Source organism: Mycolicibacterium sp. XJ2546 (assembly GCF_053483195.1).
In genome coordinates this window covers 1-108211 of record NZ_JBEFRW010000017.1, presented here as the reverse complement: position 1 = coordinate 108211, position 108211 = coordinate 1, and the positions used below count along the sequence as shown (strand labels likewise).

Sequence of the window (108211 nt, the reverse complement as noted above, 5' to 3'; positions counted from 1 at the left end):
GTGGTAGTCGTACACGCGAGCCTTGGTGCGAGCTGTAGCAGTGGAGCAACACCAATCACGGTATTGGCAACAAGGGCGCCGCGTAAAATCGTTGCGGCCCGGCCGATCGAGAATGCGAGGGCCTCGCGTGGAGGGAGTACGTCATGCTCGACGCGATCGGTTCTCCCGGCGAGGTGCTCGTCAACGTCCCCATCAATACCGGTGAGGCACTTTCGATGTTTGACAGCGGAGAGCCCGTCGAACCCGACTACTTGATCGGCATGTGGCGAGGCGCCGAGGTGCCGACGGGGCATCCGCTCGATGGCATCCTCGCAGCCAGCGGCTGGTGGGGCAAGGAGTTTATCGACTCGGAGACGGTGCATCCGTTGCTGTTTCGGAGTCGTGATGGCATGCATGCCTGGGCGATGAACCCCATCCTCGTACCAGTTCAGTTGGCGTTGAAGCTTCGCGTGCCTTCATTTGCGTATCCACTTCTGGGGCCCACGATCTCCGCGTTGCGGCCGGTTCTGCAGACCCGCCGGCCCAGGGCCCGGTTGCGTTCAATGACGTATCGCGGCCAGTCGACTGCCGCGATGGTTTACGACCAACAACCCGTCGTCGATGTGTTCCGAAGGGTCGCCGAAGACGTAGTCCTTGGGGTAATGGATCTGCGGGGCTCGGCAGAGCCGTATTTCTTTGTGCTGCAGCGGCATCGTTAGGCAAGCGCCGTCGGCGCTTCGAAGACGGTCCGCAGCGCCTCCTCGTTGCCCTCACAGGAAACGACTTCGGCGACATCGTCGAGCCCAAGAAGGCCGGCCGCCAACCCGAGAACTATCGATGCTTCCGCGCGCAGGACCGCGTCGAAGCCGCGGCCGTCGGGGACACCTACGTCGATACCGGCAGGGGTGGCTCGTACCTGCACCGCCGCGCCCTCGTCACCGTCAACGGCGATCCCGACTTTCACCGATTCGGCAGTGGGTGCGCGGTCGGCGAACAGCGCAGGCAGGGCCAACAGGAGCCACTCGGCGCGAAACTCGTCGCCTTCAGGCCCGCGGATCATCAGCGGAGTCGACCAGCGGATGAGCCCTTCGATTGGTTCGCGGAGTTCGGCGCCCCACGGAGTGAGCGCGTAGGTGATGGCGCCACCATCGTCGGCCAGCCTCCGTTCGACCACCCCCGCCGACTCGAGATCACGGAGTCGATCTGCCAACAGGTTGGTAGCTATACCGGCGACGCCAGCGCGCAACTCACGGTAGCGGGCCGGCCCGACCAAGAGTTGGCGCACGATTAGCAGATTCCACCGGTCGCCCACCACATCAAGCGCCCGGGCAAGCCCGCAGTACTGACCGTAGTCTCGACTCATAACCTCTCACTTGTTAATCTAAAGTGCACTTGAGTATATCAAGCAACCGAGAAGGGGTGCGGAATGACGGTCACGCACCGACCCGCCTGGGTCGACGACACACTGTTCCCGTTCGACAGCCGATACCTCGACATCGCCGGACACCGCGTCCACTACGTCGATGAAGGATCCGGTCCGACGTTTTTGTTCCTGCACGGCAACCCGACCTGGTCGTTCCTGTATCGCGACGTGATCGCATCCCTGCGCGATGAATTCCGTTGTATCGCAATGGACTACCCAGGATTCGGGCTGTCGACAGCGGCGCCCGGATATCGGTTCCTGCCCGCCGAACATGCGCAAGTGACCGCCGAATTCGTCGAAACCCTCGGGCTCGCCGACGTCACGCTGGTTGCCCATGACTGGGGCGGTCCCATCGGGCTGGCCACGGTGCACCGACTTCGGCGCAGATTCCACCGACTGGTGCTGGCCAACACCGCCGGGTGGCCGGTCGACGCGCTGCGCGTACAGGTCATGTCCCACCTCGTGGGTGGCCCGGTAGGACGCCTGCTGATCCGCCGGTTCAACCTGTTCGTCAAAATGATGATCCCCGTCGGCCACCGTCTGACCAAGCCCACCAGCGCGGAAATGGCGCACTATCAGAAGGCCCTCGATAGCCCGGCGCGCCGACAAGCTTCAGCGGTATTTCCCCGCGAGATCACCGGCAGCCGTGCATTTCTCGCCGACGTCGAAGCCGGACTGGCCGATCTCGCGGCCCTGCCGACCCTGATCATCTGGGCCGACGTCGACATCGCGTTCGGCGACAACGAACTGCGACGCTGGGAGTCGACGTTCACCGATCACCACACCGTCATCGTTGAAGGAGCGGGCCACTTCGTCCCGTCCGACGCGCCCGAGCAGTTCGCGGCCGCGATCCGCGATTGGTACGGGACGTAATGGCCTACGACATCGCGCTGGCTGCCCGAGTGCGGGCGACGCTCGCCGGCAATCCCAGCGTGCGCGAACAACCGATGTTCGGCGGGCTGGCCTTCCTGTTCGCCGGGCGGATGGTAGTCGCGGCCAGCGGCCAGGGTGGGCTCCTGGTTCGCGTCGGCGCCGAGAACGCCGAACGGCTACTGGCGACCACCGCCGCGATACCCATGGAGATGAAGGGCCGCAGGATGCGCGGCTGGCTGCACGTCGAGCCGCAACATCTGCAATCGCAAAGTCAACTCGCAGAATGGATTGCGATCGGAACGGCCGCGGCTAGCTTGACGGAGTCCACGGGGTGAGCCGCGGTGTCCACGCAGGCACGTTGCGGCGATACTCCTCGTACTGTTCGCCATAGGTGCGCACCAACGTCGGTTCTTCGTACCAGCGCACGAACGACGCCGTCGCGATCCATCCAAGCGCGGCGTACAACACCAACCACAGGTTGTCGAACATCACCGCCTGGCCCAGAATCGCGACGAGTAACCCGACGTACATCGGGTTGCGCACGAATCGGTTGAAACCGGTCACTACGAGCCGTTCGGTCGGCGCGGCAGGCATCGGCGTGCCACCGGCTTTCACGAACTCGACGAAGGCGTGGATCGGCGGGATCAACCCGAGCACGACCATCGTCGCACCGATGGCCACCCGCAGTGTCGCGCTGGATCCGGTGATCTCCCAGCGGGTGATCAACCACGGACCCAACCCGACGACCGTGCCGGGGGCGACGACGAAGAACGCCGCCGAACCCAGCGCAGCGGTGCTGATGCGCATCTAGCCAGTATTGGCCGGAACCTCGGTCCGTTGGGTCAAACGCACACTGTTGCCCGACGGATCGCGAAAGCCGCAGTCGATTCCGTACGGCATCTGGTGCGGCTCCTCGGTGAACTCCACACCGCGGGCCTTCATCTGCTCATAGCTGGCCTGGCAGTCCTCGGTGGTCAGAAACACCGTTCCGGCAAAGCCTTTGGCGGTCAAGTCCAAAACCTGTGCATGGGTGGCGTCGTCCATCAGTGGCTCACCAGGCACTGCCATCAGCACGATCGACACATCGTCCTGCCCGGGCGGGCCGACAGTCAGCCACCGGAAGTTGGCCTCGGGTAGCGAAACATCCTCGCGCACTTCCATTCCGACCTTTTCGGTCCAGTACTTCAGCGCGACTTCCTGGTCGTGCACCCACAGGTGGGCACATGAAATCTTCATCATGGGGACGACGCTACGGTCAGCGGCCGCCGATCGTCTTCTCCCCGTGTGCTGTCTTGACGCGGCTGTCGGCGGGCGGGCGGGTGTCGCGCGCCAGGATGCAACTGGGCACCCGGGCATGCACCGACGCTGGCGGCAGGCTGGCCCGGTACGCGGCGGGCGGCAGGCCGTACACGCGCGCGAAACTCGTCGTGAACGATCCGACGCTGCCCAGGCCCACCAAGGCGCAGATGTCGGCGACGGAGCGGTCGGTGTAGCGCAGCAGCGCGGCCGCGCGCTCCAGTCGCCGGGTCTGCAGATAGGACCTCGGGGATTCACCGAACGTGCGGGTGAACATCCGCGTGAAGTGTGCCCGCGACAATCCCGCGGCGGCGGCCAGATCAGCCACCGTGATCGGCTCGGCGTAGCGCGCGTCGACCATATCCTTGGCCCGCATCAAATACCGGGACGGAGGCGGCTGCGCCATGCGTTAAGTTTAGTGGGCGGATGAGTTGGCTGGGCGGCCGCGGGATTCAGGGAGAACCTGGGTTTCGAGGAAAGTCCGGACTTCACAGAGCAGGGTGATTGCTAACGGCAATCCGAGGTGACTCGCGGGAAAGTGCCACAGAAAACAGACCGCCACCATTGCGGTGGTAAGGGTGAAACGGTGCGGTAAGAGCGCACCAGCACTCCGGGTGACCGGAGTGGCTAGGCAAACCCCACCCGAAGCAAGGCCAAGAAGGTCGCAACCTGGTTGCGGCCGCGCAGGCGCCCGAGGGCTGCTCGCCCGAGCCTGCGGGTAGGCCGCTCGAGGCACCCGGCAACGGTGTGTCCAGATGGATGGTCGCCGCCTTGCCGCCGTGGTCACACGCGGCGGTGAGGGACAGAATCCGGCTTACAGGCCAACTCATCCGCCCTGCGGGGTCAGCGCGTCCGGCGCACCGCCTTGTCCAGTTTCTTCAGCGCATCGTCGAGTTGATCGCGTGAGCGACGCGCCAGTTCACCCTCCTGCTGGAACAGCAGACCGTAGGTGAAGGTGTCCTCGCCTGCGGCGTGCGCGGCGTCGGCCTGGCGGCTCAGATGGTTGCGGCTGACGACGCTGTCCTGGTGATCGCCCAACAGGGACTGGATGGCCTTCGCGCGGTCGGACACCTTGTCGGCACCCGTGGCGGCCGCCGAGTAGCGAAGACGCTTGGCGCCCTTGCGGATTCGGTGCAGTGCCTCATCCTTGTCGTCCTCGGTCGCCTTGCGGGCTGCCTTGGCCGCCTTGCGGACACGTTTGTACGCGGCGTCTATGGTGGTCGCGGGCTTCTGCTCAGCACCGTCTTGTGCGGGTTCGGCGGCCACCAACTCCTCCAGCCCCGCGAGCAGCCTGAAGTAACGCGGTGAGCGCATCGCCAGCAGCGAGCGCCGCAGACCCGCCTGGTACTGGCGCCTGGCGCCTTCGACCAACCGTTCGCGCACCGGTCCGCGCGCCAACTCCTCGGGCAGGTCGTCGAGTGCGCGCTCGTAGCGTTCGGCCAGCACCTCGGCGTCGCGGGCCACGCCGAGCACCCCGGCCAGCGCCCTGAGCTCATCGAGAAGCCAGGCGTTCGGTGCGCCGTCGGCGACACCGAACGCATCCTTGGCCGACTGCAACAGGCTGCGGATCTTGCGCGTCGCCACCCGCATCTGGTGCACCGAGTCGTACGAGTCGTCGCGCACCGCGCGGTCCCACACCAGCAGCCGCTCGATCTGCTCGGCGACCGCCTGGTGCAGCGGATCGCGTGCACCCCGGTCGTCGGTGTGCTCGTCGTCGTGGGGCTGGGCGCTGGCGAGTGCCCGTGCCAACTTCGAGCCGTGTCCCGCCGGCTCCGCGCCGGCGTCGAGCAGCCGGTTGGCAAGCCGGTCGAGCAGGTCGGAGCCGTCGTCCCCAGCGCCTTCGGCCAGTTCGATCTCCCATTCGCGCCAGCGCTGTTCATCGTCACTCCCGGCCGCCCACGCAGTGACGTCGTCGTCGCAGAACTCGGCGATCACCGCATCGTCTGCGCTGACGAGGTAATCGACCGCTCGGTTCGTCGTGATCCGCGCGACGGGCGCCAGCGGGCGGTCGCGCACGATCGCCGCCACCGTGTCGCGCAGTTCATCGGGCACCTCGTCGGTGGACGCGCCCAGCGGTGCGCGCACCTCGGTGCGCGCCCCCTTCTCTGCAGGCAGCTTGAGGTGCCAGCCCTCGTCGGAACCGCCCGTGCGCCGACGCAGGGTGATCCGGCGCGCCGCGAGAGCGCGCTCCGGCGTGTCGTAGTACACGGCGTCCAGCGTGTGCGCCGGCCTGCGCTCGACACGCGCGACCATCGCCAGGCCGTCAAAAGACGGCGAAACCGTCGATTCGCGGACGTCGAACTTGCGCTCGACCTCGGTGTAGCGGTCGGATTTGGCTGCCACACCGATCAGCGTGCCATATCGGCGTGACCTGCGCGTCTACGTCCCGCAGCGGGGTATCCGTGACAGCCTTCACAGACAAATGGACCTTAGAGCATGTTTACAGTCTTAGACTGTGCTTATGAAACTTGGAGGATCGATCGAGGAATACCTGGACTCCGAGGGCCATATTGTCGTTCCCGACGGCGCCACGCTGACGTCATATCTCGAGAGCAACATCGCCGATCTGGGCGATTCGGTCGCCTTCCGGTATCTCGACTACCGCGGGAATCCCGACGGCAGGCCAATCGAGTTGAGCTGGAACCGCCTGGGCGTCCGGCTGCGCGCCGTCGGAGCACGCCTTCAGCAGGTCACCGAACGAGGGGACCGCGTGGCGATCCTGGCGCCTCAGGGTGTCGACTACGTGGTCGGCCTGTTCGCGGCGATCGCCGCAGGCAATATCGCGGTGCCGCTGTTCGCCCCCGAACTGCCCGGACACGCCGAACGGCTGCGTGCGGTGATCAGCGACTCCGAACCGACGGTGGTGCTGACCACCACCGAGGGCGCAGAAGCCGTGCACCAGTCCCTGGAGACGGTCTCGCGTCACCGGCGGCCCCGTGTCATCGCCGTCGACGCGCTGCCCGACTCCGTGGGCAAGCTGTTCGCGCCCGTCGCCGCGGGCACCGACGACATCGCGTACCTGCAGTACACCTCCGGCTCCACCCGCACACCGGCCGGTGTGGAGATCACCCACCGGGCCGTGTGCACCAACGTCGTGCAGATGATCCTGTCGGTTGGGCTGGACCGCGACATCCGCAGCGTCAGCTGGCTACCGCTGTTTCATGACATGGGCCTGCTGATGGTGATGTTCCCGGCGCTGTGCGGCGGGCAGCTCACGTTGATGTCACCGATGGCGTTCGTGCGTCGGCCCTACCGCTGGATCCGCGAGCTCGCCGCCGAGTCCAAGTACGGTCGCACGTTCGCCGCCGCGCCGAACTTCGCCTTCGAGCTCGCCGCGCAGCGCGGCCGTCCGCCCAAAGGTGAAGATCTCGACCTGAGCAACGTCGGCGGGTTGATCAACGGCTCCGAACCGGTCAGCATCGGCTCGATCGAGAAGTTCAACGAAACCTTCGGCCCCTACGGTCTGGCGCCCACCACCATCAAGCCGTCCTTCGGCATGGCCGAGGCCACCCTGTTCGTCTCCACGATCGACCCCGAGGCCGAGGCCAAGGTGGTCTACCTCGACCGTGAGCACCTGGGCGACGGGCGTGCCGTCGAAGTGGCAGCAGACGCCGAAAACGCGGTGCCCCAAGTATCGTGCGGCCGGGTGGCGCGCAGCCAGTGGGCCGTCATCGTCGACCCGAACACGGGCGCCGAGTTGGCCGACGGTCACGTGGGTGAGATCTGGCTGCAGGGCGCCAACATGGGTCGCGGCTACTGGGGCCGTCCCGACCAGACCCAATCGGTATTCCAGAACAAGCTGGAGTCGCGGCTGGATGCCAGCCACGCCGAAGGCGCTCCGGCGGGCGCGTACTGGATGCGTACTGGGGATCTGGGCATGTACCTCGACGGTGAGCTCTTCATCGTCGGGCGCATCAAGGACATGATCATCGTCGACGGCCGCAACCATTATCCGCAGGATCTGGAGGCCACCGCGGCGGCGGTATCGCCTGCGGTGCGTGCCGGTTTTGTGGTCGCGTTCGGGGTGCCCGACGGGACCGGTGAACGGTTGGTGATCGTGGCGGAGCGCGCCCCCGGCGCCGGCAAGGCCGATCCGGAACCGATCGTCGAGGCGATCCGCGCAGCCGTGTCACGCCATCACGCGCTGCGGGTGGCAGATGTGAAACTGGTTGCGGCAGGCACAATTCCGCGGACCACCAGCGGCAAGCTGGCGCGCCGCGCGTGCCGGACCGAGTACCTGGACGGCAAGCTGGGACCCGTTGCCGGTTAAAGTCCAGGGGTGAGCGAATACGAGACCATCAAGTTCGAGCAGTCCGGGGCCATCACCCAGATCACGCTGAACCGGCCCGACGCGGCAAATGGCATGAGCGGGACCATGACTCGCGAGTTGGCTGACGTCGCCAAACGCTGTGACACCGACGCCACCAAGGTGGTGGTCCTCACCGGGTCGGGACGTTTCTTCTGCGCCGGAGGCGATCTGAAGGACTTCGCCACCGCGCCCGACCGCGCTCAGCACGTCAAGGGTGTCGCCGACGACCTGCACCGCGCCATCTCGAGCTTCGCGCGGATGAACGCCGTGCTGATCACGTCGGTCAACGGCACTGCCGCGGGAGCCGGGTTCTCCGTCGCCGTTACCGGTGATCTGGTCCTGGCCGCCGAGTCCGCGTCGTTCACGATGGCCTATACCCGCGTCGGGCTCAGCCCCGACGGCAGCGCCTCCTATTTCCTGCCGCGGCTGATCGGCATCACCAAGACCAAGGAGTTGATGCTGACCAACCGCACGCTTTCCGCGCAGGAGGCGTCGCAGTGGGGTCTGGTCACGGAGGTCGTCGCCGACGCCGAACTGGCCGACCGGACAGCGCAGCTCGCCGAGCAGATGGCCGCCACCTGCGCCGGATCAAACGGGGGAGTCAAACAACTGCTGCTCAGCACCTTCAAGAACGGCCTCGAGGAGCAGATGGAGCACGAGAGCCGGCTGATCGCCGAACGGGCCGGGTCCGCCGACGGCCGCGAAGGTGTCGACGCGTTCCTTGCTAAACGGAAAGCGGAGTTCGCCTAGAACGAGTGCTCGTCGGCGGGGAACTCTCCGCTGGCCACCTCGTCGGTGTACTGCGTTGCGGCGCGGCGCAATTCGGCACCCACCTCGCCGAACCGCTTGACGAACTTGGCCGTCTTGCCGCTGGTGAGCCCGGCCATGTCCTGCCAGACCAGCACCTGGGCGTCGCAGTTGGGTCCGGCGCCGATACCGACGGTGGGGATGGTCAGCTTGCCGGTGATCTGGGTGGCCAACTCGGCGGGCACCATCTCCATGACGACGCTGAACGCACCGGCCTCCTGCACCGCGATCGCATCGTGGATGGTCTGCTCGGCGGCGTCGCCGCGGCCTTGAACGCGGAAGCCGCCCAACCCGTTGACGCTCTGCGGGGTGAAACCGATGTGCGCCATCACCGGGATGCCCGCCGCGCTGATCGTCGCGATCTGCTCGGCCACGCGTTCACCGCCCTCGAGCTTGACCGCGTGCGCGCCGGTCTCTTTCAGGAACCGGGTGGCGCTCTGGAGGGCCAGGGAAGCGCTTTCCTCATAACTGCCGAACGGCATGTCGGCGACCACCAGCGCGTGCGGGGCGCCGCGCACCACGCCGCGCACCAGCGGGATGAGCTCGTCAATGGTCACCGGCACGGTGGTGTCATAGCCGTAGACGACGTTGGCCGCCGAATCGCCGACCAACAGCACCGGGATGCCGGCGTCGTCGAATATGGCTGCGGTGGAGTAGTCGTAGGCCGTCAACATGCCCCACTTGTGGCCTTCGGCCTTCCACTTCTGAAGGTGGTGAATGCGCGTTTTGGTCCGCGGTGCGGAGGCAGCGCCGTACACGGTCTGCTCAGACATCGTTGTCCCCTAGTGGGTGGGTCGGGTCGAATCCTCGAGGCCGAAACGGTCCCCGGGTTTCGTCTGACCCTGTCAGTCTGCCACTGCGGGCGCGGAAAGTTAAAAGACGGGTTGAGTGGATTTCCTCACACCCGTCCCTGACCGGCCTACGATCGGCGGCATGCAGCGGCTCAGCGGCCTCGACGCCAGCTTCCTTTATCTCGAAACCGCCACACAGCCACTGCATGTGTGCTCGATCCTGGAACTCGATACGTCGACCATGCCGGGCGGCTACACGTTCGAGCGGTTCCGCGAGGAGTTGAGCGAGCGGATCAAGGCGATGCCGCAGTTCCGCGAGAAGCTGGCCGACAGCCGGTTCAACCTCGACCACCCGGTGTGGGTGGAGGACCGCGACTTCGTCGTCGACCACCACCTGCACCGCATCGGCCTACCCGGACCGGGTGGACGCCGCGAACTCGCCGAAATCTGCGGCCACATCGCGTCTTTGCCGCTCGACCGCAGCCGTCCGCTGTGGGAGAAGTGGGTGATCGAGAACATCGACGGCACTGACCCGTACGAGGGCGGGCGCCTGGTGGTGATGACCAAGGTGCACCACGCCGGCGTCGACGGGGTGACGGGCGCCAGCATGATGTCGCAGCTGTGCAGCACCGAACCCGACGCACCCGCGCCGGAGCCCGTCGAGGGATCCGGTGACGCCAGCGGACTCGAGATCGCCGTCAGCGGCGCGCTCCGCTTCGCCACCCGGCCGCTCAAGCTCGTCAACGCGGTGCCCGAAACGGTGACGTCGGTGGTGGACACCGTGCGGCGCGCCCGCTCCGGGCTGACCATGGCGACCCCGTTCTCGGCCCCGCGGACGGTCTTCAACGCCAACGTCACCGCGCATCGCAACGTCGCGTTCGCCGAACTCGACCTCGAGGACATCAAGACGGTGAAGAACCACTTCGAGGTCAAGGTCAACGACGTGGTGCTGGCGCTGGTCTCCGGTGTGCTGCGCAAGTTCTTGGACGACCGCGGCGCGCTGCCAGAGCATTCGTTGGTGGCGATGGTGCCGGTTTCGGTGCACGAGAAATCCGACCGGCCGGGCCGCAACCAGGTGTCGGGCCTGTTCTCCCGGTTGGAAACCCACATCAAGGACCCAGCCGAACGGCTCAAGTCCATTGCCGAGGCCAATTCGGTTGCCAAACAACACAGTTCGGCGATCGGGGCAACGCTGCTGCAGGACTGGACACAGTTCGCCGCCCCTGCGGTGTTCGGCGCGGCGATGCGGGTGTACGCCGCGAGCCGACTCAGCGGGGCCCGGCCGGTGCACAACCTCGTCGTCTCCAACGTGCCCGGCCCTCAGGTGCCGCTGTACTACCTGGGCTGTGAGGCCAAAGCGATGTATCCGTTGGGGCCGATCTTCCACGGCTCCGGGTTGAACATCACCGTGATGTCGCTGACCGGAAAGCTCGACGTCGGCATCGTGTCGTGCCCCGACTTGCTGCCCGAGCTGTGGGATATGGCTGATGATTTCAAGGCCGCGCTCGACGAGTTGCTCGCCGCCACCCGATAGCCGTCCAGCCAGGACATATTCGGGGTCATGGCAGCATGTTGTGCCATGAGACTCAGGATCGGGGTCCTCGCGACCGCAACGCTGCTCCTCGTCGCCGGATGCAGCACGACGGTCGACGGACGCGCCGTCATCGCGGTGCCCAGGCCCGGCACGCCGGTGCAGTGGGAGCCGTGCCAGTTGGAGGGCGGCGCGGAGTCACGGGTGCCCCAGGGCGCCGAATGCGGGATGTTGTCGGTGCCGGTCGACTACGACAAACCCGACGGGGACGTCGCCCGGATCGCGCTGATCCGGTTTCCGGCCACCGGCGACAAGATCGGTTCGCTGGTCATCAACCCGGGCGGCCCTGGGGAGTCCGGGGTTGAGGCCGCCGCCAGCGTCGCGTCGTCGCTGCCGGAGTCGGTCCGGGAACGCTTTGACATCGTGGGCTTCGACCCGCGCGGGGTGGCGAACTCCACGCCGGCGTTGTGGTGCAACTCCGACGCCGACAACGACCGGTTGCGCGCCGACCCGCAGGTCGACTACTCGGAGGAGGGCGTCGCCGAGATCGAGGCGGAGACCAAGGCGTTCGTACAGCGCTGCGTGGACAAGATGGGCGAGGAGTTCCTCGCCAACGTCGGCACCGACAACGTGGCCAGGGACCTCGACGCCATCCGCGAAGCCGTCGGCGACGAGAAGTTGACCTACCTGGGCTACTCCTACGGCACCCGGATCGGCGCGACGTACGCCGAGAACTATCCGGACAAGGTGCGGGCGATGATCCTCGACGGAGCCGTCGACCCCAACGCCGACCCTGTCGAGGCCAACGTCCGCCAGGCAAAGGCCTTCCAGACCGCGTTCGACGACTACGCCGCCGACTGCGCGGCCACCGGACCGGACTGCCCGCTGGGCGACGATCCCGCCAAGGCCAACGAGGTGTACCACAGCCTGGTTGACCCGCTGGTGCAGGAGCCGGCCGAGACCCGCGACCCGCGGGGGCTGAGCTACTCCGATGCGATCGTGGGCACGATCCTGCCGCTGTACTCGCCGAACCTGTGGCGTCACCTGACCCAGGCGCTCAGCGAGCTGGAGGACGGCACCGGCGACACCATGCTGGCGTTGGCCGACCTCTACATGGGCCGCGACCAAAACGGCCACTACAACAACTCGACCGACGCGCGGGTGGCGGTCAACTGTGTCGACAAACCCGCGGTGACCGACCGGGCCAAAGTCGTCGAGGAGGACCGGCGGGTCCGCGAGGCAGCACCGTTCTTGAGCTACGGCGAGTTCACCGGGCACGCCCCGCTGAGCACCTGCGCGTTCTGGCCCGTGCCGCCGACCAGCGAACCCCACGAGATCGAGGTCGACGGGCTGCCCCCGGTGCTGGTGGTGTCGACCACCAACGACCCGGCCACACCGTACGAGGCGGGTGAGGAGCTGGCCAAACAGCTCGGCGGCACCATGCTCACCTACGAGGGCACCCAGCACACGGTGGTGTTTCAGGGTGACAAGTGCGTGGACGACATCGCCGCCCGCTACCTGATCGACCTGGAGCTGCCACCAGAAGGTGCCCGCTGTCCCTGATCCGGGGGGCCCCACCAGATCACATCACGGTCACCGTTGGATCGCGGCTGCGATCGTCGCCCCGCCGCCATGCCACGATGGCTGCCATGTGGCGGGTGGGCCGGTTGCTGGGCGTTGCTGTGCTGACGGCGATGTTGGCGTGCCCGAACGCCTCGGCGGCGCCGCCGGGTCAGACCGCCGCGCACTACGGGCAGTCGCCCGTCTGGGGTGGCTGCCAGCAGTGGGTGACCGACACCAGCGCGATCCCGACCGCGCAGTGCGCCACGGTCGCGGTGCCCGTCGACTGGGATGAGGCGGCCAATCCGCAAGCGGCCCAAGCGCAGTTGGCGGTGATCCGAATACCGGCCAGCGGCGACCGGATCGGCGTGCTGATGGTGAACCCCGGCGGTCCTGGCGCGTCGGCAGTGAACACCGTCGCGGGGATGGGAGCCGCCCTGGCCGGCAGTGAAATCGGGCGGCACTTCGATCTGGTCGGCTTCGACCCCCGCGGCGTCGGGCATTCCACCCCGCAGTTGCGCTGCCGCACCGACGCCGAGTTCGACGCCTTCCGCCGCGAACCGATGGTCGACTACAGCCCGGCGGGCGTCGCACGCATCGAGCAGCTGTACGCACAGCTCACGCAGATGTGCGTCGACAAGATGGGCACCGACTTTTTGGCCAACGTCGGCACCGCGTCGGCGGCACGCGATATGGACGTCGTGCGCGCCGCCCTCGGCGAAGACGCGATCAACTATCTGGGCTTCTCCTACGGCACCCAGCTCGGCACGGCCTACGCCGAACACTTCGGCGACCGGGTGCGCACGATGGTGCTCGACGGCGCGGTCAACCCCGGGCTGGACCCGATCGCCGCCCGGATCCGCCAGATGGCCGGTTTCCAAGAGGCTTTCGAGAAGTATGCGGCGGACTGCGCGCAGTCGGCGGGCTGTCCGCTGGGCACCGACCCGACGCAGTTCGTCGCCCGCTACCGCCAGTTGGTGAACCCGTTGGCGCAGCGACCGGCCTACACTTCGGATCCACGCGGCCTGAGCTACGCCGACGCGATCACCGGAACGGTCAACGCGCTCTACTCCCAGCGGTATTGGACGTATCTGACCAGCGGGCTGCTGGGATTGGCGCGTGGCACCGACGCCGGTGATCTGCTGCTGTTGGCCGACGACTACCACCGCCGCGACAAGTCAGGGCACTACAGCAACCAGCAGGACGCGTTTCTGGCCATCCGCTGCGTCGATGCGCCGTACCCGACCGACACCGCGTCCTGGGTGGCGGCCGACGCCCAGATCCGGCAGGTGGCGCCGTTCATGGCCTACGGCGCCTTCACCGGGTTCGCGCCGCGTGATCTGTGCGCGATGTGGCCGGTGCCGCCGACGTCGTCGCCGCGGCCCGCGTCCACACCCGGCCCCGGCAAGGCCGTGGTGGTGTCGACCACCGGCGATCCGGCCACGCCGTACCAGGCCGGCGTCGACCTGGCGCGTCAGCTGCAGGCGCCGTTGATCACGTTCGAGGGCACCCAGCACACAGTGGTGTTCAACGGCGACGCGTGTGTGGACACTGCGGTGGTGAACTACCTGGTCGACCTGACGGTCCCGCCCGACGGCCTGCGGTGCTGACCGCGCACATCCGCAGCGCCCGTGTAACACAGAGTTAACAGCTCGGACCTACGCTGCGGACATGGATCGGCAGAAGGAATTCGTGCTGCGCACGCTGGAAGAACGCGATATCCGCTTCGTCCGGTTGTGGTTCACCGACGTGCTCGGATACCTCAAATCGGTCGCCATCGCGCCCGCCGAACTCGAGGGGGCCTTCGAAGAGGGCATCGGCTTCGATGGTTCGGCGATCGAGGGCTTCGCCCGGGTGTCGGAGGCCGACATGGTCGCCCGCCCGGACCCGTCGACGTTTCAGGTGCTGCCGTGGACGTCCAGTTCGGGCGATCACCATTCGGCGCGGATGTTCTGCGACATCACCATGCCCGACGGCTCACCGTCGTGGGCGGACTCGCGCCACGTGCTGCGCAGGCAGTTGTCGAAGGCCAGTGACCTGGGCTTCTCCTGCTACGTGCATCCGGAGATCGAGTTTTTCCTGCTCAAACCCGGTGAGAACGACGGAAGCCCGCCGGTGCCCGCCGACAACGGCGGCTACTTCGACCAGGCCGTGCACGACGCCGCCCCCAACTTCCGCCGCCACGCCATCGACGCGCTCGAGCAGATGGGCATCTCGGTGGAGTTCAGCCACCACGAAGGCGCACCCGGCCAGCAGGAGATCGACCTGCGCTACGCCGACGCGCTGTCGATGGCCGACAACGTCATGACGTTCCGCTACGTCGTCAAGGAGATCGCCCTGGGCGAGGGCGTGCGCGCCACCTTCATGCCCAAACCGTTCGGGGAACACCCCGGTTCGGCCATGCACACCCACATGAGCCTGTTCGAGGGCGAGGTCAACGCGTTCCACAGCCCCGAAGATCCGCTGCAGCTGTCCAACGTGGCCAAATCGTTCATCGCGGGCATCCTCGAGCACGCCAACGAGATCAGCGCGGTCACCAACCAGTGGGTGAACTCCTACAAGCGGCTGGTGCACGGCGGCGAAGCGCCGACGGCGGCGTCGTGGGGTGCGGCCAACCGTTCGGCGCTGGTCCGGGTGCCGATGTACACCCCGCACAAGGTGTCCTCGCGACGCGTCGAGGTGCGCAGCCCCGACTCCGCGTGCAACCCGTACCTGACCTTCGCGGTGCTGCTGGCCGCCGGGCTGCGTGGTATCGAAAAGGACTACGTGCTGGGCCCGGAGGCCGAGGACAACGTCTGGACACTGACCTCTGAGGAACGCAGCGCCATGGGCTACCAGGAACTGCCATCGAGCCTCGGCATGGCGCTGACCGAGATGGAGAACTCCGAGCTGGTCGCAGAAGCGTTGGGCGAGCACGTTTTCGACTACTTCCTGCGCAACAAGCACGCCGAGTGGGAAAACTACCGCAGCCACGTCACGCCGTATGAGCTGAAGTCGTATCTGTCCCTGTAGCTGCTCAACGCGCTTGCGCTAACGTCAAGCCGTGGCCAAACCAGCGACGCAGCGTCCGAAGCTGCCCAGCGTCGGCCGGCTAGGACTGGTCGAACCGTCCGCGCCGGCCGATCTGGATCGGCTGGGCTGGAACACCGACGGGCACACCGATCTGCTGTGGTCGCTGTCGCGCGCACCCGACGCCGACACGGCGCTGAAGGCGGTGGTGCGGCTGGCCGACGCGGTGCGGGTCGGCTGGGCCGAACTCAACGAGCAGCTGCTGACCGACCGTGCCCTGCGCGGCCGGCTGTTCAGCATCCTGGGGTCGTCGCTTGCGCTCGGCGATCACCTCGTCGCCCACCCGGACTCCTGGCGGCTGCTGGCCGGCGACGTGACGTTGCCGACGGCCGAGCAACTGCGCCACCAATTCGGGTCGCTGGCCGAAAAGCTCACGGACACAACGGCTGCGCTGCAACCGTTGCGCACGCTGTACCGGGACCGGCTGCTCGTGCTGGCTGGCCTAGACCTCGCATCCACCGTGGAGAACGAACCCGTACTGCCGTTCACGACGGTCGCGGCGCACCTGTCGGATCTGGCCGACGCCGCGCTGGGCGCCGCGTTGACGGTAGGGATCGCCGCGGTGGGCCTGGACCCGAACGAGGCGCCGCGGCTAGCCGTGATCGCGATGGGCAAATGCGGTGCGCGCGAACTGAACTACGTCAGCGACGTCGACGTCATCTTCGTGTCCGCCAACGACGAAACGGACCTCGCCGCTGCCACCCGGGTCGCCGGAGAGATGATGCGGTTTGCCGCGGACGCCTTTTTCGAAGTCGACGCCGCGCTGCGGCCGGAGGGTAAACACGGCCAGCTGGTGCGCACGCTGGACTCCCACATCGCCTATTACCAGCGCTGGGCCAAGACCTGGGAGTTTCAGGCGCTGATGAAGGCCAGACCCGCCGCGGGCGACGCCGAACTCGGCCAGGCCTACGTCGACGCGCTGATGCCGATGGTGTGGACCGCCTGCGAGCGCGAGGATTTCGTGTCCGAGGTGCAGGCCATGCGACGACGCGTCGAGGAGCTGGTGCCCGCCGGGGTGCGCACCCGCGAGATCAAGCTCGGCACTGGGGGCCTGCGCGACGTCGAGTTCGCCGTGCAGCTGCTACAGCTGGTGCACGGCCGCAACGACGAATCCCTGCGGGTGGCCTCGACCGTGGACGCGTTGGCGGCGCTGGGCGCCGCCGGGTACGTCGGCCGCGACGACGCCGCCAACCTGACCGCCTCATACGAGTTCCTCCGGTTGCTCGAGCACCGGCTGCAGCTGCAGCGTCTCAAGCGCACCCACATGCTTCCCGACGAGGACGACGACGAGTCGCTGCGCTGGCTGGCCCGGGCCGCGCACGTCCGTCCCGACGGCAGACATGACGCGCTGGGGGTGCTGCGCGAAGAGCTCAAGCGACAGAGCATGCGGGTGTCGCGGTTGCACGCCAAGCTGTTCTACCAACCGCTGCTGGAGTCGGTCAGCGGAGCGGCACCCGGTCTCGAGGAAGGCATGACGCCCGCGGCCGCCGAACGTCAGCTTGCCGCACTGGGTTACGAAGGCCCGCAGAGCGCGCTGGCTCACCTCGGGGCGCTGACCGCAGGCGGCGGGCGGCGCAGTCAGGTGCAGCGGGTGCTGCTGCCGACGCTGCTGGACTGGCTGTCCGACACACCGGACCCCGACGGTGGGCTGCTGGCCTACCGGCGGATTTCCGAGGCGCTCGTCGAGCACCGCTGGTATCTGGCGACGCTGCGCGACGAAGGTGCCGTCGCCAAGCGGCTGATGAAGGTCTTGGGCACCTCGGCCTACATCCCCGAACTGTTGATGCGCGCACCCGAGGTCATCCAGCAATACGCCGACGGCCCGAACGGAGCCAAGCTGTGCGACGTCGACCCCGAGGGGGTGGCGCGCGCGCTGATCGCCTCTGCCGGAAGGCATCCCGACCCGAAGCGGGCGATCGCCGCCGCACGCACCCTGCGTCGTCGCGAGCTGGCCAGGATCGCCTCGGCGGATCTGCTCGGCATGCTCGAGGTGACCGATGTGTGCGCGGCGCTGACCTCGGTGTGGGTGGCGGTGCTGCAGTCCGCGCTGGTGTCGGTGATGCGCGCGAATACGCGCGACGGTGTGGCGCCTGCACGCATCGCGGTGATCGGCATGGGTCGCCTGGGCGGTGCGGAGTTGGGCTACGGCTCCGATGCCGACGTGCTGTTCGTATGCGAAGCCGAAGAAGGAGTTGAGGATTCGGTCGCCGTGCGCTGGGCGACGACGGTAGCCGAACAGTTGCGGGCCCTGCTGGGCTCACCGAGCGCCGACCCGCCGCTGGAGGTGGACGCCGCACTGCGCCCGGAGGGCCGCAACGGTGCGCTGGTGCGCACGCTCGCGTCGTATGAGGCGTACTACTCGCAGTGGGTGCAGCCGTGGGAGGTGCAGGCGCTGCTGCGCGCCCATCGGGTCGCCGGCGACCTCGATCTGGGCGAGCGGTTCCTGTTGATGGTCGACAAGATCAGGTATCGGGCGGGCGGGATGTCCGCCGAGGACGTCCGCGAGATCCGGCGGATCAAGGCCCGCGTGGACGCCGAGCGGTTGCCGCGCGGTGCGGACCCCAACACCCACACGAAGCTGGGTCGCGGCGGGCTGGCCGACATCGAGTGGACGGTGCAGCTTGTGCAGCTGCGGCACGCGCACGAGGTTGCCAGCCTGCACACCACCTCGACGCTGGAGGCGCTCAACGCCATCGGCGCGGCCGAGCTGATCGCCGAAGGCGACGTGGACCTGTTGCGGCAGGCGTGGCTGACGGCCACCGGCGCGCGCAACGCGCTGGTCCTGGTGCGCGGTAAGCCGACCGACCAACTACCCGGTCCCGGCAGGCAGCTGAACGCCGTCGCGGTGGCCGCAGGCTGGGACAGCGACGACGGCGGTGAGTTCCTGGACAACTACCTGCGGGTGACCCGCCGGGCAAAAGCAGTGGTACGAAAGGTCTTTGATGGATAGGCAGCGCCGATGAGCATGGAATTCCGATACGACGTCGTGACCGCGCAGGAGTATGATCGGCTGCGCTCGCTGTACGGACCGCTGGCCGAGTCGCTGCGCCGACTCATCTCCGCGGGCGTGCACACCGACGTCGACGAGAACACCGTGCGCGACGCGCAGTCGGCGATCGAAGCCGCCACCGAGATGCTCGAACGCAAGCAGCGCTCCGCCACCACGTTGATGGACGAGAGCACCGGTCGACCGCTGCCGCTGGCCAATCCCGCCGTCGGACTTCACAATGCGATCGCTCCGCCGATGGAGATCCACCACGAGGACGACGGGCGGTGCTGGAGCGAGTTCAATCTGGGGATCGCCTATGAGGGGCCGCCGGGCTGGGTGCACGGCGGCATCTGCGCGCTGGTGCTCGACCACATCCTCGGCGAAGCGGCCACCGACGCGCTCGTCAAACCGAAGTTCACCGGCAGCATCACGCTGCGGTACCTGCGCGGGACCCCGCTGGGGCCGGTGCGCGCCGAAGCGTACGTCGACAGGGTCGAGGGCGCCAAGACCTATGCTCGCGGCTCGCTCAGCGCCGCCGAGGGCACCACTGTGGAGGCCGAAGGCATCTTCATCGTGCCGGCGTGGGCCAGGGACGCCGGATGAACTTTTATGTCAGCCTGGCCTTTCTCGACACCCGTGAGGCCGTCGAAATCGCCAAGGCTGCAGACGATCTCGGATACGAGGGTTTGGGTGTGCCGGACCATGTCGTCAACCTCGAGACACTGAAGACGCCGTATCCGTACACCAAGGACGGACGCCGAAGGTGGGAACCGTTCACCGACTGGCCGGACGCGTGGGTGCTGATCGGCGCGCTGGCCCTGGTCACCTCGCGGGTGCGGTTCGTCACCACGGTGTATCTGCCCGCTATGCGCGACCCGTACTCGGCGGCGAAGTCGATCGGCACGGCAGCAGTGCTGGCCGAGGGCCGCGTGGAGTTGGGCGTCGGCGTCGGCTGGTGTGAAGAGGAATTCACGTTGATGGGCCAGCAGTTCGCGCGGCGCGGTAAGCGCACCGACGAGGTGCTGACGCTGATGAAGGAACTCTGGAAGCCCGGTTATACGGAGTTCGACGGGGAGTTCTATCAGACGCCCCGGCTGGAGATGGAGCCGTCGCCGCCGCCGATCCCGATCTACGTCGGCGGGCTGTCCGACATCGCGTTACGCCGCGCGGCGCGCCACGACGGCTGGATCGGCGACCTGATCACCACCGAGCGCGCCATCGAACGCGTCCAGCGGTTGAGGCAGCATCGGGCCGAAAACGGGCTGTCGATGGACGATTTCACGGTGATCACCCCGCTGACCGACGCGTTCACCCCCGAGCACTACGAGCACGCGGCGGCCAACGGCATCACCGGCATCATCACGATGCCGTGGATGTTCTACAGCGGACCGCAGGCGTCGTTGGCCGAGAAGATCGACGGCATGCGCAAGTTCCGCAAGGACCTCGCGCTCGACTGAGCGCTACCGCCGGAAGCGGCTGAGCAGACCGCGGCGGGGTGCAGCGGTTGTGGTTCTGGTCGTGGTGGCGGCTACCGGGCGGCGTCTGCCGTCGATGGAGTAGGCGCCGGCGCCGATGGTGGCCAGCAGCAGGAAACCGAAGCAGAACAGCAGCGCCGCTTCGCCGCCGTTGGCCATCGGCCAGAAGCTCTGCGGCTCGCCTTCAAGCGGCGGCCAGTGCTGCCAGAAGTACGCGACGGCCATCTCGCCGGCGGCGATGAAAGCGGCGATGCGGGTGAACAATCCCACGGTGATCAGAAGGCCGGCGACCAGTTCGATCACCCCGGCCCACCACATGGGCCAGCTGCCGAAGGGGACCGAGGTACCCAGCGGCCAGCCGAACAGTTTCGATGAGCCATGGATGGCGAACAGCAGACCGAAGATAACGCGGAAGGCGGTCAGCGCCGCCGGCGAGTACGTGTTCAGGCGGTTGTTCAGGGTCGTCATTGAAAGACCCTAACGCCGATTCGGGCCGGGCGCGCCAAAGTCGCCCGGCCCGAACTGGTCAGCGCTGAATTACACGTCGTAGTACTTACACGTCGTAGTACAACGCGATCTCGTAGGGGTGCGGCCGGATCTGCACCGGCATGATCTCGTTCTCACGCTTGTAGGAGATCCATGTCTCGATCAGGTCCTCAGTGAAAACGCCGCCCTCCGTGAGGTATTCGTGGTCGGCTTCGAGCTTGTCGATGACCGCCGACAGCGACGTCGGCGCCTGCGGGATGCTGGCGGCCTCGTCCGGCGGCAACTCGTAGAGATCCTTGTCGACCGGCGCCAGGGGCTCCATCTTCTTCTTGATGCCGTCCAGGCCGGCCATCAGCATCGCCGCGAACGCCAGGTACGGGTTGCCCGAGCTGTCCGGACAACGGAACTCCAGACGCTTGGCCTTCGGGTTGTTGCCGGTGATCGGGATGCGCACGCAGGCGCTGCGGTTGCGCTGGCTGTACACCAGGTTGATCGGCGCCTCGTAGCCGGGCACCAGCCGCTTGTAGGAGTTCACCGTCGGGTTGGTGAACGCCAGCAGCGACGGCGCGTGGTGCAGGATGCCGCCGATGTAGTGGCGCGCAGTGTCGGAGAGCCCGGCGTAGCCCGACTCGTCGTGGAACAGCGGCTGACCGTCCTTCCACAGCGACTGGTGCGCGTGCATCCCGGAGCCGTTGTCACCGAACAGCGGCTTGGGCATGAACGTCACGGTCTTGCCGGCCTGCCAGGCGGTGTTCTTGATGATGTACTTGAACAGCAGCAGATCATCGGCTGCGTGCAGCATCGTGTTGAACTTGTAGTTGATCTCGGCCTGGCCGGCGGTGCCGACCTCGTGGTGGCCGCGCTCCAGGATGAAGCCGGCGTTCTGCAGGTTCGTGCACATCTCGTCGCGCAGGTCGACGAAGTGGTCGTATGGCGCGACCGGGAAGTAGCCGCCCTTCGGGCGCACCTTGTAGCCGCGGTTGGCGCTGCCGTCGGACTCCACCGACTCGCCGGTGTTCCACCACCCGGCCACCGAGTCGATCTCGTAGAACGTGCTGTTCATCTGCGAGTCGAACGACACCGAGTCGAAGATGTAGAACTCAGCTTCGGCACCGAAGTACGCGGTGTCGGCGATACCGGTGCTGGCCAGGTAGTTTTCCGCCTTGCGGGCCACGTTGCGCGGGTCACGCGAATAGGCCTCGCGGGTGAACGGATCGTGCACGAAGAAGTTCAGGTTCAGCGTCTTGGCGGCGCGGAACGGATCGATGCGTGCGGTCTCGGGATCCGGCAGCAGCATCATGTCGGATTCGTGGATGGACTGGAATCCGCGCACCGACGAGCCGTCGAAGGCCAAGCCGTCTTCGAAGACGTCCTGCGTGAAGGCCGAAGCCGGGATCGAGAAGTGCTGAACGACGCCGGGCAGATCGCAGAACCGAATGTCGACGTACTGTACGTCTTGGTCCTTGATCAGCTTGAGAATGTCGTCGGCGGTCTTTTCTGCCACTGAGTTCTCTCCTTATATTTCGTAACCCGCGCGTTGACGCTAAGGACACGATGTTGCACGGTCGTCAACCGGATGTTGCGCCGAAGTTACGCAATGTCCCTCGGTGACTTGCTGCTGGCGGCCGGTGGCCCCGGCGGGGTCACACATATCCTGTCACTATGGCCCGCGCAGATGGTTTTCGGCTGGGGTCCTGGTTATCGGGACCGAGCAGTGATCTGGGACCCAACGACTACCCGGGACAGCGACTCGGTCTGCCCGAGACCGGGCCAGGCTCGATCGCCCGGTTCGGCAGGCGCATCGGTGCGCTGCTGATCGACTGGTTCATCGCCTACGGGCTGGTGGGGCTGGCCGTGGGCGTCGGGCTGGTCAGCCGCGACGACTTTTTGTACACCCCGCTGGGGTCGACGTCGATCGCGCTGGTCTGGGTGGTGCTCGGCATCATCTCGGTGCGGCTGTACGGTTTCACCCCCGGCCAGTACGCGCTCGGGTTGCGGGTGGCGTCGATCGACCACCGGATGCACGTCGGCCTCGGGCGCGCCACCGTGCGCAGCCTGCTGGTGTTCTTCGTCATCCCCGCGCTGTTCACCGACGGTGATTTCCGTGGTTACCAGGACCGCTTCACCAACACCGCCGTCGTACGCCGCTGACGTCACACCTCGTGGCGGATCTGCCCGTTCATCATCGTCAGCGCCACGGTCGCCTTCGCAATGTCGTTCGGGTCGACGTCGAGGATGTTCTCGTCGAGCACGATCATGTCGGCGAGCTTGCCGACCTCCAGCGAGCCCACCCGGTCGTCCATCCGCAGCTGGTAGGCCGCACCCATCGTGTTGGCGTACACCGCCTCGGCGACCGACAACCGTTGGTCCGCGGGCGCGAGTACCGCGTCGCCCTGCTGGCCGATCAGCTGGCGGGTGACCCCGATCTGGATCGCGTCCAGCGGCTTGTAGGTGGAGAAGTATCCCGCCGCGGGCCAGTCGGTGCCCATGGAGATGCGCCCGCCGGACCTCAGCACGTCCTGAGGCCGATACAGCAGATCGGCTCGCGGCGGGCCGTAGCGCGCCACCATGTTTTGCATGGTGTCGGGATCCGGCGACATCCAGTTCGCCGAAAACTGCGCGACGACGCCGAGGTCACCGAAGCGACCGTTGTCGGGGTCCTCGACGTAGACCAGATGGGCGATCGCGTGCCTGCGGTCGCGCGGGGGGTTGGCGGCCACGGCGCGCTCGATCGCGTCGAGGGCGACGCGCGTCGTGCGTTCACCGCAGGCGTGCACATGCACGTCGAAGCCGGCGGCGTCGACCTCACCGATCAGGCGGTGCCACTGTTCCTCGGTGAACGGTGATCCGCCGGTGGAGTCCGGTTTGTCCGCATAAGGTTCGATCAGCCAGGCCGTGTAGCCGCCCTGGGTGCCGTCGCCGACGATCTTGACGACGTCGGCGCGCACCAGATCCGTCGAGAACCGGTTGCGGATGTCGGTGATCTGCGCGACGACGTCATCGGCAGGCGCGGACTTCACGCTGTAGGAGGCCACCACCCGAAACGGCAACTGTCCGCGTTGTTCGACGTCGGTATACAGGCCGATGAGCGCGCCCTGATCGGCGCCGATGGGTGGCACGCCGGCGTCGAACACCGACGTGATGCCCGCCGCGGACGCCTTTGGCGTCCATTCCTCCAGCAGCCGCCCCATGGTTTCGGCGGAGATCGGCTCGATGGCATCGACGAGACTCAGCGCCGCGTTCACCTCCAGCACGTATCCGGTCGGATCGCCGTTCTGGTCGCGGGCGTAATAGCTGAACCCGGGAACCGGATCCTCGGTGTCGCGGTCGACACCGGCCAGCTCGAGGGCCTCGCTATTGGCCCACAGGCTGTGCCCGTCGATCGCGAAGAAGAACCCGGGCCGGTCCGGTAGGACGCGGTCCAAGTCGGCGCGGGTCGGGCCCTCGGGCCCGAACATGTCCACGCGCCAACCGAATCCGCGTACCGGTCCGGTCGGATACTCCTGCGCGTAGGCCTCGATCGCGGCCAGCGCGTCGGCGCCCGTCGGCACCTGCAGGTCGACGCCGGAGGTGAGGAACGCGCCGAGAAACGGGTGGATGTGGCCCTCGACGAAACCCGGCATCAGCAGCCGGCCGGCCAGGTCGATCACTCGGGTGCCCGGACCGGCCAGCGCCATCGCGCCGTCCTCGTCGCCGACATGGATGATCGTGTTGCCGCGCACGGCCACGGCCTGCGCCCACGGGTCCGCGCCCGCGACGGTGTAGATCGGGCCGTTGCGGAACACGTAGTCTGCGCGATCATCAGCGCCTGGCGACGCCGTCGGTTGGGGGTCTTGTGAGCGTGGCGCGCAGGCGGTCAGCGCCGTCGCCGCGAGCACGAGCCCCGCGGTGCGCAACACCGTGCGGCGGGTGGTGATTGCCGTGAAAGCCGGCGCCCATTCACATGCTGTACACATCTGGCCGGCGACTCGACGTCAGCGTCGCCGGACGGTGCGCTGCACGCCGCGCATTTTGGCTTGGGCAGGCAGCGGACCCTTGGGCATGGCGGCGGGGCCGACCTTGGTGCCCAGCGCGGCCAACCGGGACTCCAGCGAGTCCAGCTGCTTGACGGTGATGTTGGCAGGCAGCTTGTTGAGATGGCGTTCGAGCTTGGCCAACGGGACCTCACCCTCGCCCTTGCCGATGATGATGTCGTAGATGGGGATGTCGCCGACCAACCGGGCGGTGCGCTTTTTCTCCTGGGCAAGCAGCGGTTTGACCCGGGTCGCGGAGCCCTCGCCGACGAAGATCACGCCCGGTCGTCCGATCACCCGGTGCACTGCGTCGAAGTGGCCGGTGGCCGCGACGCCGGGGGTCACCCGCCACTTACCGCGCATGTTCTCCAGCGCCCACGCGGCCGCGCCGGCCTGCCCCTCGGCCTTGCGGTAGACCGACTTCTGCGCGCGCCGGCCGAAGATGATGAAGGCGACGAGCGCTCCCAGCACTATGCCGAGCGGAATCATCATGTAGGTGCTGAACCCGCCGGCCATCAAGCCCAGCACCACCGACGCGCCCACGATCACCACGAACGCGGTGATCATGTAGGGCAGCAGGCGCTTGTCCTCTTTGCGTTGGACCTGAAACGCCTGCCACAGCTGCGTGCGGCGCTGCTTGGACGCCGCCTTACGGGCCGCCTTGGCTTCGGCTTTCGCGGCCTTCACGGCCGCGGGATTGCGGGTTTTCGCCATGCGTTCAGGATACGGAGTCCGATGTCGCCTTCGCCTGGGCATACAGCCGGCCGGCCCGATACGACGACCGCACCAGCGGCCCGGCGAGCACCCCGGCGAATCCGAGCTCTGCTGCGAACTGTTCGTGCTCGACGAACTCCTCGGGCTTGACCCACCGCTGCACCGGGTGGTGCCGCACCGAAGGGCGCAGATACTGGGTGATCGTGACGATGTCGCAGCCGGCGTCGTACAGCTCGCGCAGGGCCTCGCGCACCTCCTCGGGCGTCTCGCCCATCCCGAGGATGAGGTTGGACTTGGTCACCAGCCCGTACGCGCGCGCCGCGGTCAGCACCTGCAGGCTGCGGTCGTAGCGGAACCCGGGCCGGATCCGCTTGAAGATGCGCGGCACCGTTTCCAGGTTGTGCGCCAACACTTCTGGGCGTGCCTCGAAGACCTGCTCCAGCAGCGCGGGTTCACCGTTGAAATCGGGGATCAGCAGTTCGACGCCGGTGTCGGGGTTGAGCGCCTTGATGGCCCGCACGGTCTCGGCGTACAACCAGGCGCCACCGTCGGGCAGATCGTCGCGGGCCACCCCGGTGACCGTCGAGTAGCGCAGCCCCATGGTGTGCACGCTCTCGGCGACGCGGCGCGGCTCGTCGCGGTCCAGTTCGGCGGGCTTGCCGGTGTCGATCTGGCAGAAGTCGCAGCGCCGGGTGCACTGTTCGCCGCCGATGAGGAAGGTGGCCTCGCGGTCCTCCCAGCACTCGTAGATGTTGGGGCAACCGGCTTCCTCGCAGACGGTGTGCAGGCCTTCGCGCCGGACCAGGGCCTTGAGCTCCTGGTATTCCGGGCCCATCTTGGCGCGCGTCTTGATCCACGGCGGCTTGCGCTCGATCGGAGTCTCGGCGTTGCGCACCTCCAGACGCAGGAGCTTACGGCCTTCCGGTGTGACGGTCACGTCGTCAATGCTACTGACAGCCGGCCGTCGAGCGCGTCGCAAACAGCTTCGATCACCGGGCCCAGCACCTCGTCGATGCCGACCCGGCGGCCCAACTCGGCGCTCAGCGAGGTGACCCCGGCGTCGGCGATACCGCACGGCACGATCGCGTCGTAGGCGCTCAGGTCGCAGTCGCAGTTCAGCGCGAACCCGTGCTGCGTCGTGGCCCGCGACACCCGGATGCCGATGGCGGCGACCTTGCGCGTCGGGCGCGCCCCGTCACCAGGCATCCACACCCCGGAGCGACCCGCCACCCGGCCGGTGGCCAGCCCGAGGTCGGCGCACACCTTGATCAACGATTCCTCAATGCGCCGAACGAAGTTCACCACGTCGACCGGTTCGGCGAGCCCGACGATCGGATAGCCCACCAGCTGTCCCGGCCCGTGCCAGGTGATCTTGCCGCCGCGGTCGGTGTCGACGACCGGGGTGTCCGAGACGTCGGGGAGTGGACGCTCCTCCGGCAGGGTGCGCCGGCCCGCGGTGTACACCGGCGGATGCTCGAGCAGCAGCAACGTGTCCGGCCCGCCGGCGACGCGGGCATCGGCCAGCTCACGCTGCAGCTGCCAGGCCGTTTCGTAGTCGACGGTGCCCAGTCGGCGCACGTCAACCGGTGACTGCACCGACCGGATCGACATTGCCGCCATGGATAGAAATCTACGTGTGGTTGCCGCCGGTGGCGAATGCCAGCGCCTCGCCGATGGTGTTGTGGTGAAACCGGAAACCCGCCGCCTCTAGCACCGCCGGAATAACGCGCTGGCCGCCGAGCAGGCCCTCGTCGGCGAACTCGCCGAGCAGCGCGCGCACCGCGAAGCCCGGCACCGCCAGCGGGGTGGGACGGTTGACCGCCCGGCCGAGCGCCGCGGTGAACTCGGCGTTGGTGACGGGCGCGGGCCCGGTCACGTTGACCGGACCGGACAGGTCGCGGTGGGCGATCGCGAACATCAGCGCGCGTACCTCGTCCTCCAGGCTGATCCACGGCATGTACTGGCGGCCGTTGCCCAACCGCGCGCCCAGCCCGAGCGAGAACAACGGCTTCAGCCGGCCCAGGATGCCGCCGGACGGGGCCAGCACCAGCCCGGAGCGGGCCAGCACCACCCGCGCCCCCGCCTGCTGGGCGGCCATGGTGGCCTCCTCCCAGTCCTGGCACAGCTGGGCCAGAAACCCGTCGCCGGACGGGGCGGACTCGTCGGTGATGCGGCTGTCGGTGTCGCCGTAGTAGCCGACCGCGCTGGCGTTGATCAGCGTCGGGACCTCCGCCGCCGCGACCGCCGAGGCCAGCACCTCGGTGGGCGCGATGCGGCTGTCGCGCAGGCTCTGCTTGAACGCGCCCGACCAGCGTTTGGCGCCGAGGCTGACCCCGCACAGGTTCACCACGGCGTCGACGCCGGTCAGCACACCGGCATCGAACTCGCCGGTGTCGGGGTTCCAGAACACCTCGTCGACGTTGGACGGGGCCCTGCGCACGATCCGCAGCACCCGGTGGTCGGTGGCGCGTAGTGCGTACACCAGCGCCGTGCCGATCAGGCCGGACGAACCGGCGATCGCGACAACGGACATCGGCCTACAGACCCAGGTCGGCCTCGAACGCGCCCTCTTCGAGCCGGCGCTTGATGGTGGTCAAGAAGCGTCCGGCGTCGGCGCCGTCGATCAGCCGGTGGTCGTAGGTCAGCGGCAGGTAGCACACCGACCGGATGCCGATCGACTCGTTGCCGAACTCATCGGCGATCACCCGCGGCCGTTTGACGATCGCGCCGGTGCCCAGCATCGCCGCCTGCGGCGGCACCAGGATCGGGGTGTCGAACAGCGCGCCCTGGCTGCCGATGTTGGTGATGGTGAACGTGCCACCGGACAGCTCGTCGGGTTTGAGGTCAGCCGACCTGGCGCGCGCGGCGATGTCGGCGATCGCGCGGGCCAGCCCCGCCAACGACAGGTCGCCGGCGTTCTTGATCACCGGGGACAGCAGACCCTGTTCGGTGTCGACCGCGATGCCGAGGTGCTCGGCGTCGAAGTAGGTAATCTCCTTGGTGTCCTCGTTGTAGCTGGCGTTGACGTTCGGGTGCGCCTTGAGCGCGTCGACCACCGCGACGGCGACGAACGGCAGATACGTCAGGTTCACGCCCTCGCGTTCGGCGAAGCTGGCCTTGGCCTTTGCCCGCAGCGCCACGATCTTGGTCATGTCGACCTCGTGGGTCTGCGTCAATTGCGCTGTGGCCTGCAAAGATTCACGTGTCTTCTTGGCGGTGATCTGGCGGATCCTGCTGGCCTTCTGCGTACTGCCGCGCAGATGCGCCAGGGCCGGTGCCGGTGTCGCCGGCTGTCGGGCCGGCTGCGCCGCGGACGGCTGGGCGGCCGGCTCGGCGGGGGCCTTTGCGGCCTCCGCCGCGGCCAACACGTCCTGCTTGCGGATTCGGCCACCGACACCGGTGCCCTCCACCGTGGTGAGGTCGATGTTGTTCTCGGCGGCCAGTTTTCGCACCAGCGGCGTGACGTAGGGTGTCGAGTCGCCGGTGGGCTGCGCCTTGGGTTCGGCCTTCGGCTCCGGTTTGGGTTCGGGCTTCGGTTCCGGCTTGCGCTCGGACTTGGGCTCCTGCTTCGGCTCGGGCTCGGGCTCGGGCTCGGGTTCAGGTTCGGGTTCGGGCTTCGATTCCTGTTTGGCGGGAGCGGCGCCGGCGGCACCGACCTTGGCCAACTCGCCGCCGACCTCGACGGTGTCGTCTTCTTCGGCGGTGATCGACAGCAGGGTGCCGGCCACCGGGGAGGGAATCTCGGTGTCGACCTTGTCGGTGGAGACCTCGAGCAGCGGCTCGTCCACCTCGACCGAGTCGCCGACCTTCTTCAGCCACCGCGTCACGGTGCCCTCGGTCACCGACTCGCCGAGTTCGGGCATCAGGACCGGCGTCGCATCTTTGGAGTCTCCGCCGCCGTCGCCGCTGTCATCGGCCGGGGGCGATGGGGTTTCGGCCGGCTCCTCCTGCTCTTCGGCGGCCGGTTCGGACTGCGCGGCGGGCTGTTCGGCCGGCTTTTCTTCCTCGGCGGGCTGCTCCTGCTCCGCGCCACCGCCACCGGAATCGTCGTCGTCGGCGTCGCCGATCACGGCCAGTTCGCCACCCACCTCAACGGTGTCGTCCTCCTGGGCGATGATCTTTTTCAGCACCCCGGAGGCGGGGGAGGGAATCTCGGTGTCGACCTTGTCGGTGGACACCTCCAGCAGCGGCTCATCCTGTTCGACCGTGTCGCCCTCTTGCTTCAGCCAACGGGTGACGGTGCCCTCGGTGACGCTCTCACCGAGTGCGGGCATTTCAACGGAGATGGCCATGTATCGACTCCCTCGCTCCCTGGAACGGTCAGTCTCTTGCTCGGTCGATCGTCGTAACCCATCCTTTCACGTCTGCGCATCTGGTTTGCCTCAGACCTGTCGACCGTTTGCTCTGGCACTATCTTGGGAGGTAGACGAAGGGAGTGCGACCCGAGTGCGATTGTTCGGCAAATTCCGGCGCGGTGCGCGCACCAAAAGCGGCCAAGCCGCCGATCTGCAATACCTGCGGCAGTGGGTCGCCGACCATTACGGGGTAGAGGCTTTCGTCGAACCCAAGACCACCGTCACCGACGTCACCGTCGTGCTGGTCGCCGCCGACGGCGAATGGACGCGACGCACGACCGGGGGAGAAGCCGGTGCACGACGGCTCTCACAACGGCTCAACATCCCGGTCTACGACGTGCAGAAGGTCGGCTACCCCCAGCGGATGCGTGACTTCGACGAACGTCGCCGCATCGAACGCCGCCGCGCGCTGCGCAAGGAACTCGAGGACTCCTGACCGACGGGCCTGCTACGTTACCGGCGGTCCCACTAACTTCGGGTGGAGGTGTGATGGGCGACATCACGGAGCGGTTCGCCGACAGCGCTGACGGTGTCCGGATCGCGGTATATGAACAAGGCAACCCCGACGGTCCTACGGTGGTCCTGGTGCACGGTTGGCCGGATTCGCACGTCGTATGGGACGGCGTGGTGCCGTTGTTGGCCGACCGGTTCCGCATCGTGCGCTACGACAATCGTGGCGTCGGCAAGACCTCGGTGCCGAAGAAGATTTCCGATTACCGGATGTCTTGCTATGCAGACGATTTCGCCGCCGTTCTCGACAAAGTCGGCCCCGGTGAGCCGGTGCATGTGCTGGCGCACGACTGGGGCTCGACGGCGGTGTGGGAGTACCTGTCCCGCTCCGAGGCGCGTGACCGGGTCGCGTCGTTCACCTCGGTTTCGGGCCCAAGCGCCGATCACCTCAACCGTTACGTGATGGACAACCTCAAACGTCCGTACCGGCCGCGGCGGTTCATGCGGGCGCTGCGGCAGCTGACGGCGTTCTGGTACATGGGACTGTTCTCCGTCCCGGTCGTGGGGCGGGCGGTCGTGCGGCGCGGCTTCCGCGCCGGGGTCATGGGGCGGCGATTACAGCGCGAGGGCATCGTCGGCGAACAGATCCGCCATTCCGCCGACGTCGCGGCCGACGCCGTCAACAGCCTGAAGGTGTACCCCGCCAACTACTTTCGGTCGCTGAGCACCGCGAGGACCGACCACTACGTCGACGTTCCGGTGCAGCTGATCGTCAACGTCAACGATCCGCACGTGCGACCGTTCGTCTACGACGACACCGAGAAGTGGGTGGCGCGGCTGTGGCGCCGTGACGTGCACGCCGGGCACTGGTCGCCGATGTCTCATCCGCAGCTGATCGCGCAATCGGTGCACGAGCTCGTCGACCATCTCGGCGGGAGACCGGCGAGCCGCGGCCTATTGCGGGCACAGGTCGGCAGGTCGCGCAAATACTTCGGGGACACGCTGGTTTCGGTGACCGGCGCGGGCAGCGGCATCGGCCGCGAGACCGCGTTGGCGTTCGCCGGTGAGGGCGCCGAGGTGGTGGTCAGCGATATCGACGAGGCCGCCGCCAAGGAGACCGCCGCCCAGATCGCTGCGCGCGGCGGTATAGCACACGCGTACCGCCTCGATGTGTCCGACGCCGACGCGGTGGAGCGCTTCGCCGAGCAGATCTGCGCCGCGCACGGCGTGCCCGACGTAGTGGTCAACAATGCAGGCGTCGGGCACTCCGGGATGTTTCTGGACACCCCGCGCGACGAGTACGACCGGGTGTTGAGCATCAACTTCGGCGGAGTCGTCAACTGCTGCAGGTCTTTTGGGCGTCGACTCGTCGGGCGTGGTATGGGCGGGCACATCGTCAACATCTCGTCGATGGCGGCGTACGCACCGCAGCAGGCGATGAACGCCTACGCGACGAGCAAGGCCGCGGTGTTCATGTTCGGCGACTGCCTGCGCGCCGAGCTGGCTCAGGCCGGCGTCGGGCTGACCACGGTGTGTCCCGGCGTGATCAACACCAACATCGTGCACACCACCCGCTTCAACGCGCCCGCAGGTAAGGAGGATGGTGTGGAGGCGCGGCGCGCGCAGCTCGAGAAGCTGTTCGCGCTGCGCCGATACGGTCCGGAGAAGGCGGCCAAGGCGATCGTGTCGGCGGTCAAGAAGAACAAGCCGATTCGACCCGTCGCGCCCGAGGCTTATTTCGTCTACGGCGCGGCCCATCTGCTGCCGCAGGCAATGCGAAGCACCACTCGCGGCCGCGTTTTGTAGCGGCCGGCCCAAACCGACGTTTTGGCGGATTTGATCGCGCGAGATCGACCATTACGTCAGTCTCGGCGGTGGGCATCTGCCTAATCAGCCGCTCGCGGCGTCTGCCTAATCAGCCGCTCGCGGCTATGTCCTCCAAGACCGCGAACATCGTGCGCGTCGGCACCCCGGTGCCGCCCTTGCCGGTGTAACCCCACGGACCGCTGGTGTTGTAGGCCGGGCCCGCGATGTCGATGTGCGCCCACTGCACACCCTCGGGCACGAACTCCCGAAGATAGGTGCCCGCGACCAGCATGCCCGCGAAGCGTGAACCGCTGACGTTGGCCAGGTCGGCCACCGTCGACTTGAGATCGTCCTTGAGCTCCTCGGGCAGCGGCATCGGCCAGCCGTTTTCACCCACCCGCTGCGACAGCTCGGCGACCCGGTCGCGGAACTCGTCGCTGCCCATCACCCCGGGCGTGCGGGCGCCCAGCGCCACGGTCTGCGCGCCGGTCAGCGTCGACGTCTCGATCAGGTAGTCGGGCTCGTCCTCGCCGGCCCGCACGATCGCATCCGCCAGCACCAGCCGCCCTTCGGCGTCGGTGTTGAGCACCTCGACCGTGATGCCGCCGTACTGGGTCAGCACGTCACCGGGCCGCTGCGCGGTGGCCGACGGCATGTTCTCGGCCATCGGCACCGTGGCGGTGACGTCGATCGGCAGCTTCTGCTTGGCCGCCAGCACCACCGTCGCGATGACGGCCGCCGCGCCCCCCATATCCGAGGTCATGTGGTGCATGTTGGCCGCCGGCTTGATCGAGATACCGCCGGTGTCGAACGTGATGCCCTTGCCCACCAGCGCCACCCGCTTGCCGTTGCGCTTGGCGCCCTTGTGCGTCAACCGCACCAACCGCGGCGGGCGCGACGACCCCTTGCCGACGCCGATGATGCCGCCGTAACCCGCCTTCTCGAGCGCCTTCTCGTCGAGGATCTCGACCTCAAGTCCGGCTGATTCACCCAAAGCCTTTGCACGCTTGGCGAACTCGCCGGGAAACAGGTGACTCGGCGGAGTGTTGACGAAATCACGTGCGGTCGCCACCGCGGTGGCGATATCGGCAGCGCGCTGCGCGGCGTCCTTCTTCGCGCTGGTGCTCAGCGCAGTGATAGCCCGCAGCCCGGGGTCTTTGGGAGCGGTCTTGTCGCTGCGGAAATCGGTGAACCGGTAGGCGCCGAGGATCAGCCCCTCGACCGTCGCGTCCAGATCGATGTCCGACAGCGTGGTGGACACCGTCTCGGCGCCGTTCAGCGAGCGCGCCGCCACCCCGGCCGCGCGGCGGATGACATCGGCGTCGTACTCGTCCCGCCGCTTGCCGAGCCCGACCGCCAACACGCTGCTTACCGGCAGTGACGGCACCACCACGCGGGTGACCTGCTCGGCGCCGCCCTTGGCGCCGAGCGCCTCGAGGGCGACCTCGATGTCTCCGACGGCCTTGGCGCCGAGGAACGGGTTGGCCACGACGCTCGGCGCCGCCCGGTCGTCGTCCCCGTTCACCACCGGCACGATCAGCACAGACGAATCGAGCTTGCGCTTGGGCAGGGACGAACTGACGGAGACGCTGGGGGCTTGGTAGCCGACGTTTGCAGGGCTCACGGGCCTAACCTTAGTCGTCAGCGGCCGACCCGCAGGTCGTAGGCCTGCACGGGAGTATCGAAACCCTTGAGCAACAACGCATCCTGCGCCACCGCCGGCCAGTCGCCCAGCTGATCGCGCACATCGTCGCCGGCGAGGATCTGCCCGGGCGCCGCGGCCGCGACCAGCCGGGCGGCCAGGTTGACCGGATTGCCGAAATAGTCGCCGCCGACGGCCAGCACCGCGCCGTAGCCGAGACCCGCGCGGACCTGCAGGCCGGCCTCCCGCGCCCGCGGATGTTCGACCAGGTCGACGGCCACCTTCACGAGCAGTTCCGGCGTCGAGGTCACCCACATCACCTCGTCGCCGATGAACTTCACCACCCGGCCACCGTCGACGTGCACCAGATCGCTGACCACGCCGCCGAAATCGACAAGCAGATCCGACAACTCGGTCGGCGTCAGCCGCTGGGTCAGGGCGGTGAAACCGGTCAGGTCCGCGAACCCGACGCCGCACCTTACGGTGGCCGTGTCGTCGCTGATGACGTGCTCGAAATGGGCGCGCGCGCTGACGATGTGCTGGCGGAACACGGTTTCGATCAGCACGCCGAACCGCTGCGTGGCCTCGGAGACTGCGCGGAATGCTTTCGCGGTGGTGAGCTCGTCCTGCGTGTGGGTCATCTGGATGTCCGGCGCCGCGATGCGCACCATCGTCGAGCCGGCCTCGGCGAGCCGCGACATCGACGTGCCGAGCACCCGCAGAAATGCCAGCGCCGCCTCGGCTCCGACCGTCGCCTTGACCCCCACCCACACCGACAGCCCCTCCAGGTCGGCTTCGCTCAGCGCCACATCGTGGGGTTCGGCGACGCCGAGCCCCAGCGCGGCCCACGCACGCATGAGCTCGTCTAGCGACACGCCGAGCGCCTCGGCGGCGCGACGGTAGCTGTATACCGGCCGACCCGACTGCTGCAACACGTCACCGGCGAGCCCGAAGAGCCGTCCGCGGCGCTCGGCCTCGACCATCTCGTCGGCGCTGAACCCCAGCCCGTCGAGATACTCGATCAAGGCTGCTCGACGGTGCGCGTCGGCGATGCCCGCTTCTTGCAGCGCGTCGAGATCGACCACCACACAAGTGTGACAAGGTCAGCGGCACATTAGGGTGGTTCGGCGTGAGCGAGATATCGAAGGGGCCGCTGGAAGACCGTCACCGCGAACTCGGCGCGAGCTTCGCCGAATTCGGTGGCTGGCTGATGCCGGTGTCGTATGCGGGCACGGTCAGCGAGCACACCGCGACGCGCAACGCCGTCGCTCTGTTCGACGTCAGCCATCTGGGCAAGGCGCTGGTGCGCGGGCCGGGCGCGGCCGAGTTCGTCAACTCCGCGCTCACCAACGATCTGCGCCGCATCGCTCCCGGCAAGGCGCAGTACACGTTGTGCTGCACCGAATCCGGAGGCGTTGTAGACGACCTGATCGCCTACTACGTCTCCGACGACGAGATCTTCCTGGTGCCCAACGCCGCCAACACCGCCGCGGTGGTGGCCGCGCTGCAGCAGCACGCGCCCGCTGGCGTCATGGTCACCGACGAACACCGCTCCTACGCCGTGCTCGCCGTGCAGGGCCCCAAATCCACCGATGTAGTCGCCGCGCTGGGGTTGCCGACCGACATGGACTACATGGGCTACGTCGACGCCGAATTCGACGGCATCCCGCTGCGGGTATGCCGCACCGGCTACACCGGTGAGCACGGTTACGAACTGCTGCCGCCGTGGGACCGCGCGCAGACGGTGTTCGACGCGCTGCTCACGCAGGTCCGCGCCCATGACGGTGAACTGGCCGGGCTGGGCGCACGCGACACACTGCGCACCGAGATGGGTTATCCACTGCACGGTCACGAACTCTCCGAGCAGATGTCGCCGCTGCAGGCCCGCTGCGGCTGGGCCATCGGCTGGAAAAAGGATGCGTTCTGGGGCCGCGAGGCGCTGCTGGCCGAAAAGGAGGCCGGGCCCGCCCGGCTGCTGCGCGGGCTCAAGGCCGTCGGGCGCGGGGTACTGCGCGCCGACCTCACCGTGCTCGACGGTGACCGCCCAGTGGGGACGACGACGTCGGGAACCTTTTCTCCGACTTTGAAAGTCGGCATCGCGCTGGCGCTGATCGACACCGCCGCCGAGATTGCCGACGGGCACCGCGTCACCGTCGACGTGCGCGGTCGTCCCATCGAATGCGAGGTGGTCAAGACGCCGTTCGTGGAGGCGAAAACTCGGTAGTCAGCGCATATACAATCGCTTCATGACTGATGGCCACCTCCAGTTCACGGTTGAGCGCAACGCAAACCCGGCGAGCGATGAGGTACGGGCATCGATTCTGGCCAATCCCGGCTTCGGCCAGTACCACACCGACCACATGGTGTCGCTCGACTGGCGGAAGGACGGGGCCGACGGCAAAGGCTGGCACAACGCCCGCGTGATCCCGTACGGGCCCATCGAACTGGACCCGTCGGCGATCGTGCTGCACTACGCCCAAGAGGTGTTCGAGGGTCTGAAGGCCTACCGGTGGGCCGACGGGTCGATCGTGTCGTTTCGGCCCGAAGCCAACGCGCGCCGGCTGGGCACCTCAGCACGTCGGCTGGCCATCCCCGAACTGCCCGAAGGGGTGTTCATCGAGTCGCTGCGCCAGCTGATCGCGCTCGATGAGGCGTGGGTTCCCGCCGCGGGCGGGGAGGAGTCGCTGTATCTGCGGCCGTTCATCTTCGCCACCGAACCCGGTCTCGGGGTGCGCCCGGCGAGCGAATACCGCTACATGGTCATCGCCAGTCCGGCGGGCGCCTATTTCATGGGCGGCGTCAAACCGGTCAGCGTGTGGCTGTCGACGGAGTACGTGCGGGCCTGTCCCGGCGGCACCGGCGCGGCCAAGTTCGGCGGTAACTACGCCGCATCGCTGCTGGCCCAAGCGCAAGCCATCGAAAACAACTGCGACCAGGTGGTGTGGCTCGACGCCGCCGAACGCCGCTTCATCGAAGAGATGGGCGGGATGAACCTGTTCTTCGTGTTCGGCAGCGGCGGGTCGGCGCGGTTGGTCACCCCCGAGCTGAGCGGGTCCATACTTCCCGGCGTCACCCGAGATTCCTTGCTGCAGTTGGCAACTGACGCCGGCTTCACCATCGAGGAACGAAAGATCGACGTCGACGAGTGGCAGAAGAAAGCCGCCGCGGGTGAGATCACCGAGGTGTTCGCCTGCGGCACCGCCGCCGTCATCACCCCGGTCGCCCACGTCAAGCACGCCGACGGCGAGTTCACCATCGCCGACGGCGGCGCGGGCGAGATCACGATGGCGCTGCGCGACACGCTGACCGGGATCCAGCGCGGCACCTTCGCCGACACGCACGGCTGGATGGCCCGGCTGAACTGATCAGCCGATCGCCAGACCGACCGCGGTCAGCGTCGTGGTGACCTCGACCGTCGCGCCGAGCACGTCGCCGGTGATGCCGCCGAACCGCCGGACACAGTGCGCGACCAGCAGCACGCCGCACAACAGGGCGACGACGACCACCACCGGGCCCTGCCACGGCCGCGGGCCGGCCAGAACCGCCAGACCCGCCACCGCGAGCGCCCAGAGCGCCACCACGGCCAACGGCTGAGTGCCCGCGACCCGGGCGCCAAGCGAGCTACCCGCCGCGGCGGGCACCGCGCGCCGGCACGCCGCCACGACGGCCACCCGCCCGGCCGTCACCGCGACGATCACGCCGACCGCGCTGAGTTCGGTCAGCGCGAACGCCTGGGCCAGGATCACCACGACGACGGCCGCCGCGCCGAACGGGCCCGTTGAGCCGTCGCGCATCACCTCGAGCGCCCGCTGCGGCTGCCCGTAGCAGCCCAGCGCGTCGGCCGTGTCGGCCAGCCCGTCGATGTGCAGCCCGCGGGTCGCGACCAACAACACCGCCACCGCCGCCACACCGCCCAGCGCACTGCCCGCGCCGAACGCCACGTCGGCCAGCCACAGCGCGCCGGCGGCGAGCGCCCCCAGCGCCAGGCCGACCAGCGGCAGCGCGGTCAGCGCACCGCGCCCGACGGCGACAGAGGTGCGCACCGGCGCGATGCTGCCGAACGCGAACGCCGCGGCGACCGAACCGAACACCGCGGCTACCGCTCCTCGGGGCCGCGGCTGATCCCGGCTTCGTCGAACGTTGCCATCGACGCCAGCGCCGCCACCGCCGCCTGCAGGATCGGCAGCGCCACCGCGGCGCCGGTGCCCTCACCCAGCCGCATCCCCAAGTCGACGATCGGCTCCAGTTGCAGGCGCTGCAGCGCCACCGCGTGCGCCGGTTCGGCGGAGCGGTGACCCGCCTGCCACCACTGCCGCGCGCCCGGGGCCAGCCGCTCGGCCGCCAGCGCGGCCGCGCTGCCCACCAGGCCGTCCAACAGCACCGGGGTGCGGCGCAGCGCGGCCTGCGCGCAGAACCCCGCCATCGCGGCCACCTCGGCGCCGCCGCAAATCCGCAGCAGCGCAACAGGATTGCCCGCAGCTGCGCGCGCCCGGTACAGCGCATCGCGGATCGCCGCGGTCTTGCGCGCCCAGCCGGCGTCGTCGACGCCGGTGCCCCTGCCCACGACGGCGACCGGTTCCGAATCGGTCAGCGCCGCAATCAATGTCGTCGCCGGCGTGGTGTTCCCAATGCCCATGTCACCGGCGATCAGCAGGTCCGCGCCCGAATCGACTTCCTCGTCGGCGATTTGCCGACCGGCCTGCAGCGCGGCGGCGACTTCCTCGCCGCTCAGCGCATCCTCGACGGCGATGTTGCCGCTGCCGCGGCGCACCTTGTACTTGCCGATCGCCGGCGACAGCGGCTCGGCCACGTCCACCGCGATGTCGGTCACCCGCACCGTCGCCCCGGCCACCCCGGCCAGCACGTTAATCGCCGCTCCGCCGGCGTCGAAGTTGGCCAGCATCTGCGCGGTGACCTCGGTCGGATACGCCGACACACCGGCCGCGGCCACCCCGTGGTCGCCGGCGAACACCACCACCCGGGGCCGTTGAAACGGCTGCGGCGGGCACTGATCCTGGCAGGCGGCCACCCACACCGACAGGTCCTCGAGCCGGCCCAGCGAGCCGGACGGTTTGATCAACCGGTCCTGCCGGGCGCGCGCAGCCGCGGCGACTTCCTCGTCGGGCGGTTGGACGGCGGGAAAGTCGGTCACCGGCCGGTGTCCTTGACCGTGACGGGCTGACCGGCGACGACCAGCACCACCCGCTCGCACACGGCGGCCAGCCGCTGATTGAGCAGGCCCAGCTCGTCGGCGAAGCGTCGTCCCGCCTCGGTCGGCGGCACGACGGTCAACCCGACCTCCGGGCTGACCAGCGCCAGCGGCGCCGCAAACTCGCGGACTGCATCGAGCAGGTTGTCGACGTCGGCGGTCACCGAGCCACCGGTCCACGCGCCGGCGCGGTCCATCGCCGTCGTCAGCCAGGAGCCGACGTCGTCGACCAGCGTCGCGCTGGAGGTGGAGCGCAGCTGCGCGGCGACGTCGGAGGTCTCGACCGTCGACCACGAGCGCGGCCTGCGGTTGCGGTGGGCGGCCACCCGGGCCGCCCATTCGGCATCCCCGTCGGGTGCAGGGCCGGTGGCCAGATAGCAGACCGGTCCGGCCTCGGCGACGGCCGACTCGGCCCATTGGGACTTGCCCGACCGGATCCCGCCGAGCACCAGCGTGCGCACCGCGCTCAGGTGACCTTGTCGCCGCGGTTGACCTGCGGGCGGGGTGCGCGCATCCGGCGCAGCTGGGAGGCGCGGCTGGCCGCGTAGAAGCCCAACCGCCATCCGGTTTCGTTGTTGTCCGGAAACTTCTGGTCGGCCAGCCGGTTGACCTTGCGGCCGAGGACGAACCCGTCGATCACCATGACCAGCACGAGCAACAGCATTGCGGGGGAGAGTAGGCGCTGCACCTCCACGGAGGGCACCGACAGCATGACGAAGATCAGCGCCAACGCGGACGGCATGAACAGGCCGAGGATGTTGCGGCGGGCATCGACCACATCGCGCACGTACTTGCGCACCGGGCCCTTGTCGCGCGGCAGCAGGTAGGCGTCCTCGCCGGCCATCATCTTCTCGCGGCGTTCGGCCATATGGGCGCGGCGCTCGAGCTTCTCGGCCTTGCGCTCCTCGCGGGTCAGCTTGCTGCGCATTTCCTTGCGGCGCCGCCGCGCCTCGGCGGCCGTCATCGGGGCGGGCGCCACCGGACCGCGCTTGCGGCTGGACTGGTTGCGCTTGGGGGTCGGGCGACCCTTGGGCGGGGTGGTGCGTGGTGGGCTGTCTGAGGTGTTTTCGGCGTCCGGACCGTCGGCGGTGTCTTCGGACACATCTGATTCCGGTGTTTCGTCGTCGCGTTTCTTGCGGCCCAGCAGGTTCACGTCTGCCAGGTTACTTCCGTGGCGCCGGGGTGCTGCGACGAGCGGTGGACTAACTCGGGAATAGCGGACAGAGGGGGTACCGTTGTTTGGGTACGCCCCACCAGCTGAGGCATTACAGGAGACGTAAATGACAGTTCAGGAAGAGTCGGCCACCGGAACCGCCACCCACGGCGTGACCCTCAGCGATGCTGCAGCAGCCAAGGCCAAGGCGCTGCTCGATCAGGAGGGCCGCGACGACCTGGCGCTGCGTATCGCCGTTCAGCCGGGCGGTTGCGCCGGGCTGCGCTACAACCTCTTCTTCGACGACCGGTCCCTCGACGGCGACCTGACCGCCGAGTTCGGCGGCGTCAACCTGACCGTGGACCGGATGAGCGCGCCCTACGTGCAGGGTGCCGTGATCGACTTCGTCGACACCATCGAGAAGCAGGGCTTCACGATCGACAACCCCAACGCCGGCGGTTCGTGCGCCTGCGGCGACTCGTTCAACTGACGGCTCAGTACTGCCCGGTACGCGGGAGATACGAGCACACCAGCACGTCGTTGTCATAGGACAGCAGCTGCGCGACGGCCTGCTGCTCGGTCGGGCGCGGTTCACCGCGCCGGCCGCTGCTGGCCGGAGTGACGCTCATCGTGAACAACACCTGCGCCTGATGCGGTGAGGACCGCACGATCTTGTCGATGGACGCCACCTGGGCCTGGCTGTACTGCTTGCGGAACGCGTCGCTGGACAGACCGGCCAGGGCCAGGTCCGACCGCCGCTCCTTGACCGCGTCGAACAGCCCGCACAGCGTGTGCCGGGCCACGGTCTCATCGTCGCCGCCGGACAGGGCGTCCAGATACTCCTGGAGGGCTTCCTTGGCCGACGCTACGGTGAGCATCCCCGAAGCCGTGGCCGACGCGCTGTCGTCGCGGCCCGCCAACACGAGCGCGGTCACCAGGGCCCCGATCACCACCACCGCCAGCACCACGCCGACGATCACCGGCCACCGGCGCTTCTTTCCGTACTGCACCGGCGGCGGCATCATGCCCGGATACACCGGGGGAGCGTTGTCCGGATACGGTTGCGCCCCGGTTCCGGGATACGGTTGTGGGTACATTTGCGGGGTTGCCGGACCAGCGCCGTATTCGGGCGGATACGGACCAGCCATAAATTTTCTCCCCGGGGATGTGCGTAGGAATGTGCCGTCTACAGTGACCGAGCGGACACTTGTAGGCAGGTTAGCGCAAGTCTGACGGTGTCCGACGACAACAACCGTGAACTAATGAAGGGTGACGCTACGTGACCATTGCGGTGACCGGATCCATTGCGACCGACCATTTGATGCGCTTTCCTGGCCGGTTCTCCGAGCAGCTGCTGGCCGATCACCTGCAGAAGGTGTCGCTGAGCTTCCTCGTCGACGATCTGGTGATTCACCGCGGCGGCGTCGCAGGCAACATGGCCTACGCGGTCGGTGTGCTCGGCGGCGACGTCGCCCTTGTCGGCGCGGCGGGCCAAGACTTCGACGAATACCGCGCCTGGCTTGCGCAGGCGGGCGTGGACTGCGACAGCGTGCTGATCTCGCAGTCCTCCTACACCGCGCGGTTCGTGTGCACCACCGACGACGACATGGCCCAGATCGCGTCGTTCTACCCCGGGGCCATGTCCGAGGCCCGCAACATCTCCCTCGCCGACGTGGTCAAGCGGGTCGGCACCCCGGAACTGGTCATCATCGGCGCCAACGACCCCGACGCGATGTTCCTGCACACCGAGGAGTGCCGCAAACTCGGGTTGGCGTTCGCTGCCGACCCGTCCCAGCAGCTGGCCCGGCTCGACGGTGAGGAGATCCGCAATCTGATCAACGGCGCCACCTACCTGTTCACCAACGACTACGAATGGGATCTGCTGCTGGCCAAGAGCGGCTGGAGCGAGGCGCAGGTGATGAACCAGATCGGCATGCGCGTCACCACGCTGGGCCCCAAGGGCGTCGACCTGGTCAGCTCCGACGGTCAGTTCATCCACGTCGACGTCGTCCCCGAGAAGTGCCAGGCCGATCCGACCGGCATCGGCGACGCGTTCCGGGCCGGCTTCCTCACCGGCCGCAGCGCCGGGCTGAGCTTGGAGCGCTCGGCACAGTTGGCGTCGCTGGTCGCCGTGTTGGTGTTCGAGGCGCCCGGGCCCCAGGAATGGACGTGGAACCGTGACGAGGCTGTGCAGCGACTCAGCGACGCTTACGGCGCCGAGGCGGCTCAGGAGATCAACAAGGCCCTCGCCACGTAGCCAGGGGCTCGTTTAGAGCTGCACCGGATATGTCGGCTCGCTGATCTGCGGGGTGACGCTGCCTTCGACGAAGATCGCGTGCCACAGCAGAAAGATCAGCACCGTCCATAGCCGGCGGCTGTGATCGCTTGTCCCGCTGCGATGTTCGTCGAGCATGGTGCGCACGGCGGTGAGGTCGATGAGCTCACCGGCCTGTGACGAGCCGACCATCGCGTGCGCCCAGTCCAGCAGCTCGCCAGCGCGCAGCCAGTGCCGGATCGGCACCGGGAAACCCAGCTTGGGCCGGTTGAGCACATGCGCGGGCACGATCGGTTCCAAGGCGCGCCGCAGTGCGTACTTGGTGGTGGCCCGGGTGATCTTCTGCTCGGCGGGCAGCCGCGACGCCACCGCGAACACCTCGGGATCCAGGAACGGCACCCGCAGTTCCAGCGAGTTGGCCATGGTCATCTTGTCGGCCTTGACCAGGATGTCGCCGCGCAGCCAGGTGAACAGGTCGATGTGCTGCATGCGTGCCACCGGGTCGGCGCCTTCTGTCGCGGCGTAAAGCGGCGCGGTGACGTCGGTGTGCGTCCACTCCTGGCGGAAGCCGGGCAGCACCGCGCGAAGCTGTTCGTCGGAGAAGCTACGAGCGTTGCCGTAGTAGCGCTCCTCGAGCGTGAGCGAGCCGCGGTGCAGCAGGCTCTTGCCGCGCATCCCTTCGGGCAGGGGTCGTGACGCCTTGCCGAGCGAGCGCCGCACCGGCCGGGGCAGGTAGTCGAATGCCTTCAAGGACAACGGTTCCCGGTAGATCGTGTAACCGCCGAACAATTCGTCGGCGCCTTCGCCGGACAGCACCACCTTGACGTGTTTGCGGGCCTCCCGCGCGATGAAGAACAACGGCACCAGCGCCGGATCGGCGACGGGTTCGTCGAGATACCAGACGATTTCGGGAAGCGCCGCGACGAACTCGGGCTGCGTCACCACCTTGGTCACATGCCGGGCGCCGATCGCCTCCGCCGATGCGACCGCCACGTCGACCTCGGAGAAGCCCTCCCGCTCGAACCCGGTGGTGAACGTGATCAGCCGCGGGTTGTGCCGCATCGCCAGCGCGGCGATCGCGGTGGAATCGATACCGCCGGACAGGAATGCGCCGACCGTGACGTCGGCGCGCATGTGCTTGGCGACCGAGTCCTCGAGCACCGCGGTGATCTCGTCGTAGCGGGTTTGTTCCTCGCCGGGGGTGACCGGCACCGGGGTGAACTGCGGGGTGAAGTAACGCGTCACCTGCGGCGGCTGTCCGGGACTTACGCGCGCATAGCTGCCCGACTCCAGCCTGCGCACACCGCTGTGCAGCGTCTCGGGCTCGGGCACGTACTGCAACACGGTGTAGTGCTGCAGCGCGCGCCGATCCAGCGTCCGGTCGATGCCGAGGTCATCGGCCAACTCCAGCAGGCACTTCTTCTCGCTGCCGAACGCGGTGCCGCCCGGCCCGGTCGCCATGTACAGCGGTTTGATGCCGAACGGATCTCGCGCGCAAAACAACTCGTTATCCACGGTGTCCCACAGCGCGAACGCGAACATGCCCCGCAGTCGGTTCAGCGCGTCGGTGCCCCAATGGTGGTAGGCGGCGACGATGGCTTCACCGTCGCCGTCGGTGGCGAACTCCGCGCCGAATTCAGCGCGTAGGTTCGCACGCAGTTCCAGGTAGTTGTAGATCTCGCCGTTGAACACCAGCACGTAACGGTCAGGGGACTCGGGCGGGCCCCAGCGCAGCGGTTGATGGCTGTGTGCGATGTCGATGATCGACAGCCGGTTGAACCCGAAAACGCTGACCGGGTGCGCCGAATCGTCCACCCACGTTCCCGGCTCATCGGGCCCGCGGTGGCGCATCAGGTGAGTGGCCGAAGAAACCCTTTCGACCAGACCAGATGACGCATCGGCGGACGGATCTCGCACCAGGGCCAACAGTCCGCACACGGCGCCAGTATGCCGAATAGCGAGGTGCTTCGAGACCGGTACCCGGTCGTGGTCTACGCTGCGTAGTATTCGGCCTGGCTCACGATCTCTTAGGGAGGCTCCAGCGTGACACCTCGCGTGTTCCGGGTGGCGGCGCTGTCGGTCGTCCTGGGTGGCACGGCGTTGCTGCTCAGCGGCTGCAGCTGGTCAGAAATTCTAGGTCTGGGCTGGCCCAACGGCATCACCCCGGAGGCGCACCTGAACCGGGAGTTGTGGATCGGTTCGGTGATCGCGTCGCTGGTCGTCGGTGCGATCGTGTGGGGGCTGGTCTTCTGGTCCGCGGCATTTCACCGCAAGAAGAAGACCGACACCGAGTTGCCGCGCCAGTTCGGCTACAACATGCCGCTGGAGCTGATCCTGACGGTTGTGCCGTTCCTGATCATCTCGGTGTTGTTCTACTTCACGGTCGTGGTGCAGGAGCGGATGCTGCACGAGGAGCCCAACCCCGAGGTCGTGGTCGACGTCACCGCGTTCCAGTGGAACTGGAAGTTCGGCTACCAGAAGATCGATTTCGCCGACGGCACCTTCACCTACGACGGCGCCGATCCGGAGCGCCAGGCCGCGGTGGCCTCGGGCCCCTCGGGCCTGGAGGGCGAGCACGGCGGCGAGTACGGCACCATCGCGGGCAAGCACCCCGCGGACCGCACCTACCTGAACTACAACAAGGTCGAGACGCTCGGAACCACCTACGAGATCCCGGTTCTCGTGGTGCCCGTCGGCAAGCGCATCGAGTTTCAGATCGCCTCGGCCGACGTCATCCACGCGTTCTGGATTCCGGAGTTCCTGTTCAAGCGGGACGTGATGCCCGACCCGGAGGCCAACAACTCCGACCGCTCGTTCCAGGTCAGCGAGATCAACGAGACCGGCGCGTTCGTGGGTCGCTGCGCGGAGATGTGCGGCACCTATCACGCGATGATGAACTTCGAACTGCGGGTCGTGGAGCCCAACGACTTCAAGGCGTACATGCAGCAACGCATCGACGGTGCCACCAACGCCGAGGCGCTGCGGGCGATCAACCAGCCACCGACGGCGGTCACCACGTTCCCGTTCGAGGCCCGCCGCGGCGAGCAGGCGCCGCCGATCACCGACGCCACCAGGTAGGGGTCATAGATGCATATCGAAGCCAGGCTGTTCGAGTTACTGACCGCGTTCTTCTTCATCGCCGCGGCGGTGTACGGAGTGCTGACCCACATGTTCGCCCAGGGCGGCGTGGAGTGGGCGGGCACCACCGCGCTGGTGTTGACCGGCGGCCTGACCCTGATCATCGGCACCTTCTTCCGGTTCGTGGCCCGACGTCTGGATACCCGGCCCGAAGACTACGAGGACGCCGAGATCAGCGACGGCGCGGGGGAGTTGGGTTTCTACGCCCCGCACAGCTGGTGGCCGGTGATGATCGCGCTGTCGGCGTCGATCGCGGCCGTCGGCCTGGCCCTCTGGTTGCCGTGGCTGATCGTGGCCGGCGTCTGCTTCGTGATCGCCTCCGCGGGCGGCCTGGTGTTCGAGTACTACACCGGCCCCGAACGGCACTGACCCGCGCTGGCCGACCGGACCGAGAAGGTCACAATCGGGCCACCACTTCGCCGGTAAACCGCGGCGTCAGACATCTCGGGGTGATGGCTTTGGGTAGTGTTACCGAGGCACGGTCGAGCCGCTTACGGTCGGAAGAACCCCGCGCCGGTTGAGTAGTCGAGAAGGATAGGCGTACATGAGCGGGCCGAATCCCCCGGATAACGACGGTTCGGATCTCGAAGGTCAAGAGCCGGCGCGCGCGTATTCCGCACCAGAGTCTGAGCAGTTCAGCAGCGGCCCCTACGTACCCGCCGACGCCTCCCTCTACGACTACGACAGCTATGAGCAGACCGAGCAGGTTGACCAGCCGCCGCCGCCGCGGTGGCCCTGGGTGGTGGGCGTGGCGGCCATCATCGCCGCCGTCGCGCTGGTCGCCTCGGTGTCCGTGCTGGTGACCCGCACCGACACCAGCAACCTGGCCACTCCGGCCCCGTCGACCACCACGACGCCGCCGGTGCAGGACGAGATCACCACGACCACGCCGCCGCCGCCCCCGCCCCCACCGCCGACGACGGAGCCGCCGCCGCCCCCACCGCCGCCGGAAACCGTGACGATCACCCAGGAGCCGCCGCCACCGCCGGCGCCCGCACCCGAGGAGCCCCCACCGCCGCCGCCGGCGACCAGTGAGCCGCCCCCGCCGCCGCCCCCGACGACCACGCAGGCGGGCCCGCGGCAGGTCACCTATTCGGTGACGGGCACCAAGGCCCCCGGCGACATCATCACGGTCACCTACATCGACGCCGCCGGGCGCAGCCGAACCCAGCGCAACGTCTACATCCCGTGGTCGCTGACCGTGACGCCGATCTCGCAGTCCGAGGTCGGCTCGGTGCAGGCGTCGAGTCTGTTTCTGGTCAGTAGGCTCAATTGTTCGATCACCACCAGTGACGGCACCGTGCTGTCCTCCAACACCAACAACGCTGCACAGACGAGCTGCTGATGACATATGACACCGATTCGGCGGGCCGCTCGGGCCTGACCGCAGGGCTGGACCCCGCCGAGCTCGATCCCATCGACCGCATCCTGCTCGGGGCGTGCGCAGCCATCTGGCTGATCGCGCTGGGCGTCGCGGTCGCCGCCACCATGGCCCTGATCGACCTGGGCCGCGGGGGAGCCGACTCCACCGGCGATTCCGGTACCCCCTGGGTTCTATACGCCATCATCGCGGTGTCGGCCTTGGTGATCGCCGGCGCCGTACCGCTGCTGCTGCGCGCCCGCCGCGAGACGCGGAGCGACGCCCCACCCGCCGCCGAGCCGCCCGCCGCCAGCGCGGCCACGACGCCCGACCGCGGTACGGAGGCGCCGACGGAGAAGCTCCAGTCGCTCAGTGCGGCCACCACCGCGGATTACGCCGCGCCGCGGATGCAGCGCACGTCGGCCCCGAGCCCGCTGGAAGCGGCCGTCGACCGGCTGTGGCTGCGCTACGCGGCGGTGATGGGCTGTGCGATCGGCGTGGCGATGGTGGCTATCGGCGTGGCGACCTATCTGATGGCCGTCGACAACACCGTGGCCGCGTGGGTGTTATACGTCGTGGCGGGCCTCGTAACCGCGGGGATGCCGGCAGTCCCGTGGTACTTCCTGCGCGAGCTGAACACCGTCACCGAGCGCTGACGCGCCCGCATGCACAGCGCACCGGCGCCCTGATACGAAAATCCCCAACACACCGCGAGTGTGTTGGGGACCTTCGTGTTTGGCAGGGCTAGCTGATCAATGGTGCCCGTTCTGCCCGTTGTGCCCGTCGAGCTCCTCCTGGTGCTCGCGCAACACGGTGAGCGCCCGGCGTTCGGAGGCGTGTGCCGCCTCGGCCAGGGCCTCGTGCTCGGACATCGGGTCCGCGAACAGGAAGCTGCCGCTGCCGGGCTCGCCTGCCGAGCCGAGCTTGTTCATCCGCTTGGGCACCGCGGTGCCCTGGTACTCCAACGGAATCGGATGACCGTGTTCGTCGACCGGGCCGAGCGGCTGGTGCAACTCGATGTAGGCACCGTGCGGCAGCCGCTTGATGATGCCGGTCTCGATGCCGTGCTCGAGCACCGCCCGGTCGCTGCGCTGCAGGCCGACGGCCCACCGGTAGGTGACGTAGTAGACGATCGCCGGCAGCACCACCGTGCCGATACGGCCGATCCACGTCGTCGCGTTCAGCGAGATGTGGAACTTGAACGCGATGATGTCGTTCATCGCGCACAGCGTCCACAACATATACAGCGAGATCGCCGCCGCACCGAGCGCGGTACGCACCGGAACGTCACGTGGCCGCTGCAACAGGTTGTGGTGCGCGTTGTCGCCGGTGAGCCTCTTCTCGATGAACGGGTAGATGATCAGCAGGACGAATACCAGCCCCATGATCACCGCCACCCACACCGACGCCGGGATCGTGTAGTTGCCGATATAGAACTCCCACGGCGGCCAGATACGGGCCAACCCCTCGGTCCACATCATGTAGAAGTCCGGTTGGCTACCCGCCGACACCATCGACGGTTTGTATGGCCCTAGGTTCCACACCGGGTTGATGGTCAGTAGACCGCCCATCAGACCGAGGATGCCCACGGTCATCGCGAAGAACGCACCCGACTTCACCGCGAACACCGGCATCACGCGCACGCCAACGACATTCGTCTCGGTGCGGCCGGGTCCGGGGAACTGGGTGTGCTTTTGGAACCACACCAGCGCCAGGTGCAGCCCGATCAGCGCCAGCATGATGCCCGGTAGCACCAGGATGTGCAGGGCATACATGCGGGGAATCCAGAAGCCGTCCTGGGTACACATGTAGCCCACGCCGCCACAAGGGAAGTCGCCGCCGAACAACGCCCAGTGCAGCCAGGTGCCGATCACCGGCATGCCCAGCGTGATCGACGACAGCGCGGCGCGCAGGCCGATGCCGGAGAGCAGGTCGTCGGGCAGCGAGTAGCCGAAGTAGCCCTCGAACATCGCCAGGATCAGCAGCAGCGAGCCGATCACCCAGTTGGCCTCACGTGGACGCCGGAACGCGCCGGTGAAGAAGATCCGGGCCAGGTGAACCATGATCGCCGCGGCGAACAGCAGTGCGGCCCAGTGGTGTACCTGCCGCACGAACAGGCCGCCGCGCACCTCGAAGCTGATATCGAGCGTGGATTCGTAGGCCTTCGACATCTGGATGCCGCGCAGCGGTTGGTAAACGCCGTTGTAGGTGACCTCGGCCATGGACGGGTCGAAGAACAGCGTCAGGTACACGCCGGTGATGATCAGCACGATGAAGCTGTACAACGCGATCTCGCCCAGCAGGAACGACCAGTGGGTGGGGAACACCTTGTTCAGTTGGCGCCGCACCGCCGCCGAGGGGTGGTAGCGCGAATCGATGTCGTCGCCTTGTCTGGCGGCCAATTCGGCCATGCTCGGAGGTTTCGGCAAGCTCGGACTCATTCTGTCCTCCGTTCCCAAAAGGCCGGACCAACGGGCTCGATGAAGTCGCCGTTAGCCACCAGATACCCGTCCTGGTCGATGGTGATCGGCAGCTGCGCCAACGCTCGCGCGGCCGGACCGAATATGGGCTTCGCGAAGTGCAGCGCATCGAACTGCGACTGGTGACACGGGCACAGGATGCGGTACGTCTGCTGCTCGTAAAGCGAAGAGGGACAACCCAAGTGAGAGCACACCTTGGTGTAGGCGAACAGGTCGCCGAAGTTGAAGCTCTCCTGGTTCTTGCGCTTGACGACCTTGGGCATGTCCTGCGGCTTGATCCTGATCAGCATCACCGGGTTGCGCACGCCCATCGCGATCTCGGCGAGGTGGTGTGCCGACTCGACGGTGGTGCCGTCGCCGTCGGATTCGCGCCACGGGAACACGGTCTCCATGCCGCCGGCGTCGATGTCCTCCGGACGCATCTTGATGAACGGTGACTCACCGGGAGTGCCGGTCGCACGCGCCAGATAGATCGTCTCGCCGTCGTAGCGCGGCGTCCACCCCGACGTCCACAGCACCGCTTTCTTGCCGTCGGCGGTCTGCACCACCGGTTTCCACGGGTTCTTGATCAACCCGCCGGCGAACGCCACCAGCGTGCCGAGTCCGAACGCGCCAAGCCCGACACCCAGGGACATCCCGATCAGCTTGCGCCGCTTCACCGTCGAACCCTCGAGCGCATCGGTGAGGTTGGCCACCACGGTCTTGCGGTGCAACTCCGGGGAGGCGCCGTCGTGGCGCTCCTGGATCGAAATCTCCTGCGGGATGAACTTTTTCTGGTACAGCACCGCGCCGACACCGATGGCCAGGATGGACAGACCGAACGTCAGCCCGTACATCGGGGTGGCGAGGCTGAACATGAACGCGCCTTCGGAGCCGGTCGGCTGCCACTCCCACGGCCAGAACAGGAACACCAGCAGCAGTGCCAGACCCGAAAGACCGCCCAGCATAAGCCAATACGCGACCAGACGTTCGGAGCGCTTCTCGGCCTTGGTGCCCTTGACGGGCCAGCGGTCCTCTTTGAGAACGGTCTCGACGCCGTCGAGCTTGCCGCCGAGAGCGACCAGCTCCTCGCGTGACATCGACGCCAGCTCGGCGTCGGTGGGCTGGCCGGGCTCCCCGGCGTGGCCGGGGGCGTCGGTGCCCTTGGGCATGTTTTCTGCGTCGGTCATGTGCGTGCTCCGATCCAGAGGGCCGTAGCGATGAGGGCCACCATGCCGATGATCCAGGCCGCCATGCCTTCCGGCGCCGGACCGAACCCGCCCAGCCCGTACCCGCCGTAGCTGGGCTCTTCCGCCGATCCGCGCACGTAGGCGACGATGTCGCGCTTTTCCTCAGGCGTCAGCTGGCGGTCGGAGAACTTGGGCATGTTCTGCGGGCCAGAGAGCATCGCGGTGTAGATCTGCGCCGGGTTCGCGCCACCCAGATCGGGGGCGTACTTACCCGACGACAGCGCGCCGCCCTTGCCGGTGAAGTTGTGGCAGGACGCGCAGTTCAGGCGGAACAGGTCACCGCCGCGTGCCACGTTGTCGCCGATCAGCGACTCCTGGGCGACCTCGCCGTTCTCGTCGCGCGGGACAACCGGTCCGCCGCCGTTGGCCTGTACGTACGCTCCGAGCGCGTCGGTCTGTGCCTCGTCGAACATCGGCGGCTTCTGCGGGGCTTGGGCCTCGCCGCGCATCGCGGGCATCCGGCCAGTCGACACCTGGAAGTACACCGACGCTTCGCCGACGCCGATCAAGCTGGGCCCGCGGTCGGGCACCCCCTGAAGGTTGACGCCATGGCAGGTGACACAAGACGTGTCGAACAACTGCTTGCCGGTGCGCAGCAGGGCCGACTGCGACTCATCGGCAACGGCCACCTGAGGCTGTGGCGTGAGCGTTGCGGCGAGCCCACCGGCGACGGCAAGTCCGAGCAGCAGCAGTACGCCCCCGGACAGGCGCCGGCGCAGCCGACGGCGCGACTTGTCGGTCATCGAACCCCTTTTCTCATCGGACATCGGCGGAGCCGGTCATCGTACGAAGTAGATGGTCGCAAACAAGGCGATCCACACGATGTCGACGAAGTGCCAGTAGTAGGACACGACGATCGACGCGGTGGCCTGCGCCGGGGTGAACTTGCTCATCCGGGTGCGGGCGAGCAGGAAGATGAACGCGATCAGGCCGCCGATCACGTGCAGCCCGTGGAAGCCGGTGGCCAGGTAGAAGACCGAACCGTAGGCACTGCTGGAGATCGTCGTGCCGTGCTGGACGAGGTGGATGTACTCGTAACCCTGACCCAGCACGAAGAACGTGCCCATCAGGAACGTGACGAAGTACCACCTGCGCAGGCCGAACACGTCGCCGCGCTCGGCGGCGAACACGCCCATCTGACAGGTGAACGACGACGCGATCAGCACCAAGGTGACCGGCACCGCCTGCACCAGGTTCAGCTCGGTCGGCGGGGGTGGCCACTCGCCGCCCGCCTGCGAGCGTGCCGTGAAGTACATTGCGAACAGCCCAGCAAAGAACATGAGCTCGCTGGAAAGCCACACAATGGTGCCGACACTGACCATGTTCGGCCGGTTCAGCGAATGTACTCGCGACGTGATTGCAGTCCCGGAGCTACCTACAGCACTCGTCACAGAAGCAAGTATGACGCTTTGTAGTTGTCGAACTCCACCCGGGTCGACGTATTGGGCATAATCTGGCGGTGACATCTTCTCGAGCGCAGTCATCTGAATCCCCGACGTGGCCGCTGATCCTCGGCCGGCTGACCACTGGTCAAGCGCTCGCACCGGGTCAGGCCGGCTGGGCGATGGACCAGATCATGACCGGCGCGGCCACCCCCGCACAGATCGCCGGCTTCGGCGTGTCGATGAGGATGAAGCGCCCGACGTCGGCTGAGGTGACTGAACTGGCCGACATCATGCTCAGCCACGCGCGTCGGGTGCCTACCGATGTGATCGGCACCGACACCGTCGATGTGGTGGGCACCGGCGGCGACGGCGCCAACACCGTCAACCTGTCCACCATGGCGTCGATCGTGGTGGCCGCGGCGGGCGTGCCGGTGGTCAAGCACGGCAACCGCGCGGCGTCGTCGTTGTCGGGCGGGGCCGACACGCTCGAGGCGCTCGGGGTGCGCATCGACCTCGGACCCGACGAGGTCGCCCGCAGCGTCACCGAGGTCGGCATCGGGTTCGCGTTCGCGCCGCAGTTCCATCCGTCGTACCGGCACGCCAGCGTGGTGCGCCGCGAGATCGGCGTGCCGACCGTGTTCAACCTGCTTGGCCCGCTGACCAACCCGGCCTCACCGCGGGCGGGGCTGATCGGCTGCGCGTGGGCTGACCTCGCCGAGGTGATGGCCGGGGTGTTCGCCACCAGGGGCGCCAGCGTGCTCGTCGTGCACGGCGACGACGGCCTCGATGAGTTGACCACCACGACGACGAGCACCATCTGGCGGGTGCAGGCCGGCACCGTGGAGCGGCTGACATTCGACCCGGCCGCGTTCGGGTTCGCCCGCGCCGAGCTGTCCGAGTTGGTCGGCGGCGACGCGGAAACCAACGCCGCCGAGGTGCGCGCGGTGCTCGGCGGCGCCCAGGGCGCGGTGCGAGATGCCGTGGTGCTCAACGCCGCTGGGGCGATGGTGGCCCACGCCGGACTAGCCAGCGACGCCAAATGGGTGCCGGCGTGGGAGTCCGGGCTGGCCCGCGCCGCCGAGGCGATCGACTCGGGAGCGGCCGAACAGCTGCTCGCGCGTTGGGTGCGGTTCTCGCAGAAGCTCTGAGCCCTCGTCGAACCCGTTGGGCGCCAGGCTCTGTTCGGCGGCCAGTCGTGCCGACCGCGCAGTGGCGGCCCAACCGGCCCACTGTCCTGCCGCACCGACCGGTGAGGAGTAACCGGGTTCGGCCCGCACGATGCGCACCCCGGGCCTGCCCAGCCAGCGCGCGACCAGCCCCACCTCCTCCACCAGCGCACCACCCAGCGGGGCTGGCGCGCCGATCACGGTCTGCGCGCCCGCGCACAACGCGTCGACCACCGGCATCGGCGGCACGCCGCGCGGCGCGGTGCCCGCCGCGGCCAGCTGACCGTGGCGCAGCACCGCCAGGTGCCACCCGCCCGCGCCGTCGGGGCGGGCCGCCACCATTTCGGCGACGGCGGCCAGCGCGCGCAGCCGCTGACCGCGCCACAGCACGTCGATGGCGGCGGCCGCGGAATCGCGCAACCGGGCGGCCGTCTCGTAGCGGTTGCGGGCGGCCAGATCGCCGATGTGGGCGACGATCTGGGCCAGGGTGCGGTTGTCACAGCCCGCGATCAAGTCGACGGCCCGGCGCACCGCCTCGGCGTACTCGGTCGCGTCGACGCCCCGCGCGGCCGGACACGGCGACACCTCACGTTCGGGGCAGGCCTGGCCGTGCAGCGCGCTGCGGCCCAGCCGCGTGGTGCACGTGCGCACGCCGGTGAACCGGGCCAGCAACGCCGCGGTGGACACGGCGTCGGCGCGGGCGCGAAACGGCCCCACCGCGCGGTCGTGCTTGGGAGCGCGCACCGCGGCGAAGCGTGGGAACGCCTCGTCGGTGAGCACCACCCACCACCACCGGTGCGGGAACTTCGAGCGTCGGTTGTAGGGCGGTGCGTGCGCGGCGAGCAGCCGAAGTTCACGCACGCCGGCTTCGAGGTCATGGGCGCACTCGACGTGGTCCACCGCGGTGGCCAGCGACGCCATCTCCTTGATGCGGGTGCGGGAGTCGGCCCCGTTGAAGTACTGGCCGACGCGGCGACGCAGATCGACGGCGGTTCCGACGTAGAGCACTTCAGCCGCCGGACCGCGGAATAGGTAGACGCCGGGCCGGTGCGGCAGCGCGGCGGCGAGGTGACGGTTGCGCCGCTGCGCCGGCGTGACGTCGGGCAGGTAGGTGCGCAACTCGGGGTAGGTGTGCACGCCCTGGTTGCCGACGCGCTCGATGAGCCCGTGCAGGACGTCGACGGTGGCACGGGCGTCGTCGAGCGCCCGGTGGGTCGGGGTGGTGGACGTCTGAAACAGCCGCGCCAGCGCCGAAAGTCGCACGCTGGGCGCCTCGTCACGGCTCAGCACCCGGCGCGCCAACTTGACCGTGCACAGCACCGGCGGTTTCGGCCAGGTGATGTCGGCGCGTTCGGCGGCCGCACGCAGGAAACCGATGTCGAAGCCCGCGTTGTGGGCGACCAGCACCGCACCCCGGGCGAACTCGAAGAACGTGGGCAGCACCGAGTCGATCTTCGGGGCGTCGCACACCATCGCCGTCGTGATCCCGGTCAGCGCCACGATCTGCGGCGGAATGCTGCGGCCGGGGTCGACCAGGGTGGCCAGCTCACCGAGCACCTCGCCGCCGCGGACCTTGACGGCGCCGATCTCGGTGATCGCGTCGTACCCGTCTCCGCTGGCGCGTCCACCGGTGGTCTCCAGGTCCACGACCACGAACGTGGTGTCGTGCAACGACAGGTCGGCCAGCGGATCCACGTCGGCGAAGCTCAGCTGGCCCATGCGCTGAAGGTAGGCAGGGGCACCGACAGCATCGGGTTGCGACCCGCCGGAAATGTCGGTGCTCGCCGATACCGTCAGCGCAACACCGACCGAGAGGAGTGTTCATGGGCACGGTGAAGATCGACTGCGACGACTGCGCGGTACGCGGCCCCGGATGTGGGGACTGTGTGGTGAGCGTCTTGCTCGGCACCCCCGAGACCCTGCTCGACGACGAACGCCGGGCACTGGAGGTCCTCGCCGACGCGGGGATGGCGCCGCGGCTTCGGCTGGTACCGATCCGTCGCCGCGGCGATCCTGGAGTGGCCTAGCGGACACGCGCCTGTAGGCGGCGAACGATTACCTTGGTGCAGCTGCTAAATTGGCGTCTTCGTTGGACAAGCCCGTTGCCGTTTCGTAACCTGTTTGAGACCTAAGAGCAGTTCGTAGCGGCTTCGTCTCGGAAGTTTGAAGGACGCACATCTTGAGGCTCCATCGCAATCAGTTGCCCGCGCGTGTCTTTTCGCGAATGCGTAGACCGGCCGTAGGCGTGATAGCGAGCCTGGCGCTTCTCATCGGCATGCTGGCCGGCAGTGTGCAGGCCGATCCCGCCGAGGATGCGCTGGCAAAGCTTCACGAACTTTCTCGGCAGGCCGAGCAGGCCACTGAAGCAATGCATTCGGCGCAGCTGGATTTGGATGACAAGCTGGCAGTGCAGCATGCCGCAGAGGCCAAGCACGCCGGGGACGTGGCGGCGCTCGAAGCGGCCCGGTCCCAGCTGGCAACCTTTCAATCCGCGGTCAACAAGGTTGCTGCAGCGGAATACATGGGCGGCCGGACCGACGGTATGGACGCGATCCTGACCGCCGCCTCACCGCAGGGGCTCATCGACCAGTTGTCGGTGCAGCGGGTGATGGCCGCCGAGATGTCGGCCCAGATGAAGAACTTCCGCGAAACCGGAGCCAAGGCCGCGCTGGCCGAACAAGCGTCGGCGAAATCCGCCGCGGACGCCAAGACCGCCGCAGAACAGGCCGCCGCGGTGCGCGCCGAGCTGCAGGCCAAGCAGAGCCAGCTGCAGATCCAGATCGCCGTCGTCAAGGCCCAATACGAGGCCCTGACCCCGCACCAGCGTCAGGAGCTCGCCGCGCTGCCGCCGACGCCTCCGGTGCCCGCGCCGCTGCCGCCCGGCGGCGATCCCGCGATCATCGCCGCGCCGCCTGCGCCCGGCGCCATCCCGCCCGGTGATCTGGCACCTCCGACGGGCGGGCATTCCGGGACCGTCATCCAGGCCGCGCTCAGCCGCATCGGATCGCCGTACTCGTGGGGCGGGTCCGGACCCAACGCGTTCGACTGTTCCGGGCTGGTGATGTGGGCGTTCCAACAGGCCGGCATCTCGCTGCCGCACTCCAGCCAGGCGCTGGCCAGAGGCGGTCAATCGGTGTCGGTGGACCAGATGCAGCCCGGCGACGTGGTCAACTACTACTCCGACGCGTCGCACTCGGCGATCTACATCGGTGACGGAATGATGGTGCACGCCTCCACGTATGGCACGCCGGTGCGAGTCGCCCCGGTGAACAATGCGCCGATCTACAACGTCCGCCGCTACTGACCGTCTGGCGCTACGCGCCAGAAGCCGAAAGACCCTGTTCGCGGTTCTTCTTGCCGAACTGCTGAGCGCGCTGCTGTTGGTGGGACGGTTCGACACCGCGTCGGGCCCGGTGGTGGCCACACCGGCGTCGGTGACGACTCCCACCACGGCATCGAGCAGCCAGGTTCTGCGCGACGGCCGCACCGTGCAGTTGGTCGGCATGGGAGCGCAGCGAACGACGCGGCTGTTGTCGCGGATCGCCGCCGAGATGGACGACGCCGCGGCCGCGGTCACCGCGTTCTGGGGCCCGGACTGGCCGCGCGACATCGTCGTGGTGGCCGCCGGCACCGATGAGCAGTTCGCGGTGATCGGCGGCGGTGGCCCCCACACCGCGGCCACCACCACCGCCGAGCGGATCATGTTCGCTCCAGCCGCCGACACGATGAGCGACTCCGCGCTGCGAATCGTCTTGCGGCATGAGCTGTTTCACTACGCGGCCCGCGCCGAGACGGCCGCCGACGCCCCGCAGTGGCTCACCGAAGGGGTCGCCGATTTCGTGGCGCGCCCGGTCACGCCGCGCCCCGACGGCGTGGCCGCGACGCTGCCCACCGACGCCGAACTGGCGGGCCCGCAGCGCTCGGCGGCCTACGACCGTGCCTGGCTGTTCAGCCGGTTTGTCGCCGACGAGTACGGGGTCGGCAAACTGCGCGAGCTGTACTTGCGCGCCTGCGGCCACGGCCACCCCGACACCGCGACAGCGCTGCGTGAAGTGCTGGGCCAGAACCCCGACGCCATCATGGCGCGATGGCGGCAGCGGATGTGATGGTTTGAGCCGGGTCCTGTTGGTCACCAACGACTTTCCGCCGCGCCGCGGCGGTATCCAGTCCTACCTGCAGGAGCTGGTCAACCACCTGGTCGCCACCGGTGAGCACACGCTGACCGTCTACGCACCGAAGTGGAAGGACAGCGACGCCTTCGATGAACAAGCCGCGGCGATCGGTTACACCGTGGTGCGCCATCCGGGCACCCTGATGCTGCCGGAACCGTCGGTGATGATGCGTATGCGCCGGCTCATCGAACGCCACCGGACCGATACGGTCTGGTTCGGTGCAGCGGCGCCGCTGGCGCTGATGGCCCCGCTGGCGCGGCAGAGCGGCGCAACACGGGTGCTGGCCAGCACACACGGCCACGAGGTCGGCTGGTCGATGCTACCGCTGGCCCGAACGGCGCTGCGGCGCATCGGATCCGGCGTCGACGTGGTGACCTACGTCAGCGACTACACCAGAAGCCGGTTCGCGTCGGCGTTCGGACCCGACGCCGCGCTCGAGCACCTGCCGCCGGGCGTGGACACCGACCGGTTCGCGCCCGACGAGGTGGCGCGTGCCGAACTGCGCGCCCGCTACCGACTGAGCGACCGTCCGGTGGTCGCGTGTGTGTCGCGGTTGGTGCCGCGCAAGGGCCAGGACATGCTGATCCGGGCGCTGCCCGCGATCCGCCAGCGCGTCCACGGCGCGGCGCTGCTCATCGTCGGCGGCGGGCCGTACCGGGCGTCGTTGCGCCGGTTGGCGCACAGCTTCGGCGTGGCGTCGCACGTGTTCTTCACCGACGGGGTGCCCGGCGACGAACTGCCCGCCCATCACGCGGTGGCCGACGTGTTCGCGATGCCATGCCGCACCCGCGGCGCGGGCCTGGACGTCGAGGGGTTGGGGATCGTGTATTTGGAGGCGTCGGCGACGGGGGTCCCGGTAGTGGCGGGCCGTTCGGGCGGCGCACCGGAAACCGTGCGCGACGGCGAAACCGGCGTAGTGGTCGACGGCTGGGACGTCGGCGCCATCGCGGCAGCGGTCAGCGACCTGCTCGCAGATCCCGACCGGGCGGCCCGGATGGGCGCGGCCGGCCGGCGCTGGGTGGTGGACAACTGGCAGTGGCGCACCCAGGCTGCGCGGTTGTCGGCGTTGCTCTAGCCGGTCTGGTAGATCGCCTCGATCTCGGCGGCGAACTTCTCGGCCACCACCTTGCGTTTGACCTTCATCGTCGGCGTCAGCTCGCCGGTGTCCTCGGTGAAGTCGACCGGCAGGATGTGGAACTTGCGGATCCCCTCGGCCTTCGACACCGCCTGGTTGGCCTCCTTGACGGCCAGATCGATCTCGGCGACCAGATCGGGGTCGGTGGCCAGGTCACCCACCGAGGCGTCGGCGCCCTTGCTGTTTCGTTGCTTCCAGCCCTCGATGGCCTCTGGGTCGATGGTGATCAACGCGCCGACGAACGGCTTCCCGTCCCCGACCGCCATGGCCTGGCTGATCAGCGGATGTGCGCGCAGTTGGTCCTCCAGGATCGCCGGGGCGACGTTCTTGCCGCCCGCGGTGACAATGATCTCCTTCTTGCGGCCGATGATGGTCAGGAACCCGTCGTCGTCGATGGCGCCGAGGTCACCGGTGTGGAACCAGCCGTCGGTGAACACCTTCTCGGTCTCTTCGTCGTTGCGCCAGTAGCCGTCGAACACGACGCCGCCCCTGACCAGCAGCTCATGATCCTCGTTGAGGCGCATGCTGTTGCCGGGCAACAGCTTTCCGACCGAGCCGATCCGCACGTCGTCGATCCGGTTCACCGTGATCGCGGCGCTTGTCTCGGTGAGGCCGTAGCCCTCGTAGATGGTCAGCCCGACACCGCGGTAGAAGTGGCCGAGCCGCTCGCCCAGCGCTGCGCCACCGGAGATCGCGCCGTGGCATTCGCCGCCGAGCGCGGCCCGCAGCTTGCCGTAGACCAGCCGATCGAACACCGCGTGCTTCGCCCGCAGCAGCAAGCCGGGACCACCGGTGTCCTGGGCCCTGCTGTAGTCGATGGCGGTGTGGGCGGCCATCTCGAAAATCCGGCCCTTACCGTCGTTGCGGGCATTCTGCTCGGCGGTGTTGTACACCTTCTCGAACACCCGCGGCACCGAAACCACCAGCGTCGGCTTGAACACCGCGAAGGTGGGGACCAGGTTCTTGATGTCGCTGGTGAAGCCGAGCGTGACCTTGTTGGCGAAGGCGGACAGCGTGATCGCGCGGGCCAGCACATGTGCCAGCGGCAGGAAGACCAGCATCTTCTCGCCCTTGTCCAGTAGCGCCGGGAAGCAGTCCTTCGCACCGCGGATCTCGTAGACCAGGTTGGAGTGGGTGAGTTGGCAGCCCTTCGGCGTGCCCGTCGTACCGGAGGTGTAGATCAGCGTCGCCGGGTCGGTGACCTTGATCCCGGCCAGCCGGTCCTCGAGTTGCCTGGCATCCAGCGACTTACCCGCCTCGGCCAGCGCCTCCAGCGCAGGCGTACCCGAGCCGTCGATGCGTAGCACCTCGCGCAGCGCAGGCAGTTCGTTGACGAGGTTGTCGATCTTGTCGGCGTGCTCGTCGGTCTCAGCGAAGACCAGCACCGCACCGGAGTTCGCCAGCACGAACTTCACCTGCTCGGCGGAGCTGGTCTCATAGATCGGCACGGTCAACGCGCCGACGGCCTGGATCGCGAAGTCGATGATCGGCCATTCGTAGCGGGTCGCCGCCAGCAACGCGACGCGGTCACCGGGATTCACGCCGCGCGCGATCAAACCCAATGCCGTCGACCGAACCTGTTCGGCCGCCTGCTTGCAGGTCACATCGGTCCACACCCCGTCGACCAGACGTTGGAAGATCACATGGTCGGGGTCGTCACGCTCATGGTCGAAGACACTTTGTACGACGTTGTCGTGCTCGCCTACGGTGAACGAAGCGGGACTGCTGAACTCACGCACGGTGCTGGCCTTTCGACATTCGGCAACTCTGCCGTACCCAGCCTAGTCGGCCTCGGCCGGCGAAACCGGATGCATATGTGAAGCTGGTAGGTCATGAATAGCATCCAGGTCGCAGACCAGACCTTCGTGGCCGCCGACCCCGTCGAGGTGGGACGGTCGGTCGGCGACCCGACGAGCTGGCGGCGCTGGTGGCCCGACCTGCGACTCACCGTGGTGGAGGACCGCGGTGAGCTGGGGCACCGGTGGAGCGTGACCGGGGCGCTCACCGGCACGATGGAGGTCTGGCTGGAGCCCGCCCTCGACGGCGTCATCCTGCACTACTTCTTGCACGCCGAACCGTCGGGGGCGGCGGCGTGGCAGCTGGCCAAGATGAACCTGGCCAAGATGAACCATCAACGCCGCGTGGCCGGAAAGAACATGGCGTTCGAGGTCAAGCAGCGGCTCGAGGCCACCCGCCCGGTGGGCGTATCGCGCCTGGCCTGATAGTTCGGCCATCCCCGGGCGGGGAGGGTAAATTTTTGGCCAGCGACAAATTTCACCAGGAAAGAAGCAGTGGCGGACAAGACGGCGCAGACGATCTACATCGATGCCGACCCCTCGACGGTGATGGACGTCATCGCCGACATCGGTTCCTATCCGGACTGGGTCGCCGAGTACAAGGAAACCGAGGTCCTGGAGACCGACGAGCAGGGCTACCCCAAGACGGCCCGGCTGGTGCTCGACGCCGCCGTTCTCAAAGACACGATGGTGTTGACCTACGAGTGGCCGCCGGACCGCCGGTCGGTGACGTGGAGCCTGGTGTCGAGCTCGCTGCTCAGATCGTTGAACGGGGCGTACCGGCTGGCCCCCAAGGGATCCGGGACAGACGTCACCTACGAGCTGGCGGTCGATCTGATCATCCCGATGATCGGGCTGCTGAAGCGCAAAGCTGAACGGCGCCTGACAGACACCGCGTTGAAGGACCTGAAGAAACGAGTCGAGGCTGAGTGAGCTGAGGGATCCCGCCGAAGCGGCTGCCGCCAGTATCAGCCTGTTCGTCGGAAAGGGCGGTGTAGGCAAGTCGACGTTGGCGACCGCCACCGCCGTACGCGAGGCCCGTGTGGGCCTTCGGGTGCTTCTCATCTCGACCGACCAGGCGCACTCGATCGGCGACGTGCTGGGCACCACGGTCGCCCCGACCGGGCGGCGAGAGCCGACCCGGGTGCTGGCCGACCTGGAAACCGGCACAGCCGACCGTGGCGGAGGTTTCCTCGACGCGTTGGCGCTGGACACGTTGGCGCTGCTGGAGACGCGTTGGCGCGACGTCGCCGCGCTGATCTCGGCCAGATTTCCCGACTCTGAACTGGGAAACATTGCCCCGGAAGAACTCTCGGCTCTGCCCGGCGTCCAGGAGGTGCTCGGCCTGCACGAGGTCGGCGAGTTGGCCGCCTCGGGGCAGTGGGACCGGGTGGTGGTCGACTGCGCGTCGACGGCCGATGCGCTGCGCATGCTCACGTTGCCCGCAACGTTCGGTATGTACCTGGAACGGGCGTGGCCGCGGCACCGGCGGCTGGCCGGCGCGGCCGACAACGCCCGCACGGCCGCGGTGGTCGGCGTGCTCGAGCGCATCGCCGCTGGCACCGACGAGCTGAGCGCGATGCTCGCCGACGAGTCGAGGGTCAGCGCGCACCTGGTGATGACGCCCGAGCGGGTGGTGGCCGCCGAGGCGGTGCGCACACTGGGTTCGCTGGCGCTTATGGGTGTGCGGGTCGAAGAGTTGATCGTGAATCAGCTTCTGGTGCAAGATGATTCCTACGAATACCGCAACCTGCCCGATCATCCCGCGTTCGACTGGTACGCCGAACGCATCGCCGAGCAGCAGGCCGTCTTCGAGGAACTCGACACCACGATCGGTGATGTGCAACTGGTCATGGTGCCCCACCTGGCCGGTGAACCGATCGGAGCCAAAGCGCTGGGCGAACTCCTCGACAACGCCAGGCACAGGGACGGGGCGCCGCCGCCGGGACCGCTACGGCCGATCGTGGATCGGGAATCGGGCTCGGGCCTCGAAGCGATCTACCGAATGCGACTAGAGTTGCCGCAGGTCGATTCTGCGGCCCTGACACTGGGTCGGGTCGACGACGACTTGATCATCGGTGCCGGCGGCCTGCGCCGCCGGGTTCGGCTGGCGTCCGTGTTGCGCCGGTGCACCGTGGTGGACGCGCAGCTGCGCGGGTGTGAACTGACAGTGCGGTTTCGACCGAATCCGGAGGTGTGGCCGAAGTGAGTGGGGCACATCCCGAGCTGGGTCCGGAGCTGCGCCAGCTGGCCCAGACCATCCTGGACCGGCTCGACCCTGCCGTGAAACTGGCCGCAGCGCGGGCACTCGCGGACGGTGCAGGCAGGTGCCAGCAGGTGTGGTGTCCGGTGTGTGCGCTGGCGGCGCTGGTGGCCGGTGAGCAGCATCCGCTGCTGACGGTGATCGCCGAACACAGCGTCGCGCTGCTGGCGGTGGTCCGCGCCGTCCTCGACAACAGTGCAGGACCGGGTGAGCCGCCGCCGAGCCCGCCGGCACCGGACAGCGCAAATCCGAACGGCGCAACGCCGGGCCACTATCAGCACATTCCGGTCGACGTCGAAGAATGAGCACACGTGATGGCCACGTCAGTGCACCGGCGTTGTGGTCGCATCCACAACGCGTAGGTAAAGTTGTCCCAGAACACCGGCCGGTGTTCGGTCACCGGGAGGGCCCATGTGGTATTGGCTGTTCAAATACGTCTTCATGGGACCCGTGCTGTCGTTGCTGGGTCGGCCCAAAGTGCAAGGCCTCGAACATGTTCCGCATTCCGGTCCGGTCATCCTGGCGAGCAATCACCTCGCCGTCGCCGACAGCTTCTATCTGCCGCTGGTAGTCAGCCGCCGGATCACCTTTCTGGCCAAGGCCGAGTACTTCACCGGAACGGGCATCAAAGGATGGTTCACCCGGTGGTTCTACACGGTGGCCGGGCAGGTGCCGATCGACCGGACCGACGCGGACAGCGCGCAGGCCGCGTTGACGACCGCCGCGCGCATCCTCGATGAGGGCAAGCTGCTCGGAATGTACCCCGAGGGCACCCGGTCGCCCGACGGGCGGCTCTACAAGGGCAAGACCGGCCTGGCGCGGCTGGCCCTGGAGACCGGTGTTCCGGTGATTCCGGTGGCGATGATCGGCACCGATGTCGTCAACCCGCCCGGCACCAAGATGTGGCGGTTCGGCCGGGTCGAGGTCAAGTTCGGTAAGCCGATGGACTTCAGCCGGTTCGAGGGCCTGGCCGGTAACCGGTTCATCGAACGCGCGGTGATCGACGAGGTGATGTACGAGCTGATGCGCCTGTCCGGGCAGGAGTACGTCGACCTGTACGCCGCCGACATCAAAGACGGCAAGGCAGACACCACCACCAAGCCGTCGGCGCGGATGCCCGAGGTGGCCGCCGGCTGAGCCGGCTAGTTCACCGCAGGCACCGGCCGATGCGCCGGGTTGGTCGGCGCCGGATCGTCGGTTTTCGAGCGCGCCGGTACCGTGCCCGCCGCCGCGATCACCGCGATCGCCCACCACACATAGGAGCCGCCGACCAGTTGGCGCCACAGCGGTGCCGCGGTCTCCTGGTGTTCGGGCATCAGCGGAATCGGAGTCCACACCATCAGCGCGAGACCCGCCACGGCGAGCACCGCCAACGCGGCATGGCGTCGGCGGTAGGCCACCACCGTGGCCACCAACACGGTCGGCAGCGCCCACACCCAGTGGTGCGACCACGACACCGGCGAGACCACCAGCCCGAACAACGCCACGCAGATCAACGCCAGCACCGGCTCGACCTTGAGTACCCGTCGCGCCGCCCACACCGTCAGCGCCAGCACCGCAAAGCACGCCAGCGTCCACAGCACGAACCGGACGCCCTCGCCCAACCCCAGCCGGGCCAGCGCGCCCGCGATGTTCTGGTTGGTGTTCAGCGTCGCGGTGCCGATGCGGTCGGTGTTGCGCACGGTCTCGGTCCAGTACTCGAGGGAGTCGCGCCAGGCGAACCCGAAGCCGACCAGCGTGGCGGCGACCGCGGATGCGGCGCTGACGAGCAACGCCCGGGTGTCCCGGCGCAGCAGGAAATACAGCAGAAACACCGCGGGGGTGAGTTTGAGCGCGATCGCCAGGCCGAGCAGCGTGCCGCGCGGCCACGGCGTCTTGCGGGGCACACAGTCGGCGATGACCAACGTCATCAGCACCACGTTGATCTGGCCGAAGTCGAAGTTCGACCGGATCGGCTCCAGATAGACCACCGCCGGCGCGACCATCGCGGTCGCCAACCAGGCCCGGCGCAGCCACACCGGCTCGTTGGTCACCGAACTCTGCGGCCACACGTTCAGCCCGCTCAACACGACCGTGGTCGCGACGATCAGCAGGATCAGCGTGGTGAGGGTGATCGCAACACCGGCGGCCTCCAGCGACAGCACGGCCAACGGAGAAAACACGAGTGCGGCCAGCGGGGGATAGGTGAACGGCAGATCCAGCCCGCCCTGGGTGGCGAACATCGCGCCGTCGGCGTACAACGGGCGGCCGTCGAGCCAGGCCTGCCCGCCCATCCGGTACACGTCGACGTCGATGCGGTAGGGCAGCCCGCCCAGCAGTCGCCAGCCCGCCCAGCCCAACGCCGCTACGGTGAGCAGCTGAAACAGCCGCCAGCCCCAGATCCTCATGTTGGGCCCCAGACTATCGGGGCGCATCGGCGCGTCTGCCGGTATCCCGACCGTGTCACGTGCACGTCGGCGTAAGTTTTCTGGGTGCCCGCCGACCTGAACTTCGACTTCGCGATCCCGCCGGAACGGATACCGCTGGCCTTCTGCCTGATCGCGTTCATCCTGACGTTCTTCGTCACCCGCACGATCGTGCGGTACATCCGCAGCCACGCCGACAGCGACGCGCCGCGCAAGTGGTGGCAGCCGCGCAATATCGGCACGGGCGGGCTGCACATCCACCACGTGGTTATCGGTGTGATCCTGGTCATGATCTCCGGGGTGACGATGGTGACGTTGGCGGTCGACGGGGGAGTACCCGAATTCACGGCGGCAGCAATCATTTTCGGAATAGGGGCCGCGCTGGTGCTCGACGAGTTCGCGTTGATCCTGCATCTGGAGGACGTGTACTGGGCCGAGGACGGACGCACGTCGGTCGATGCGGTGTTCGTCGCGGTGGCCGTCGCGGGTCTGCTGATCCTGGGATTCAACCCGCTGTCGTTCTTCGACATCGGGATCTGGCGCGAAGACCACAGCTTCGCCGCACGGGCCAGCGTCGTCGCGATCGCGGTGTTCACGTTGGCGCTGGCGGTCATCGTGCTGCTCAAGGGCAAGGTGTGGACCGGGCTGGTCGGGATGTTCATCACCCCGCTGCTGGTGGTGGGCGCGGTGCGGCTGTCACGGCCGCACGCGCCGTGGGCGCGCTGGCGCTACACCAACCGCCCGCACAAGATGCATCGTGCGCTGGAACGGGAAAGATGGCTGCGGCGACCCGTCGTGCAGGCCAAGCTGTGGCTGCAGGATGCCATCGCCGGGATGCCGAAGTTTCCGGACGACGCCAAGGTCGACGAACAACTCGACCGCGAGATCCGCGCCGCCCCGGCACCGGGTGAGCGCGCGCACACCAGGCAACTCGACAAGGAACATGTTTAGTGCGCTACTTCTACGACACCGAGTTCATCGACGATGGCCGCACCATCGAGTTGATCTCGATCGGTGTCGTCGCCGAGGACGGGCGTGAGTACTACGCCGTCTCAACCGAATTCGATCCGGAACGCGCGGGCAGTTGGGTGCGCAGGCACGTGCTGCCCAAACTGCCGTCGCCGGGGGCTGCGGTGTGGCGTTCGCGTCGGCAGATCCGCGCGGAGCTGGAGGATTTTTTCGGCGTCGACGGCAATGAGCCGATCGAGCTGTGGGCCTGGGTGGGCGCCTACGACCACGTGGTGCTGTGTCAGCTGTGGGGCCCGATGACCGAGCTACCGCCCGCGATGCCACGCTTCACCCGTGAACTGCGCCAACTGTGGGAAGAGCGCGGTTCGCCGCGGATGCCGCCGCGTCCCGACGACAGCCACGACGCGCTGGTCGACGCACGCCACAACCTATTCCGGTTCTGGCTGATCACCGAGGGTCCCGAGGCCGCGGGGTCGTTACCATGATTGGGTGAACTGGACCGTCGACGTACCCATCGACCAGCTGCCCCCGCTGCCGCCGCTACCCGATGAGCTGCGGCAGCGGTTGGACGCCGCCCTGGCCAAGCCGGCGGTGCAACAGCCCAGCTGGGATGCGGAACACGCCAAGACCATGCGGACGGTGTTGGAGAGCGTTCCGCCGGTGACGGTGCCCGCCGAGGTCGAGCGACTCAAGGGCCTCCTGGCCGACGTGGCCCGCGGCGAGGCGTTCCTGCTGCAGGGCGGGGACTGCGCCGAGACCTTCGTCAACAACACCGAACCCCACATCCGCGCCAACATCCGCACGCTGCTGCAGATGGCGGTGGTGCTGACCTACGGCGCCAGCGTGCCGGTGGTCAAGATGGCCCGGATCGCGGGCCAGTACGCCAAGCCCCGCTCGTCGGACATCGACGCGCTCGGGTTGAAGTCCTACCGCGGCGACATGGTCAACGGCTTCGCGCCGGATCCCGCCGTCCGCGAACACGACCCGTCACGTCTGGTGCGCGCCTACGCCAACGCCAGCGCCGCGATGAACCTGGTGCGCGCGCTGACGGCGTCGGGTCTGGCGTCCCTGCACCAGGTGCACGACTGGAACCGCGAGTTCGTCCGCACCTCGCCCGCGGGTGCGCGCTACGAGGCGCTGGCGGGTGAGATCGACCGCGCGTTGACGTTCATGAGCGCCTGCGGCGTCGACGACCGCAACCTGCAGACCGCGGAGATCTACGCCAGCCATGAGGCGCTGGTGCTCGACTACGAGCGCGCGATGCTACGACTGTCCACCGAGGACGCCGAAGGTATGACGGGGGAGCACAAGCCAAAGCTCTACGACCTGTCGGCGCACTACGTGTGGATCGGGGAGCGGACCCGCCAACTCGAGGGCGCCCACATCGCGTTCGCCGAAGTGGTCGCCAACCCGATCGGCGTCAAGATCGGCCCGACGATGACGCCGGAACTGGCCGTCGAGTACGTCGAACGCCTCGACCCGAATAACGTGCCCGGCCGGCTGACGTTGGTGACCCGGATGGGCAACAACAAGATTCGCGACACCCTGCCGCCGATCATCGAGAAGGTGCAGGCCACCGGCCACCAGGTGATCTGGCAGTGCGATCCGATGCACGGCAACACCCACGAGTCGTCCAACGGGTACAAGACCCGCCACTTCGACCGGATCGTCGACGAGGTGCAGGGCTTCTTCGAGGTGCACCGGGCGCTGGGCACTCACCCCGGCGGCATCCACGTCGAGATCACCGGTGAGGACGTGACGGAGTGCCTCGGTGGCGCGCAGGACATCTCCGACACCGATCTGGCGGGCCGCTACGAAACCGCGTGCGATCCGCGGCTCAACACCCAGCAGAGCCTGGAGTTGGCGTTCCTGGTCGCGGAGATGCTGCGCGACTAGAGTCCGGCCGCTACAGCAGGACGCTGATGTTGGTGCCCAGCGTCCACGCGCCTGCGGCGGTCAGGCCGGTAAGGGTCAGCACCGTGAGAAACCAGAACCATCCCGCCCGTCTGGTGCGTTGGCGCGCCCAGTAGAACTCGTCGATATCGACACCTGCGAATGTCCCTGTGGCAGGCCGATATTCGGGTTCGGGTGCGATGTCGTCGCGGGTGAACTCGCGGGTGTGCTGAGGCGGGGGCTGCGCCGGTGATGGGTGCCGGCTGTGGTGCAGCGCCGCCGACGCGTGCTGTGCCGAGTTGCGCGGCGCGGGCACCCGGAACGGTGGCAGGCCCAGCTCGTGGACGATCGCGTCCAGTTCGTCGGCCATGTGCTGGGCGTCGGCGTAGCGTTGCGCGGGGTCGCGGGCGGTGGCGTGCAGCACCAGCTCGTCGAATTGTGCTGGGACACCGGCGATCACCGAGCTCGGCATGGGAACGTCGTTGTCCATCCGTTGGTACGCCACGGCAAGTGCGCTGTCGCCGGTGAACGGTGTGGCGCCGGTGAGCAGTTCGTAGAGCAGGATGCCGGCCGAGTACACATCGCTGCGTGGCCCGGCGTTGCCAGTGCTGACCTGCTCGGGCGACAGATAGGCCGCCGTACCCAAAATGACGCTGGTGGAAGTGATCTTGGCTTCGGCCACCGCGCGCACCAGGCCGAAGTCGGCGATCTTGACATCGCCCTCGTCGGAGATCAGCACGTTCTCGGGTTTGATGTCGCGGTGGACCAGCCCGGCCTGGTGAGCGACGGCCAACCCGCCGAGCACCGGCGCCAGCACCGCCGCGGCGGCGTGCGGCGGCATCGGGCCGCGTTCGCGCAACAGTTCCCGCAGCGTGCCGCCCTCGACGAGCTCCATCACCAGAAAGGGCTGCTGACCGTCCATACCCTGGTCGTAGACGGCGACCAGGCCCGGATCCTTCAGCCGGGCCACCGCGCGCGCCTCGCGCTGGAAGCGGGTGAGGAACTGGGTGTCACCCGCGTAGCGCGAATCCATGATCTTGACCGCGACGGACCGGTCGAGCCGCAGGTCCAGGCCGCGGTATACCGCCGACATGCCACCGGTGGCGATGATCGTGTCCACCCGGTAGCGGCCATCCAGCACGGTCCCGCCCAGGGGATCCAATTGCTGGTTGGCTTCCACCGAAGACATGTTAACGAGACGGCCCGCTCGACTTAGACTCGATGTGGTGAGCACCATTCCGGCCGCCGAAGATGTTCTCGATCCCGATGAGGCCGTGTACGACCTGCCCGCGGTCGCCGACTTGCTCGGCGTACCGGTGTCCAAAGTGCATCAGCACCTCAAGGAGGGCCACCTGATCGCCGTGCGCCGAAACGGTGAGGTGGTGGTGCCCAAGGTCTTTTTCGACGACACCGGACATGTGGTCAAGAGCCTGACCGGTCTGCTCGTCGTCCTGCAGGACGGGGGATATCACGAGACCGAGATCATGCGGTGGCTGTTCACCCCGGACCCATCGCTGACCATCCGCCGCGACGGCAGCACCGAAAATCAGGTCAATGCTCGGCCGGTTGATGCGCTGCATTCCCACCAGGCTCGCGAGGTGGTCCGTCGGGCCCAGGCGATGGCTTATTGACCGCCCGCGGTCGTGGCCTATTGACCGCACGCGGTCGTGGCTTATTGAGCTCGGTCGTCTCCGACGTCCGGTACAGCGCGTACCACGCCACCACCGCGCACGCCGTGGCCAGCAGCACGTGCGTCCACGAGTACATTCCGTGCGCCCCGTCGGGCTTCCACACCACGGTTATCCATGTCGACAGCCCGGCGATCACCGCGATCGCCGACCGGGTCTGCGCCAGCGCGGAAACCACTGCCAATGGCCAGGTGTAGTACCAGGGCAGTGCGGCGGGCACGAACAGCACCACCACGACCATCACCCAGGCGATCCCCACCAGCGCCTCCCGGTCGGTATGGCGAAAACGCCACCACAGCAACGGAAGTGCGATCGCGATGATCGCGATGCCGATGATCCTGGTGACGTCGAGCACGGCATAGAAGTTGACCGCGCCAAACAGGCCGCCGATGACGTTGATCAGGTTGGCCGCCGCGGTCGGGATGGTCAGCCAGTTGATGATCTTCACCGAGCCGGCGAGCGCGGTCAGCCAGCCCAGGCCCACGCCTGCGATGAGCGAGAGGATCGAGAACACCACGACGAACAGCGCCGCGGACGCCACCGTGGCGATCACGAAAGCCTTGGCCGCGCCGTAGCCGCGTCGGCTCCGCAGGTCACGGGCCCACACCCAGACCATGAACGGAAGCGCCAGCCCCGCGGTGGCTTTCACCGCGACGGCGGCGGCGATCAGGCCCACACCCCAGCCGTGGCGGCCGGAGAACGCCAGCGCGATACCCGCCATCATCAGCCCGACCATCAGCATCTCGTTGTGCACGCCGCCCATGAGGTGGATGATCACCAGCGGGTTGAGCACGCAGATCCACAGCGCAGTCGGCCCGTCGGCGCCGACATGTCTGGCCACCCGCGGCGCGGCCCAGATCAGCAGCGCCAGACCGGGCAGCATGCACAGCCGCAGCAGCAACGTGCCCGCGACGATGTCCTCGCCGACCAGTTGGGTGACGAACCTGGCGATCAGGATGAAGCCGGGCCCGTACGGCGCGGTGGTCGTCGTCCAGATCGGGCTCACGTTGTCCAGCAGCGAGTTCGGGTTGTCGACGGGGCCGACGGCATAGGGGTCGAAGCCGTCGCGCAGCAGCGCGCCCTGGGCCAGGTACGAATAGGTGTCCCTGCTGAACAGTGGAACGCTGAGCAGCAGCGGAGCCAGCCAGAACGCGGTGGTGGCGACCATCGTGTATTCGGTTGTGGTGCGGGCGATCACACGACGGCCCAGCCACAGCCACGCCACCAGCATCAGCGCCACGCCGGCCCACATCAGCACCGAAGACAACACCAGCCCGTGCCCGAAGCGCAGCCACGACACGTGCATCGACTCCAGCAGCGGATCGTGCAGTCGGGTGCTGCCGGCGCCCAGCCCGCCTGCCGCGATCAACAGGGCTCCCAGAAAGCCCAGCCGGGCGGGTTGTGCCTGCGGGGATGTCGCGAACGACGTCAGTCGCGAAAGGTGTTGTACCAGGGAGGTCGTCATGTCTCTAGGCGGACCGGTTCGCTACCAATCTGGTGAGCTCGGCCAGCCCGGCTTTGGCGTGTTCGTCGATCGGTGCCGCGTCCAGTGTGTGCAGGGCTCGTTGGGCCAGTTCCGCGATGCGCTGTTCGACGGCGGCCAACGCGCCCACCGACTCGATCATCTGGCACAGGTCCTTCACCGCGGCGTCGGAGAGCTCGGTGCCGATGGCGGCGCGCAACCGTTTGGCGGCCGCGGGATCGTTCTTGTCGGCCAATTCGATCGCCTCGGCCAGCAGCACCGTGCGCTTGCCCGACCGCAGATCGTCACCGGACGGTTTACCGGTCACGGCGGGGTCGCCGAACACGCCGAGAACGTCGTCGCGCAGCTGGAACGCGACGCCCAGGTCATTGCCCATCTCGTGGAACGCCGCAAGCACCTCGGGCCGGTCGGCGGCCGCGGCGACACCCAACTGCAGCGGACGCGAGATCGTGTAGGACGCGGTCTTGTAGATGTTGACCGTCATCGCGGACTCCACCGCTTCGGCGCCGCTGGCCTCTGAGACGATGTCGAGGTACTGGCCGGCGAGGACCTCCGAACGGATCGCGGCCCAGATCCGGCGCACCCGCCGATGGGCTTCGGCCGGCAGATCCACCGTCGCAACGATGTCGTCGGCCCACACCAACGCGAGGTCGCCCAGCAGGATGGCCGCTGATACCCCGAACTGTTCCGAAGGCCCGTGCCAGGCGTTGGCGCGGTGCCGGTCGGCGAACAGCCGGTGCACGGTGGGCAGCCCGCGCCGCGTCGCCGAGGCGTCGATGACGTCGTCGTGGACCAGCGCGCAGGCATGCAGCAGCTCAAGGGCGGAGAACAGCCGCAGCGCCTGCGGGTCGAGTGGGTCCGCGTCGTGGTCGGCGACCGCGCGCCAGCCCCAGTAGGCGAACGCGGGCCGCAGCCGTTTGCCGCCGCGCAGCACAAATTCCTCCAGCGCGGCGGTCAGCTCAGCGTAGGCGGGGCCCATGTAGGCGCCGTCTTCGGCGCGTTCGGCCAGCACCTCACGCAGCTGTTCGGTGACGGCGCCGGCCAACTCGACGGCTGACGGTGCCACAGTGTGCACGCTCAGAGGGCGCCCCTTTCGCTGTGCGTTTCTACCCCGGCCCGAGTCGCATTCAGAGTAGAGCTTGCAGCTGGGCATTTAGCAACTCAGGCGGTGGCCGTCGCCGGTTACGGCGCAGGGCCGCCGACGCGGGGCGACCGGTCGCGGCTCAGATACGCCAGCGCGCCGATGAGGCCGGCCACCGCCAGCGAGCCCAGCCCGAGCCAGATCGCGGCGCCGGTGAACGAGCGGGCGCTGGGATCGGTGTAGCGCGCCTGGGCGTTCATCGTGCTGACCACGCCGGGGCGCAGCTTCCACTGGACGATCTCCGCGGAGACCTGATCACCGTTGGTCGAGGTCACCTCTCCGGGAAACGACACCGACAACGACACGTCGGCCTCCGGATCGTTGAGGGACGTGAGATCGGCGCGGCCCTCGAGGATCACGAGGTCACCGGCGCGGCGCAGTGAGATGTCCACGCCCGCGGCGTCGCGGTTCATGTTGGCCAGCTGCGGGACCTCGGCAAACGTCAAGTCGGAGAACACCGCCCGCGAGCCCACGTAGTCGTCGCGTTCGTATTCCGACACCGCCACCTTGTTGGAGAACGGGAGGTTGTTGAGCAGTTGCGGGCCTTTGTCGTCGGCGTTGCGCGGAATGGCTGCCGCGACGATCTGCCCGGATACCCGGTCGTCGGGGGAGACGGTGATCGACGCGCGGATCCGCACACACCCCACAGCCGTGGGCAACACCACGAGCAACACCAGAACAACAGCCAGCAGCCGGGTTCTGCTGCCGCGCTTGAAGAGGGCCGGCACGTGGTCATCGTGCCAGATCGACACGTCAAAGCGGCAGCGACCGGCCCAGGATGGCGAAGGCGCGCGGGTCTCCGGCGAAGTGGTAGCCGCGGATGATGTCGGTGAAGCCGAGCCGTCGGTACAACCGCCAGGCCCGATTGGACTCGCCGTTGATCTCCGGTGTCGACAGCAGCACGTAGGACTCGGCGCGGTCGGCGAGCAGCCTGCGCGCCAACGCTTCACCGAGCCCGCGGCCCTGAGCGCGGGGGTGGATGTGCAGCTCGGTGAGCTCGAAGTAGCTCGTCATCAGCTCCGAGATCCGCGAGCGGTCCGCGCCCACCCGGCGCAGACCGGACACCACCTGCTGCTGCCACCACTGGTCGGGTGCGCCGCAGTAGCCGTAGGCGATGCCGAGCATCGGCGCCTGCGAAACCGCCTCGGCGTCGTTGTCGGCGGCTTCGACGGCGGCGACGGCCTTCCAGCCCTGTCTGCGGGTGTGCTCCAGCCACATCGAGGCGCGCTGAGCTTCGGTGCCGCGGGGGTACCGCATGGCGTCGACGTACACCGCCAGGGCGTCACCGAGCCGGCGTTGCATATCGCTCGGCGACAGATCGATGAGATGTGTCGCCAACTGTTCTCGCCTTCTCCAAGGGGTGGTGCGGGGTCTGGTTCCATTATTCGGTGACATGCTGCTGCTTCCCAGCGGCGGCGCACGTCATACAATCGGGGGTCCAACAAGGTGGTACGGCTCAGGTAGACCTCGTATCATGACTGTTAGGTGCCCGTTGCGGCGGGTGCGACTGTTTAGTTTTTGAGATGGCCGGGTCGGCCCCGGGTTTCGAGGGAGGGACGAATGCCACTCTCCGATCATGAGCAGCGCATGCTCGACCAGATCGAGAGCGCGCTCTACGCCGAGGACCCCAAGTTCGCGTCCAGCGTTCGTGGTGGCACCTTGCGCGCTCCCTCGGCGCGGCGTCGCCTCCAGGGCGCCGCGCTCTTCGTGGTCGGTCTGGCGCTGTTGGTCTCCGGTGTTGCGTTCCCCGCGACCCAGATCAGCGGCTTTCCGGTTCTGTCCGTCATCGGCTTCATGGTGATGTTCGGCGGGGTGGTGTTCGCCATCACCGGCCCGCGGGTGGTCGGCGGCCGTGACCGCTCTCCCGAGCCGGGCGCACCGCGGCAGAAGAAGGCCAAGGGCGCCGGCGGCTCGTTCACCAGCCGTATGGAAGACCGTTTCCGCCGCCGCTTCGACGAATAGTTTGACACCGAAGAAGGGGTAGCCCGCCCGGGCTGCCCCTTTTTTCGTGCCCCGCTCGCCCCCACTTCACCCCACCCGCTACGACCTGCCGTTTTGCTGTTCGCGGGGTTACCGCCGACCGGTGCTCGTGGCGTTGGGTGGGGAAGTCGCGACATTGACACGCTGCATTGGGGGCAAAGTGGGGGATTGTGGGGTAAAGTGGCGGACAACGGAGCGACCGGGGCTCTGTTGACAGGCCGGGCAGTTGGAGGTTGGCGAGATGTTTCTCGGCACCTACACGCCGAAGCTCGACGACAAGGGGCGGCTCACGCTGCCCGCCAAGTTCCGCGACGCGCTGGCAGGAGGGTTGATGGTCACCAAGAGCCAAGATCACAGCCTGGCCGTGTACCCGCGCGCTGAGTTCGAAAAGCTGGCGCGACGGGCGTCGCAGGCCTCGCGCAGCAACCCGGAGGCGCGGGCGTTCCTGCGCAACCTGGCCGCTGCCACCGATGAACAGCATCCCGATTCGCAGGGCCGTATCACGCTGTCCGCCGATCATCGCCGCTACGCCAACCTGTCCAAGGACTGCGTGGTGATCGGATCGGTTGACTACCTGGAAATCTGGGATTCCACGGCATGGCAGGAGTACCAGCAGACGCACGAAGAGAACTTCTCCGCGGCCACCGATGAAGCTCTGCACGACATCATCTGATTCGGTGGCTGACCGGCATGCGGCCCGTGCATCGCGGCCTCTGCCCGAACCGGCCCTGGCGTACTTCCCCAACGCCAGGTCCGTGCTCTCGGACAGGGACCCCGGTGCAGCGGGCCCGCTGCTCGGTCGGAAAAGGGCATATGCGAGAGGTATTGCGATGGCCCCGGAAGCTCACGGTCACGTGCCGGTCCTGCTCGACCGCTGTGTCGAACTTTTCGAACCGGCGCTGACCCGGCACAGTTCCGACGGCACCGGCGCCGTGTTGGTCGACGCCACGCTGGGCGCGGGCGGACATGCCGAACGGTTCCTGACACAGTTTCCCGGTCTGCGGTTGATCGGGCTGGACCGCGACCCCGACGCGCTGTGGATCGCCGGGGAACGGTTGGCCCCGTTCGGCGACCGGGTGATGTTGGTGCGCACCCGCTACGACGGCATCGAAGGCGTTCTGGGTGAAACCGGTTATTGGACAAGCAAAGACTCCATGCTCGTGCAAGGCATCCTGTTCGATCTCGGGGTGTCGTCGATGCAGCTCGACCGCACCGAGCGCGGGTTCTCCTATTCCGCCGACGCACCGTTGGACATGCGGATGGACCCCGACGCCACGTTGACAGCCGCCGAGGTCGTCAACACCTACGACGAGAAGTCGCTGACCCGCGCGCTGCGCGAATTCGGCGAAGAGCGCTTCGCCGGTCGCATCGCCGCCCAGATCGTCCGCCGTCGCGCTCGGCAACCGTTTGCCACCACAGGTGATCTCGTCGAACTGCTGTATCAGGCGATCCCGGCGCCGGCCAGGCGCACCGGTGGCCATCCGGCCAAGCGCACCTTCCAGGCGCTGCGCATCGTCGTCAACGGCGAACTGGACTCGCTGCGCGCGGCGCTGCCCGCGGCGCTATCCGCGTTGGCGCCGGGCGGGCGGATCGTGGTGATGGCCTATCAGTCTCTGGAGGACCGCATCGTCAAGAATGCGTTCACCGCCGCGACGGCGTCGCGCACACCTCCCGGTCTACCCGTCGAATTGCCCGGGCACGAACCGCAGTTCGTCGCATTGACCCGCGGCGCCGAACGGGCAGCGCCTGCGGAGATGGAACTGAACCCGCGTAGTGCATCTGTCCGGCTACGAGCACTGGAAAAGGTGAGGGGAGCGGCGTGAAACCCAAGCAGGCCAAGCGTAAAGCGCCGGTGCGCGGCAACGACAAGGGTCGGCGGGATCCGCGCAACCCGCGCGAACCACGTAACGCGCGCAATCCGCAGCGCCGCACGGCCGATGCGCCGCCACGGCGCAAACCGCCTCGCGAGCAGCGCGCCGCCCGCTCGGCGCCGCAAACCGGTCCGATCCGGCGCCCGGTCTCGAGACCGGCCCGGCCGAAGAACACCAGCCAAGCCAAGGCCCGAGCCAAAGCGCGTAAAGCCAAGGCGCCCAAGGTTATCCGGCCACCACTTCGGCAGCGGCTCATCGTCAAACTCGCATCGATCGACCTGAACCCCCGGACCCTGGTCGCCCGGGTGCCGTTCGTGGTGCTGGTCATCGGATCGTTGGGCTTCGGCCTCGGCATCACGCTGTGGTTGTCCACCGACGCCGCGGAGCGTTCCTATCGACTCGGCAACGCCCGCGAGACCAACCAGGCGCTCCTGCAACAGAAGGAAGCCCTCGAACGCGAGGTGCTCGAGGCGCAGGCCGCACCGGCGTTGGCCGAGGCGGCTCGCGAACTCGGCATGATCCCGTCGCGTGACACCGCGCACCTGGTGCAGGACCCGGCGGGTAACTGGATCGTGGTCGGCACGCCGAAACCCGCGGAGGGCGTTCCGCCGCCGCCGCTGAACACACCGCTGCCGGAGGCGGCACCGCCGCCACCGCCCTCGTCGCCCGCGCCCCGGGTGGTCGAACCGCTCGAGCGCTCGGTTCGGTTACCGTCCACGACGGAGCAGGCGCCCGGCGTCGTGCCGCAGGTACCGCAGGTGCCGCAGGTGCCCGGTGCCGTGCCGCACGTACCCGCGCAGGGCCCGCCGGGGCCGGTGCCCGGGATGCAACAACCGCTCCCGGTCCCCGCACCCGCACCCGCACCCGTGCCCGTGCCCGCGCCCGCGGTCGGCGCTCCGGCATGAGCCGCGGCGAGCGCCAGAACCGGCGAACGGCAAAACCCAAGCCCCGCCCGGCCAAACGTGCGACCGCCACCACACAGGAGCGCTCGGCCAAGGCGCGGCGTACCCGTTCACCCATCGTCGACAGCGGGCTGCGCAGCGCGTCGTTCGTGTTCCGGCACCGCACCGGAAACGCCGTGATCTTCCTGCTGCTCGTCGTCGCCGCCGCGCAGCTGTTCCACCTGCAGGTGCCGCGCGCCGAGGGCCTCCGCGCCGAGGCCGCAAGCCAACTCAAGGTCACCGACGTCGACAAAGCGGTGCGCGGGGCGATCGTCGACCGCGACAACGACAAGCTGGCGTTCACGATCGAGGCGCGCGCCTTGACCTTTCAACCGGCCAAGGTGCGCAAACAGTTGGAGGAGGCCAGGGCGAAGACCTCCGATGCGCCCGACCCCGACGAACGACTGCGGGATATCGCCGCAGAAGTCGCGTCGCGGCTGAACGACAAGCCCGACGCGACGACGGTGCTCAAGAAGCTGCGAAGCGACGAAACGTTCGTCTACCTGGCGCGCGCGGTGGACCCGGCCATTGCCGAGGCCATCCGGGCGGAGTACCCCGAAGTCGGTGCAGAGCGTCAAGATCTGCGCCAGTACCCGGGTGGCTCCCTGGCCGCCAACATCATCGGCGGGATCGACTGGGACGGGCACGGCCTCTTGGGGCTTGAGGATTCGCTCGACGCGGCGCTGGCGGGCACCGACGGGTCGATCACCTATGACCGCGGCTCTGACGGTGTGGTCATCCCGGGCAGCTACCGCAACCGCCACGACGCGGTGGATGGTTCCACGGTCATGCTCACCCTCGACGACGACATCCAGTTCTACGTGCAACAGCAGGTGCAGCAGGCCAAGAACCTGTCCGGTGCCAAGCACCTGTCGGCCGTGGTGCTCGACGCGAAAACCGGTGAGGTGCTCGCGATGGCCAACGACAACACCTTCGATCCCTCCCAGGACATCGGCAGACAGGACAACCGGGAACTGGGCAACCCGTCGGTGTCCGCACCGTTCGAACCCGGTTCGGTCAACAAGATCGTCACCGCGGCGGGTGCCATCGAATATGGGCTGTCCCAACCCGACGAGGTGCTGCAGGTGCCCGGTTCCATCCACATGGGCGGCGTCACCGTCGGCGACGCCTGGGAACACGGCGTCATGCCCTACACCACCACCGGGGTGTTCGGGAAGTCGTCCAACGTCGGCACGCTGATGCTCGCGCAGCGGATCGGCCCGGAGCGGTTCGCAGATCTGTTGCGCCAGTTCGGGCTCGGCCAGCGCACCGGGGTGGGCCTGCCCGGTGAGAGCGCGGGCATCGTGCCGCCGATCGACCAGTGGTCAGGCAGCACATTCTCGAACCTGCCCATCGGGCAGGGCCTTTCGATGACCCTGCTGCAGATGACCGGGATGTACCAGACCATCGCCAACGACGGTGTGCGGATTCCGCCGCGGATCGTCAAGACCACGGTCGCACCCGACGGCACCCGTACCAACGAGCCGCGTCCCGAGGGGGTTCGGGTGGTGTCGGCGCAGACCGCCAAGACCGTCCGCGACATGTTGCGCGCGCCCGTCCAACGCGATCCCCGCGGCGTGCAGCAGGGCACCGGACCGCAGGCGGCCATCGAGGGCTACCAGGTGTCGGGCAAGACTGGCACCGCGCAGAAGATCAACCCGGCGTGCGGCTGCTACTACAGCGACGTCTACTGGATCACGTTCGCGGGCATGGCCCCGACCGAGGATCCGCGCTACGTCGTGGGGGTCATGGCCGACGACCCGGACCGGGCGGCCGACGGCGAACCCGGCAGCTCGATGGCGCCGCTGTTCCACAACATCATGTCCTGGCTGCTGCAGAGCCAGAACGTGCCGCTGTCAGCCGACCCCGGCGCGCCGCTGGTGCTGGTCGCCGACTGACCTGCGCAGAGCACCGCTTGCGGCCGGACGCCGGTGGCCGGCCGGTACTGTGTCATCCGCGATGAACCTGCGTCCCCGCCAACCTGCCGGCGCCGCGCTCGCGCAGCTCGCTGAGCAGCTGGCGGCGGCACCTGCCGCACCGGGCCCGGTGCCCGACATCGAGATCACCGGCGTGACGCTGCGCAGCAGCGATGTCCGGCCCGGTGACGTGTTCGCCGCGCTGTCCGGGTCCGCCTCACACGGCGGCCGCTTCGTCGGCGAAGCGTTGGCCCGCGGGGCCGCGGCCGTGCTGACCGACCCCGACGGGTTGGCACATATCGGCGCCGACATCGCGGTGCCCGTGCTGGTGCATCCCGCGCCGCGAACGGTGCTCGGCGAGTTGGCGGCCACCGTGTACGGGCATCCGTCGGAGAAGCTGCGCGTCATCGGCGTGACCGGCACGTCCGGGAAGACCACCACCACCTATCTGGTCGAAGCGGGGCTGCGCGCGGCCGACCGGGTCGCGGGGCTGATCGGCACCGTCGGCATCCGTATCGACGGGCGCGACCAGCCCAGCGTGCTGACCACCCCGGAGGCCCCCGATCTGCAGGCGTTGTTGGCGCTGATGCTCGAAGGCGGCGTCGACACGGTCGTCATGGAGGTGTCCAGCCACGCGCTATCGCTGGGGCGCGTGGACGGCGTGCGTTTCGCGGTCGGCGGGTTCACCAACCTGTCGCGTGATCACCTGGACTTCCACCCGACGATGCAAGACTACTTCGACGCCAAAGCCCGCCTGTTCGACCCCGAATCACCCACGCACGCCGACGTTTCGGTGGTGTGCGTCGACGACGACGCGGGATGCGCGATGGCAGCGCGCGCGCACCGGCCGATATCGGTGAGCACTACCGGCCGCGACGCCGACTGGCGCGTCGAGGACATTCGCGCGGTCGACACCGGCTCGGCGCCCGCACAGGACTTCATCGCCGTCGACCCCGCGGGCGTGCATCACCGGCTGCGCATCGGCCTGCCCGGCCACTTCAACGTCGCCAACGGCCTGCTGGCGGTGGCGCTGCTCGACGCGGTCGGCGCCTCCCCCGAGCAGGCCGCACCCGGGCTGCGCACCGCAACAGTGCCCGGCCGGCTCGAGGCCGTCGACCGCGGGCAGGCGTTTCTTGCGTTGGTCGATTACGCTCACAAACCCGGTGCGCTGCAGGCCGTGCTCGAAACGCTGCGCGCGCACCGGACCGGCCGCTTGGCCGTGGTGTTCGGCGCCGGCGGTAACCGAGACGCCGGCAAGCGCGCCCCGATGGGCCGCGTCGCCGCCGAACTTGCCGACCTGGTCGTGGTCACCGACGACAACCCCCGCGACGAAGACCCCGCGGACATCCGCGCGGCGGTCGTGGCCGGTGCGGCCGGTGGGAGCGCCGAGGTGGTCGAAATCGGTGACCGCCGCATGGCGATCGAACACGCGGTGGCGTGGGCGGCGCCAGGCGACGTTGTTCTGGTGGCAGGTAAGGGCCACGAAACCGGGCAGACCAGCCGGGGCCAGACCCGCCCGTTCGACGACCGCGACGTGCTGGCCGGCGCGCTGGAAGCATTGGAGCACCGCACATGATCGCCCTGTCGCTGGCCCAGATCGCCGACATCGTCGGGGGCCGGCTCACCGACATCAGCGTGCAGGAGGCCGCGGCCACCAAAGTCACCGGAACTGTCGAGTTCGACTCGCGCGCAGTCACTTCCGGCGGGTTGTTCCTCGCGCTGCCCGGTGCCCGCGCCGACGGGCACGACCACGCCGCGGCCGCCGTCGCCGCCGGGGCGGTCGGGGTGCTGGCCGCCCGCCCGGTCGGGGTGCCCGCCGTCGTCGTGGACCCCACACCTTCGGCGACCGACCGCGGTGGCCTGGTGTTCGAGCATGACGCCGACGGTTCGGGTGCGGCGGTGCTGGCCGCGCTGGCCAAACTGGCTGCCGCGGTGGCCGCCGAACTGGTCGACGGCGGGCTCAAAGTCGTCGGCATCACGGGTTCCTCGGGCAAGACGTCGACCAAGGACCTGGTGGCTGCGCTGCTGGCGCCGCTCGGCGAGGTGGTCGCGCCGCCCGGCTCGTTCAACAACGAACTCGGCCATCCGTGGACGGTGTTGCGCGCGACGGAGTCCACGGACTTCCTGGTGCTGGAGATGTCGGCCCGGCATCGCGGCAACATCGCGGCGCTGGCCGCCATCGCCGTCCCCTCGATCGCCGTGGTGCTCAACGTCGGCACCGCGCACCTCGGCGAGTTCGGTTCGCGTGAGGCCATCGCGGCGACGAAAGCCGAACTGCCCCAAGCGGTTCCCTCTGACGGTGCGGTGATCCTCAACATCGACGACACCGCGGTGGCGGCGATGGCCGATCAGACGCGCGCCCGGGTGGTCCGGGTCAGCCGGAAACCGGGCACCGCCGACGTCGACGTGTGGGCCGATGCGGTGACGCTGGACGCGTTGGCCCGACCGCAGTTTCGCCTGCACGCCGCCGATCAGCAGGTCGACGTCGCGCTGGCGGTACACGGCGACCATCAGGTGTCCAACGCCCTGTGCGCGGCCGCGGTCGCGCTCGAATGCGGCGCCACGCTCGAGCAGGTGGCCACCGCACTGGCCGCCGCCGCCCCGGTGTCCAAACGGCGCATGGAGGTCGTGACCCGCGACGACGGTGTGACGATCGTCAACGACGCATACAACGCCAACCCCGACTCGATGCGGGCCGGGTTGAAAGCGCTGGCCGCCATCGCGCACGTGGGCGGGAGACGCCGCAGCTGGGCGGTGCTCGGCGAAATGGCCGAACTCGGCGATGACGCGATATCTGAGCATGACAACATCGGTCGGCTTGCCGTGCGATTAGATGTGTCACGACTCATCGTCGTAGGAACCGGGAGGGCTATGAGCGCCATGCACCACGGTGCGGTGATGGAGGGATCGTGGGGCCCCGAGGCGACCATGGTCGCCGACGCCGACGCCGCGTTGGCGTTGCTGCGGGCCGAACTGCGGCCCGGCGACGTGGTGCTGGTGAAGGCGTCCAACGCGGCGGGGCTCGGGCCGCTGGCCGACGCGCTGGCGGCGGGCACCGCTGACGGGGCCAACAGATGAGACAGATCCTCATCGCCGTCGGCATCGCGCTGACGGTCTCGATCCTGCTGACCCCGGTGCTCATCCGGCTGTTCACCCGGCAGGGCTTCGGCCACGAGATCCGCGAGGACGGCCCGCCAAGCCACCACAAAAAGCGCGGCACCCCGTCGATGGGCGGGGTGGCGATCGTCGCCGGCATCTGGGCCAGCTACCTGGGCACCCATTTGGTCGGCGTCGTGATGGACGGTAAGGGCCCGTCGGCCTCGGGCCTGCTGGTGCTGGCGCTGGCCACCGCGCTCGGCCTGGTCGGTTTCACCGACGACCTGATCAAGATCAGGCGATCGCGCAACCTCGGCCTGAACAAGACCGCGAAATCCGTCGGCATCCTGACCGCCGCAGTCATCTTCGGCGTGCTGGCCCTGCAATTCCGCAACGCCGACGGGCTGACACCGGGCAGCGCCGACCTGTCCTACGTCCGCGAGATCGCCACGGTCACGCTGCCGCCGTTGATCTTTGTGCTGTTCTGCGTGCTGATCGTCAGCGCCTGGTCCAACGCGGTGAACCTGACCGACGGCCTGGACGGGCTGGCGGCCGGTGCGATGGCGATGGTGTGCGCGGCCTACGTGCTGATCACGTTCTGGCAGTTCCGCAACGCCTGCGCCACCACCCCCGGACTCGGCTGCTACAACGTGCGCGACCCGCTGGACCTGGCGATCGTCGCGGCCGCCACCGCGGGCGCGTGTATCGGCTTTCTGTGGTGGAACGCCGCACCGGCCAAGATCTTCATGGGCGACACCGGTTCACTTTCGCTGGGCGGCATCATCGCCGGGCTGTCGGTGACCAGCCGCACCGAGATGCTCGCCGTGGTGCTCGGCGCGTTGTTCGTCGCCGAGGTGGTGTCGGTGGTGGTGCAGGTACTGGCGTTCCGCACCACCGGACGCCGGGTGTTTCGGATGGCGCCGTTCCACCACCACTTCGAGCTGGTGGGCTGGGCCGAGACGACGGTGATCATCCGGTTCTGGCTGTTGACGGCGATCGCCTGTGGTCTGGGCGTGGCGCTCTTCTACAGCGAGTGGCTGACCACCGTCGGGGCCTGAGATGTCCGACCTCGCCCCGCTGGTGCCGGGCGCCCGGGTGTTGGTCACCGGCGCCGGGCTGACCGGGCGCTCGGTGAGCGCCGTGCTCGAACCCACCGGGGTGCGGCTGACGATCTGCGACGACGACCCGCTGGCCCTGCAGCGGCTCATCACGCCGGCCCGCGTCGTCACCACCGCCGAGGCCGAGGCGAGCATCGGCGAGTACGCGTTGGTGATCACCAGCCCCGGGTTCGCGCCGACCACCCCGGTGCTGGCCGCGGCGGCGGCGGCGAACGTGCCGATCTGGGGTGACGTCGAGCTGGCGTGGCGACTGGATCGCGCGGGCCGGTTCGGGCCGCCGCGCCGCTGGTTGGTGGTGACCGGCACCAACGGCAAGACGACTACGACCTCGATGCTGCACGCCATGCTGGTGGCGGCAGGACGGCGCGCCCTGCTGTGCGGCAACATCGGCAACCCGGTGCTCGACGTGCTCGCCGAACCGTCGGACATCCTGGCCGTCGAGCTGTCCAGCTTCCAACTGCACTGGGCACCGTCGCTGCGACCGGATGCGGGTGTGGTGCTCAACGTCGCCGAAGACCACCTGGACTGGCACGGATCGTTGCAGGCGTACGCGACCGACAAGGCCCGCGTGCTCGACGGCCGCGTCGGCGTCGTCGGGCTCGACGATCCCATCGCCGCGGGCCTGCTCGACACCGCCGCCGCAGACATCCGCACCGGCTTCCGGCTCGGCGAGCCGGGGGAGCGCGAACTCGGCGTGCGCGACGGGATGTTGATCGACAACGCGTTCGGCGACCAGGTCCGGCTGGCCGAGGCGGCGTCGATCCCGGTCGCGGGTCCCGTCGGGGTGCTCGACGCGTTGGGGGCCGCCGCGTTGGCCCGCGCGGTCGACGTGCCGGCCGAAACCATCGCCGCCGCGCTGCGCGGGTTCACGGTCGGCAGGCACCGCGCCGAAGTCGTCGCGACGGTCGACGGCGTCACCTATGTCGACGACTCCAAGGCCACCAACCCGCACGCCGCCCAGGCGTCGATCGCCGCCTATCCGCGGGTGGTGTGGATCGCCGGCGGCCTGCTCAAGGGTGCCTCGGTCGATGACCTGGTGGCCGCCGTGGTGGACCGGCTGGGCGCCGCCGTCCTGATCGGGCGCGACCGCGAGCTGATTGCCGAGGCGTTATCGCGACACGCACCGAATGTCCCCGTTGTTACGCCTGTGACGGGGGAGGATTCTGGGATGCTTGGGGCAAATGGGACAGATGAGACGGGACGGGCGGTGATGTCAGCCGTGGTCGCCGCCGCACGCGAGCTGGCCAGACCCGGCGACACCGTGCTGTTGGCGCCCGCCGGGGCATCCTTCGACCAGTTCAGCAGTTACGGGCACCGCGGCGACGCGTTCGCCACGGCCGTGCGCGCCCTGTCCAGGTAGCGCCGATGAGCAACATCCTGACCCGCTTGCGGCAGCGCAGGGTGGGCGTCGTCCCAGACGCCGCCGAGCAACCGCTGGGGCAGCCGGCGCCGCGCACCCGGTTCGGCAGCTGGTTGGGCCGGCCGATGACGTCGTTTCACCTGATCATCGCCGTCGCCGCGCTGCTCACCATGCTCGGGCTGACGATGGTGCTGTCGGCCTCCGGCGTCTACTCCTACGACCAGGACGGCTCGCCGTGGGTGGTGTTCGGCAAGCAGGTGCTGTGGACCGTCGTCGGGCTGATCGGGTTCTACGTCGCGTTGCGCACCCGGGTGCAGGTGATGCGCAGCCTGGCGTTCACCGGCTTCGCCATCACGATTGTGCTGCTGATCCTGGTGCTGGTGCCGGGAATCGGGAAGGTAGCCAACGGATCTCGCGGCTGGTTCGTGGTGTCGGGCTTTTCCATGCAGCCCTCCGAGCTGGCAAAGATCGCGTTCGCGATTTGGGGTGCGCACCTGCTGGCCGCACGCCGCATGGAGCGGGCCTCGCTGCGTGAGATGCTGGTGCCGCTGGTGCCCGCCGCCGTCATCGCGCTGGCGCTCATCGTCGCCCAGCCCGACCTCGGGCAGACGGTCTCGCTGGGCATCATCCTGCTGGCGCTGCTGTGGTACGCCGGCTTGCCGCTGCGGGTGTTTGTGTCCTCGCTGTTCGCGGTGATGGCCTCGGCGGCGGTGCTGGCCATGGTCGAGGGCTACCGGTCCGACCGGGTGATGTCGTGGCTGAACCCCCAGATGGACACCCAGGGCTCCGGCTACCAGGCCAAACAGGCGCGGTTCGCGCTGGCCAACGGCGGGTTCTTCGGCGACGGACTGGGCCAGGGCGCCGCCAAGTGGAACTACCTGCCCAACGCGCACAACGATTTCATCTTCGCGATCATCGGCGAGGAACTCGGCTTCGTCGGGGCCGCCGGGTTGCTGTGCCTGTTCGGCCTGTTCGCCTACACCGGCATGCGCATCGCGCGGCGCTCGGCCGATCCGTTCCTGCGGCTGGTCACCGCGACCGCGACGCTGTGGATCATGGGCCAGGTCTTCATCAACGTCGGCTACGTGGTCGGCCTGCTGCCGGTCACCGGGCTGCAGCTGCCGCTCATCTCTGCCGGTGGAACATCAACGGCGACAACGCTGTTCATCATCGGCATCATGGCCAACGCGGCGCGCCACGAACCCGAGGCGGTGGCGGCGCTGCGCGCAGGCCGCGACGACCGGGTGAACCGGTTGTTGCGGTTGCCGTTGCCTGCGCCGTACGTGCCGACCCGCACCGAAGCGCTGCGTGACCGCCTGCGCACCCGGGAGCCGGCCAAGAAACCCGCGCGCAAACCGGCCAAGAAACCCGCGCGCAAACCCCCCGCGGCTGCCCGACCGGTACGGGGCGCAAGGCATCATGGAGGCGGCCGATCTGAGAAAGGCCGGCGGTCCCGCACATTGGAAGGTCAGCGTTACGGGTGAATAGGGTTTCGGTGGTGCTTGCGGGCGGTGGTACCGCGGGACACGTCGAACCGGCGATGGCGGTCGCCGACGCGCTGACCGCGCTCGATCCGACAGTGCAGATCACCGCGCTGGGCACCGAGCGCGGGCTGGAAACCCGGCTGGTGCCCGAACGCGGCTATCGCCTGGAGTTGATCACCCCGGTCCCGCTGCCCCGTAAACCGTCCGGTGATCTACTGCGACTTCCGGTGCGGTTGCGCCGTGCGGTGCGCCAGACCCGCGCGGTGCTCGACGCCGTCCACGCCGACGTCGTCGTCGGGTTCGGCGGATACGTCGCGGTGCCGGCCTACCTGGCGGCGCGCGGGCGCTTCGGCCGGGGCGGCGTCCCGGTGGTGGTGCACGAGGCCAACGCCAGCGCGGGTTGGGCCAACCGGGTTGGTGCGCGCTCGGCGCGCCGCGTGCTCTCCGCGGTACCCGACCCGGGATTGCGCGGCGACGTCGAGGTGGTGGGCGTGCCGGTGCGCGCGGCGATCACCTCGTTGGACCGCGCCGCGCTGCGGGCCGAGGCGCGGGCGCACTTCGGGTTCGCCGACGACGCGAAGGTGCTGCTGGTCTTCGGCGGATCCCAAGGCGCGCAGTCGCTCAACCGGGCGGTGGCCGCGGCCGCCAAAGACCTGGCGGCCGCGGGTATTTCGGTACTGCACGCCCACGGCAGCAAGAACACGCTGGACCTTCGCGAGCCCGCCGACGGCGACCCGCCCTACGTCGCCGTGCCCTACCTGAACCGGATGGACTTGGCTTACGCCGGAGCGGATCTGGCGATCTGCCGCTCGGGGGCGATGACGGTCGCAGAGGTGACCGCGGTCGGGCTGCCCGCAGTGTACGTACCGTTGCCGATCGGCAACGGCGAACAACGGCTCAACGCGCTGCCCGTGGTCAACGCCGGCGGCGGGCTGATCGTCGACGACGCCGAATTGTCCCCGTCCTTCGTCGCCAACACCGTGGTGGGCCTGCTCACCGACACCGGCCGGATGCAGTCGATGACCGCGGCCGCCGCGCTGGCCGGACACCGCGACGCCGCGCAACGGATCGCCCAGATCGCGCTCGACATCGCGCGCGCCGAGCGTAAGGCCATCAGGTGAACCCGAACCTGAGCCTGCCCGACGACCTGCAGCGCGTGCACATGGTCGGCATCGGGGGAGCGGGTATGTCGGGCATCGCGCGCATCCTGCTGGACCGTGGCGGCATGGTGTCGGGTTCGGATGCCAAGGAATCGCGCGGCGTCCTCGCGCTGCGCGCACGCGGCGCATCGATCCGCATCGGCCACGACGAGTCCTCGCTGGACCTATTGCCCGGCGGGCCCACCGCAGTGGTCACCACGCACGCCGCGATCCCCAAGACCAACCCTGAACTGGTCGAGGCGCGCAAGCGTGGAATCCCGGTGGTGCTGCGCCCGGCGGTGCTCGCCAAGTTGATGACCGATCACACGACGTTGATGGTGACCGGGACACACGGCAAGACCACCACCACCTCGATGCTCATCGTCGCCTTGCAGCACAGCGGTTTTGACCCGTCGTTCGCCGTCGGAGGCGATCTGGGGGAGGCCGGCACCAACGCGCACCACGGCAGCGGGGACTGTTTTGTCGCCGAGGCCGACGAGAGCGACGGCTCGCTGCTGGAGTACACCCCCGACGTCGCCGTGGTGACCAACATCGAGGCCGACCACCTCGACTTCTTCGGCAGCGTCGAGGCCTACACAGCGGTGTTCGACGATTTCGTCGAGCGCCTCAAACCCGGTGGGGCAGTTGTGGTCTGCGCTGACGACCCCGGCGCGGCGGCGCTTGGCGAGCGCACCGAGGCGCTGGGCATCCGGGTGCTGCGCTACGGCAGCGACCCGGGCCAACCGCTGGACGCCACCCTGCTCAGCTGGGAGCAGCACGACACCGGCGCGGTAGCGCACATCCAACTGGCCGGCGAACCGCACGCGCGGGTGATGCGGCTTTCGGTGCCCGGACGGCACATGGCGCTCAACGCACTCGGTGCGCTGCTGGCCGCGATGCAGGTCGACGCGCCGGTGGACACGGTTCTCGACGGGCTCGCCGGATTCGAAGGCGTGCGCAGGCGGTTCGAGCTGGTGGGAACCGCATACGGGGTGCGGGTCTTCGACGACTACGCGCATCACCCGACCGAGATCCGCGCCACGTTGAGCGCGCTGCGCACCGCGACCGAACAGGCCGGGCAGGGGCGCGCGATCGTGGTTTTCCAGCCGCACTTGTATTCGCGCACAGAGACTTTCGCCCGCGACTTCGGCAGGGCGCTGGACGGGGCCGATCAGGTGCTGGTGCTCGACGTGTATGCCGCGCGCGAACAACCGATCGCCGGGGTGAGCGGCGCCAGCGTCGCCGAACACGTCAGCGTGCCGGTGAGATACATCCCGGACTTCTCCGCCGTCGCCGAACAGGTCGCCGAGCTCGCCGAGCCCGCCGACGTCGTCGTCACGATGGGTGCCGGTGACGTGACCATGCTCGGCGCGGAAATCCTCGTCGCGCTGCAGGCCAAGGCCAACCGCAGCGCGCCGGGCAAATCCGGGACGGCGCTGCGATGACCGAACCGACGGACACCAACACCGACCCGGCCGCCGAACCGGTGATGCCCGCCGCCGCACCGGATTACGAGGGGCCGCGGCGCCGGGCGCGGCGCGAGCGCGAAGAACGACGCGCCGCCCAGGCCCGCGCCACCGCGATCGAGCAGGCCCGGCGCGAAGCCAAGCGCCGCGCCATGGGCCAGACCGTCGAAGAGACGAAAAAGCTTGGCAAAGGCACGGTTCGGGGTCTGAAGATGTTGATGTGGACGGCGCTGATCAGCGTCGTCGTGGTCGGTCTCGGACTGCTGCTGTACTTCACGCCGGTCATGTCGGCACGCAACGTCGCGGTCGTCGGGCTGGATGCCATACCCGAGGAACAGGTCATCGACGCGGCCGCCGTGGCACCCGGCACACCGCTGTTGCAGGTCGACACCGACTCGGTCGCCGAACGGGTGGCGATGATCCGCCGGGTGGCCAGCGCGCGGGTGCAGCGGCAGTACCCGTCGACGCTGCGCATCACCGTGGTCGAACGGGTGCCCGTCGTGGTCAAGGACTATCCGGACGGACCGCACCTCTTCGACCGCGACGGGGTCGACTTCGCCACCGAGGTGCCGCCGCCCGGTGTGCCGTACCTCGACACCGAAACGCCCGGACCCAACGATCCGCCCACCCAGGCGGCGCTGCAGGTGATGACCTCGTTGCCGCCGGAGGTGGCCGCCCAGATCGCGCGCATCTCCGCGCCGTCGGTCGCCGCGATCACGTTGAAGTTGCTCGACGGGCGGGAAGTGGTGTGGGGCACCACCGATCGCACCGAAGAGAAGGCCGTGACACTGGCGGCCCTGCTCACCCAGCCGGGCCACATCTACGACGTGTCCAGTCCGGATTTGCCTACGGTCAAGTAGCGCCGCGGCGCCCGGTGCCGCAGAAGTTTCGAAAAATCTCGACACGCGCGTCGGCGCGCCTGCATGGATACCCCGCGACCTCGTCCTACCGTTCTGGTTGCGCGGAACAACTTGACATAACTATAACCCTCTGGTTGAGGTTGAGAGTTTACTGGATGTGTTCAAGCCGTTCGGCGTCCCACCGGCAACCAGGGAGGAAGGCGATCGATGACCCCCCCGCACAATTACCTCGCCGTGATCAAGGTCGTCGGCATCGGCGGTGGCGGCGTCAATGCCGTCAACCGAATGATCGAACAGGGCCTCAAGGGCGTCGAGTTCATCGCGATCAACACCGATGCGCAGGCGCTGTTGATGAGCGATGCCGACGTCAAGCTCGACGTCGGACGCGAGTCCACCCGTGGGCTCGGCGCCGGCGCCGATCCCGAGGTGGGGCGAAAGGCCGCCGAGGACGCCAAGGATGACATCGAGGAGCTGCTGCGCGGCGCCGACATGGTGTTCGTCACCGCCGGTGAAGGCGGCGGCACCGGCACCGGCGGCGCACCTGTGGTCGCGTCGATCGCCCGCAAGCTCGGTGCGTTGACCGTCGGCGTGGTGACGCGGCCGTTCTCGTTTGAGGGCAAGCGCCGAAGCAACCAGGCCGAGCTCGGCATCCAGGCGCTGCGCGAGAGCTGCGACACCCTGATCGTCATCCCCAACGACCGGCTGCTGCAGATGGGCGACGCCGCCGTGTCGCTGATGGATGCGTTCCGCAGCGCCGACGAGGTGCTGCTCAACGGCGTGCAGGGCATCACCGACCTGATCACCACCCCGGGCCTGATCAACGTCGACTTCGCCGACGTCAAGGGCGTGATGAGCGGGGCGGGCACCGCGTTGATGGGCATCGGCTCGGCACGCGGCGACGGGCGTGCGCTCAAGGCCGCCGAGATCGCAATCAACTCGCCGCTGCTGGAAGCCTCGATGGAAGGCGCCCAGGGCGTGCTGCTGTCGGTGGCCGGCGGCAGCGACCTCGGCCTGTTCGAGATCAACGAGGCCGCCTCGCTGGTGCAAGACGCCGCACATCAGGACGCCAACATCATCTTCGGCACGGTCATCGACGACTCGCTGGGCGACGAGGTGCGCGTCACGGTCATCGCGGCGGGCTTCGACTCCAGCGGACCGGGCCGCACCCCGGTCGTGAGCTCCTCGTCCACGTCGACCCCGCCGATCGAGTCGGGCAAGGCAGGCAAGGTGAGCACCTCGCTGTTCGAGCCCTCCGACCCCGCCAGCGTGCCTGCGCACACCAACGGCGCGACGGTCAGCATCGGCGGCGACGATGGCGGCATCTCCGACGACGACGTCGATGTCCCGCCCTTCATGCGCCGCTGAGCCTGAGCTTGACGCAATACTGGCGACCGTGACGGTTCGCATTCGGCGCGTGACCACCACCCGCGCCGGCGGCGTCTCCGCGCCGCCCTACGACACCTTCAACCTCGGCGACCACGTCGGCGACGACCCCGCCGCGGTGGCAGCCAACCGCAAGCGGCTGCGCGCGGCGATCGGCCTCGGCGACGACGCGGTGGTGTGGATGAACCAGGTGCACGGCGACCGTGTCGCGGTGGTCGACGGCCCAGCCCAGGCTGCCCTCGACAACACCGACGCCCTGGTGACCGCGACGCCGCGGTTGGCGCTGGCGGTGGTGACCGCCGATTGCGTCCCGGTGCTGATGGCCGACGCGCGCGCCGGCGTGGTGGCCGCCGTGCACGCCGGACGCGTCGGCGCGCAGCAGGGAGTGGTGGTGCGCGCGGTCGAGGCGATGCTCGGCCTGGGCGCGCATGCCGAGGACATCTCCGCGCTGCTGGGCCCGGCGGTCAGCGGACGCAACTACGAAGTGCCCGCCGTCATGGCCGACGAGGTCGAGGCCGCGCTGCCGGGCAGCCGCACCGTGACGGCGAAGAACACCCCGGGCCTTGACCTGCGCGCCGGAATCGCCCGGCAACTCACGGGTTTGGGGATCACCGCCGTCGACATCGATCCGCGGTGCACCGTCGAGGACACCACCCTGTTCAGCCACCGGCGCGACGCCCCCACCGGGCGGATGGCTTCGCTGGTGTGGATGGAATGACGGCGACGGTGGCGACGACGCGTGAACTCGAACTGGCCGAGGCGCTCAGCGCGCTGCGGGCCCGCATCACCGATGCCGCGGAGGCGGCCGGACGCGATGAGAACGAAATCGAATTGCTTCCCGTCACAAAATTCTTTCCGGCCTCCGACGTACTTGTTTTGACGCAATTGGGCTGCCGTTCTTTTGGCGAGTCCCGCGAACAGGAAGCCTCCAATAAGATCGCGGAACTGCGTGAAATGGCGGGCGCGACAACGGTTCGCTGGCACATGGTCGGGCGCATTCAACGCAATAAAGCGCGCGCGATCGCCGGGTGGGCCTACGCGGCGCACTCCGTCGACAGCCGCAAGGTGCTCGACGCACTCAACCGCGCTGTCACCGAGGCGCTGGCAGACGGGCGACGCACCGAACCCTTGCGCGTCTGCATCCAGCTCAGCCTCGACGGCGACGAACGCCGTGGCGGCGTCTACGTGGAACGCCCCGATCTCGTCGACGAAATGTGTGCGGCAGCCGAGGCCGCCGAGGCGCTGGAGTTCGCGGGGCTGATGGCAATTCCGCCGCTCGACGCGGACGCCGATACCGCATTCGGCCGGTTACAAACCGAGCATCAGCGGGTACAAAACCACTATCACCAGCGGCTTGAGCTGTCGGCAGGGATGTCTGACGACCTCGAGGCGGCGATCAAACACGGCTCCACATGTGTGCGTGTCGGTACCGCGCTATTGGGGCCACGTCCTCTAACGTTCCCTTGAAGTAGTCACTCTAGTCACATCTTCATCACAGACACCAGAGCCTGCGTTACCAGAAGGGTCGAGCGATGAGCACACTGCACAAGGTCAAGGCTTACTTCGGCATGGCGCCGATGGATGACTACGACGACGAGTACTACGACGAAGAGGACCGCGCCCCGATGCGCGGCTACTCCCGTCGCCCCCGAGACGACCGGTTCGACGACGACGGCTACGGCCGGGGCTACGACGACCGTGACTACGACGACCCGCCGGTCGGCTACCGCGGCGGTTACGCCGACGAGGGCCGCTTCGAGCCGCGCCTGCGCGCCCCGCGTGAATTCGACCGGCCGGCACCGCGGTTCGGCGGTTCACTGCGCGGTGCGACCCGTGGCGCGCTGGCGATGGACCCGCGCCGGATGGCGGAGCTTTTCGAGGCGGGCAGCCCGCTATCGAAGATCACTACGCTTCGGCCCAAGGACTACAGCGAGGCGCGCACCATCGGTGAGCGGTTCCGCGACGGCACCCCGGTGATCATCGACCTCGTCACGATGGACAACGCCGACGCCAAGCGGCTCGTCGACTTCGCCGCCGGCCTGGCCTTCGCCCTGCGCGGCTCGTTCGACAAGGTGGCCACCAAGGTGTTCCTACTCTCGCCGGCCGACATCGACGTCACTGCCGAGGAGCGGCGCCGCATCGCCGAGGCGGGCTTCTACGCCTATCAGTAGGCTCGCTGCGTTGTACAGGTAGGCTGGCCTGGCGCTTGAGGCTGTGGCAGCCGAGAGCCTCCGTCTTGCCAAACGTCACACCGTCCGTAGCGAGGTCGCTCCGTTGTCGCAGTTCTTCCAGATCCTGGGCTTCGTCCTGTTCGTGTTCTGGCTGCTGCTCATTGCCCGCGTCGTAGTCGAGTTCATCCGCACGTTCTCCCGCGACTGGCATCCCAAGGGTGCGACGGTGGTGATCCTCGAGATCATCATGACCCTGACCGATCCGCCGGTGCGGCTGCTGCGGCGCCTGATTCCGCAGCTCACAATAGGTGCCGTGCGGTTCGATCTGTCGATCATGGTGTTGTTGCTGCTGGCGTTCATCGGCATGCAGCTCGCGTTCGGCGCGGCCGCCTGAGCGCCGATCCGCGCCGCTTCGCCCCGGTAAAATTCGTTCTTAATTATTAACCTCGCCTGCAACCGACGGGTCTGGTGTGACAGGATGGACGCCAGTTACGCCCAGTGATAAACCAAGGCTCTACACTTTGAGATCGGTTGACGGTCCAGACTCCAAGGGGGCATACGATGCCGCTCACACCAGCCGACGTTCACAACGTCGCGTTCAGTAAGCCACCGATCGGGAAGCGCGGGTACAACGAGGACGAGGTCGACGCGTTCCTCGACCTGGTCGAGGCGGAACTGGCCCGCCTGATCGAAGAGAACACCGATCTGCGTCAGCGCGTCGCCGAACTGGACCAGGAGCTTGCGGGCGCCCGCGCCGACGGCGGTGGCCAGGCAACAGCGGCACCGAGCGTCCCGCAATACGAACAGCCCGCCGAGCCGGCGCCGCAGCCCGTATACGAGGCACCCGCCGCCACGGCGTCCACCGCGTCCACCGAGGATCAGCATCTGCGCGCGGCCAAGGTGCTCAGCCTGGCGCAGGACACCGCCGACCGGTTGACCGGCAGCGCCAAGGCCGAGTCCGAGAAGATGCTTGCCGACGCACGCGCACAGGCCGACGCGATGGTCAGCGAAGCCCGCCAGACCGCCGAGACCACCGTCGCCGACGCGCGCCAGCGCGCCGATGCGATGCTGGCCGACGCGCAGACCCGCTCGGAGGCACAGCTGCGTCAGGCCCAGGAGAAGGCCGACGCGTTGCAGGCCGACGCCGAACGCAAACACTCCGAGATCATGGGGACCATCAACCAGCAGCGCACCGTGTTGGAAGGCCGTCTCGAACAACTGCGGACCTTCGAGCGTGAATACCGCACCCGGTTGAAGACCTACCTGGAATCCCAGCTCGAAGAACTCGGCCAGCGCGGCTCGGCCGCACCGGTCGACTCCGGAGCCAATAGCGAAAGCGCCGGCTTCAACCAATTCAATCGGGGCAATAACTAGCGCTCCGAGGCTTCCGTCCACCTAGGGTTGATCAATGCTGATCGTTGCGCTCGTGCTCGCCGTCATCGGCCTGGCCGCGCTGGTAACCGCAGTCGTCACAAGCAATGAGCTGATCGCCTGGGTGTGTATCGCCGCCAGCGCCATCGGTGTCCTGCTGTTGATCGTCGACGCAGTGCGCGAACGAAGCAGGGGCAGCACCGAGGAAGCCGAAGAGGCCGAGACCCCCGCCGAGGCGGAGCAGTTCGACGCCGAGTACCCCGACACCGATGCGGAACCACCCCGGGATCTACCCGAGGATGACGCGGAGACCACCGTCGTCGAACAGGCCGACGATAACAACCGCTAAACCGTTGGGGTAGCGAGCAATTCGCGAACCTCGTCGTCGGTGACCTGACGGAAGTCCTGGAACACCTGCCCGACCGCTTCGAACCCGGCCGGCATCGTCACGCACACCACCTCGTCGGCTTCGGCCGCCATCTCGCGGCAGGCGGACGGCGCGCCCACCGGCACCGCGACCACCAGCCGCGCCGGCCCGCCGGCCCGCACCGCGCGCACGGCCGCGAGCATGCTGGCACCGGTGGCGATGCCGTCGTCGACCAGGATCACGATGCGCCCGGAAACGTCGACCGGCGGACGGTCGCCGCGGTAGGCGCGTTCGCGTCGGTGCAGCTCCTCGGTTTCGCGGTTGATGACATCCTGCAGTTGTTCGTCGCTGATGCGGAGGCTGCGCACCACGCTGTCGTTGAGCACAATGCCGCCGCCGCTGGCCAGTGCGCCCATCGCCAGCTCCGGCCAGTGCGGCACTCCGAGCTTGCGGACCAGGAACACGTCCAGCGGTGCGTGCAACGCCGACGCCACGTGCCATCCGACCGGAACCCCGCCGCGCGCTAAACCCAGCACCAGCACGTTGTCCTTGCCGCGGTAGGACGACAACTCCTCGCCGAGGACCTCGCCGGCTTCCTGCCGGTTCGCAAAGACCCGCTCCGAATTCCGTCGGGCGAGCTCACCCCATCCGCTCATCGCAGCCACTTCGCTATCGGGAACGCTCTCAGCCTACGACGATTGGGTATCCAATGGCTCAACATGGGAATCGAGTACCAGAGCTTCGTCGATCACCGGCTCGACGAGGTGTTCGGCTGGCACACCCGACCGGGCGCGATGCGCCGCCTGGTGCCGCCGTGGCAGCCGATGAAGGTGGTCGCGGAGACGCAGTCGCTGGCTGACGGCCAGGCGGTGCTCGGCCTGCCGGGCGGGCTGCGCTGGGTGGCCCAGCACGATCCGGCGCGCTACGCGCCGCCGTACCGCTTCGTCGACGTGCTTTCGTCGGAAGGCCCGACGTCGTGGCCGGTCAGGGTGGTCGGGCGGTGGACACACAGCCACGAGTTCAGCGAGGTATCCGGCGGCACGCGGGTCTGTGACCGGGTCGAGGCGCCGGTTCCGGGCGCGGCGCTACGGCCGATGTTCGTCTACCGGCACCGCCAGCTCGCCGACGACCTGGCCGCGCACCGCGACGCGGCGGCCGCCGGGTTGCCACCGCTGGTGGTGGCGGTGACCGGCGCGTCAGGGCTGGTCGGGACTGCGCTGACGGCGTTCCTGAGCACCGGCGGGCACCGGGTGATCCGGCTGGTGCGGCGGCCGGCGAGCTCCGACGACGAGCGGCAGTGGGATCCCGACCGGCCGCACCCGCAACTGTTGGCGGGCGTGGACGCCGTCATCCACCTGGCCGGTGCGTCGATCGCCGGACGCTTCAACGAGGCGCACAAGGCCGCGATCCGCGACAGCCGCGTTGAACCCACCCGGCGGCTGGCCGAGGTGGCGGCTGCGGGCGGCCCGCGCGTGTTCGTCACCGCTTCGGGGGCCGGGGTCTACGGTGCCGACCGCGGCGACGCCGTGCTCGATGAGGACAGCGACCGCGGCGCGGGGTTTCTGGCCGACGTGGTCGCAGACTGGGAAGCCGCGACGACACCTGCCGACGCGGCCGGGGTGCGGGTGGTCACGGTCCGCACCGGGGTGGTGCAGTCCGCGCGCGGTGGCACGTTGCGGCTGCTGCGGCCGCTGTTCGCGGCCGGGCTTGGTGGGCGGCTCGGCAGCGGCCAACAGTGGCTGGCGTGGATCGGGTTGGATGATCTGCTCGACGTGTATCTGCGCGCGCTGTATGACGACCGCCTGAGCGGACCCGTCAATGCCGTCGCGCCGACCCCGGTGCGCAACGCCGACTACACCGCGGCGCTTGCCCGCGTAATGCGACGCCCGGCGGTGTTACCGGTGCCGTCGCTGGGGCCGCGGATCCTGTTGGGGCAGCAGGGTGTCCGCGAAGTCGCCGAGGCCAGCCAGCGGGTGGTGCCGGCCAAGCTCGAGGCGCTGGGGCACCGGTTCCGCCGTCCGCGCATCGACGCCGCGCTGGCGCACGAACTCGGACGAGGCTGAGCGGCGCGAGTCCAAAACTTGTCGGTGGGGGGCTATATCGTTGGGTCATGTTCGATTTGACCGAGCTGGCCGCGGTGGATCCGCATGCTGACGAGGCTGTGTTGGTCGAACGGATCGCGGTGTTGGAGCAGGTGAAGTCTGCGGCGGCTGCGGGTCAGGCCCGGGCGGCGGCGTTGTTGGACGCCAAACGCCGTGCGGCGGAGGCGGCTGCGGGGGTGCCCAGGGCCAAGAGAGGTAACGGGTTGGCCAGTGAGGTGGCTTTGGCCCGCCGTGAGGCGCCCACGTGCGGGGGTAGGCATCTGGGTTTTGCCAAGGCGCTGGTGCATGAAATGCCGTATACGTTGGCGGCATTGGAGTGTGGGGCGCTTTCGGAATGGCGGGCGACGGTGATCGTGCGCGAATCGGCCTGCCTGAGTATCGAGGATCGGCAGACGCTGGATGCCGAAATGTGTGCCGATATCGCATCCCTGGATGGCATGGGTGATAAGCGGATCGAAACCGAGGCCAAAAAGATCGCGTATCGGCTCGATCCGCAGGCGGTGGTCGATCGGATGGCCAAGGCCGAAAAGGACCGCAACGTCAGCGTGCGCCCAGCTCCGGATTCAATGACTTATGTGACCGCGTTGCTGCCGGTGGCTCAGGGGGTTGGAGTGTATGCGGCGCTCAGACGCGCCGCCGACACCACGTTCGACGGGCGACCGCGGGGCCAGGTGATGGCCGACACCCTGGTCGAACGCGTCACCGGTCGGCCCGCCGAGCAGCCTGAGCCGGTAGCAGTCAACATGATCATCAGCGATCAGACCCTGCTGGGTGATGACGAGCACCCGGCGGTGGTGGACGGGTATGGGCCGATTCCAGCGTCGGTGGCGCGCAAGGTGGTGGCCGCTGCGGTGGCCGACAAGAAGTCGGTGGCCACGTTGCGGCGGTTGTATCGGCACCCCAAGTCGGGGGCGCTGGTGGCGATGGAGTCACGTGCACGGCGGTTTCCCAAAGCGTTGGCCCTGTTTATCGGGTTGCGCGATCAGAGATGTCGCACCCCCTACTGTGATGCGCCGATCCGGCATCGTGATCATGCGGTGCCGCATCATCGGGGTGGGCCCACCAGCGCGGTCAACGGGTTGGGCGCGTGTGAACACTGCAATTACGTCAAGGAAGCACCAGGCTGGCATGTGACCGGCTGTGAGGTCGACGGCGCGCATGAAGCCGAGTTCATCACGCCTACTGGGGCGCGATATCACTCCAAGGCGCCACCGTTGCCGGGGCCAGCGCCGATCACAATCAGCGAAGTCGAAATGCACATCAGCATCGAACTCGCCAACCTCCACGCCGCTTAACGTCGCGGCCCAAAGTGACCTGGCTCGCAATTGTTTCGGGCGGGTTTCCTCGACCGCGCATCGGCCGCTCACGCGGAATGAGGCAGTGTTGATGTACGCGACACGACGGTGCAACGGTCGCGGAATGGCTTCGCGTCAGCCTTGTTCACGTGAAGACATTGAGCCGCGGGCGCACCATCGAGCACTGGGACGCCGAAGATGTCGAGGCCTGGGAATCCGCCGGTAAGCACATCGCCAGACGCAACCTGATCTGGTCGATCTTCGCCGAGCACGTCGGGTTCTCGGTGTGGTCGATCTGGTCGGTGATGGTGCTGTTCATGCCGCAGGACGTCTACCGGATCGACGCGGCGGGCAAGTTCTATCTGGTCGCGATCCCCACCCTGGTCGGCGCGGCGATGCGCATCCCGTACACGATCGCGCCCGCCAAGTTCGGCGGACGCAACTGGACGATCGTCAGCGCCCTGCTGCTGCTCGGTCCGACCCTGATGACGCTGTGGGTGATGGGGCGACCCGAGACCTCCTACACCACGTTCATGGTCGTCGCGGCGTTCGCCGGGTTGGGCGGCGGCAACTTCGCGTCGTCGATGACCAACATCAACGCCTTCTACCCCCAGCGGCTCAAGGGTTGGGCGCTGGGACTGAACGCCGGCGGCGGCAACATCGGTGTTCCGGTGATCCAGCTCGTCGGTCTGTTGGTGATCGCCACGGTGAGCAACACCGCGCCCGAAATCGTCTGTGCCATCTACCTTGCCCTCATCGCGACAGCCGCCTTGGGCGCGACGCTGTTCATGGACAACCTCGGCAATCAGCGGTCCAACCTCAGCGCGATGGCAGAGGCGTTGCGCTTTAAACACTCCTGGGTGATGAGCTTTCTCTACATCGGCACCTTCGGATCGTTCATCGGGTTCTCGTTCGCCTTCGGCCAGGTGCTGCAGATCAACTTCCTCGCCGGCGGTGACAGCCCGGCCCAGGCCTCGCTACATGCCGCCCAGATCGCCTTCCTCGGACCGCTGTTGGGCTCCATCTCACGACCGTTCGGCGGTAGGCTGGCCGACCGGATCGGCGGCGGAAAAATCACCCTGTACACCTTCGTGGCGATGATCTTCGCCGCCGGAATCCTCGTCACCGCAGGCATGCTCGACGACCGCACTGCCGGCGCCGCCACCGACGGACAGATGATCGCCTACGTCGCCGGCTTCATCTGCTTGTTCATCCTCTCCGGCATCGGCAACGGCTCCACCTACAAGATGATCCCGTCAATCTTCGAGGCCAAGGCCCAGGGCCGCATCGACTGGACGCGCAGCGAGAAGGCGGCATGGTCGCGCAGCATGTCCGGTGCGCTGATCGGATTCGCCGGCGCGGTCGGTGCGCTCGGCGGCGTGTTCATCAACGTCGTGCTGCGCGCCTCCTACGTCAGCGACGCGAAGTCGGCCACCAACGCCTTCTGGGTGTTCCTCGGCTTCTACCTCGTCTGCGCGTTCGTCACCTGGTTCGTGTTCCTGCGCATCCAGACCGCACGCGCCGGTGCGGGCGAGCAGACCGGCCGGGCACCGGCGCCGGTGACCGCGACTTGACGGCGCCCATGACGAACACCGTGACCCGCACCGCGTGCTCGTACTGCGGTGTCGGATGCGGCATCGAGGTGCACACCCGGACCGACGGTGACACCGGCCGACCCGTCATCGCCCGGATCACCGGTGACAAGCTGCATCCCACCAACGCCGGTCGGCTATGCACCAAAGGTGCGACGCACGCGGAGATGATGCGCGCCGACGATGACCGGTTGACCTGCGCGCTGATGCGCCGCGGCGAGCAGCTCGTCGCGGCCGACGTCGACGAGGCGGCCGCCGAGGCCGGCCGGCGGTTACGCGCCATCGTCGATGAGCACGGACCCGATGCCGTCGCGCTGTATGTCTCGGGCCAGATGACGATCGAAGCCCAGTACCTGGCGACCAAGCTGGCCAAGGGTTTCCTGCGTACCGTGCACCTCGAGTCGAACTCGCGGCTGTGTATGGCCAGCGCAGGCGCTGGGTTCAAACAGTCGCTGGGCGCCGATGGCCCACCGGGCTCCTATGACGACTTCGATTGCACCGACCTGTTTTTCGTCATCGGCTCGAATATGGCCGATTGTCATCCGATCCTGTACCTGCGGATGGCCGACCGATTGAAGGCCGGCGCCAAGCTGGTCGTCGTCGACCCGCGCCGCACCACCACCGCCGAACGCGCCGACCTGTTCCTGCAGATCAAACCCGGAACCGATCTGGCGCTGCTGAACGGTCTGCTGCATCTTCTCGTCGCAAACGGCCACGTCGACCACCGGTTCATCGCCGAGCACACCGAGGGCTGGGAAACGATGCCCGCCTTCCTCGCCGACTACCCGCCCCCGGTGGTCGCTGAGATTACCGGGCTGGCCGAATCCGACATCCGCACCGCAGCCGGCATGATCGCCGACGCGGGGGAGTGGATGACCTGCTGGACCATGGGGCTCAACCAGAGCACGCACGGCACCGCGAACACCAACGCGATCTGCAACCTGCACCTGGCGACCGGCGCGATCTGCCGACCGGGAAGCGGCCCGATGTCGCTGACCGGCCAGCCCAACGCCATGGGCGGACGCGAAATGGGTTACATGGGGCCGGGTTTACCCGGACAACGCGCGGTGACGTCGGCGGCCGACCGCGCGTTCGTCGAACAGCAGTGGGGTCTGCCGTCGGGTACCGTCCGGTCCGACGTCGGGCCCGGCACCATCGCCATGTTCCGCCGCACCGCCGACGGCGACATCAAGGCCTGCTGGATCATCTGCACCAACCCTGTTGCCTCCGTGGCGAATCGGGACACGGTGCTCGACGCGCTGCAGCGCGCCGAGCTTGTCATCACCCAGGACGCCTACGGCGGCACCGCGACCAACCGGTACGCCGACATCGTGCTTCCCGCTGCGATGTGGGCCGAATCCGACGGTGTGATGGTCAACTCCGAACGCACCATGACGCTGCTGCAACAGTCGACCGCCCCGCCCGGGCAGGCCCGGCCGGACTGGCAGCTGATCTGTGAGGTCGCAACGCATCTGGGCTTCGGAGAGCACTTCAGCTACGACTCCAGCGAGCAGATCTTCGACGAGATCCGCGGTTTCACCAACCCGGCCACCGGATACGACCTGCGCGGAATCAGCTATGCGCGGCTGCGGGATACGCCGCAGCAGTGGCCATGCCCGCCGGGCGGAGGCCCCCGGAACCCGATCCGCTACCTCGACCGCGGCGGCCTGACGTTCCCGACGCCGTCGGGGCGCGCGCGGTTTTGCGCCCGCCCGCACATCGACCCGGCCGAACGTGTCGACAACGACTATCCGTTCGTGTTCAACACCGGCCGACTGCCGCACCAATGGCACACGATGACCAAGACGGGCAGGGTCGCCGCACTCAACAAGCTCGACAACGGCCCGTTCGTCGAGATTCATCCCGCCGATGCCGCCGAGCTGCAGATCGTGGAAGGTCAGCGCGTGGAGCTGATCTCGCGACGTGGCCGCGCGGTGCTTCCGGCGGTGGTCACCGAGCGGGTGCGGCCCCGCAATTGCTTCGCGCCGTTTCACTGGAACGACGAACACGGTGAGCTGCTCACGGTCAACGCAGTGACCAACGACGCCGTCGACCCCGACTCACTGCAACCCGAGTTCAAGGCGTGCGCGGTCACCCTGCGGCCGGTGGGCCCGGCGCCTGCCGCCCGCACGGTCGCTGCGCCGCCGCATCCCGGTGACGGACCCCTGGTGCTGTGGGCGTCGCAGACCGGCACCGCCGAGCAGTTCGCCACCCAGTTGGCCGACCGGCTCGGCGACGTGCACCTGGTCAACATGGACGACGCGGAGTTGACGCACCTGGGGAGCGGGCGGTACGTGTTCGTTGTCACCAGCACGTTCGGGGACGGGGAGCCACCCGACAACGGGGCGGGCTTCTGGTCCCGGCTGGTGTCGCCGGACGCGCCGAGGCTGGACGGCATCCGGTATGCGGTGCTCGGGATCGGCGACCGCTCCTATGCGAACTTCTGCGGGCACGCCAAATCGATCGACGCGAAGTTGGCCGCGCTCGGGGCGACGCGGATGCTCGAGCGCGCCGAATGCGAGGCGCACGATGACGAACCGATGCGGCGCTGGGCCGAGCAGGTCGGCACGCTACTCGGAAAGGTGAGCGCGCCGTTGACGACGGTCGCCGAACCGTTCACCCGCGCGCAGCCGATCGTCGTTCCGTTGGTGCGCAACACCCTGCTGACCGCGTCCACGTCGCGGAAGGAGGTGCGCCAGTTTGGCTTTGACATATCAGCGCACGACGTCAGCTACGCCACCGGCGATTCGCTGGGTGTGTTCGCCGAGAACGATCCGGCGGTCGTGGAGGCATGGTTGATCGCGACCGGGCTGCGTGGCGGGCAGGTCGTCGAGGTGGACGGCACCGAGATGAGCCTGCGGGACGCGCTGACGACGCACTACGACATCTGCCGGGTCACCCCCGATCTGCTGCGGTTCATCGCCGACCACAGCCGCGACGCCAAACCGCTGCGCGCATCGGGGGACAAGCGCGACAAGTGGCTGGTGGGCCGCAACGGGCTGGATCTAGTGCAGCGGTTCGTCGTGCATGCCGATCCGGTGGAGTGGCAGCAGGTGCTGGTGCGGCTGACACCGCGCAGCTACTCGATTTCGTCGAGCCCGCTGGTGAGCCCGCACGAGGTGCAGTTGACGGTGGCGGTGGTGCGCTACCGCGGGGCCGACGGCGGCCCGCGCGGCGGGGTCTGTTCGACGTATCTGGCCGACCGGGCGGCGTCGGCGCCGGTGTTTCTGCAGCGCTCGCCGCATTTCCGGCCGCCCGAGGACGGCGCGACACCGATGATCATGATCGGCCCGGGCACCGGGGTGGCGCCGTTCCGCGGGTTTCTGCAGGAGCGACGCGCCCGCGGCCACACCGGCCGCAACTGGCTGTTCTTCGGTGAACGACATCGCCGCGAGAACTATTACTACCGCGACGATTTCGAGGACATGGCGCGCGACGGGCTGCTCAACCGCTTGGATCTGGCGTTCTCCCGCGACCAGGCCAAGCCGGTGTACGTCCAGCACAAGATGCTTGATTACGGCGCCGACGTATGGCGCTGGGTGGCCGACGGTGCGCATTTCTACGTCTGCGGCGATGCCGCCCGGATGGCCAAAGACGTCGACGACGCGTTCACGAAGATCATCGAACGCCACGGCGGCATGTCACACGAGCAGGCCCACGATTACAAACGCGAGCTGGTGGCCGCCAAACGCTACGTGCGCGACGTGTACTGATGTGGTGTCCGAGGGGGGACTTGAACCCCACAGAAGCGCCTGGCTGGAGCGCTCGATACTGAGGGCGGCTAAATGACCCTGGCGCTTCGTTCTAGCCGGCCGTGGTCGTACGGGTAAGGCTTTCAAGTTCAGCCATACGGGGAGGCTAGGCCGCGCCATCAGCCGCTCGTAGGGGTCGGGCACCAAACTAGTCGCCCTTCATGCGCCAGCACCTCGACCCTGACGAGTCCCACTACTTCAACGAGCTCGTCTGCCATCTCCCAAGTCTGGAGATGGCCAGCCATCCACCGAGCACGCTTACTGCCGAAAGCAGGCCTGAGAACTCAAAACCACCGGCCAGGCTTCTAAGTTTGACCATCAAGGCAATAGTGTTGCGGGACAACATTATTTAAGTGTATCCGAGTCCGTATGTGTCTTCGCTAAGCATTTTCTGATCTGCGCATTTGGGTCGAGCGTCCAGGTATTGCTGGCGCGCGTCTCAACGCCGGAGCGTCGCTGACGGAGACTCACCGAATCGATCGCGGTAAAGCACGGAGAAGCGCCCAGGCTGTAAGAACCCCCATCTTGCTGCAATTTCGGTAACGGTTGATGTGGTTGGGTCGGCATCGACGAGGTCGTCGTGTGCTCGTCTCAATCTGACGTCACGCAAGAACGTCATAGGAGTTGAACTGATGTGGCGACGGAATCCCTCTTGCAAGGCGCGGACGCTGAGGCCGACCGCCTCGGCGATGTCCTCCACGCTCAACGGCTCATCAGCGTGCGCCTCGATCAGTTCGGCAGCATGCCGAATAGGTTGTGGTGTCACCTTTCCCGGCTCTCGGTGCACTAGCGGCCAGTAGTTGTTGGGCTGACAGCGGATCAACCGGCTCAGGAGTAAATGCTGCAATTCCGGAGGTGCGATCTCCTCGAGTGGATGAGATATCGGATTATCGACGTCTTGAACCAGCAGATCGAGGACCCGCTTCCACGAGGAGATCGCAGGTCCGGCGAGGTCCATTCCCAACTCAAACTGAACTGGCACGCTTAGGCGGCCGCCGACCATCTGCCGCAGGTGCTTCTCAAGGTAGTCCCTGTCCACTTGGACCAAGAGCTGCGGGTTCCTATCACCCCAATGCATGAGAAAGCCTTCGTCTGGGGACAGTACCGACGCCATTGTCGGGTCCGACACTATCTGGTTGTCGCCCGACTTGATCTGCGCTCTCCCCGCCAAGGGGATCTGAATCAGGTAGAAGTGGTGAAATGGCCCGCGGGCAATTCTCACTCCGGCACCGTAATCTAAGTAGTGCAAGCCAATCGGGCCAAGATCGATTGAATGAAACCGTGCTCGAACCTTGCGATGGAGCGCCAGAGGTCCTAGCTGGTGCGGCACAAACACATCGGTTACCACTGACCGAGCTTCATCAAGGTTTGCAGCATCGGCACGTTCGAATCTTGCTAAGGGCGGCTTCGTGATTGACGTCGAAGAATCGTCCGGCATTGGTCCCGCTACTGACACAGGAGCCTCCCTCCACCGCGCAATCGGTATAGCGTGTGCGTCTTCAAGATAGCTGCACGTCACAGTTCAGAAATACGATAACCCGTGTATTGACGGATGTAACCCCCTCGTAGAGGGCGGATCTAGGTGAGGTCAAGGTTGTGCCGCGGCCCAGGCAGCTTGCTGTGTTGTGGGCTTCGGAGGAATGTGCAGGTGCTTCTGAAGCGCAGATGTCGGCAGCCGATATACCGCTACCGAGTGGGCGTACTTGGACCTAACCGCGGGAGAGGGGAGTTCGGCTATGGGAGGCACGTGTTGGCAGCAGTAGGTCAACCAGCATGACGAGCTCGTCCAGGGTTCTCAGCGCATTGCCCCGGAGCAGTGGTGACGGCCGGTCTGGGCAGCGATGCGAACGTGCACTCGTCTGGCTTTCCCAAGGCGAGTCCGAATTCGACCGCAGCTAGAAATCAGGATGACGATATCGAGCGCCGAACTACGAAAACATCTGGAACAGCCTTGAATTGAGGGAGGTGCCCTACTCAGAGTACTGGCTCCGCGGAGCCAAGGACCACTACACAGGATCTGGGTCCTATGTATCTTGCCACGGTTGTACCAAGTCACCTCGAACGGAACGGCCGGCGGGAGCGCGCTGTGCGGTCGGTCTAATTTCTGGGCTCGTTTCTTGGACTCGGCCGACTGACCTGTTGGACGGGTTTCAGGCCGGACTCGGGTGATGGCCACTTCCACTGTGGGATCGGTTTCTCATCCATTCAGCGAATCAAATCGGGCGATTCAAAGCCAAACGCGAAGGACGAAAATGACTTTGGCAGTATCCCTTCTGAGGTGCAAAGCAGTTACGCGCGGCAGAGCCTCGATTCCGCGGCTCCTGCTGACACTCGCTCTTGCGCTCGCAGTCTCCACGGTAATCGCGCAGCATCCTTCCGCCAGCGCCGAGGAAGCCTGTCCGCCAAACATTGGCTATCAGCCGGAGTGCCAGTACCGGCCGTTCTATACACCTCCAGATCCCCTGCCTACAGCCCTCCCTGGTGACCTCATCCGGACGGAGCCGTCGCGTATCGCGCTCGATCCGGCAGGTCACGGGAACTACTCGGGCGAAGGAACACGCATCATGTATCAAAGCACTGACATGCGGGGTCAACCTGTTGCGGTAACCGGCACCTACCTTGAACCGGACCGCCAGTGGCCGGGTAGTGGCCCACGTCCGCTGGTCGCGATCGCGCCATGGTTGCAGGGGTTAGGCGATCAGTGCGCCATTTCGCGCCTCATCAGCGAAGGCGGCATCCACTACGGGGGGTTCCTGGATTTCGTGTTCTACTTCGAAGAAGGATTCCTCGCGACCATGCTCGACCGCGGATTCGCGCTGGTTATCACCGACTATCAGGGCATCGGCACTTACGGCCCTCCTACCGCGGGGATACGGGTCCCCACTGCACACGCGGTGATTGATGCGGCCCGGGCAGCGATGCGGCTGCCGGGGACCTCCTTGGAACCGGACGGTCCCGTTGCATTTTGGGGATACGGACTCGGCGGCTCGGCCGCCGGTGCGGCTGTCGAGATGGCGCCGAGCTATGCCCCCGAGCTCGACGTTGTTGGTGCGTGGCTTGGCGCACCACTCGCCGACCCCGCCCTGGCGGCAGACTACGCCGACGGCTCCATGCTTGTCGGAACGATGGGATATGCGCTCAATACCTTCATCGGGGCCTTTCCTGAAGCCGAGGAGTTCATCATGAGCACAATGACTCCCAGAGGAGTCGATTTTATTCAGAAGACTCGATATAACTGCCTCGACGAAGTCATATTGAAATTCCAGTTTCGCCATTTGCAGCCGTACTTCAACCAAGACCTTCGTCAGATGTTCGAATCGGAGCCGATCAAGTCGGCGATGGCGGCTCAGCGATTGGGTTCGTTGAAGCCGACCGCGCCCGTACAAATCGACATAAATCGATTCGACCCAACTTTTCCATGGGTCGGTGCCAGACAGTTGGCCGCGGACTGGTGCGCTCAAGGTGTCGATGTGCAATTTTGGACCAACGAGCAACCCCCGTTCCTCAATAAAACCGCCACCAACAGCATATTGACGTATTTCGTCGAGGGCGAACGTGGCATGCAGTGGATCACCGACCGGTTCAATAGGGAGCCCACTACGCCCAATTGTCAACAATTGCCACCATTCACGGTCGCCGGGTGAGCCGCCGCCTTCCAACGACCGATTCGGCGAACCGGACTTCGATAGCGACGAGCGAGAGGACTGCGGTTAGATTCCGTGCGGCGCATGGGCGTACAGGAAGTAGGGCGTGGGTGCTTCCATTGACGACGCTGGTCGTCATGCTTGTCGGATACGAACCCGTCGCGTACGGCGCCGTATTGCCACAGCTAGTACGTGACACGACACAGCTGGGCCCATTGACGCTGGGCGGTGCAGGCTTACTGAGCTTCTGCTCATTGCTCGGGATGCTGGTGGGGGCGATCGTAATCGGTGTTATGGGGCATCGGTGTGCGAGCAGGACACTCGTGACCACCTCTGTCATCGTGTCGTCAATCGGCATGGGTCTTATTGCTGCCGCGCCCAACGCTTTGACTTTCGCGATACTGCGCTTCGTCACCGGAATCGGCTTGGGAGGCATGGTATCCGCGGCTGTCGTCATCGTCGCAGAGTTTGCTCCACCGGGAAGAGCGCACCTGCACAACGCTGTGATGTGCAGCGGCATCCCGCTGGGAGGTGTCTTAGCGGCCGGTGCCGCACTTGTGTTTGATGACGCTGTGGGGTGGCGGGGAGTATTCCTCCTCGGAGCGCTTCCACTGATTCTCCTGGTTCCACCAATGGTGATGCGACTTCCCGCCGCGGTGCGTGAAGTACTGCCATACCCAGACGGTCCAGCGACGGCTGTGGGGGAGGGCCGGAAGGTCGCCGCGAGGGTTGCGTCCTCTGGGATTCTCAGCCTATTTAGCAGAAGTCGCGTTGTGGAAACACTTCTGCTGGGCACGATGAGCTTTATTGCTCTACTGCTGACCTACGGTCTGAACACCTGGCTGCCGGTGATAATGCAAGCTCACGGACTCCAAGTCACGGTCTCGTTGTTCGTGCTGCTCACTCTCAATGGCGGTGCTGTCATTGGCGTCCTTCTTGCAGCGGTAGTCGCCGACAGGCTAGGCCCGAAAGGCGTTGTCCTCACAACCTTTTTAATGGCATCGGCAGTGTTGTTCGCGCTCCCACGAGGGATGCCGTTGCTGGTATTGCTGGTCGCGGTCAGCATCGTCGGTGTCGGGACCATCGGCACCCAGATTTTAATCTACGGTCTCGTTGGCCACTTGTATTCGGAAGGGGTTAGGCATGCCGGAGCGGCCTGGTGCGCTGCTACGGGCAGAGTCGGCGGAATAGTCGGCCCGCTGCTGGGCGGGGCAGTCATGGGAGTCGACGCGAGCGGTGAAAGTGCCCTAAACGCATTTGCCGGCCTGGCGTTGGTCGGTGGCGCGATGACGTTGATGCTTCGTACGCGAGATTCGCGGGCGAGTACGCGAGTTCCCTGAGTCGAATCCATCCACGACATTTGGGCGGACAGCCCGCCGGCGCCTTGGGTAAAGC

The 108211-nt window shown here is 67.7% G+C and carries 97 protein-coding genes, 1 other RNA gene and 2 pseudogenes; 64 read left to right on the top strand and 36 right to left on the bottom strand.

All coding sequences use genetic code 11. From position 1 onward, the window contains the following. The first annotated feature begins 143 nt into the window (after positions 1 to 143). Positions 144 to 698 carry a DUF4334 domain-containing protein gene (locus tag ABQE44_RS22095; RefSeq protein WP_448394308.1) on the top strand — a complete coding sequence of 185 codons (555 nt, stop codon included), beginning with the start codon at positions 144 to 146 and terminating at the stop codon, positions 696 to 698. Here the strand turns inward: ABQE44_RS22095 and ABQE44_RS22090 are convergent. Then, positions 695 to 1342 (bottom strand): winged helix-turn-helix transcriptional regulator, encoded by a 648-nt coding sequence (locus tag ABQE44_RS22090; protein ID WP_448394307.1) that lies wholly within the window; start codon positions 1340 to 1342, stop codon positions 695 to 697. The genes ABQE44_RS22095 and ABQE44_RS22090 overlap by 4 nt on opposite strands. Before the next feature lie 63 nt (positions 1343 to 1405). On the opposite strand from ABQE44_RS22090, the gene ABQE44_RS22085 reads away from it, so the two are divergent. Then, positions 1406 to 2275 (top strand): alpha/beta fold hydrolase, encoded by an 870-nt coding sequence (locus tag ABQE44_RS22085; RefSeq protein ID WP_448431907.1) that lies wholly within the window; start codon positions 1406 to 1408, stop codon positions 2273 to 2275. Next, positions 2275 to 2610 carry a TfoX/Sxy family protein gene (locus ABQE44_RS22080; RefSeq protein ID WP_448394305.1) on the top strand — a complete coding sequence of 112 codons (336 nt, stop codon included), beginning with the start codon at positions 2275 to 2277 and terminating at the stop codon, positions 2608 to 2610. Before ABQE44_RS22085 ends, ABQE44_RS22080 begins: the two co-directional genes overlap by 1 nt. On the opposite strand, the gene ABQE44_RS22075 is transcribed toward ABQE44_RS22080, so the two are convergent. From ABQE44_RS22075 to ABQE44_RS22065, 3 genes are read right to left on the bottom strand one after another with little or no spacing between them, the layout of a single operon-like run. Then, positions 2585 to 3082, bottom strand: a complete 498-nt coding sequence (locus ABQE44_RS22075; protein ID WP_448394304.1) for a methyltransferase family protein — start codon at positions 3080 to 3082, stop codon at positions 2585 to 2587. The two genes, ABQE44_RS22080 and ABQE44_RS22075, sit on opposite strands and share 26 nt — an antisense overlap. Continuing rightward, on the bottom strand, positions 3083 to 3514 hold the full coding sequence (locus tag ABQE44_RS22070; protein WP_448431905.1) for a VOC family protein: 432 nt from the start codon (positions 3512 to 3514) through the stop codon (positions 3083 to 3085). 16 nt (positions 3515 to 3530) lie between these two features. After that, on the bottom strand, positions 3531 to 3977 hold the full coding sequence (locus tag ABQE44_RS22065) for a helix-turn-helix domain-containing protein (protein ID WP_448394302.1): 447 nt from the start codon (positions 3975 to 3977) through the stop codon (positions 3531 to 3533). Positions 3978 to 3998: 21 nt separating this feature from the next. Between ABQE44_RS22065 and rnpB the strand changes: the two genes are divergently transcribed. Then, positions 3999 to 4404, top strand: an RNA gene (rnpB, locus tag ABQE44_RS22060) — RNase P RNA component class A. Positions 4405 to 4414: 10 nt separating this feature from the next. Here rnpB and ABQE44_RS22055 read toward each other — a convergent pair. Continuing rightward, on the bottom strand, positions 4415 to 5914 hold the full coding sequence (locus ABQE44_RS22055) for a CYTH and CHAD domain-containing protein (protein ID WP_448394287.1): 1500 nt from the start codon (positions 5912 to 5914) through the stop codon (positions 4415 to 4417). A 118-nt stretch (positions 5915 to 6032) separates the two neighbouring features. Here ABQE44_RS22055 and ABQE44_RS22050 point away from each other — a divergent pair, with 118 nt between their 5' ends. After that, on the top strand, positions 6033 to 7841 hold the full coding sequence (locus ABQE44_RS22050; RefSeq protein ID WP_448431904.1) for a fatty acyl-AMP ligase: 1809 nt from the start codon (positions 6033 to 6035) through the stop codon (positions 7839 to 7841). Between the two features lie 9 nt (positions 7842 to 7850). Continuing rightward, entirely contained in the window at positions 7851 to 8630 is a 780-nt protein-coding gene (locus ABQE44_RS22045) for an enoyl-CoA hydratase/isomerase family protein (protein WP_448394285.1), read from the top strand. Here ABQE44_RS22045 and panB read toward each other — a convergent pair. Further along, complete coding sequence (gene panB / locus ABQE44_RS22040; protein ID WP_448394284.1) at positions 8627 to 9460, bottom strand: 3-methyl-2-oxobutanoate hydroxymethyltransferase; 834 nt, start codon at positions 9458 to 9460, stop codon at positions 8627 to 8629. The two genes, ABQE44_RS22045 and panB, sit on opposite strands and share 4 nt — an antisense overlap. 160 nt (positions 9461 to 9620) lie before the next feature. On the opposite strand from panB, the gene ABQE44_RS22035 reads away from it, so the two are divergent. From ABQE44_RS22035 to ABQE44_RS22005, 7 genes are all read left to right on the top strand, one after another. After that, positions 9621 to 11012, top strand: coding sequence for a WS/DGAT/MGAT family O-acyltransferase (locus ABQE44_RS22035; RefSeq protein ID WP_448431902.1), 1392 nt, complete (start codon positions 9621 to 9623; stop codon positions 11010 to 11012). Between the two features lie 45 nt (positions 11013 to 11057). After that, on the top strand, positions 11058 to 12572 hold the full coding sequence (locus ABQE44_RS22030; protein WP_448431900.1) for an alpha/beta hydrolase: 1515 nt from the start codon (positions 11058 to 11060) through the stop codon (positions 12570 to 12572). A 77-nt stretch (positions 12573 to 12649) separates the two neighbouring features. Continuing rightward, complete coding sequence (locus tag ABQE44_RS22025; RefSeq protein WP_448394281.1) at positions 12650 to 14179, top strand: alpha/beta hydrolase; 1530 nt, start codon at positions 12650 to 12652, stop codon at positions 14177 to 14179. Positions 14180 to 14240: 61 nt separating this feature from the next. Further along, positions 14241 to 15581 carry a type I glutamate--ammonia ligase gene (glnA, locus tag ABQE44_RS22020; RefSeq protein ID WP_448394280.1) on the top strand — a complete coding sequence of 447 codons (1341 nt, stop codon included), beginning with the start codon at positions 14241 to 14243 and terminating at the stop codon, positions 15579 to 15581. Positions 15582 to 15612: 31 nt separating this feature from the next. Continuing rightward, on the top strand, positions 15613 to 18588 hold the full coding sequence (locus ABQE44_RS22015; protein WP_448394279.1) for a bifunctional [glutamine synthetase] adenylyltransferase/[glutamine synthetase]-adenylyl-L-tyrosine phosphorylase: 2976 nt from the start codon (positions 15613 to 15615) through the stop codon (positions 18586 to 18588). Positions 18589 to 18597: 9 nt separating this feature from the next. Further along, positions 18598 to 19230 (top strand): PaaI family thioesterase, encoded by a 633-nt coding sequence (locus tag ABQE44_RS22010; RefSeq protein WP_448394278.1) that lies wholly within the window; start codon positions 18598 to 18600, stop codon positions 19228 to 19230. Continuing rightward, positions 19227 to 20084 (top strand): TIGR03619 family F420-dependent LLM class oxidoreductase, encoded by an 858-nt coding sequence (locus ABQE44_RS22005; protein WP_448431915.1) that lies wholly within the window; start codon positions 19227 to 19229, stop codon positions 20082 to 20084. Before ABQE44_RS22010 ends, ABQE44_RS22005 begins: the two co-directional genes overlap by 4 nt. A 3-nt stretch (positions 20085 to 20087) precedes the next feature. Here the strand turns inward: ABQE44_RS22005 and ABQE44_RS22000 are convergent, their stop codons facing one another. After that, positions 20088 to 20570: a DoxX family protein gene (locus ABQE44_RS22000; protein ID WP_448394276.1), complete on the bottom strand. Its 483-nt coding sequence runs from the start codon at positions 20568 to 20570 to the stop codon at positions 20088 to 20090. An 85-nt stretch (positions 20571 to 20655) separates the two neighbouring features. Beyond that, positions 20656 to 22092 (bottom strand): type I glutamate--ammonia ligase, encoded by a 1437-nt coding sequence (glnA, locus tag ABQE44_RS21995; RefSeq protein ID WP_448394275.1) that lies wholly within the window; start codon positions 22090 to 22092, stop codon positions 20656 to 20658. Positions 22093 to 22250: 158 nt separating this feature from the next. Between glnA (ABQE44_RS21995) and ABQE44_RS21990 the strand changes: the two genes are divergently transcribed. Further along, the gene (locus ABQE44_RS21990; RefSeq protein ID WP_448394274.1) at positions 22251 to 22739 is read left to right on the top strand and encodes an RDD family protein; all 489 of its coding nucleotides are present in this window, start codon (positions 22251 to 22253) and stop codon (positions 22737 to 22739) included. 2 nt (positions 22740 to 22741) lie between these two features. Here the strand turns inward: ABQE44_RS21990 and ABQE44_RS21985 are convergent, their stop codons facing one another. From ABQE44_RS21985 to sucB, 6 genes are read right to left on the bottom strand one after another with little or no spacing between them, the layout of a single operon-like run. After that, positions 22742 to 24544: an amidohydrolase gene (locus tag ABQE44_RS21985; protein ID WP_448431898.1), complete on the bottom strand. Its 1803-nt coding sequence runs from the start codon at positions 24542 to 24544 to the stop codon at positions 22742 to 22744. Positions 24545 to 24562: 18 nt separating this feature from the next. Then, on the bottom strand, positions 24563 to 25315 hold the full coding sequence (locus ABQE44_RS21980) for a DUF4191 domain-containing protein (protein WP_448431896.1): 753 nt from the start codon (positions 25313 to 25315) through the stop codon (positions 24563 to 24565). Positions 25316 to 25319: 4 nt separating this feature from the next. Then, positions 25320 to 26252, bottom strand: a complete 933-nt coding sequence (lipA, locus tag ABQE44_RS21975) for a lipoyl synthase (RefSeq protein WP_448394271.1) — start codon at positions 26250 to 26252, stop codon at positions 25320 to 25322. Further along, positions 26249 to 26935, bottom strand: coding sequence for a lipoyl(octanoyl) transferase LipB (gene lipB, locus ABQE44_RS21970; protein ID WP_448431894.1), 687 nt, complete (start codon positions 26933 to 26935; stop codon positions 26249 to 26251). Before lipB ends, lipA begins: the two co-directional genes overlap by 4 nt. A 10-nt stretch (positions 26936 to 26945) precedes the next feature. Next, the gene (locus tag ABQE44_RS21965; RefSeq protein WP_448394269.1) at positions 26946 to 27848 is read right to left on the bottom strand and encodes a TIGR01777 family oxidoreductase; all 903 of its coding nucleotides are present in this window, start codon (positions 27846 to 27848) and stop codon (positions 26946 to 26948) included. 4 nt (positions 27849 to 27852) lie between these two features. After that, positions 27853 to 29607, bottom strand: coding sequence for a 2-oxoglutarate dehydrogenase, E2 component, dihydrolipoamide succinyltransferase (gene sucB, locus ABQE44_RS21960; RefSeq protein ID WP_448431892.1), 1755 nt, complete (start codon positions 29605 to 29607; stop codon positions 27853 to 27855). Positions 29608 to 29761: 154 nt separating this feature from the next. Between sucB and ABQE44_RS21955 the strand changes: the two genes are divergently transcribed. Both ABQE44_RS21955 and ABQE44_RS21950 read left to right on the top strand, forming a co-directional pair. Beyond that, positions 29762 to 30106, top strand: coding sequence for an oxidoreductase (locus ABQE44_RS21955; protein ID WP_448394267.1), 345 nt, complete (start codon positions 29762 to 29764; stop codon positions 30104 to 30106). 53 nt (positions 30107 to 30159) lie between these two features. Next, complete coding sequence (locus tag ABQE44_RS21950) at positions 30160 to 31926, top strand: SDR family oxidoreductase (protein WP_448431890.1); 1767 nt, start codon at positions 30160 to 30162, stop codon at positions 31924 to 31926. Between the two features lie 109 nt (positions 31927 to 32035). Here the strand turns inward: ABQE44_RS21950 and ABQE44_RS21945 are convergent, their stop codons facing one another. Together ABQE44_RS21945 and ABQE44_RS21940 are read right to left on the bottom strand one after the other, a co-directional pair. Further along, positions 32036 to 33550, bottom strand: coding sequence for a leucyl aminopeptidase (locus ABQE44_RS21945; RefSeq protein ID WP_448431888.1), 1515 nt, complete (start codon positions 33548 to 33550; stop codon positions 32036 to 32038). A 17-nt stretch (positions 33551 to 33567) separates the two neighbouring features. Continuing rightward, positions 33568 to 34653 carry an adenylate/guanylate cyclase domain-containing protein gene (locus tag ABQE44_RS21940; RefSeq protein WP_448431886.1) on the bottom strand — a complete coding sequence of 362 codons (1086 nt, stop codon included), beginning with the start codon at positions 34651 to 34653 and terminating at the stop codon, positions 33568 to 33570. A 44-nt stretch (positions 34654 to 34697) separates the two neighbouring features. Here ABQE44_RS21940 and gcvT point away from each other — a divergent pair, with 44 nt between their 5' ends. Further along, the gene (gene gcvT, locus ABQE44_RS21935) at positions 34698 to 35792 is read left to right on the top strand and encodes a glycine cleavage system aminomethyltransferase GcvT (RefSeq protein ID WP_448431884.1); all 1095 of its coding nucleotides are present in this window, start codon (positions 34698 to 34700) and stop codon (positions 35790 to 35792) included. Between the two features lie 22 nt (positions 35793 to 35814). Further along, positions 35815 to 36933, top strand: a complete 1119-nt coding sequence (locus ABQE44_RS21930; protein ID WP_448431882.1) for a branched-chain amino acid aminotransferase — start codon at positions 35815 to 35817, stop codon at positions 36931 to 36933. On the opposite strand, the gene ABQE44_RS21925 is transcribed toward ABQE44_RS21930, so the two are convergent. Genes ABQE44_RS21925 through ABQE44_RS21910 form a run of 4 tightly spaced genes read right to left on the bottom strand, consistent with a single transcriptional unit; the run spans position 36934 to position 39879 of the window. Beyond that, positions 36934 to 37659, bottom strand: coding sequence for an adenosylcobinamide-GDP ribazoletransferase (locus ABQE44_RS21925; protein WP_448394261.1), 726 nt, complete (start codon positions 37657 to 37659; stop codon positions 36934 to 36936). Between the two features lie 5 nt (positions 37660 to 37664). Further along, entirely contained in the window at positions 37665 to 38720 is a 1056-nt protein-coding gene (gene cobT, locus ABQE44_RS21920) for a nicotinate-nucleotide--dimethylbenzimidazole phosphoribosyltransferase (RefSeq protein WP_448431880.1), read from the bottom strand. After that, positions 38717 to 39238, bottom strand: a complete 522-nt coding sequence (locus ABQE44_RS21915; protein WP_448394259.1) for a bifunctional adenosylcobinamide kinase/adenosylcobinamide-phosphate guanylyltransferase — start codon at positions 39236 to 39238, stop codon at positions 38717 to 38719. The genes cobT and ABQE44_RS21915 overlap by 4 nt, the downstream gene beginning before the upstream one ends. A 5-nt stretch (positions 39239 to 39243) precedes the next feature. Beyond that, positions 39244 to 39879: a DUF3043 domain-containing protein gene (locus ABQE44_RS21910; RefSeq protein ID WP_448394320.1), complete on the bottom strand. Its 636-nt coding sequence runs from the start codon at positions 39877 to 39879 to the stop codon at positions 39244 to 39246. A 178-nt stretch (positions 39880 to 40057) separates the two neighbouring features. Between ABQE44_RS21910 and ABQE44_RS21905 the strand changes: the two genes are divergently transcribed. After that, on the top strand, positions 40058 to 40420 hold the full coding sequence (locus tag ABQE44_RS21905; protein ID WP_448394258.1) for a HesB/IscA family protein: 363 nt from the start codon (positions 40058 to 40060) through the stop codon (positions 40418 to 40420). A gap of 4 nt (positions 40421 to 40424) precedes the next feature. On the opposite strand, the gene ABQE44_RS21900 is transcribed toward ABQE44_RS21905, so the two are convergent. Next, a complete protein-coding gene (locus tag ABQE44_RS21900) occupies positions 40425 to 41078 on the bottom strand; it encodes an Rv0361 family membrane protein (protein WP_448431878.1) in 654 nt (217 codons plus the stop codon). Positions 41079 to 41209: 131 nt separating this feature from the next. Here ABQE44_RS21900 and ABQE44_RS21895 point away from each other — a divergent pair, with 131 nt between their 5' ends. Beyond that, entirely contained in the window at positions 41210 to 42187 is a 978-nt protein-coding gene (locus ABQE44_RS21895) for a carbohydrate kinase family protein (protein WP_448431876.1), read from the top strand. Between the two features lie 12 nt (positions 42188 to 42199). Here the strand turns inward: ABQE44_RS21895 and asnB are convergent, their stop codons facing one another. Further along, positions 42200 to 44143, bottom strand: a complete 1944-nt coding sequence (gene asnB / locus ABQE44_RS21890) for an asparagine synthase (glutamine-hydrolyzing) (protein ID WP_448431874.1) — start codon at positions 44141 to 44143, stop codon at positions 42200 to 42202. Between the two features lie 105 nt (positions 44144 to 44248). Here asnB and ctaC point away from each other — a divergent pair, with 105 nt between their 5' ends. From ctaC to ABQE44_RS21870, 4 genes are all read left to right on the top strand, one after another. Then, entirely contained in the window at positions 44249 to 45283 is a 1035-nt protein-coding gene (gene ctaC, locus ABQE44_RS21885) for an aa3-type cytochrome oxidase subunit II (protein ID WP_448394254.1), read from the top strand. Positions 45284 to 45292: 9 nt separating this feature from the next. Next, the gene (locus ABQE44_RS21880) at positions 45293 to 45712 is read left to right on the top strand and encodes a cytochrome c oxidase subunit 4 (RefSeq protein ID WP_448394253.1); all 420 of its coding nucleotides are present in this window, start codon (positions 45293 to 45295) and stop codon (positions 45710 to 45712) included. A 175-nt stretch (positions 45713 to 45887) separates the two neighbouring features. After that, entirely contained in the window at positions 45888 to 46688 is an 801-nt protein-coding gene (locus tag ABQE44_RS21875; RefSeq protein WP_448431872.1) for an MmpS family transport accessory protein, read from the top strand. Continuing rightward, a complete protein-coding gene (locus tag ABQE44_RS21870; protein WP_448394251.1) occupies positions 46688 to 47359 on the top strand; it encodes a DUF2561 family protein in 672 nt (223 codons plus the stop codon). Before ABQE44_RS21875 ends, ABQE44_RS21870 begins: the two co-directional genes overlap by 1 nt. 96 nt (positions 47360 to 47455) lie before the next feature. Here the strand turns inward: ABQE44_RS21870 and qcrB are convergent, their stop codons facing one another. Genes qcrB through ctaE form a run of 4 tightly spaced genes read right to left on the bottom strand, consistent with a single transcriptional unit; the run spans position 47456 to position 51803 of the window. Further along, positions 47456 to 49144, bottom strand: a complete 1689-nt coding sequence (gene qcrB, locus ABQE44_RS21865; protein WP_448394250.1) for a cytochrome bc1 complex cytochrome b subunit — start codon at positions 49142 to 49144, stop codon at positions 47456 to 47458. Next, positions 49141 to 50352 carry a cytochrome bc1 complex Rieske iron-sulfur subunit gene (gene qcrA, locus ABQE44_RS21860; protein WP_448394249.1) on the bottom strand — a complete coding sequence of 404 codons (1212 nt, stop codon included), beginning with the start codon at positions 50350 to 50352 and terminating at the stop codon, positions 49141 to 49143. Before qcrA ends, qcrB begins: the two co-directional genes overlap by 4 nt. After that, positions 50349 to 51155 carry a cytochrome bc1 complex diheme cytochrome c subunit gene (gene qcrC / locus ABQE44_RS21855; protein WP_448394248.1) on the bottom strand — a complete coding sequence of 269 codons (807 nt, stop codon included), beginning with the start codon at positions 51153 to 51155 and terminating at the stop codon, positions 50349 to 50351. The genes qcrA and qcrC overlap by 4 nt, the downstream gene beginning before the upstream one ends. A gap of 36 nt (positions 51156 to 51191) precedes the next feature. Continuing rightward, positions 51192 to 51803 carry an aa3-type cytochrome oxidase subunit III gene (ctaE, locus tag ABQE44_RS21850; protein ID WP_427056651.1) on the bottom strand — a complete coding sequence of 204 codons (612 nt, stop codon included), beginning with the start codon at positions 51801 to 51803 and terminating at the stop codon, positions 51192 to 51194. Between the two features lie 68 nt (positions 51804 to 51871). On the opposite strand from ctaE, the gene trpD reads away from it, so the two are divergent. After that, complete coding sequence (trpD, locus tag ABQE44_RS21845) at positions 51872 to 52945, top strand: anthranilate phosphoribosyltransferase (protein WP_448394247.1); 1074 nt, start codon at positions 51872 to 51874, stop codon at positions 52943 to 52945. Here trpD and ABQE44_RS21840 read toward each other — a convergent pair. Beyond that, positions 52883 to 54682 (bottom strand): annotated as a pseudogene (locus ABQE44_RS21840) (DEDD exonuclease domain-containing protein); the annotation flags it as partial. The gene trpD and the pseudogene ABQE44_RS21840 overlap by 63 nt on opposite strands. A gap of 104 nt (positions 54683 to 54786) precedes the next feature. Here ABQE44_RS21840 and ABQE44_RS21835 point away from each other — a divergent pair. From ABQE44_RS21835 to ABQE44_RS21820, 4 genes are all read left to right on the top strand, one after another. Further along, positions 54787 to 54990 carry a hypothetical protein gene (locus ABQE44_RS21835; RefSeq protein ID WP_448394246.1) on the top strand — a complete coding sequence of 68 codons (204 nt, stop codon included), beginning with the start codon at positions 54787 to 54789 and terminating at the stop codon, positions 54988 to 54990. A gap of 152 nt (positions 54991 to 55142) precedes the next feature. Beyond that, the gene (ripC, locus tag ABQE44_RS21830) at positions 55143 to 56267 is read left to right on the top strand and encodes a peptidoglycan hydrolase RipC (RefSeq protein ID WP_448431870.1); all 1125 of its coding nucleotides are present in this window, start codon (positions 55143 to 55145) and stop codon (positions 56265 to 56267) included. Then, positions 56236 to 57069 carry a peptidase gene (locus tag ABQE44_RS21825; RefSeq protein WP_448394244.1) on the top strand — a complete coding sequence of 278 codons (834 nt, stop codon included), beginning with the start codon at positions 56236 to 56238 and terminating at the stop codon, positions 57067 to 57069. Before ripC ends, ABQE44_RS21825 begins: the two co-directional genes overlap by 32 nt. 4 nt (positions 57070 to 57073) lie before the next feature. After that, on the top strand, positions 57074 to 58210 hold the full coding sequence (locus tag ABQE44_RS21820) for a glycosyltransferase family 4 protein (protein ID WP_448394243.1): 1137 nt from the start codon (positions 57074 to 57076) through the stop codon (positions 58208 to 58210). Here ABQE44_RS21820 and ABQE44_RS21815 read toward each other — a convergent pair. Then, entirely contained in the window at positions 58207 to 60009 is a 1803-nt protein-coding gene (locus tag ABQE44_RS21815) for an AMP-dependent synthetase/ligase (RefSeq protein WP_448394242.1), read from the bottom strand. The two genes, ABQE44_RS21820 and ABQE44_RS21815, sit on opposite strands and share 4 nt — an antisense overlap. 93 nt (positions 60010 to 60102) lie before the next feature. Between ABQE44_RS21815 and ABQE44_RS21810 the strand changes: the two genes are divergently transcribed. The 5 genes from ABQE44_RS21810 to ABQE44_RS21790 all read left to right on the top strand — a co-directional run bounded on the left by ABQE44_RS21810 (position 60103) and on the right by ABQE44_RS21790 (position 63466). Beyond that, positions 60103 to 60492, top strand: a complete 390-nt coding sequence (locus tag ABQE44_RS21810; protein ID WP_448394241.1) for a polyketide cyclase / dehydrase and lipid transport — start codon at positions 60103 to 60105, stop codon at positions 60490 to 60492. Positions 60493 to 60561: 69 nt separating this feature from the next. Further along, positions 60562 to 60999: an SRPBCC family protein gene (locus ABQE44_RS21805; protein ID WP_448394240.1), complete on the top strand. Its 438-nt coding sequence runs from the start codon at positions 60562 to 60564 to the stop codon at positions 60997 to 60999. Between the two features lies 1 nt (position 61000). Further along, a complete protein-coding gene (locus ABQE44_RS21800) occupies positions 61001 to 62275 on the top strand; it encodes an ArsA family ATPase (protein WP_448394319.1) in 1275 nt (424 codons plus the stop codon). Beyond that, on the top strand, positions 62272 to 62634 hold the full coding sequence (locus ABQE44_RS21795; RefSeq protein ID WP_448394239.1) for a hypothetical protein: 363 nt from the start codon (positions 62272 to 62274) through the stop codon (positions 62632 to 62634). The genes ABQE44_RS21800 and ABQE44_RS21795 overlap by 4 nt, the downstream gene beginning before the upstream one ends. A gap of 106 nt (positions 62635 to 62740) precedes the next feature. Continuing rightward, on the top strand, positions 62741 to 63466 hold the full coding sequence (locus tag ABQE44_RS21790) for a lysophospholipid acyltransferase family protein (protein WP_448394238.1): 726 nt from the start codon (positions 62741 to 62743) through the stop codon (positions 63464 to 63466). 5 nt (positions 63467 to 63471) lie between these two features. Here ABQE44_RS21790 and ABQE44_RS21785 read toward each other — a convergent pair whose 3' ends face one another. Further along, positions 63472 to 64716, bottom strand: coding sequence for a glycosyltransferase 87 family protein (locus ABQE44_RS21785; protein ID WP_448431868.1), 1245 nt, complete (start codon positions 64714 to 64716; stop codon positions 63472 to 63474). 84 nt (positions 64717 to 64800) lie between these two features. On the opposite strand from ABQE44_RS21785, the gene ABQE44_RS21780 reads away from it, so the two are divergent. The 3 genes from ABQE44_RS21780 to ABQE44_RS21770 are packed head-to-tail and all read left to right on the top strand — an operon-like array spanning position 64801 to position 67599. Continuing rightward, positions 64801 to 65685: a hypothetical protein gene (locus ABQE44_RS21780; RefSeq protein ID WP_448394236.1), complete on the top strand. Its 885-nt coding sequence runs from the start codon at positions 64801 to 64803 to the stop codon at positions 65683 to 65685. Further along, the gene (locus ABQE44_RS21775; RefSeq protein WP_448394235.1) at positions 65685 to 66188 is read left to right on the top strand and encodes a polyadenylate-specific 3'-exoribonuclease AS; all 504 of its coding nucleotides are present in this window, start codon (positions 65685 to 65687) and stop codon (positions 66186 to 66188) included. The genes ABQE44_RS21780 and ABQE44_RS21775 overlap by 1 nt, the downstream gene beginning before the upstream one ends. A 4-nt stretch (positions 66189 to 66192) precedes the next feature. After that, positions 66193 to 67599 (top strand): class II 3-deoxy-7-phosphoheptulonate synthase, encoded by a 1407-nt coding sequence (locus ABQE44_RS21770; RefSeq protein WP_448431866.1) that lies wholly within the window; start codon positions 66193 to 66195, stop codon positions 67597 to 67599. Between the two features lie 10 nt (positions 67600 to 67609). On the opposite strand, the gene ABQE44_RS21765 is transcribed toward ABQE44_RS21770, so the two are convergent. Beyond that, entirely contained in the window at positions 67610 to 68785 is a 1176-nt protein-coding gene (locus tag ABQE44_RS21765) for a protein kinase domain-containing protein (RefSeq protein ID WP_448394233.1), read from the bottom strand. A 37-nt stretch (positions 68786 to 68822) separates the two neighbouring features. On the opposite strand from ABQE44_RS21765, the gene ABQE44_RS21760 reads away from it, so the two are divergent. Beyond that, positions 68823 to 69227 carry an Rv2175c family DNA-binding protein gene (locus ABQE44_RS21760; protein WP_448394232.1) on the top strand — a complete coding sequence of 135 codons (405 nt, stop codon included), beginning with the start codon at positions 68823 to 68825 and terminating at the stop codon, positions 69225 to 69227. Here ABQE44_RS21760 and ABQE44_RS21755 read toward each other — a convergent pair. The 4 genes from ABQE44_RS21755 to ABQE44_RS21740 form a co-directional block, all read right to left on the bottom strand. Continuing rightward, on the bottom strand, positions 69148 to 70749 hold the full coding sequence (locus ABQE44_RS21755; protein WP_448431864.1) for an alpha-(1->6)-mannopyranosyltransferase A: 1602 nt from the start codon (positions 70747 to 70749) through the stop codon (positions 69148 to 69150). The two genes, ABQE44_RS21760 and ABQE44_RS21755, sit on opposite strands and share 80 nt — an antisense overlap. 4 nt (positions 70750 to 70753) lie before the next feature. Continuing rightward, positions 70754 to 71842 carry a bifunctional (2E,6E)-farnesyl/geranyl diphosphate synthase gene (gene idsA2 / locus ABQE44_RS21750; RefSeq protein ID WP_448394230.1) on the bottom strand — a complete coding sequence of 363 codons (1089 nt, stop codon included), beginning with the start codon at positions 71840 to 71842 and terminating at the stop codon, positions 70754 to 70756. Between the two features lie 107 nt (positions 71843 to 71949). Further along, positions 71950 to 72636, bottom strand: coding sequence for an LppM family (lipo)protein (locus ABQE44_RS21745; protein ID WP_448394229.1), 687 nt, complete (start codon positions 72634 to 72636; stop codon positions 71950 to 71952). A gap of 25 nt (positions 72637 to 72661) precedes the next feature. Further along, positions 72662 to 73246 (bottom strand): GNAT family N-acetyltransferase, encoded by a 585-nt coding sequence (locus ABQE44_RS21740; protein WP_448394228.1) that lies wholly within the window; start codon positions 73244 to 73246, stop codon positions 72662 to 72664. A gap of 222 nt (positions 73247 to 73468) precedes the next feature. Here ABQE44_RS21740 and ABQE44_RS21735 point away from each other — a divergent pair, with 222 nt between their 5' ends. The 20 genes from ABQE44_RS21735 (at position 73469) to ABQE44_RS21640 (ending at position 94413) form a co-directional block, all read left to right on the top strand. Further along, complete coding sequence (locus ABQE44_RS21735; protein WP_448394227.1) at positions 73469 to 73870, top strand: SCO2097 family morphological protein; 402 nt, start codon at positions 73469 to 73471, stop codon at positions 73868 to 73870. 259 nt (positions 73871 to 74129) lie between these two features. Beyond that, positions 74130 to 74561: a division/cell wall cluster transcriptional repressor MraZ gene (gene mraZ, locus ABQE44_RS21730; RefSeq protein ID WP_448394226.1), complete on the top strand. Its 432-nt coding sequence runs from the start codon at positions 74130 to 74132 to the stop codon at positions 74559 to 74561. Continuing rightward, positions 74536 to 75711: a 16S rRNA (cytosine(1402)-N(4))-methyltransferase RsmH gene (gene rsmH, locus ABQE44_RS21725; protein WP_448431862.1), complete on the top strand. Its 1176-nt coding sequence runs from the start codon at positions 74536 to 74538 to the stop codon at positions 75709 to 75711. Before mraZ ends, rsmH begins: the two co-directional genes overlap by 26 nt. Continuing rightward, the gene (locus ABQE44_RS21720; protein ID WP_448431860.1) at positions 75708 to 76664 is read left to right on the top strand and encodes a cell division protein FtsL; all 957 of its coding nucleotides are present in this window, start codon (positions 75708 to 75710) and stop codon (positions 76662 to 76664) included. The genes rsmH and ABQE44_RS21720 overlap by 4 nt, the downstream gene beginning before the upstream one ends. Then, positions 76661 to 78598, top strand: a complete 1938-nt coding sequence (locus ABQE44_RS21715) for a peptidoglycan D,D-transpeptidase FtsI family protein (protein WP_448431858.1) — start codon at positions 76661 to 76663, stop codon at positions 78596 to 78598. Before ABQE44_RS21720 ends, ABQE44_RS21715 begins: the two co-directional genes overlap by 4 nt. A 61-nt stretch (positions 78599 to 78659) precedes the next feature. Then, entirely contained in the window at positions 78660 to 80192 is a 1533-nt protein-coding gene (locus ABQE44_RS21710) for a UDP-N-acetylmuramoyl-L-alanyl-D-glutamate--2,6-diaminopimelate ligase (RefSeq protein WP_448431856.1), read from the top strand. Next, a complete protein-coding gene (locus tag ABQE44_RS21705) occupies positions 80189 to 81694 on the top strand; it encodes a UDP-N-acetylmuramoyl-tripeptide--D-alanyl-D-alanine ligase (RefSeq protein WP_448394221.1) in 1506 nt (501 codons plus the stop codon). The genes ABQE44_RS21710 and ABQE44_RS21705 overlap by 4 nt, the downstream gene beginning before the upstream one ends. After that, complete coding sequence (gene mraY, locus ABQE44_RS21700; protein ID WP_448431854.1) at positions 81691 to 82770, top strand: phospho-N-acetylmuramoyl-pentapeptide-transferase; 1080 nt, start codon at positions 81691 to 81693, stop codon at positions 82768 to 82770. Before ABQE44_RS21705 ends, mraY begins: the two co-directional genes overlap by 4 nt. 1 nt (position 82771) lies before the next feature. Beyond that, on the top strand, positions 82772 to 84190 hold the full coding sequence (gene murD / locus ABQE44_RS21695) for a UDP-N-acetylmuramoyl-L-alanine--D-glutamate ligase (RefSeq protein ID WP_448431852.1): 1419 nt from the start codon (positions 82772 to 82774) through the stop codon (positions 84188 to 84190). Positions 84191 to 84195: 5 nt separating this feature from the next. Beyond that, positions 84196 to 85674, top strand: a complete 1479-nt coding sequence (ftsW, locus tag ABQE44_RS21690) for a putative lipid II flippase FtsW (RefSeq protein WP_448394218.1) — start codon at positions 84196 to 84198, stop codon at positions 85672 to 85674. After that, on the top strand, positions 85671 to 86795 hold the full coding sequence (murG, locus tag ABQE44_RS21685; protein WP_448431850.1) for an undecaprenyldiphospho-muramoylpentapeptide beta-N-acetylglucosaminyltransferase: 1125 nt from the start codon (positions 85671 to 85673) through the stop codon (positions 86793 to 86795). Before ftsW ends, murG begins: the two co-directional genes overlap by 4 nt. 41 nt (positions 86796 to 86836) lie before the next feature. Beyond that, positions 86837 to 88258, top strand: a complete 1422-nt coding sequence (gene murC, locus ABQE44_RS21680; RefSeq protein ID WP_448431913.1) for a UDP-N-acetylmuramate--L-alanine ligase — start codon at positions 86837 to 86839, stop codon at positions 88256 to 88258. Next, positions 88255 to 89139 carry a cell division protein FtsQ/DivIB gene (locus ABQE44_RS21675; RefSeq protein WP_448431848.1) on the top strand — a complete coding sequence of 295 codons (885 nt, stop codon included), beginning with the start codon at positions 88255 to 88257 and terminating at the stop codon, positions 89137 to 89139. Before murC ends, ABQE44_RS21675 begins: the two co-directional genes overlap by 4 nt. A 207-nt stretch (positions 89140 to 89346) precedes the next feature. Further along, positions 89347 to 90504, top strand: coding sequence for a cell division protein FtsZ (gene ftsZ / locus ABQE44_RS21670; protein WP_448394215.1), 1158 nt, complete (start codon positions 89347 to 89349; stop codon positions 90502 to 90504). Positions 90505 to 90532: 28 nt separating this feature from the next. Beyond that, on the top strand, positions 90533 to 91240 hold the full coding sequence (gene pgeF / locus ABQE44_RS21665; RefSeq protein WP_448431846.1) for a peptidoglycan editing factor PgeF: 708 nt from the start codon (positions 90533 to 90535) through the stop codon (positions 91238 to 91240). Next, positions 91237 to 91989, top strand: coding sequence for a YggS family pyridoxal phosphate-dependent enzyme (locus ABQE44_RS21660; RefSeq protein ID WP_448431844.1), 753 nt, complete (start codon positions 91237 to 91239; stop codon positions 91987 to 91989). Before pgeF ends, ABQE44_RS21660 begins: the two co-directional genes overlap by 4 nt. A gap of 65 nt (positions 91990 to 92054) precedes the next feature. Beyond that, the gene (locus ABQE44_RS21655) at positions 92055 to 92693 is read left to right on the top strand and encodes a cell division protein SepF (protein WP_448394212.1); all 639 of its coding nucleotides are present in this window, start codon (positions 92055 to 92057) and stop codon (positions 92691 to 92693) included. Positions 92694 to 92796: 103 nt separating this feature from the next. Beyond that, positions 92797 to 93087: a YggT family protein gene (locus tag ABQE44_RS21650; protein WP_448394211.1), complete on the top strand. Its 291-nt coding sequence runs from the start codon at positions 92797 to 92799 to the stop codon at positions 93085 to 93087. A 167-nt stretch (positions 93088 to 93254) separates the two neighbouring features. Then, positions 93255 to 94067 (top strand): DivIVA-like cell division protein Wag31, encoded by an 813-nt coding sequence (gene wag31 / locus ABQE44_RS21645; RefSeq protein WP_448431842.1) that lies wholly within the window; start codon positions 93255 to 93257, stop codon positions 94065 to 94067. A 34-nt stretch (positions 94068 to 94101) separates the two neighbouring features. Further along, entirely contained in the window at positions 94102 to 94413 is a 312-nt protein-coding gene (locus ABQE44_RS21640; protein WP_448394209.1) for a DUF308 domain-containing protein, read from the top strand. On the opposite strand, the pseudogene ABQE44_RS21635 reads toward ABQE44_RS21640, so the two are convergent. After that, a pseudogene (locus ABQE44_RS21635) lies at positions 94410 to 95033 on the bottom strand (phosphoribosyltransferase); the annotation flags it as partial. The gene ABQE44_RS21640 and the pseudogene ABQE44_RS21635 sit on opposite strands and share 4 nt — an antisense overlap. A gap of 117 nt (positions 95034 to 95150) precedes the next feature. Between ABQE44_RS21635 and ABQE44_RS21630 the strand changes: the two are divergent. From ABQE44_RS21630 to ABQE44_RS21615, 4 genes are all read left to right on the top strand, one after another. After that, the gene (locus tag ABQE44_RS21630; RefSeq protein WP_448431911.1) at positions 95151 to 96494 is read left to right on the top strand and encodes a TIGR01777 family oxidoreductase; all 1344 of its coding nucleotides are present in this window, start codon (positions 95151 to 95153) and stop codon (positions 96492 to 96494) included. Between the two features lie 47 nt (positions 96495 to 96541). Beyond that, positions 96542 to 97828 (top strand): HNH endonuclease, encoded by a 1287-nt coding sequence (locus ABQE44_RS21625; RefSeq protein WP_448431840.1) that lies wholly within the window; start codon positions 96542 to 96544, stop codon positions 97826 to 97828. Positions 97829 to 97977: 149 nt separating this feature from the next. Then, positions 97978 to 99402 carry a nitrate/nitrite transporter gene (locus ABQE44_RS21620; RefSeq protein ID WP_448431838.1) on the top strand — a complete coding sequence of 475 codons (1425 nt, stop codon included), beginning with the start codon at positions 97978 to 97980 and terminating at the stop codon, positions 99400 to 99402. Between the two features lie 8 nt (positions 99403 to 99410). Then, on the top strand, positions 99411 to 103133 hold the full coding sequence (locus tag ABQE44_RS21615; RefSeq protein ID WP_448431836.1) for a bifunctional nitrate reductase/sulfite reductase flavoprotein subunit alpha: 3723 nt from the start codon (positions 99411 to 99413) through the stop codon (positions 103131 to 103133). A gap of 478 nt (positions 103134 to 103611) precedes the next feature. Here ABQE44_RS21615 and ABQE44_RS21610 read toward each other — a convergent pair whose 3' ends face one another. Then, positions 103612 to 104610: an AraC family transcriptional regulator gene (locus ABQE44_RS21610; protein WP_448431909.1), complete on the bottom strand. Its 999-nt coding sequence runs from the start codon at positions 104608 to 104610 to the stop codon at positions 103612 to 103614. A gap of 814 nt (positions 104611 to 105424) precedes the next feature. On the opposite strand from ABQE44_RS21610, the gene ABQE44_RS21605 reads away from it, so the two are divergent. Then, entirely contained in the window at positions 105425 to 106816 is a 1392-nt protein-coding gene (locus ABQE44_RS21605) for a lipase family protein (protein ID WP_448431834.1), read from the top strand. A 119-nt stretch (positions 106817 to 106935) separates the two neighbouring features. After that, positions 106936 to 108156 carry an MFS transporter gene (locus tag ABQE44_RS21600; protein WP_448431832.1) on the top strand — a complete coding sequence of 407 codons (1221 nt, stop codon included), beginning with the start codon at positions 106936 to 106938 and terminating at the stop codon, positions 108154 to 108156. The last annotated feature ends 55 nt before the right edge of the window (positions 108157 to 108211 follow it).

What these genes read in the sequence shown, in the direction of transcription:
- ABQE44_RS21660 (WP_448431844.1), top strand. Translation starts at nt 91,237, where the DNA reads ATGACGGCGACGGTGGCGACGACGCGTGAACTCGAACTGGCCGAGGCG.
- ABQE44_RS21675 (WP_448431848.1), top strand. Translation starts at nt 88,255, where the DNA reads ATGACCGAACCGACGGACACCAACACCGACCCGGCCGCCGAACCGGTG.
- ABQE44_RS21880 (WP_448394253.1), top strand. Translation starts at nt 45,293, where the DNA reads ATGCATATCGAAGCCAGGCTGTTCGAGTTACTGACCGCGTTCTTCTTC.
- ABQE44_RS21640 (WP_448394209.1), top strand. Translation starts at nt 94,102, where the DNA reads ATGCTGATCGTTGCGCTCGTGCTCGCCGTCATCGGCCTGGCCGCGCTG.
- ABQE44_RS21625 (WP_448431840.1), top strand. Translation starts at nt 96,542, where the DNA reads ATGTTCGATTTGACCGAGCTGGCCGCGGTGGATCCGCATGCTGACGAG.
- ftsZ (WP_448394215.1), top strand. Translation starts at nt 89,347, where the DNA reads ATGACCCCCCCGCACAATTACCTCGCCGTGATCAAGGTCGTCGGCATC.
- ABQE44_RS21655 (WP_448394212.1), top strand. Translation starts at nt 92,055, where the DNA reads ATGAGCACACTGCACAAGGTCAAGGCTTACTTCGGCATGGCGCCGATG.
- ABQE44_RS21630 (WP_448431911.1), top strand. Translation starts at nt 95,151, where the DNA reads ATGGGAATCGAGTACCAGAGCTTCGTCGATCACCGGCTCGACGAGGTG.
- ABQE44_RS21715 (WP_448431858.1), top strand. Translation starts at nt 76,661, where the DNA reads ATGAGCCGCGGCGAGCGCCAGAACCGGCGAACGGCAAAACCCAAGCCC.
- ABQE44_RS22075 (WP_448394304.1), bottom strand. Translation starts at nt 3,082, where the DNA reads ATGCGCATCAGCACCGCTGCGCTGGGTTCGGCGGCGTTCTTCGTCGTC.
- murD (WP_448431852.1), top strand. Translation starts at nt 82,772, where the DNA reads ATGTCCGACCTCGCCCCGCTGGTGCCGGGCGCCCGGGTGTTGGTCACC.
- ABQE44_RS22090 (WP_448394307.1), bottom strand. Translation starts at nt 1,342, where the DNA reads ATGAGTCGAGACTACGGTCAGTACTGCGGGCTTGCCCGGGCGCTTGAT.
- ABQE44_RS21705 (WP_448394221.1), top strand. Translation starts at nt 80,189, where the DNA reads ATGATCGCCCTGTCGCTGGCCCAGATCGCCGACATCGTCGGGGGCCGG.
- ABQE44_RS22000 (WP_448394276.1), bottom strand. Translation starts at nt 20,570, where the DNA reads ATGACGACCCTGAACAACCGCCTGAACACGTACTCGCCGGCGGCGCTG.
- ABQE44_RS21905 (WP_448394258.1), top strand. Translation starts at nt 40,058, where the DNA reads ATGACAGTTCAGGAAGAGTCGGCCACCGGAACCGCCACCCACGGCGTG.
- glnA (WP_448394280.1), top strand. Translation starts at nt 14,241, where the DNA reads ATGGATCGGCAGAAGGAATTCGTGCTGCGCACGCTGGAAGAACGCGAT.
- ABQE44_RS22095 (WP_448394308.1), top strand. Translation starts at nt 144, where the DNA reads ATGCTCGACGCGATCGGTTCTCCCGGCGAGGTGCTCGTCAACGTCCCC.
- ABQE44_RS21710 (WP_448431856.1), top strand. Translation starts at nt 78,660, where the DNA reads ATGAACCTGCGTCCCCGCCAACCTGCCGGCGCCGCGCTCGCGCAGCTC.
- lipB (WP_448431894.1), bottom strand. Translation starts at nt 26,935, where the DNA reads ATGGCGGCAATGTCGATCCGGTCGGTGCAGTCACCGGTTGACGTGCGC.
- ABQE44_RS21605 (WP_448431834.1), top strand. Translation starts at nt 105,425, where the DNA reads ATGACTTTGGCAGTATCCCTTCTGAGGTGCAAAGCAGTTACGCGCGGC.
- ABQE44_RS21900 (WP_448431878.1), bottom strand. Translation starts at nt 41,078, where the DNA reads ATGGCTGGTCCGTATCCGCCCGAATACGGCGCTGGTCCGGCAACCCCG.
- ABQE44_RS21735 (WP_448394227.1), top strand. Translation starts at nt 73,469, where the DNA reads ATGCCACTCTCCGATCATGAGCAGCGCATGCTCGACCAGATCGAGAGC.
- ABQE44_RS21950 (WP_448431890.1), top strand. Translation starts at nt 30,160, where the DNA reads ATGGGCGACATCACGGAGCGGTTCGCCGACAGCGCTGACGGTGTCCGG.
- ABQE44_RS21875 (WP_448431872.1), top strand. Translation starts at nt 45,888, where the DNA reads ATGAGCGGGCCGAATCCCCCGGATAACGACGGTTCGGATCTCGAAGGT.
- ABQE44_RS22035 (WP_448431902.1), top strand. Translation starts at nt 9,621, where the DNA reads ATGCAGCGGCTCAGCGGCCTCGACGCCAGCTTCCTTTATCTCGAAACC.
- ABQE44_RS21980 (WP_448431896.1), bottom strand. Translation starts at nt 25,315, where the DNA reads ATGGCGAAAACCCGCAATCCCGCGGCCGTGAAGGCCGCGAAAGCCGAA.
- mraY (WP_448431854.1), top strand. Translation starts at nt 81,691, where the DNA reads ATGAGACAGATCCTCATCGCCGTCGGCATCGCGCTGACGGTCTCGATC.
- ABQE44_RS22005 (WP_448431915.1), top strand. Translation starts at nt 19,227, where the DNA reads ATGAACTTTTATGTCAGCCTGGCCTTTCTCGACACCCGTGAGGCCGTC.
- ftsW (WP_448394218.1), top strand. Translation starts at nt 84,196, where the DNA reads ATGAGCAACATCCTGACCCGCTTGCGGCAGCGCAGGGTGGGCGTCGTC.
- ABQE44_RS21810 (WP_448394241.1), top strand. Translation starts at nt 60,103, where the DNA reads ATGAATAGCATCCAGGTCGCAGACCAGACCTTCGTGGCCGCCGACCCC.
- ABQE44_RS22010 (WP_448394278.1), top strand. Translation starts at nt 18,598, where the DNA reads ATGAGCATGGAATTCCGATACGACGTCGTGACCGCGCAGGAGTATGAT.
- ABQE44_RS21965 (WP_448394269.1), bottom strand. Translation starts at nt 27,848, where the DNA reads ATGTCCGTTGTCGCGATCGCCGGTTCGTCCGGCCTGATCGGCACGGCG.
- ABQE44_RS22080 (WP_448394305.1), top strand. Translation starts at nt 2,275, where the DNA reads ATGGCCTACGACATCGCGCTGGCTGCCCGAGTGCGGGCGACGCTCGCC.
- ABQE44_RS21835 (WP_448394246.1), top strand. Translation starts at nt 54,787, where the DNA reads ATGGGCACGGTGAAGATCGACTGCGACGACTGCGCGGTACGCGGCCCC.
- ABQE44_RS22070 (WP_448431905.1), bottom strand. Translation starts at nt 3,514, where the DNA reads ATGATGAAGATTTCATGTGCCCACCTGTGGGTGCACGACCAGGAAGTC.
- panB (WP_448394284.1), bottom strand. Translation starts at nt 9,460, where the DNA reads ATGTCTGAGCAGACCGTGTACGGCGCTGCCTCCGCACCGCGGACCAAA.
- rsmH (WP_448431862.1), top strand. Translation starts at nt 74,536, where the DNA reads ATGAAGCTCTGCACGACATCATCTGATTCGGTGGCTGACCGGCATGCG.
- qcrB (WP_448394250.1), bottom strand. Translation starts at nt 49,144, where the DNA reads ATGAGTCCGAGCTTGCCGAAACCTCCGAGCATGGCCGAATTGGCCGCC.
- ABQE44_RS21790 (WP_448394238.1), top strand. Translation starts at nt 62,741, where the DNA reads ATGTGGTATTGGCTGTTCAAATACGTCTTCATGGGACCCGTGCTGTCG.
- ABQE44_RS21785 (WP_448431868.1), bottom strand. Translation starts at nt 64,716, where the DNA reads ATGAGGATCTGGGGCTGGCGGCTGTTTCAGCTGCTCACCGTAGCGGCG.
- ABQE44_RS22085 (WP_448431907.1), top strand. Translation starts at nt 1,406, where the DNA reads ATGACGGTCACGCACCGACCCGCCTGGGTCGACGACACACTGTTCCCG.
- ABQE44_RS21610 (WP_448431909.1), bottom strand. Translation starts at nt 104,610, where the DNA reads ATGCCGGACGATTCTTCGACGTCAATCACGAAGCCGCCCTTAGCAAGA.
- ABQE44_RS21765 (WP_448394233.1), bottom strand. Translation starts at nt 68,785, where the DNA reads ATGTCTTCGGTGGAAGCCAACCAGCAATTGGATCCCCTGGGCGGGACC.
- ABQE44_RS22065 (WP_448394302.1), bottom strand. Translation starts at nt 3,977, where the DNA reads ATGGCGCAGCCGCCTCCGTCCCGGTATTTGATGCGGGCCAAGGATATG.
- ABQE44_RS21825 (WP_448394244.1), top strand. Translation starts at nt 56,236, where the DNA reads ATGCGCCGATCTACAACGTCCGCCGCTACTGACCGTCTGGCGCTACGC.
- ABQE44_RS22025 (WP_448394281.1), top strand. Translation starts at nt 12,650, where the DNA reads ATGGCTGCCATGTGGCGGGTGGGCCGGTTGCTGGGCGTTGCTGTGCTG.
- ABQE44_RS21755 (WP_448431864.1), bottom strand. Translation starts at nt 70,749, where the DNA reads ATGACGACCTCCCTGGTACAACACCTTTCGCGACTGACGTCGTTCGCG.
- ABQE44_RS22050 (WP_448431904.1), top strand. Translation starts at nt 6,033, where the DNA reads ATGAAACTTGGAGGATCGATCGAGGAATACCTGGACTCCGAGGGCCAT.
- qcrC (WP_448394248.1), bottom strand. Translation starts at nt 51,155, where the DNA reads ATGACCGACAAGTCGCGCCGTCGGCTGCGCCGGCGCCTGTCCGGGGGC.
- wag31 (WP_448431842.1), top strand. Translation starts at nt 93,255, where the DNA reads ATGCCGCTCACACCAGCCGACGTTCACAACGTCGCGTTCAGTAAGCCA.
- ABQE44_RS21870 (WP_448394251.1), top strand. Translation starts at nt 46,688, where the DNA reads ATGACATATGACACCGATTCGGCGGGCCGCTCGGGCCTGACCGCAGGG.
- mraZ (WP_448394226.1), top strand. Translation starts at nt 74,130, where the DNA reads ATGTTTCTCGGCACCTACACGCCGAAGCTCGACGACAAGGGGCGGCTC.
- ABQE44_RS21930 (WP_448431882.1), top strand. Translation starts at nt 35,815, where the DNA reads ATGACTGATGGCCACCTCCAGTTCACGGTTGAGCGCAACGCAAACCCG.
- ABQE44_RS21985 (WP_448431898.1), bottom strand. Translation starts at nt 24,544, where the DNA reads ATGTGTACAGCATGTGAATGGGCGCCGGCTTTCACGGCAATCACCACC.
- ABQE44_RS21990 (WP_448394274.1), top strand. Translation starts at nt 22,251, where the DNA reads ATGGCCCGCGCAGATGGTTTTCGGCTGGGGTCCTGGTTATCGGGACCG.
- qcrA (WP_448394249.1), bottom strand. Translation starts at nt 50,352, where the DNA reads ATGACCGACGCAGAAAACATGCCCAAGGGCACCGACGCCCCCGGCCAC.
- murC (WP_448431913.1), top strand. Translation starts at nt 86,837, where the DNA reads ATGGTCGGCATCGGGGGAGCGGGTATGTCGGGCATCGCGCGCATCCTG.
- ABQE44_RS21615 (WP_448431836.1), top strand. Translation starts at nt 99,411, where the DNA reads ATGACGAACACCGTGACCCGCACCGCGTGCTCGTACTGCGGTGTCGGA.
- ABQE44_RS22030 (WP_448431900.1), top strand. Translation starts at nt 11,058, where the DNA reads ATGAGACTCAGGATCGGGGTCCTCGCGACCGCAACGCTGCTCCTCGTC.
- sucB (WP_448431892.1), bottom strand. Translation starts at nt 29,607, where the DNA reads ATGGCCATCTCCGTTGAAATGCCCGCACTCGGTGAGAGCGTCACCGAG.